Origin of the sequence: Neorhizobium sp. P12A (assembly GCF_008365395.1) — a bacterium.
Classification (GTDB): Bacteria; Pseudomonadota; Alphaproteobacteria; order Rhizobiales; family Rhizobiaceae; genus Rhizobium.
Map to the genome: position 1 here is coordinate 1 of NZ_QOVX01000008.1, position 115,343 is coordinate 115,343.

Sequence of the window (115,343 nt, forward strand, 5' to 3'; positions counted from 1 at the left end):
GCGGCAATCAGAAAACGACGAAGAACTTGTCAGCGGCAATCAGCGTGATAATTTGATCCCGACCGCGACCTAAGAATCTCATCCAGATTGTCGCAACCGTCTCATCCTGATCGCCGCGCTATAGCCTGCTTGCACCTGGTATCAATCAGGGGCTTCCTCATGTTCTAAATTTGGGGAAGCCTGGGCAGTATAAGGGCTGACCGTGGTACCGGCTTTCAAGAATTTGATGTTTTTAGCACCCCAACCCTAATCAAGGTCCGAGAGCCATGACGTAGTCGGAGCCTCCCCGGTTCGGACATCTTTATAGGTCGAGCGAATCTTATTCAGCACCGCCTCGTCATCCGAATCGATCTCATAGAACGTGCTATCGACCGCCCGAATTACCACCCACGGCTTGTTTGACTGCGTGGGCGCCGAGCCGACAAACTCTCCCCAGATAACCTGCCGTGTGTTCTCGGCTATGGTGACTAAATCAGAGCCCGAAAGCTCGCCATCGTCTTGCGCCAACCCCTCAAGCCATTCGCCCCCCTTCACCGGTAGCCCCAAACCACTCGTGCCCGGGCTTTGACGACTTGACTGTCGAGACTACCCAGCGTGCTTCTAAAGAGCGAGGGGCCAAAAGTCGCAGCAAGTCTCTGAGATCAAGCGCAAGAACGCGATCTTTGAGATCATAGACCCGAAGTGCCGTCATGATGTCCGCCCGGTCGCATTGGCAGAAACACTTTGTCAACAGAACCTTAGGTTTGGAGATCGATATCTTCTACAACCGCCGCAATTTCTCGTTTGCCGAACAGCAGGAAGACTATTTCGAAGATCATCCGTTCGGCATCTACGATACCGTGGGCCGTCACCCCGCACCCCAATATGTTCGACGGCCGATCAATGAAGACCCGAGACGCACCCCTTCAATGCTATTGGTAAGTTTTCGGGGAAGCCGCGCTCACCTAACGGAGGTAGGTTGGGGCATGTCAACGCGCCTCCGCTATCTCATGCTTGCCTTTACGTTTTCAATTGCCATTTGGGCTGGAATAATCGTGATCGGGGTGAGGCTCGTCGGGAACTCGGCGCCTGGCATTGACAGCGGGAATGTCGCCAGCACCCGGCCAGAAAACTCATCACCACCCTGACCAGTGGCGAATTAGGTTTTCTGCCTTGCACCCAACGAAAAAAAGGCAGCCAGAAGCTGCCTTTGAGAGTGGATGCTGTTTCAACGAGAGCTCGAGTCGATCAACGTCATGTTTCGGGAGCCGGGAAGCTCCTTGCCGCCAACCTCATGAGGCGGCCCCAAGTTGGGTTTACCTTTGACCCACGCCTCTTAACGCAGGATTAAGATCGGAAGGCCAGCTTTTGCCTACTAAGGCGAGACGAATCGATTGGCGACTGGAAATTGATCCCAAAAAAGAGTCCGCAGAGGCGGGCAGATGATGCAGACATTTGATGGGTAGAACCATGCAATAGACGAACCTCTGCGGCTAAGGTTCCAATGGACCGGTTCTTAAGGGCCGGGCGCGGGAGCCGCCACCAGAAGTATCGGTGTGGGTATGTTCCTCACCAGTAGTAGGAGTCCTCATCGGCGCACGTTTCTGGTGTCCAGAGCTCGCCATGCAATTCCTGCCACCAAAGTTTCGCGACCCGTGCGCAGTATTCTTCCGGGACCATCGCAAATGGCCTTTTCCCCGAGCGACAGTGAAGGCGAACACGATCTTCAAATCGCTTGCAGAATTCTTCTTCGGACATTGCCGCAACTGCAGTTTTGTACAGGCTCGACCGTGGCGCCAACCGCCGTAAAGGGCCCGGCGCTACTTTACTCCGCATAATCATTGCAGGCATTTACTTGTGTTCCTGCCTACACCTCCCGAGGGTATGGGAGCTTAGCCAAGGACGCCAGCGCTCATGACCATACATGGGTTGTTTAAAGGATTGGAGTGCGCTCCTCGTGGACGCGGCATTCGTTTTTTCTAAAGCTGCCTTATTCGCCCGCTCGCGCAGAAACTTGGCCCTGGCGAGATGATGCATAATCATCCACAGCCTACGGTCGGTACGCCAGTGGTGAGGCTCTGATCGTCGAGCATATAGTCGAGGGTTTCTTGTGCAAGACAGCTGGCAGCGGTTGGGTCTTTAGTGTAGTGCGTGGCCATCCTGAAAAGCATCCTACTCACATAAGACCGATCGTCGCGCATGTCCCTTCTCCCATTCTTCGCAGGCGGTAGCATTATGCTCTTAGCCGCGAGCGCCTACGGATTGGATACCGACGATTTAATCCTACTCCTGGTTGGGAGATGAGTCGATGCGTCAACGGTAATTCCCAACCAAGGGCGCGCCTCGGAATTCAGTCGACGCGCCCGATGCGGATACGCTTCCGCGTCGATTGCTCTTCGACGTGTGCTTCCGGCTTTTTCAAATGCCGATCGGATCGATTAAGCGCCACTCGCGTGAACCGAAGCACAAATTGCACGCACTGCAGAAATATCAATGGAAGGTTGCCGGTAAGCTTAGCAAGTAAGCTTGACTTTCGTCGCCTCTAACCAAGCGACACCAACGCCTATACAGGGCGGAATGTTAGCGGGTAAAAAAAGCCCGCATGGCTGGGCCTATGCGGGGTTAAGGTTGGGTCGGTGTTTCACCGAAATCGCTGAGACGACAGGCGGCGACCCCGTCCAAGCGACCCCAGGAAGATTGTTTGATATTATGATAGATGGCAATTCGTCCCGCCGGAGTACCCCTTTTGAGAAGGCTCTGGGTGCCGACCGCAGGTAAGCCCCCCGGCGCAGCAATCCAGATACCGCCATCAAATTCGGGGCTGGATTTCTTGGCCCGCAATCTCCATCTCGATAAAATCAAGTCAGGCGAGGAGGCCGTCATGGGAGAGCCTGCTGGAAGCGCCGGCACGAGACTGCTTGTCGAGTTTCTCGTACCGGAAAAATTATGTCGCGCGGTGATGATCTGCGAGTGCTGCCGTAGACCGAAAAGCGCCAACGATTTCGACGAGGAAGGCTTCGGGATCTGCGAGGAATGTCTGCGATCCGACGCGCTGATATTCGACCCCGACACCGCGGCACGAAGGTACTGAGACGCCGCCATTGATAGGCGGCGCTGCTTCGGATGCGGCTCAGACGGTGCCGCCGCCTTCCTCCGCCTCGATCGTCACGGCGACTTTTGCACACCGACAGGCGAAATGGGCCATTCTCCACTCGGCCACGAGGCTCACGTCGGTGAAGGCGATGACGTCCGCATGTTCCTTGATTTTCGATTGGTCGATCATATCCTCGTCCTTCGCTGCGCGAGCATGGCGGGCGAGATCGCTTGATGCGCCAGTCTGGACATCGTCCGGCGGTGTATCCTTCTTCGTCTTCAGGAACCCTGGCCATTGTACGAAGTTCTCCCGCTTTAGGAGGAGCCATGCGGAACACTCAGATCATCAATTTGGAATTTCACGTTCTTTGGCGCAGCCCCGTCTTTGTCCGGATGGGGAAGGGTCCCCGCGAGCGTGTCGACGGACCGGACGTCGCGCTTGGCATACTGTTGCGTCGCTGGCCTGAAACGAGCAGCCGACAGTACCTGGAGGCCAAGCGCCGCTGCCTGGATGCGCTCGTCCGGCATGGTAGCGCCGAGGTCGCCCGGGAACGGTTCGTGGAGGCGGCGATCGCAACCCGGATTTTCGCGTAGTAGCCCTGAACTTCATGGATCCGCCCTCCTTCAGCCACCTAAACAAACTAGGGACTCTTGACATGAGCACCCCACGAAGGACGCGCTGAGGATGGCGCGCGCTGCCGCTGCCCAAAACCACGAAGTCCGCTAGAAGCGCAGAAGGAAGGTGTCTCGAAGGGAACGCGGTGAAAGCCGTCAAGGAAGAGGGGGTGAGCCAGACGCTTTCGGGTGTGGGTGCGTTTGGCGCCCGGCTCCGCTCACCATGGGAGTGAGCGAATTGGAAACCTGCATGGGGCGAGATTGTGCCATGTCCGATCAGCCCAGCAGCCCGAGGGTGCGATAACGTGCAATAATCGCATTGAGGCGTTCAATTTCGCTATCGAGCCGAGCGACTTCAGCGGCGTTTAGATTTGCGCTTCCATAGGCGCGGAATTTTGAATCCAATAATTCCTCGATCTCCTGCCGCAGCAACTCGACATGCTGGGTAACGGCGACAGGGGTAGGGGCGGTGTCGCGGGGAGCGGGAGGGTTCATTTGCTCTTCAAATGTGCGCACAGTTCGAAAGATGCCCGGCAGCGGGAATGGCGTGAGGTGACAAAGTTACAGCTTTACCTAGCACTTGTGCGTCTGCATTCAAGGTTCAAGACTTACACTCCGCCAAGAGCGAAAGTTAGGTCGTCAGTGGCACGAGGTCAGTTCCCAAGCGTCGGCGCTCAAGTTGACACTCCTTGAATGAAGTGGATCGAGAATCGAAGCCAAAGATGCGCGACAGTGGCGCGACCTTCGTTCTGGACTTCGATCGACATGACACCCCCGTTCTGGAGCGGGATGCCGTCCGCGGCCATTTCTGCGAGAGCAGATTTTTGCGGCTTCAATTGCGCCGATCAAATCATTAAATTGGTACGGCTCTTCATTGACGAAGTCCCCGTCGAGATCATGACTGAGGAAATAAAACCCGGCCATTTTGGTCTCCACTCACCTTGCGTGAACCTCCAACTTCTGAGGCCTCGAAAAGTTGCGGCGACCAATGCGCGCTCGGTCCTCGCGGCGATCGTTCCGCTGTTCTAATAGTCAGTGGCGGCCTTGCGGCAGAAGGAGCCGGCAGAGGGGTACAAAGCGGGCTCCGACGAGCTAGATGAGGGCTGTTCTACGCTCCTCGCAAGAACAAACCACGGGCTTCCAGCGCTCGCTCACATACATCGGGGATAGCGAGTCAAATCGGCTAACGCACCGGCTGTACGCCATCCGTTCGATGAACGTTCTACCTGTCGCCCGTATACATAATTTAGATATCAGCCAAGGTATAGCTTGTGCGACCCCCTCAGGTGATCGCAGCGGTCATGGCCAAAATCAGAAGCTGACCTTCGTTCTTTATGCGTTGCTTGTAGAAACGAACGATGTTCGCGGCGAGGAGGTCATTTCTCTGGGTCCCTTTGATCTCCGTCTCGTCGCGTATCTGATCGAAGACTCTCTGACAGAGAGTCAGGTCATCCGAAAACAACTGCAAATCGCTGGGGCTGATATGGTCTCTGACCATTGCCTTCTTTCTCGGCCGCTTTGTAGCTAAGCGCGCGACCGGGAGAATATGCAATAGGCGATGGAAGGGAGGGCGAGTGTCGCACCGATGATCTGCGCCAGGGTGCAGGTGTTTCTATTTCCAGTTGGGCTTCTATGTTGACTATCTGAATTCCCGATTCGAAGGAGAATGGTTTGCCCAAAAAGCCGCCCCTATTGGCTCAACTTGCAGGCATAGGGCCGGGCCTGTCGGTGAATGGCGCGCGCGAGCAGTTCGGGGCTATTTGTTATCGGCTGAACAATGAGACGAGAGCGCTCGAGGTGCTCCTGATCACGACGCGGGAATCGCATCGCTGGGCAATCCCGAAAGGCTGGCCAATGGAAGGAAGAACCGGATATCAGGTGGCCGAGCAAGAGGCGCGTGAAGAGGCCGGCGTATCGGGGAAGGTGTCGAAGAAGCCATTTGGTTATTTCACCTATCTCAAGTCACTAAGCGACGGCGAGAGGGTGCCCTGTCTCGTCCAGGTCCATTTGCTGAAGTTTGAAAAAGCGTTGGATCACTATCGGGAGAAGGGACAGCGAGAGATTTTGTGGTGCTCGTGCTTCGAGGCCGCCGTCAAGGTGGGGGAGCCAGAGTTGAAGCGGCTGTTCCGGCTGTTGCACGACCGCAAGAGCAAGATACGCCCGTGACATGACAACACGATCAGGCGGGAAAGACAGTCACCGGGAAAGGGGTCGCTGCCCCAACTCAATACCCGAGGCAGCGGCCCTACTCTTGCCACCCCCTGCGATAGCTAGAGAAGATATAGTGCCGGAAATCACGCCGTCTTGCTATCGGACCTAGGTCTGATCGAGATGGTCGACCAGCCTCAGCCGAACCACCCCAGCGCTCTGGAAACCTCGATGATTAGCCACGCGAGACCGAGGACCCAGACCACCGCGATCGCGATCATCAGAACAATGTCGAGGATTGTCTTGGTCATGTTTGGGAGCTTAGTAGAATTGGAGGCACTGAAAACGAGCCAGGCGTCTCTCGAATGGATGAACGCCGACGAGAGGCCTGGCCCGCGCCTGAGCTTGCTTTGAGAATTTATTGCAAGGACGCTTTTGGTAGATCCGTAACGATCGTGAGCCCATCGGCTTTCCATTCCTTGCTGACCTCCGCCCTTAAAGTCTGCGAGATCATCTTTTCGAGCCTGCTTCCAAATCCAACTGTGGCAGCAGTTTGAGGCAATAATCCCGGCAATCGCTCTGCCCAAGTTATCCTGACCATCTCGCTATCGGCAGCAACAGCCACCTTGAGCTTCCCGCCTTCGACCGACAGCGCTCCATATTTTGCGGCATTGGTCGAGAACTCGTGCAGCAGCAGGGATAAACTGGTCACCTTGTTCGCGGCGACGCCAACATCGTCGCCTTCAAGATCCCAACAAGCTGTTCCGCCGTCATAAGGAGCGAGGATCAGTGAGAGCAGTTGGAACAGCGTTGTCGATCGCTCCTGGAACGCATCATCGCCCGTGAAGCTAGGCAGCGTCATCTCATGCGCTTTCGACAGCGCCACCAGTCTGTCTCTCATGCTTCTGGCGAGACCGTCGGCCGTTTCAGCAGAACGGGCGGCGAGTGAGATAATGCTGCTGGTGATCGCAAACAGGTTCTTGACGCGGTGATGCATCTCCCGGAGCAGCAAGTCCTGCCGTTCGGCAGCGCGTTTGCGCTCTGAAATGTCACGAGCAATCTTCGACGCGCCAATGATTTCGCCGCTGGCATTGCGGATCGGAGAGATCGTCAGCGAGACGTCGATCAGGCTGCCGTCTTTCCGGCGCCGGACCGTCTCGAAATGATCGACCCGCTGGCCAGCATGAATCCGGGCGAGGATCGCCGGCTCTTCATCGAGGCGCTCCTCGGGGATCAGTATCGTAATGGGGCATCCAATGGCCTCAACCGAGGTATAGCCGAAGACTCGTTCCGCCGCCTTGTTCCAAGTTGTGATGACCCCGTCCAGGCTTTTGCTGATGATCGGGTCATCCGAAGATTCGACAATCGCAGCAAGAAAGGCTGCAGCGTCGTGTCGCAGTTGCACCGCGGTCGCCGAGATTTCGGTTCCCGGCAGCTGATCGTCGTGGCTCAAGTCGATAGAAGAATCCTCCGATATCTCGGTCATGTTCCCCACCCGCGATTGTAAAAAATAGAACGCACTTTTGAAAATTCCACAATTTTATCCTAAAAAATTCGCGCGCCAGCCTTCTTTGAGACTAGCTCGCAAAATTGTCTATCAGACAGGAAGAACTCCACCGGCTACTCTCCTGACAAATGTTGCGGAACGACCCTCAAAGTGATTCGTTGAGTTGCGTCCATGCAGGGGTTCCAGTATGCCGCCTAAGCCGGCGCAGCCGCTCGTCCACAGCGATGCGCCTCTCAAGGGCGGTGTTCGTCGTCGCCCAGACACCCGGCAGCTACGGCTCAATGCAACTTTCCCAGACGAAATCGATATTTTCGCTAGCGTGGATTGCCCTAAATCAGCAGTGGAGAGGGTGCGCTAACCTATTGACATTTGATTCGAATTTGAGCGCAACGAATCATCTGAGGCGCCGTTGACTCGCGTTAGTTGTGAGTCGGAGGTACGGGCATGGCATCAGGGCATCGCGCACAATGGAAGGGATTCCTGAAGGTCGGAGAAGTCACCTGCGGCGTGGCGCTCTACACTGCGGCATCGACCTCGGAGCGGATCACGTTCAACACCATCAGCAAGGCGACCGGCAACCGCGTCAACCGCATCTTCATCGACAGCGAAACCGAGGAACCTGTTCCGAAGGAGGATCAGACCAAGGGCTTCGAAATCGACAATGGCCAATACATCATGATTGATCCGGAGGAGGTCGCGGCGGCAATCCCCGAGAGCAACAAGACATTGGAGGTCGAGGCCTTCATTCCTTGCTCGGATGTTGATGACGTCTTCTTCGACAAGCCATACTACCTCACACCCGACAGGGTCGGCGCGGATGCCTTCACCGCGTTCCGCGACGGCATGAAGAAGGCGAATGTCGCCGCCATCGCGCGCACCGTTCTCTTCCGCCGCATGCGCACCGTCCTCATCAGACCGCACGGCAAGGGACTCGTGGCGACGACGCTGAATTTCGATTACGAAGTACGCTCTTCGAAAAAGGCTTTCGAGGAGATGCCGAAAATCAAAATACGGGGCGAGATGCTCGATCTTGCCAGGCACATCATCGGCACGAAAAAAGGCGAATTCAAGCCTTCCGAATTTGATGATCGCTATGAGGCGGCCGTCGCCGAGCTGTAAAGGCGAAGATTGAGGGCAAGGCGCTTCCAAAGAAGAAGCCAGTCAAGGTCTCCGAACCGAACGATTTGCTCAAGGCTCTGCGCGAAAGCGCCGGAATGCTAAGTGGCGGACCTGACAAGCCGAAACGCACCGCCGCTAACGCGAATCCCGGTTCTAACCCCGAAAAGGCTCGCCGGGTCTCGCCGAAGTCTGCGGCGGGTGCCGCGTCGCAGCGCAAGGCCAGCTGAGGAGGTGGATCATGGCTCCGCGCCCATATTGGAAAGGCTATCTAAAGCTCAGCCTTGTGACATGCCCAGTGGCTATGATGCCGGCCACCAGCGAGAGTGAGAAGGTCCGTTTCCATACACTCAACAAGACGACCGGCAACCGGGTGGTGTCGCAATATGTGGACTCCGTAACCGGCAAGCCCGTCAAGGAAGAGAATGAAGCCAAGGGGTACGCCCGCGGCGAGAACGACTACGTCATCCTTACGGACGACGAACTGGACGCCGTCGCGCTGGATACCGTCAAGACGATCGACATCGATAAATTCGTGCCGGCTGAAAGCATCGACTGGATCTATCTCGAAAAGCCTCACTACCTGATGCCTGATGATCCCGTGGGTTATGAAGCCTTCGCCGTCATCAGGGACGCCATGGCTGCCGACCATGTTGTCGGCGTTTCCAAGCTGGTGGTGGGCCGCAGGGAGCGCGCAGTCGTTCTCGAGCCCCGTGGTGAAGGTATCGTTCTATGGACGGCGTTGGTGCGCGGATCGTTAATGGCATTGTCGTAGGTGATCGGCAATCGCAATAACCGGTCTTCGTGACAATGCCTTTCAAGCACAATGCCTCCCGCCGCCATCGCATTGGCAAGATGAAGTTCAAGGTCACGAACTTGGCGGAATACGAGGCAGGCCTTCGTCGGCGCGGAAGTTTGACGCTTTGGATGACGCCGGAGGCACTGTCGTCCTGGCAGGCGCCGAAGCGGACGACGGGTGGCGGCCAGCCGCGCTACTCCGATCTTGCGATTGAGACTGCGCTGACGCTGGGCCTCGTATTCGGCTTGGGGCTTCGGCAAACGGAGGGTCTTCTGGTATCGGTGCTGGAGCTGATGAGCCTGGATCTCGCTGTTCCCGATCACACGACGCTAAGCCGCCGGGCAAGCAAGCGACGATTGCCGAACAAGCGGCAAGATGATCGCGATCGCATCCCGGAGAAAGGAGCCGTCCACGTCCTTGTCGATAGCACAGGGTTGCAGATCTACGGTGCGGGCCAGTGGCTGGAGGAAAAGCATGGCACTAAATTACGTCGAAACTGGCGCAAACTGCACCTGGCGCTGGATGCTGACAGCGGCGAGATCATCGCGCACGTCATGACCGACCAGGATGCCGGCGACGCCTCGCAGGTCGAGGCGCTGCTCGACCAGATCGATGACCCCATCGACCAGTTCACGGGCGATAGCGCTTATGACGGCAACCCCACCTATGGCGCCGTCACCAAGCATAGCGCCGGCGCTGCGGTGGTCATTCCGCCACGCGCCAATGCGGTGGAACGGCCGGACGCCGATCCTTCGAGCCAGCGAGACCGACACATTGCGGCGATCAACACCGCTGGCCGAATGAAGTGGCAGGTCGCGACCGGCTACGGAAAACGATCCCTGGTCGAGACCGCGATCGGTCGTTACAAATCGATCATCGGACACCGGCTGCGGGCGCGCTCATTCGGAGCGCAGCGGACGGAAGTCGCCATCGGCTGCTCGGTCCTCAATAGAATGATGGCATGCGCACGCCCGAAATCCGTCCGCTGCAAGACTGCAACGCCGTAGCAACAGCATCAAAGACGGAATGCCGTTCTTTCAACGACCCGCGCACCAAAGCCTTGCCGCAGCAAAGGCCGAATTCAGCCAGAACCAGAAAGCCGAACCCGAAAGCGCCGCAACGACCGCAAACAGCAGCACACTGGTCAAGGCAGTTCGGCGTGCCGCGTCCTTCCCGGCCGGTCGTACTGATGCTTGGTTATCGTCGTTCATCGAAGGGTCTATCGAAGGTAGGTTGCCCATTCGAGCACAAGCAATACCAAGCTCAATAAGCAAAGTGATGAGGTTGAAATGCAATTATCACTAGCGTCGCCCCTAAGGCCGCACAAGACCGGATTGTCAGAATCACGAACGATTTATCGCGCAGGACGTGCATTTGGTGCAGATTTCAGTTTCACTTCATTTAGGCATCATTTTGAGATCATTTTGGCTGATTTGTTGGCGTCTACACGGACTGCCGGGTCAAATTTCTTTTGTCATCACGTTTTTTTGATGCGCGTGTAAATCTCCTATGGGTTGCATCTACCATGAACCGGACCCGAGCTTCGATCGCGGGTCGATCGTCAGCCAAAACGGCTAATTCATCACGATTAAATCGACCGTACGACGCAATTGCGCAGCCGCTGTTGAGTAATCGAAGCCCTCCTGCGTCCAATCAGAGTAGCACACTACGAAACGACATTATCGCTTGACGTGTGTGGCTGGGTGACAATGCCCACTTGCGCAAAGCGATTCACTTTGTCTTCATCTCCGTAAATTGAAACCGAGGGATGAGAAGCACTGATTGCTGTTACTTGCTTTTTTGGAAGGTTTTTTAGAACTCAGCCCTGAGATGTGAGCTTTGATTGAGGAGTGCCGAGTTCACATTTGGCTCGGTAAAACGCAGATTTTTAAATTGCCAAACATGAGAACGAGCCAGACGGTATCTTGAGAGCCGGCTTGCACGGGGGGATAGCGTTGTCTTTGAAGTCTTTCAACTCCGATCAGCTCTCTGCCGTCAAGCGAACGGCATCGTGGGAATACGAGCGGTTTTGCCAACGTGTGCGAATCGTCGAGGATGACTGTCAACCACCACGTCGACGAGCCGTTTGGGCATTGGTATCAATTTGGTTCTTCGCAAGTTTTTTCAGTCAGGCGCAAGCACAACCGATAGAGGCTCCGTTTGATGTTCGCCATAACGCCATTGGCGACGAAATTCGAGGCCCACAGACTATCACCTTGAAGACGATTGCGCCGCGATTGCAATACCTTGTTGAACCGAGCTTAAGTTATGTCGTTACGCAGTTGCACTCTAGTCCCGCGCTGGCCGCATTCTCGGGCTTTATTGACAAGGGATTCTATCTCTTGAGCAAGGATGGCGCTGTTCCTGCGCCGGCCACCTCGGGCATTGAGCGGGACAACCAGCTTATGCACGCCTTTTCCCTCTCAACCAAAAGTGACGACCTCAACATCATTTTCGACGATGACGACGGCGCCGCGCATCGGCTAACGATCTCCCATAGCCGTAACGCCGCAAGCATAAGGTTGATGAAGGCTGTCACATCCAATCTTGCTTGCTTTAGCTATCCCGACCCGCTCCGCATCACTTGGGACAACAGTTCTTATGAGGCCGTCCTCGCGATGAAGGCCATCTACGCCGAAAACGACGAGGTACAAGGTGGTGATGAGCGGGGGTGTGCGGCAAGCCATGGCAAAACTGTGAATTCCCAGTATGCCGAGTTAGCAACTACCGGAGATATTCTTGTATCAAGCAGGAATTTATACATAGCAAGTCTGCATTCAATCTATGTTATTCCTCTGGGATATTTTAATCCAAACGCCAATCCCAATAATATAGTTGTAAAATTAGATGATCTATATGCTGCAGTAAGTAATGCAATCACAGGTTTCGAGCGCGGCGAGAATCTGCCGGCGGCCTGCGTCAAGACAGACATCGATTGCGCTCAAATTCTGTTCGATCACGCACTTAATACACTCACGGAGGGGCATGCGAAATGACGACCAACTCCATTAACACTGCACAAGTATCCGGTCTCGTCCTTTATCAGGTATCCGCGATCTTCCTTTACGCTGTCGGGTTGGGTTCTGAAGCTTCAAAGCCGGGTCTTGGTCTGGCGGGCTGGGAGACGGCCAGTGGCGATGGACAATTCAACTCAAACGGTGTTCCCATTCACCCAGATCAGATCAAGGAGAATTCGGGTTATACGGCGGGGAATCTTCAGTGGGACTTCGGGCAGCGCCATAATGGTGATTGGGCCGCGGGCTATCAAGCTTTTATTATTACGTTCAGTCTTTCGCCGGAGTGGAACGCGCTCACCGCTGATCAGCAGAACCAAATCCTGACCAGCCTTCCCATGAATGGCGATACTCTGAAGACGAGTGCAGCTAATATGCTCAATCAGGTCGAATTCGACGAGCTTGACGCGTTTCTAAAGACCCCGCTGGGGATCGACGCCGCAGCAGACCTGGACCAAACGAACATCTTGGTAACGTCGGCAAAAGGACTGGATTCGGCCAACATAGTTGCCGCTAATGGTGGAGACGAAGCTGCGCAGACAATGGCCGCTGTGGTTGGCTTAAAGCTATTCAATCAGGGTGGGATTAAAGCTTACAACGCATTTGAGCAGGATCTGCAGGATCAGACGATTAAAACGGCTGACGACATTCAGACCTGGGTGTCCGACAACTACACACCAAAGAGCGCTATCGGTACTGGAATCAGCAACGCGCTGGCCGCTGACAGTGTTTATAATAGTCTCGCGGTAGCGGCCGCTTTTTGTCTTTCTTCCATCGTTGCTGTAGTCGCAAGAGATATGGTGACCCCTGAGGGAAGCGAGGCGCCAGGGACGGAAGGTGCGCGCCTTGCTCCGCTCACATGGGGCGTAGGCAATAACCAAATTTCCGATGGGCAGAAAAGTTCCTCTAAAGCGCGGGGCGACCCGCCGGGGGTTTGATTGCGAAAGATGGAACCCCGAAACCATCATGGACGTTGTGTGACACCTGATCCGGCATTAGCCAGGATGGTCGTGGAGGTCGTCGATGGCAACACTGGATTCAAACGACAATCGCATTGCCCGTAGTCCGATAGTCGAGCCCTCGAAACCCAGACTCCTCGGCATCCTTGGTCCCGGCTTGGTCACCGGAGCTTCGGACGACGATCCGAGTGGCATCGCCACCTATTCCCAGGTCGGCGCGCAGTTCGCTTATGGTGCGACCTGGACGTTGCTGTTCTCCTATCCGCTCATGGTCGCCATCCAAATCATCAGCGGACGCCTTGGACGCACGACCGGGCGAGGCGTGGCCGGCAACCTTCGGAAATTCTATTCCAACTGGCTGGTTCTTCCCTGTGTCGGCGTGCTTCTGATCGCCAACATCATCAACATCGGCGCAGATATCGGAGCCATGGGCGACGCCGCCAAGCTCATCATCGGCGGCCCCTCCCTGATCTACGTCGCGGCCTTCGGCTTCGCCTGCGCCGCCCTGCAGATCTTCATGGAATACAAGCAGTATGTCCGGATCCTCAAATGGCTGAGCCTTGCGCTGCTGGCCTACGTCGCAACGCTGTTCGTCGTCAAAATCGACTGGACAGCACTTGGCATCGGCTTCTTTGTCCCAAGGATCGAATTCTCCGGAAAGTTCCTGACCGCGATCGTCGCGATCTTCGGCACGACGATCAGTCCTTATCTGTTCTTCTGGCAGGCGTCGCAGGAGGTCGAGGACCTCAAGGAGAAGCCCGAGCGCGATCCCTTGAGGGACGCCCCCGAACAGGCGGCAGATGCCAATCAACGGATCAATCTCGACACGATCGCTGGCATGGGCGTCTCCAACTTTATCGCCCTGTCGATCATGGTGACCGCGGCAGCGACGCTTCATGCCCACAACATAACCGACATCAACAGCTCGGCGGATGCGGCCAAGGCGCTGGCACCGGTTGCCGGAAAATTCGCCGAGATACTCTTCGTCATCGGCATCGTCGGCACGGGCTTGCTTGCGGTTCCCGTGCTCGCAGGCTCCGCGGCCTATGGGCTGGGCGAGGCGTTCCGCTGGCCGACGGGCCTGGCTCGCAAGCCGCAGGACGCCAAGGCATTCTATATGACCATCGCCGTCGCGACACTCGTGGGCGCAGCTTTGAATTTCAGTGGCATCAATCCGATCGATGCGCTCTTTTGGAGTGCCGTCATCAACGGCGTGGTCGCTGTGCCGATCATGGTCGTCATGATGATCATGGCCGCCAGCGAGCAGGTGATGGGCGAATATACGATCGGCATCTGGCTCAAGGTCTTCGGCTGGCTGTCGACCTCCGCAATGACTGCATGCGCCATCGGCATGGGCGTGACGCTTTTCATCAAGTGACGTACGGCAACTGTCGGGTAGGTGTGCAATATTCGACGAGCATAATGCATGCGAAGTAAGGACAGGTGGACTTGCCGCGGGCATGCGCTATCTTCATGGTATCGTTCGCAGACTCAAAGGACGCGAACGGCTGAGAGATAGTCTGCTCTTGCCCCAGCCGGAGTTAGGCAAGTCCGCTTTAAATGGCAGCGACCTTCAAGGTCAGCCCGATGGAAATTATCCCACGCCGTTGGCCAGTCTGACAAAGGCGATCGCGGCAATGGGACGAGCCGAGACACCGGAGCAGGTCGTCGAGACAATTCGCATGGCAGCCCGCTCCCTCATCGGCTGTGAAGGAATTGCCATCATCCGCCGGGACGGCGACTACTGCCATTATATCGAGGAAGACGCGAGCGGCCCCCTCTGGAAGGGCCACAAGTTTCCTGCCTCGGCGTGCATAAGCGGCTGGTCGATGAATCGCCAAACGGTGGTTGTCCCTGACATATCGAAGGACTCGCGTATTCCAGGCGAACTCTATGCCGGACACCTTCGTGCGGGCCGTCGCGATGGCCCCTGTCCGGATCGAAGATCCGATCGGCGCGATCGGTGCCTACTGGTCACGTCCCTCACGCCTGCCCAGTGGGAAGTAGACGTTCTTGAGGCCCTCGCAGGGGCTGCGGCAACCGCTATCGAAAAGACGCGCGGCGCTCCGCACCCTTGCCGAAGCCGCGCCCAGGCCCCCCGACAAGCTGCCCGGCAGTGCCGATAATCTCGATCGTGACATTGAAAGAGTTCAAGGAATAGCGGCCGTGCCGACGATTCTGAACGTCGTGCTTAGCATGACCGGGATGGGATTCGCCGCGGTGGCTCGGGTGACGACATCCAGATGGATCGCCTGTCAGGTGCTCGATCCCGTCGGTTTCGGGCTTCAGCCGGGCGACGAGCTGCCGATCGAAAGCACGCTCTGCAACGAGATCCGCGATCATCGGCAGGTGATTGTCATCGACGATGCACAAGAAGACCCGGTTTACCGGAACCATCACACGCCTCGAATCTACGGACTTCGAAGCTATATCTCGATGCCCATCATCCTTGCCGATGGGCGCTTCTTCGGAACGCACTGCGCCATCGACGCCAATCCCGCAAAGCTGAACAATCCCGAGGTGCTTGGTGCCTTCAAGCTATTCGCGGAACTCATCGCTCATCATCTCGACGCCGACGACAGGCTCACGGCGACGCAACGCGCGCTTGAACGCGAGAAGGAGCTGTCCGAGCATCGCGAGCAGTTCATTGCAGTGCTGGGTCATGACCTACGCAATCCTCTCGCCGCCATCGACGCCGGGAGGTCCAGCTTGATGAGACAGGGATGGACTGAGCGCAGCCCCCTGATGCTCGGTCTCATGAAATCGAGTATCGGCCGAATGAGCGCGCTCGTCGACAACGTTCTTGATCTCGCCCGCGCTCGGCTCGGCGCCGGAATCTCGCTGGATTTGCAGGAACACGATCTTGGCAAGACGCTTCGCGAAGTCGTCGACCAGCTGCGGATCGCCAATCCTGATCAGAAGATTGTCCTCGATATCGATCTCCCATCTCCGGTGGCCGTCGACCTTCTCCGGATCGCGCAGATGTCTTCCAATCTGGCTTCGAATGCGGTGACTCATGGTGCCGAGGACCAGCCCGTGCGCATCAAAGCGGAGATCGAGGGCGGGCATCTTGAGATCTGCGTGATAAACGGCGGCGCGCCGATCGCTCCCGAAACGGTCGGAAAGCTCTTCCAGCCATTCCGCCGCGGCGACGCGGCGTCTGACACACAGGGACTCGGTCTCGGGCTGTACATCGCCTCGGAGATTGCCAAAGCGCATGGCGGTACAATCGACGTGAGGTCGGACGAGATGGAGACGTGCTTCTCGTTCAGGATGCCACTGGCCTAATCGCTATCGGCATTGATCGTCCGACCATAGTTTCGGGCGGGCAGAACTTCGCTTCGTTACCTTAAGGATGTCTAATTAAGGTCATCTGCTTGTTTAAATTCGCAGCAAGCTATCTTCACCCGTATGGGCCAACCGGATTCAATGATGAGAATTCTTATAGTCGAAGACGAATTTCTGATCGCAATGGATGTCGAGGACGCTGTGCGCTCTTTGGGTCACTATATCCTCGGTCCGGTCGGAACGCTCGACGATGCCAAGGCTGTCGGTTCCGATGCGGACGTCGCGCTTGTTGACGTACGGCTGCGGGATGGGGTCACCGGGCCTGCGATAGCAGACCATCTTCATGAAAGGGGCGTGACGGTCATATTCACCACAGGAAACCCCGAAGCAGTCATCGACTCGAAATCTGCGATCGGGATCCTGCCAAAGCCGTACGATCCTCATGCGGTAAATAGCGCCATAGAGTATGCCGTGTCACGAAGGGAGGGGCGCAATCCGGCTGTCCCTCGTGGGATGCTCAAGCTTTCTCGGGCGTGAATGACCCGTGGCAACCCAGCCTTTCAACTGAGGGAAATGGAAAATGCCAGGAGCGTAAACATGAGCCCAACACACACGGGAGGATGTCGATGTGGTGCAGTCAGGTTCGAAGCAGGTGGGGAGCCGATTTGCGCAACATACTGTCATTGCAGTGACTGCCGACGGGCCAGCGGTGCGCCGCTCTCGGCATTCGTTGGATTCCTGACCGACAATGTCCGTTTTCACGGGAGCAGGGGAGCATCCTACGGAAATCATCCCGTTCAAAGAAGCTTCTGCTCGGCTTGCGGCGCACCCATCGCCTATGTCGACGCTCGCCTGGAGGAGCAGATTTTCTTCGTGCTCGGCGCGATGGACCGTCCTGAACTGTATCCACCCACGGTTCACGGATACGTTGGCGAGCAGCTTCCGTTCCTGCACATAAACGACGGACTGCCGCGACCCCAGAAGAACACCGTGCCCAGACCTCCTGGCGCCGATTAACCTCGGTACTGCGCCTTAGCGATGCGAATTGTGTCTCCTCCGCAGCGCGGGAGAACCCTGCGCCAAGAGCGTGATGACGCAGGCGTGCCCTGCTACTTCTGCCTAGGCTGCTTTGGGTCTGAACCTGCTGCTACCTGTCGCCCCTCCCGGTATGCGGCAACTGCCTCGAACAATGTTAGGGCAGCTTTTCGGACCTCCTCCTGGAACGCCTGGTCTCTTTCGTAGGACACGTGGTTGGTAGCGTAGGGCTCGCAGTAACCGCACGTGGACCTACCATGTCGCTGAATGCGATCTTTCTGGCGCCCCCGCCGAGAGTGCGAGAAAAGTCCTGCAGTTGATGGGCGAACTCGGTGACTGGGCAGCCGGTGAGATTTTCGCACGCCATCGCCGCGACGAGGAGCGGCTCCGAATGGGGGCACTTCGATCTGAAGCCGCAACTGACGCCGTCGCAGATGTTGGTCGGGATTCTTAAGAAGCAACCCGGTCCGTCCCTTGGAGAGATCGCCGACGGCACGGGTCTGACGGGATCGGACGCCGCCGCGATCGTGGGCAGGCTGTGCGACGCCGATATCATAGTAGCGGGCCGCGTCGAAAACCGCTTCAACCTGAGCGCCTCCGAGAAGGCACGGTATGAACGGGCTTTGAAAGGCGAAATCTAGGTTTTCGGACGTTTCGTCTGCATATCTCCGACACCGTTTGATCCGGCCGCCTTCTCTGATTGGGAGAAGAAGGTCGATGAGGCGGTGTTCCGCTTGCACCTTCGCTGACCTGGAAACGCCTTGCAAAAAACAAGCGCCGGATTTGAAAAGGCATTTTTGAAAGAGCCGCAATGGGCTCGTCGACGTCTCTCTTGACTGGGCGTCGCTCAGGCGGCCGATGCGCGACCAATGACGCGGTGGCAGCGCTGCTCGTGCACGAGCAAGCGTTAATGGACCACCGCAGCTTTCTTCACCCGTTCAATAAGGGCCTCCACGGTTCCGATAAGGCATCCAGCCCGCCGCAAAATGAGGATGCCGTGCTCTTGTTTAGCGATCTCGTCAGAAAGCTCTTCCATACAGTATGCTATTTCCGCCAGATTGGCACCGAGGTCATCACGGTCGATACTGTATGCCGCTCGCGATAGCCTACTTATGCATTCTGTGTAGCGGGCGATGACGAGGAGACGTAAGCTGGAGCGCCCGCATAGTGCCGACGCCCTCGCCACCCGAGGTTTCCTTTTCGTCGTCATGCAACGCTCCAATCTCTGCGCCGGCCGCCCTTGTCGAGCGACGGCTGCCAAATGATTTCACAAATCATATTTTCTCTCCTGATCCGGCAGCTTTTCTCAAACGAAACGCTCCGAAAATTAGTCCGCTGATTGGCTCGCCAATGGATGCAAGGGCGCGAGCGGCCTTTTTACCCGGGAGGTGCGTGCAGATCGGGGAGAGGTGACCGCCGTTCCGCTTTGACCGATGTCGCTGTCACCAGCCGCCCGCGTTTCCCACGCAGTCTGCGGTCTCGCAACCGAAAAAGTATGTTTCGATATCACCGCATCCGCCGCCAGCGGTGTCTTTTGCGACCATTGCGGAGATTCAGAAAGATAGAAAACGCGCACGCTTGGTCTGGCTGCCTGAAGATCTACCCGGCATATCAGCGTCGTCACGGTCGCCGCCATTCCCAGGAAAACGACCCACGCCGGAAAGCTTGAATAGCATTCCTCAGGCGTTTCAACGGATCTCCACTTCGCCATGTCGCGCTCCTTCGTCGATCGCAGCGTGCCCTTGTTTTGGAGATCCCGGTCGAGGCAACACGCTGGCGCTCTTCCGGGAACCGTCGATTTGCAAATCTGCTTCTCGACCCACCGCAATCAGCATAGGAGTTGATGAGACGTCGGCTATTATACGCAAGTGTATTCGGGCAATTCCTTCGGAGTGTCGTGTCGCACTCGACAACACAAGCGCGATTTGTTCCAACTGCGCGTAGGATCGGCTTAACATCGAAGTATTGACTTGCTTCGAAAAGGACGATGAAAGTAGTAACCGCCGAGTAACTTTCAATCGCAATACCGTTTGCTACGAAGTGACGGAGACTGCTTCGAAAATGGCTCCAGACATAAGTGCGGCGGACTTGAAGTTCGAGAGCATCGTTCACGCTCTTCCCGGAATGGTATTGGTGACCGACCCGGACGGCGTAAGCGAGTTCGTCAACCGTCCCTGGTGCGACTACACGGGCTTATCGAACGCGGATTCACTTCACACTGGATGGCAGGCAGCAATCCATGACGACGATTCCGCGCGTTTTTTTCGGGAATGGGAACAGACTTCCAAGAGCAGATCACCCGGCAAGATCGAAGCGAGGATTCGACGAGCCGATGGAGAATTTCGTTGGCACCTCTTCTCGGTTTCTCCGATTGGCGGGACGACGGGCCGCGCCCACTGGTGCTGGCTGGTCACCTACTCGGACGAAGCCCGCACGACGTCCGAAGACTTGCCCGATGGTCGTCTTCGGCGTTTCATGGACACGCTCCCCACACAGATCGTCTTCATGACACCGTCGCTCGAAGTGGAATTCGTGAACGAACGCGTTATCGAATTCTATGGCCGGTCCCTCGAGCAATTGCGAAAGTATACCGAGCCGCAGACGGTTAATCATCCGGACGACCTGCCGATGATCATCGAGAAGCTTCGGTTGCTGGTCGACGAGGGGCAGGACTGGGCGAACCAGAGCCGCATGCTGCACGCGGACGGGACCTATCGATGGGTTGGGTCGGAAATGGTGCCATCCAAGGATGCTCAGGGAAACATAGTCAGATACGTGTCCGTTCAGGTTGACGTACATGAACTCGTCCAGGCGAGGGCGCTCCTTGCTGGAGAAGTAAGCATCCTGAAGATGGTCGCTCTAGGTGCGCCACTGCAACAGGTACTCGCTGCGGTCTGCGATCTCGTGGACGATCTGGGCGTCGGGGCATGCGGCGTCCTCATACTCCGCTCCGGCGGGACGCTGTTCGAAGGCGGCGGCGCGAGCAAGGGAATTCGAGATGGACTTTGGAACTTCTTCGAAGGGATGACCATAGATCCGTCGGCCGATCCCTCCTCGGCCGCCGCCAACGAAGGCAGGGCGAAGGAACAAATTGTTGTGGCGGAAGACCCGAGATGGTCGGCGTCCAAGTGGTCGGAGGTCGTCCGGGGATTCGGATTCCAATCAAGTTGGGCAATACCGGTTCCTTCGAAAGCCGGAGGACCATCCGGTATTTGGAACATATTCCGGAGGACCCTGGGTCCGCTGAAGCCGGAGGAGCAACAGATCGTCGATCGAGTGACGACCCTGATAGGTATTGCGATTGACCGGGCGCAGGTGGACGAGGAACTTCGTGAAAGCGAAGCCCGTCTCCGTCGCGCGAACGCACAATTGGCACAGGGCGAGCGGATCAGTTCAGCCGGAAGCTTCACGACAGATCTTCTTCTCGACGAACAGACTTGGTCAGAAGAACTCTACAGGGTACTGGAGGTGAGCCCCGATGCCCGGCCGACCGTCCAGGCGGTGCGCGAACGCGTACATCCTGACGACGTCGCTTTTTTCGACGAACAGATAGAGCGAAGCGCAAAAGGAGTGGCGGCCGACTTCACCTTTCGCATCGTGACTCCCTCGGGTGCAGTAAAGCATCTTCGCGGTCTCGCGGAGATTATCGATCACGTAGACGGCCGTCCCATTTTCATGGGCGTTGTTCAGGATGTTACGGCGATCAAGCAGGCCGAACTCGCACTTCGCGCCCGAGAAACCGAGCTGACGGAGGCCTACGGGTACCTGGAACAAGCCCAGCGTCTGAGCAGGACTGGAAGCTTTACTTGGGACGTTCATGCCGACCTGCACAATTGGTCGGAAGAGATTCGACGCATATTCGGCTTCGATCTCGACGCTACCGTAACGATGGATATGATCCGGGCGGCGGTTCATCCGGACGACATGGAGGAGGTGGCCAGCGTCATCGGCGGCGCCTACGAAGGCCGGGACTTCGATCTCGTATTCAGGATCCGGACGGAGGCTGACGACGTCCGGTACGCCCATGTGGTTGGCCACAGAATAGAAAGCATCCCGGACCGGCCGGTTTTCCTGGGGGCGCTGCAGGACGTCACAGAAAGCAAGTCGGCGGAAGCCGCTCTGAAGGCAAGCGAGGCCGAGTTGTTGCGCGCTAATAGCTATTTGTCGACCGCGCAGACATTGAGCAAGACGGGAAGTTTTTCCTGGCAGGTGGAGGACAGACAAACGCAATGGTCGCCGGAGATGTCCCGCATCTTTGGCGAAGGTCCGTTCGCTGGCGAATGCTTCGGAGTGAAGGTCGAGCAGGTTCATCCGGAGGACCGATCCATCTTCGAAGCGATAATGGCAGATGCGACGACCGGCCACGACTTCGATTGCGAGTTTCGACTTCTGTATTCGCCATCACTACTCAAGATCGTTCACGTTGTCGGGCACGTGCATGAGAACGGTGCGGCGGGTTTGCTCTACGTCGGCGCCGTCCAGGATGTGACGGAGTTGAGGAAGGGGGAGGCGGCGCTGAGCGAGGCTCGATCCGAGCTTGCCCACTTTGCCAGAGTGACGACGCTCGGAGCCCTTACGGCGTCCATTACTCACGAGATCGGCCAGCCGCTCTCGGGCATCATGATGAACGCGAACGCGGGGTTGCGAATGCTTACCATGGCTCCCCCGGACGTCGAAGGCGCTTCGGACACGATCAGGCGTACGATCAGGGATACTGACCGCGCGTCCCAGGTGATCAAACGGCTTCGCGCACTCTTTTCGCGGACGCAGAAGGCGACGGAGCCGACCGACTTGAACGAGGTGGCCCGCGAGGTTATCGCGCTGACATCACGTGAGCTTCTCCGTAACCGTATAATCCTTCAGACCAATCTGGCTACGGAGCTTCCTCTCGTGAAAGGCGACCGGGTGCAGTTGCAGCAGGTCGTACTCAACTTGTTGCTGAATGCTGCCGACGCGATGGCGGAGGTTGAAGGGCGGCCGCGGTCGTTGCTGGTAAGCACAGGATCAGCCGATGACAGCGTCTATTTGTCGGTGCGCGACGAAGGGGTCGGGGTCGAACCTGATGCTTTGGCGAAACTGTTCAACGCCTTCTACACAACTAAGACACACGGAATGGGCGTTGGCCTTTCGATCAGCAAATCCATCATCGAAAGTCATCGCGGGCGGATCTGGGCGGCCGCGAACGCGGGGCCGGGGGCCACGTTCTCCTTTGCGATCCCCGCGATAACGAGAACGCGTGCAGAACCGGGAAATCAGAATGAGCGCGATCCGACGCAGGGCGTCACGAAGATCTGACCAGCGACCGGGAAACGTGTCGGTTGCCGTTTGTCCCCCGAGAAATCGCTCGTCGACGCGGTCTTCTCGGGGGCGGATTATCGCTCCGACCCTTGCGATGCCGTCCTCGGATCCCTGTATTCGCCAGTTGATTCAATGATGTCGATGACACCTTTGTGCAATGGCAATCGCGAATCCAGCCTTCTACCTTTCGACCGTCAATCATCGCGATGGACGGTATAAGTAAATTGTTGAAGGAGAAAGGTATGAGCAGCGCAATGTTTCAGGAAGGCACGATGATAAGCAAAGGGATCGGCGTGCCCACGCCGATGAGCCTCGAACTTATGGTCATTCCCGTCTCGGACGTCGAGCGGTCCAAGCGCTTCTATGGAGCTCTTGGATGGCGCCTTGACATCGATCACGCGCCGAGTTCCGATTATCGAATTGTACAATTTACTCCGTCGGGTTCCGCCTGCTCCATCATGTTCGGCACGAACATCTCGTCGGCCAAGCCTGGTGCCGCCCATGGTCTCCATCTCGTCGTGTTCGACATTGAAAACGCCGTGGAGGATTTGCGTCGACGCGGGGTCGAGGTCGGGAAAGTTTTCCATGACGTCGGTGGGATATTCCATCACGCAAACGGAGTGGGTATCGAGCCTGGGCCAAATCCTCAGCGCAAAAGCTACGCCTCCTATGCGACCTTCGAGGATCCGGATGGGAACGCTTGGACCCTGCAGGAAGTGACCGCACGTCTTCCCGGCCAGCCCGGAGACAAGAGTTTTACATCCCAGTTGAGCCAGGCAGTCTGGGGTGAGAAAGCATAGGGCGCTTCACGCACACCTCCCGCCCGATTTGTTCTTTGATCGACGCCTATGGGCAATGGCATGCACGCCGGATCTATATACGGTCGTCGATCCGATTCGACGATGCGTCGCGAGTGCCGGACTGGCGACGATACTCCGATGTTCTTCGGAAGCCTTTGGCTGACGTTCGTGTTAAGCGAGAGGTAGAACCTGAAGGCGGTGGATGTTGTGGTCTACGGGACCTCCAATATGCAAGAAGCTGGGGAGCCTCTAACGCCTGGCCAGGGCTCTTGCCACCGCCTCTTCAAGCACATCGTCGTTGAAAGGCTTGAAAAGGCAATCCACTGCGCCTTTCTTCAGCAGTTGTGCGCGCACCTCATCGTCATGGATTGCCGTAATGAAGACGACAGGTATGTCGTATCCTTTTCGAACAAGTTCACGTTGAAGATCGGGGCCGGACATGCCCGGCATCGTTATGTCGAGAAGAAGACATTCCGTCTGTGTCATTCTGGAGGACGAGAGGAAATCCTCCGCAGACTCGAAGGCTTCGCTTTGATAGCCGAACGATTTCAACAACGGTGGCAGCGCTTCCCTTACCGACACATCGTCGTCGACGACCGAAATCAATCGCTTTGGACCTCCCATGTGCAACTCCGCTGCGACCAGGATTTTTTTTCTCGGCGGGTAGCCTTTTTGGGGTCGCTTCGGTCTAAAAGCTACGGTCCTTTCAACCTAGAATACATTATACCAAGGTATCGGTGCATATTCAGGCTGAGATTAGCGATGGCCGCTTTATCCCGGCAACGTTGCTCCGTGCTGCTCGGCTACCATGTAAGCTGCGTACCAGTGGGGCCAGTCTTCGTCGTGCTTGCCGCCGTTTTCTTCTTCATATTTCCCATGGGCCGCGGCGGCCCGCTTGAGCGCTTCCGCAAGATCGGTTTTCGACGAAAACCTTGTAAGATCCGCTTCCACCCGTCCAGGCAATCTGGCCGTGATTTCCTGAAACACCCATCCGTTTCCATCGGGATCGCTGAAGGAAGCGAACGACCCGTAACTGTCGCGCGACGGATGTGGTCCAGAGATGCGGCCTTCACCTCCCTGGTGATGAAACACGCCACCAACATCGTGGAATACGTCGCTGATTTGAACTCCCCGCGCGGCCACGGTCGCGCGCGCGCGTTCGATGTCGGAGACGATCAGATGCAGCCCTTGAGCGGAGCCGGCGGCGGCGGATGTCACTTTTGAGCCAAAGATCACCGAGCAGGGCGAACCGGGCGGTGTGACCTGGACGACCCTAAAACCATCGAGCCCGGAAACATCAGCATCAAGCCTCCAGCCAAGACCCGTATAGAATGCCTTGGCCTTGTCGACGTCCGACACTGGAACCACGACCACCTCGAGTTTCATTTCCAATTCGTCGGTGGTGATACTGTTTTGTTGACCCGACATGCAAAGACCTCCTTCAACGAGTTATGAAACAATTCCGGAGAGGATGGGCGGCTCGAAGCAGATCGTCCATCGTCGAGTGGTGTCACTCCGCCGGCGACGCGACCACCTCCGGCCGTCAACTGATTTTTTCCGCAAGTTCGACGAAGTCTTTCGCCATGACATCGATGAAATCCTCTGGCTTGCTATCTGCGATGTGACCGGGTCCGAGTTCTAGCGGCCGCGGGACGTAGGCCGTTCGAAAGCCAGCCTTTTTCGAAGCAGCAAGATCCCACTTGTGCGCGGACACCATGAGAAGCTGGTCTGGACGAAACCCGACATAGTCCACCGCGAGCTGGTAGACTTTTGGATCGGGCTTGAATGCGTGATTCAACTCTCCGGTAACGATTTCGTCGAACGGAAGCCTGGCCGCCTTCACCAACGCAGTCATCTGTGCCATTGACGCGTTCGTCAGCGTGGACAACGTGTATCTTCGGCGGAGCCTGGTGAGGCCGGGCAGGACGTCGGGCCAAGGTGCCATCTCTCCCCAGACCGACATCAGCCGGGCGCGGTCCTCGGATGAAAGGTCGCCGTCGACCCCCCGGGCCTTGAGAAGTGGTTCGAGCGACTCGCGGTAGACGTCCGAATTGGACATCCATTGGCGTCGGCCGGCCGAGATGTCGACAATGATGTCGTGCGCCGCGCCGCTCCAGTCTCCGGGAAGGCTGGCCGCCCATCCGGAGTGAAGATCATTCTTTCGTCCAACGCTCTCGGCCATCTTCTGCATCGGATCGTAGAAGTCGAAGACCGTTCCCTGCATGTCGAATGTCAGACCCTTCACTCCAGAGAGCGCTGACCGCGGCGCGGCCCAAAGAATGGAAGGTCTTGCTGCGGCGATCGCGATGATCGTCATCGAACCGAAGAGGAACGAGCGGCGTGACGGGCTCGCGGTTGCTGTTAGGTCAGGCTGTGGGCTCATTTCGCGCCTCCTTATGTTGGAGAGCTGCCGCCCCAAACGGGCAGCGACGGCAGTCATAGCTTTCAGATTGTTCTGCTCAACATCGCGATATTCGAAGCGGCGTGCCAATCCGCCGTGTCCTTCGGAAAGATCGTCCGGAACGGACCGGCCTGCTCGGGAATGAGCTCGACCATCTTCGCGATCATGTCGTTGGGATCGAGGCGCATCTCCGGCTTGTCGATCAGGGCGTCGGTCTGGGCCTTATACGACGCGCGGCTTGTGAAATTGACGGTATCGTCGAGCCAGCGATATGCGGACTCTACCATTCGTTCGTTGAAGCCTGTGAAATAGGGCCCCGGATTGATTGTCTGGACCTGGATGCCGAATTCCTTCAGTTCGTCCTGCATGGCCTCGCTGATGGCCTGGACCGCATGTTTGGTGGCGGAGTAGGAGCCGAGCATCCCCGGGCTGACAACCCCGAGGATCGACGAGATGAATACGACTTTGCCCTTGATCTTCCTCTTGACCCAGCGGCGAACGACGCGCTGTGTGAGATCAAGCAGGGAGAAGACATTGACCTCGAAGTTCTGCTTGACCAGCGCCAGCGGGATCTCGGCTATCGGCCCGCCCTCGCCAATGCCAGCGTTGTTGACCAGCACGTCGAACTCGAGCTTCGCCGCATGCGCAAGATCGAATTCGTCGAGAAGATTGAGTTTCGTGACCGTCAGATTTTTCAAATCGAATTCAGCCACCCTGTTGCGAAGCTGGGTAACCTGAGGCCAGGATTCGGCGGTCGCGATCACGGTATGGCCCTTCTTCGCCAACTCGATTGCTGCACCCGCGCCAAGGCCTGATCCAGCGCCCGTGATGAGAATACTTCTAGCCATTGTCTTGCTCCTTTTGTTGAGTGTGAAAGGAAAGGAGGGGCATCAGCCGGTGTAGCTGTATGTCCATCCGATCGCTGCTGCCAACGTGAGCGCTGAAAAGATCGTGCTCACGATGATCATGGAGTTGGCCTCCTCAGAAATGCGGTCATAGGTGTTGCCGAACAGGATTCCGAAGAAGCCCGACGGCAAGGCGGCCATGATGACCGAGAGCTTCGTAATCTCCGCTGGGGCCTCTATGGCCCGGCAGACGAGGAAGGCCAGAATGGGCTGAAAGATATTGGATAGCGCCACTCCCAATGCAGTGTTGAATGTCAATCGAAACCTGCTCTGGGAGAGCACAAGGCCCGTCACAAGCAGTCCCAAGCCACCAGCGGCCATACCGATCTGTCGGAGGGAAGCCGCGACGACCTCTGGCAGGTGCCAGCCCGCGATGCATACCAATGTGCCGAACACCGGCGCGAGGACGATCGGTTTCGAGAGCGCATGGCCGGAAGCGCCTATGATGTGATCGAGACGGCTGCGCTTGGCACCGCATCGAGTGTTGGAGACGCGGTCGAGTTCAAGGAGGGCCAGTGTCAGCGGCGAGGGGAGAAGTGTTCCAACTGCGATCCCGACGGCGATGGTCGACAGGTGGTCGGCTCCAAACAAGGCAGTGATTACCGGAAAGGCCGCTGCTGCGAAGTTCGGCTGCCCTACCGCGAGGGCCTGCAGCGCCGCCTCGCTGGAGTCCCGCTTCATAGCCTTGCGTTGGAAGAGATACCAAAAGCCGAAAATCCCCATCATGACGATCGCGAGGGACACGAGAATTGGCCACTGTGCTGTCAAGTCCGCCCATTTCGATGACGCCGTCGCCACGAAGAGAGAGGCCGGAAGGCAATAGCTCATGACGATGATATTGAGTTCGCCTACGTGCATGTTGTTGATGTGGCCAGTTTTCCCGGCCGCGTATCCGAGCAGCATGACGAAGAAGGTCGGGCCCAGCGCCAGAGCAAGTATGGGAAGCACCTCTCACCTCCCTGTCCTACAAGCGCCGCCTTCGCCAGATCGTCTGCAGCGAAGGTTCGAATATGTTGGAGCTGTTGTCATGGCCGTCTTCATCTTTCAGGTGATCATCGCGGTATGCTTCCGCAATTATGGACTGTCGTGCGAATCTGACGGGCGAGCTATTGTACAAAGGAAGGTGCGGCCGATACCTTCGGATCGGTGGTTTTGCTTGATGTGCGGGCCTTATGGGGCGCTAGCTTTGGCGGGGCGAAAGCGGCGCAAAGTTGCCGACCAAAGGCGATCGATCACCGCGGCTTCGATCTATCTACCTTCAACTGCGAAATTCACCCTCAATCGGGTCGGACATTGCGTGGAGCCGCAGAGTTCCGGGCGGCGTCCCCGCGCAGGTGGACGAGAACATCGCGGCGACGGATTGCTGTCTCCTAAGTCGATGGACCGGATACAGTCGCTGTCGACACTGTCTGGAAGAATGTCGCATCTTCCGGACAGTCCGCAATTGCCGGCACGCATGCGCACACCATGGCAAATCGGCCGACACCGCTCCGGTCAACAAGAGTCGCAACTCGTCGACGCCGATGTTCGACCATGGCCGGATGTTCGAATGCTGTCGCAGGGCTCAGCGGTTGCCCGGCAGCACTTGTCTCTGCCTTACGTCGTCGATCGACTGGGTCTGCGACATCCGATCGTCAGCAGGCCGGTCGCCTTCAGACACGTCCCGCTGGTGGCCCGTCGGGATGATGTCGTCGACGACGTCGCTCGGCAAATCTTCGGCAAGCTCGTATCCGCGTACGCGCGGCGACATCGCCGGGGCACTTCGAGTGTATCGACCGACCCCCGTAGCGCTGCCCGCAGCCGCATCCGCCTCGAAAACGTCCTCTTGGGATGCGGGGGCTCGCGGGCTGCTTCCCATGGTCCAGCCTTCCTCCCGCCAGAGGTCTGCCCGCTCGTCGAGATCGATAGAGCCCTCGCTGTCGAGGATGCCGTGCGCCGTCTCGTAGTTGTTCTTGTCGACGGAGGCAGAGACAAGAAAGCCGCCGCGGCGGAGGCCCTCGGCGTAAACGTCGCGGTCTTCGTCAGGGAAGAACCAATCTCCAAGACGCGACCAGAACTTGGAGCCTTCGCCTGCGGTGGCCGCTCCTTCGCCGTCGGCCTCGTAGCCAGGCATTAGCCGGACGTCAGCGACACCTGCCGATTTGAGTTTGTCGATGGCGGTCTCGGCGTCGCTTCTGCTATCGAAGAAGGCGGTCAGGGTACTCCGGGCACGGCGTCCTGCAGCGCTGGGTGTGCCTTCGTTGTACAGATTGCTCATGGAATGCTCCTCCTAGGTTGGTGTGGGAGCGAACGGGTGGAGCAGTCGAATGTTCCGGGCAAAATTCTGTCCGTCAGGACAAGGGAACCGTGTCCCGCACGGGTCGGTGTCCGGACGACACACGCGTTCGCACCTCATCGCAAACTGCCGCCTCAACCTCGCGAAGCTCGTTCCCGCCCCGAACTGCTTTACTGAGGCGGCGACCTTTCCACCAAAGGCGTCCACTTGGGCCAGCTGGAGTTTGTTCTGTCGACGGATCCAATTGGGCGAACGTCGGCGGAACTATTTGTCGCTGCTGATGTTTTACTGCCTGTGTCCGGAGGACCGGATGTCCTATCAATCCTGTAGGGGGGAAATTTCATGGAAGACGCAGGTATCGGCTGGATCGCAGCAATCATCATCGGCGGCATCGCGGGTTGGCTCGCCGAGATGTTCATGAAGAGCAACATGGGCGTCATCATGAACATCCTCCTAGGTATAGTCGGCGCCGTTGTCGCTAACTTCCTTCTATCTCTGTTCGGCATCGTACTCGGCGGCTGGCTCGGTTACCTGATCGCTGGCTTCATCGGTGCCTGTATCCTCATCGCGCTCGCGCGAATGGTCAGGCGGACGGCCTGACCATCTTGAAAGTTACCGGACGGGAATTTCCTAAAACCGTCGCCCGTGGCCAAAGACGGCATGATGGGAATTGTTTCGGGGCCCTGTTCTATGTCCACTGGCGATGTCCATTCAACCTGCGCGGTTGGGCATCTCGCTGCTCGATCCCAAGCCGTGACTCGCGCCGCTATCGGGAAATTGCCCGGATGCGGTCGCAGGGGAGGGCGAGGCAACATCGTCTCGCCTCGTCGATGATCCATTGATTCCGATATCTTCGATAAGTTGGAGGCGTAACGCCATGTGCACCAGCTCGGGTACTGAGCGCGCCTCCATTTTTCGCATCATCTGGCCGCGATGTGCCTTGACAGTGATTTCGCTGATGCCGAGGTTGTAAGCGGTTTGTTTGTTGAGTAGCCCTTTGACAACGCAGGACATCACCTCCCGCTCTCGTTGGCTCAACGTGCCGTAGCTGGTGCGAAGGTTTGCAAGTTCCTCGTCTTCGCGATGGAGCGTCTCGCTGTTTCTTACGGCACCCCCTATCGCATCCAGAAGCGCAGCGGTATCGATGGGCTTTGTTAGAAACTCGAAGGCGCCGGCCTTCATCGCCCGGACGGTCATCGGAACGTCGCCAAATCCGGTGACGAAGATTATTGGAATCCTTCTTCCACCGGACGTCAGCATCCGTTGAAGATCGAGACCAGTAAGACCGGGCATGTTGACGTCGAGGACGATGCAGCTTGGGTCGCGAGTCGGCGAATGATCGAGGAACTCTTTGGCGGACGCGAACAAAGCTGGCGACCATCCCGCCGAGGAGATCAGCAGCTCGAGCGACTCTCTGATTGACAGATCGTCATCGATCACGACGACAAGCGGTCTGTCTGCTGCCCCTGTCGATTGCGTCCTTGTGCGATCGAGGCTGACTGAGGTGATGCTGTACATGGTGTTGCTCCCTCTATTCCGCCCTTGTTGGCTTTTTAAAAACCAGATCCAGCGCATCGCTGAGCTCGATGTCACTGAATGGTTTGTAGAGGCATTCGACGGCGCCCTGTTCAATAAGCGGTCCGCGAATGCCTGCGTCGCTCTGAGCGGTTATGAATAGCACAGGAATATCCATGCCGTTCCGGGCGAGTTCTCGATGCAGTTCGGGACCCGTCATGCCCGGCATGGCCACGTCCAGAATGAGGCATTCGGTCGCTTCGACCACGGGCGAGTGAAGAAACTCGGTTGCCGATGCAAACGATCTGACACCGAACCCGAGTACACGCAGCAGAACTGGAAGGGATTCCCGTACGGAGTCGTCGTCGTCGACAAGACAGACAAATCGCTCCGTCATTCTGCTATCGCCTCCAGAGGTGCTCCTACGCGCGTCGGAAGCGCCGGCGCGCGAAGTGCGAGATGACGGAACGGCTGCGCTTCGGGGCCTCTTCTTGCAGCCTCGGTACTTCGGCGGTCGATCATACTCACAACCCTCGGCAAAAAACGGGTCTCTGGACCGAGCATATCGATTTGTAGCGTGCTCCGCCATCGAGGATCGCATTTCCCAGGTCAATTCGCTCAGCTCGCTCAAGTCGTTGTCGCCCCGGCTCGATCACGGCGCACACTTTTCCACTGTGAGAACAGCGCCCGAATTTTTCCATTGTACAAAGGTGTCGTCACGCGTTGGCTCGTCGCGCTCTCGCTTCAGGGGCTTCCCGACACGTAGGCACAATAGTCAGAAACTCGCCACTTGGCCATGATCTGAGCTCTTATCGTTCAACGATGATGGAAGGATTTGAAAAAATGTATGTGCAGCTCAGTCAGATCGACGGGAGCGAAGTCAAGTCCGACCGAAACTCCGCTCTCGACGCGCTCATCGACTTCTACAACGCGTTCAACCGCGCCGACCTGGTCGGCCTCAAGGCGATTTGGGCAGAGGGCGAGGCGCCGAGCATGGACAATCCAGTCGGAGGCATACGACGAGGGTGGAAGTCTATTGAAGATGGGTATTCGACGCTCTTCAGCGGCGTGGCGAAGGTACATGTCGCATTCCATGATTTCACAAGCCAAGGCGGATCGGATTGGCACCTCTTTGTTGGCCGCGAGCGAGGAAAGTGCGAAACTCCGGCAGGCAGTATCGACCTCGCAATTCGCACGACCAGATGGTTCGTCGTTGCTGCAGGAAGCTGGCGGCTACTTCATCATCACGGCTCCATCGATGATCCTGCGATGCTCAGGGAGTACCAGCGCATGGTGCTAGGCGAGACGAACCGGACGACAGGAAGCTAAGGTTTGCGCTTCAGTGGCCGACCGATACCTTAGTATAATGTCTTCCCGCCCATTTCCGTGGGAGGTCGGAGTTGGCATGCATTGCAAGGGGGGTCGATGTCTCTTCCAGATAACTCCGACGAGGGCTCCGGAGGGGAGCATGATCCGAACACTTCTCTTTCGGGATTGAAAGAACCCCAACCGCAAATCCCATTCGATCCCGGCGCTATGGTCGAGGCGATTCCCGCCGCAGTATGGGTTACGAAGCCCGATGGCATCGTGCAGTTCTTCAACCGGTTCTATCTCGACTATGTCGGGCTGTCGCTTGAGGAGGCATTGAAGGAAGGCATCCGTGCCGCTGTCCATCCCGATGACGACCGCGCCTTCGTTCAGTTGTTCGACGAGGTCGGCAAAAGAAAGCTTGCGCTCCAGTGTGAGCTGCGGATGAGGGGCGCCGATGGGATTTATCGTTGGTTCATATGCAGTTTGAATCCATCTTTCGACGCAAACAGCAGGCTGCTCGGATGCTGCGGAACATGCATCAACATCGAAGAACGCAAGAAGGTCGAGGCGGAGCTTCGTCGTAATGAAGCATTTCTTGCGCAGGGGCAGCGATTGACAGCGACCGGAAGCACCTGGTGGAACGTCAAGACTGGCGAGATAATATGGTCCGAAGAGACCTACCGACAGATGGGATATCCGCCCGACGTCGCTCCGACGGTCGATCTCGCGATGAACAGGCTGCATCCCGAAGACGCAGAGCGCGTGGCCGCGACAATCCTTGGAAATTCTGCAAAAGGGCTGGACATCGACATGGAGCATCGTCTCATGATGCCCGACGGCCGTGTGACCCATTGTCGAATCGTGCTCCACAATCAACAGGACAGCGAAAATCCGGTCTATGTCGGAGCAATGGCCAACATCACAGACTGGAAGGAATCCGAGGCGAGGGAGCGCCGCAATGCCTTGCTCCTCGCCGCCGGAGAACGCATCGGGAGGACGGGAACCTTCTCGTGGATTACCGACGGCAAGGACCTGACGGCATCTCCAGAATTTCGGAGGATATTGGAATTCGATGAGAACGAAAACATCACAGTCGAAAAGTGTCTCTCTCGAATAGTTCCCGAAGACGTCGCGACCCTCATCGGCAAGACGCCCGGGACCTTGGCGGAAATGGCAAACGCCGAGCATGACGTTCGCATCAGGGCAACCGATGGCTCGATACGGCATATAAAATTCATCGGCCAAGTCGAAACCCGGGAGGATGGTCGGGAGGAATGCCTCGGCGCCGTCCGCGATGTCACCCAACAGAGACAGGCGGAAGAGATGCTTGATCAGCTTCGGACGGAGTTGTCGCGGCTCACGGGAGCGATGAGCATCGCCGAAATGGCTGCTTCGGTTGCGCACGAGGTGAATCAGCCGCTTGCAGGGATGGTGGCGAATGCCAGCACGGTCCTGCGGATGCTGTCGACTGAGACACCCGACGTTCCTGCAGCGTTAGAGGCCGCGAGAAGAGGTTTGAGGGATGCCAACCGAGGCGCCGAGGTCGTACAAAGACTGCGCGCTTTGTTTAGGAAGGAGCTTCCAGTGATGTCTCTGGTGGATCTCAACGGGGCGGTGCGCGAGGTTCTTCTTCTCCTCCGAAGCAGTATTCGACGCAACAGGATCGCCTTGCGAAGCGAACTAGCACTTGAACTGCCTCTGGTTCGCGGAGATCGCGTGCAGCTTCAGCAGGTCGTGATGAACATGCTGAAAAACGCAATCGAGACCTTGGAACATGTGTCCGATCGGCCGAAGTCGGTGCAGGTCGTGACGGGGCTCACCGGAGACGGCGAGGCGGAGTTTGTCGTACAGGACAATGGTCCGGGTTTGAGGCCCGAGGACATGGCGCGCATGTTCGAACCCTACTACACAAGCAAGCCTCACGGTATGGGCGTCGGGCTATTTTTGAGCAAGTCAATCGTGGAATCGCACGGGGGTCGGATCTTCATGCGGCCGCAAACAGGATTTGGCGCGGTCTTTGGGTTCACGCTCCCGGTCGCGCGCTCCTGAGATCGGAGCAGGCCATATCCATCGCGATCCGATCACTCACGGCGCAGCGTTGCAAAAAGTCGAAGCATGGTTTCCGCCGCTGGGTTGGTGAAGCGACTCGTTAAACGACAACACCAAGGTATTGCCGATACCAAAGTTCAAGTGCGTGTCGTCGCTCCTGCTCACAAGATCGACCTCTACCGCGTAGGCCTCGCCATACGACGGTGGCGGCTTGTAGATCACTTCCTGCGAGCATCGTGAAAAGTCGAATGCAGTCTATTAACAAGCAGAAAAGAGGACTTCCATGCCTACCATCGCAAAAGGGTACGCGGCGACCGATGCTTCGAAGCCGCTTTCGCCGTTTACATTCGAGCGTCGAGATCCCAATCCTGAAGACGTGGTCATCGAAATCAAGTATGTCGGCATCTGCCACACCGATATCCACTCGGCCCGAAACGAATGGAAGAATGCGGTCTACCCGATGGTGCCGGGCCACGAGATTGCCGGCGTCGTTACCGCAGTCGGTTCCGAGGTCAGGAAGTTCAAGGTCGGCGACAGGGTCGGCGTTGGCTGCTTCGTCGACAGTTGCGTCGGATGCGCTTCCCGCGACCTGGACAACGAACAATACATGCCTGGACTGGTCCTTACGTACAATGCCGTCGAGGCCGACGGAAAGACGGCGACGCAGGGAGGGTATTCCGATCATATTGTCGTCAAGGAGGGATATGTCCTGTCCATTCCGGACAATCTTCCGCTCGACGCCGCAGCTCCGCTTCTGTGCGCAGGCGTGACTCTCTATTCGCCCCTTCGGCATTGGCACGCTGGTCCGGGCAAGAAGGTCGCCATCATTGGCATGGGCGGTCTCGGACACATGGGCGTCAAGCTCGGTTCGGCGATGGGCGCGGACATAACGGTGCTTTCCCAATCCCTTTCGAAAAAGGAGGACGGACTGAAGCTGGGCGCCAAGGAGTACTACGCGACTAGCGACGCCACCACGTTTGAAAAGCTGGCTCGCAGCTTTGACCTCGTCCTCTGCACCGTCTCCGCGGAAATTGACTGGAACGCTTACCTTAATCTCCTGAAGGTCGATGGGACTATGGTACTGCTCGGCGTTCCTGAGCATGCGATCCCGGTCCATGCTTTCTCTCTAATCCCGGCACGCCGGAGTCTTGCCGGATCACTGATCGGGTCGATCAAGGAGACGCAGGAGATGTTGGACTTCTGCGGCAAGCACAGGATCGTTTCCGAAATCGAGAAGATCAAAATTCAGGAAGTCAACGAAGCGTTCGATCGCGTTCTGAAAAGCGACGTGCGGTACCGGTTCGTTATCGACATGGCTTCGCTAGCCTGAGTAACGGTTTGGTCGGAGCGCATTGACCATGTCTATCCGACGCGGAACGAGCGGTGCGAAGTCCTGGACATATATGTGCGCCGGGACTCTATCGACGACGCCGTCGACGGCGGATATTGCCGATCGACGGATTTTGATTCTAAATTGTTGCGCCTTCGGGATGCGGGAGGGCTTGCAAAGTCAGTAGACGAGTGGCTCCGCATCGAGTGACGAAACGTCGCGACAGACCAGGTGTCACTCGTTTGGTTTTCGTCGAAGCGGGTGCCGAATGACGACTGAAGGGGCCGTTGCAGGCTCGGCAGTTTATGAATTGCGACCAGTTCGCGTTGGAGCGGACTTCATCCTGCATCGCGGCTTCGAGAAAACCACTCGAAAGCCTGTACTTGCCGTTTCACCTGCGTCTCGACCATTCGATCCCCTCTTACGGGACAGACTCGAACACGAGTTTTCTATTGCGGGGAAAATCGATCGGAAGTGGGCGGCGAGACCGCTCGAGATCATCAGGCATCGGGACGCCGACGTTCTCATCTTGGAAGATCCCGGTGGCACTCCGTTGGACGCCCTACTCGACAGACAGCCAGGACGGAGGCTGGAGCTCGGTCTCTTCCTAAGGATCGCGGTAGGGCTTTCGCAGTCTCTTGGTCAAGTCCATGAGCAAGGATTGATACACAAGGACGTCAAGCCGGAAAATGCTCTCGTCGGTGACGCCGGACACGTGTGGCTCCTTGGCTTCGGTGTGGCGGCCGAATTGGCGCGGCAGCGTCAGGCCCCTAGATCTCTCACGTACATCGCCGGAACACTCGCCTACATGTCTCCGGAGCAGACGGGGCGTGTTAACCGAAGCATCGACGTGCGAAGCGACCTATATTCACTCGGCGCGACGCTGTTCGAACTTTTAACCGGCGCGCCGCCCTTCGACGCCGTGGAGCCGATGGAACTCATCCACTGCCATATTGCGCGGCAGCCGCCCTCGGTGAAGGAACGGGTCCCCGAGACGCCGAGCGTGTTGTCCGCGATAGTCGAGAAGCTTCTGGCGAAATCTGCCGACGATCGATACCAGTCCACAGCTGGACTGGAGCGTGACCTTCAAAGATGCCTCGACGCTTGGTCTTCGCAAAACTGCATAGAGGATTTCGCGCTCGGGATATCCGACGGCCCGGCAAGGCTCGTCATCCCGGAAAGGCTTTACGGACGATCCGTCGAAATGGCCGCGCTGAAATCGGCTTGCGAACGGATCATGGGGGGCGCAAGCTCGGAGCTGTTTCTCGTCGGCGGCCAGCCCGGCGCGGGAAAATCCTTTCTTGTTCGCGAATTCATATCGCGGCAAGCGCCTGCGGGCATCTTGTTTGCTGCCACAAAATTCGAAGCTCACCTCCGGAACAGCCCGCTCGCCTGCGTCGCGCCCGCGCTGCAGGTTCTCGTAAAGAATGTCCTGAGCAGAGACCGTGCCGAAGTTCAAGGCTGGACGAGACAGTTTAAGGAGGTGCTAGCTGCGAACGCCCGGCCGGTGATGGATCTCGTTCCGGAACTGGGTTTCGTGCTGGGATCGACACCTCCGGCGGCGGACCTGCCGCCACCCGAGACAACGCGACGCTTTCAAGCGGTTCTGCGAGATTTCGTCGGGCTGTTCGCACGGCCGGATCATCCGCTGGTTTTGTTCCTGGACGATCTGCAGTGGGTCGACCGCGCAAGCCTCGACCTCGTCGAACAGCTGCTCGTCCATGCCGACGAGCCCGCAAGCGTTCTGATCATCGGGACGTACCGACAAAACGAGGTACACGACGACCATCGGCTGATCCAAAAACTTGCCACCCTGCGTTCGAAAGGAGCGGCGATCACGGAAGTTTCGCTCCAGCCTCTGGAGGAGGAAGATCTCGGTCGGATGATTTGCGACGCCTTGCACTCCGATCCTGCATACTCTCGTTCGCTTTCGCACCTGGTCCAAGGCAAGACAGGCGGCAATCCTTTCTTCGCAATTCAATTCCTTCATTCGCTGGAGGACGACGGATTGCTGGCCGTCGATCGCACGAACCGGCGATGGATCTGGGACGAGCCCGGCATCCGTAGCCGAAACTATAGCGACAACATCGTAGATCTGATGGTCGTCACGTTGAAGAAGCTATCCACCGGAACGAGAGACGCTCTCTGTTGGCTTTCATGCTTTTCTTCCACGGCAAACATCGAGCTTCTGGCCGCCGCTTGCGCGGTGACGGTGCAGGAACTCCACGAACTGCTTCGGGAGGCCGCCAGGGCAGAATTGGTCGCATGCTCCGATGACGGCTACGCATTCGAGCACGATCGGATCAAGGATGCGTCCTATTCGCTGATCCCTGAAGAGATGAGGTCCTGGCGGCATCTTAGGATCGGCCGACTGCTGCTGGCCGACTCGAGCCTGGAAGAGCCCGACGCCGGAATATACAAGGTCGTAGAACAGTTCAGTCGCGGCAGGAAGACCATCGAGACCGCTGACGAAATCCTTCAAGTAGCGAAATTGAATTTGGTGGCGGCAAAGCTCTCCAAGAATTCTGCGGAACATGCCGCCGCGCTGTCCTACCTGAGGGAGGTCGATGAACTCCTGCCCCCGGACCGTTGGTCCTCCCACTATGCCATGGCCTTCGATTGCGAGCTGACTTTGGCCGAGTGCGAGTTCGTCATGGGCGATACGGCGAGCGCCGAGAAACGGCTCGAGCTGTTAGCCGATCGTGCAGTGACGTTAATTGACCAGGCCGCAGTCGCCTGTCTTCGCGTCGATCTGTATGTCGTCCTCATGAGGCCGCAGCGTGCCCTGCAGATAGGCGCCGATTTTCTTCAGACGGCGGGGTTTGCCATACGGCTCGACCCGTCGGACGACGACGTACGTAGGGCGAAATCACGTGTGTCGGATCTGATGAATGGAAGGATGGTCGAAGACCTGCTTGACCTGCCGATAATGACCGACCCGAATGAAGAAGCGACGATCAACGTGCTGAACAGGCTGGTCTTGTCTGCTCTATATGGGAACACCACACTTCATTACTTGATCATTTTGCTTATGGTCGAATACAGCATCCGCAAGGGCAACAGCGCAGCTTCCGTACTCGGATATGTTTCGTTCGGCCGCTTCCTCATCACCGAGCACTCCGAATTCCAAACCGGGTACCGGTTCGGCAGGCTTGCTCTGGATTTGATAGAAAAGAAGGAACTGACCACCTTCAAGGCTCGTGCGTATTTCAGCTTCGGGACCGGCGTTAGCTCCTGGTCACAGCACCTGCGTGTTGGACGTTCGTACCTTCGGATCGGACTTCAAGAGGCTAAGCGTAACGGCGACACCCTCTACGTCGGTTATAGTCTGAGCAACCTGGTCGGAAACGCGATCTCGTCGGGAACAAGCTTAGACGAGGTCGATCGGATGGCGATCGATGCGCTCAAGTTCGCGCTTGGTTCCGAATTCCAGATCGCGGCGGGGTTCGTCCTTGGACAGTTGCGTCTGACAAGGTCTTTGACCGGGCTCCCTGTGGACTTCAGAGGGCTTGAAGGTTCCGAGTTTCATGCCGATGATTTCGAACGCGACCTGCTGTGGGCTCGACATCCGCAGACTGTCTCGGACATCTATTGGAGCAGGCGGCTTCAAGCACTGGTATTCCTTGGAGACTACGGTGCGGCGATCGAAGCCGCCCAGCTCGTGAAGACACTTCTCACTACGCCGTGGCCCAATATCGAGGGCGCCGAATATCATTTTTACAAAGCGATCGCCTATTCCAGACGCCTCGCGAACCACGACGGTGCGGTTTCGCCGACAGACGCCTTGGAGCGGATCAGAGAACATCACCGGCGGCTCGAAGCCTGGTCTGTGCATTCCCCGGATAATCTTTCATGCCGTGCGGTTCTTCTCGGAGCGGAAATAGCACGTCTCGAAGGACGCCAGGCGGATTCCGAAGCTCTGTTTGAAAAGGCCATACACTTGGCGCGGGAACAAGGCTTTGTACAAGTGGAGGCGTTGGCGTGCGAAATGGCCGCGGCGTCCTACGGCGCGCGTGGCCTTCGAGAAATTCAAGAATATTTCCTGTCGAAAGCGTGCGAGGCCTATGGTCGATGGGGCGCAGGCGCAGTTCTGCGAAGGATGGGGGTAGAGCCCGATGACATCTATCCAACCCGCAAGCCTGCCTCACAGCGGTCGCCGCTAGGAGAGCAATTGGACGCGGCGGCGGTCGTGAGAGCTTCCCAGGCTATTTCCGGAGAAATGCGTCTGCCTGAACTCATCGACCAGATCATGCATATCGTGCTTGAGAACGCAGGGGCGGAACGCGGATTGCTCATGCTCATGCAAGACGAAGTCCCGGTGGTCGTCGCAGAAGCTCGAACTTTGCCCGGAGCAATTGATGTCGTCGTCAGAGAATCTCCCGCGACGCCGGACGATCTGCCGCAATCTGTACTGGGATATGCGATCAGGGCCCGGCAGCACGTGATCCTGGAGGACGCGGTCGCCGACGACGTATATTCGAATGACGACTACATCACGCGGAACCGGTCCAAATCGATCCTATGCATGCTCATCGTTAGACAAACCAGAGTCATCGGTGTTCTCTATCTCGAAAACAACCTCACTTCCGGCGCATTTACGCAGGAGCGACTGAGCGTCATCGACCTTCTGGCGTCCCAGGCGGCGATCTCGCTTGAAAACGCCAAACTCTATAAAGGTCTGCAGAGGAGCGAGACCTTCCTTGCCCAAGGGCAGATGATCAGCAACACCGGGAGTTTCGGCTGGAGTGCCGCTTCGGGCGAATTCTTTTGGTCGCGCGAGCTTTATGACATTCTCGAATATCCGCCGACCACAAAGGCTTCGATCGAGCTGGCGCTGCAGCGCGTCCATCCAGACGATCGGACCACGGTAGGTGCGATGGTCGAAAACGCCATGCGCCAGGGAGCGGATTTTGACAGCGACCACCGTCTCTGGATGCCAGACGGCCGTATCAAGCATGTTCATGCCATCGGTCGTGCGCTTCACAACGGCGATCTCGATTTCGTAGGATCCGTGCGCGACGTTACTGAACGGGTCGCAAACGAGGAGGCCCTGCGGGAGGTGAAAAGCGATCTGGCCCATGTGGCGCGGGTCACCACTCTCAACGCGATGACGGCGTCGATAGCACACGAGGTCAACCAGCCGCTATCCGGCATTATAACGAATGGCCACACCGGGATGCGCCTGTTGTCGATGAACCCTCCGGACCTTGCTGGTGTGGCAGAGACAATACAGAGGACGATACGAGACGCCAACAGAGCCTCCGACGTCATCAATCGCTTGCGGGCCATGATCAAGAAGCAAGCGGCAGTTACGGAACTTGTTAATCTCAACGAGGCCGCGCAGGAGGTGATCGTCCTTTCGACGAGCGAACTGCAGAAGGCCAAGGTACTCGTCCGGACAGAATATCGCGACTTGTTGCCCTTGATTCGCGTAGACCGTGTTCAACTGCAACAGGTCATCCTCAATTTGCTTCTGAATGCGATCGAGGCTTTGACCGACGTGACCGATCGCCCGCGAGAAATTACTATAAGAACGAGCGTGCAGCTGGATGGCTCGGCAAGACTCGACGTCCATGATGCGGGCATCGGCATTGAGGACAAGACCATGGATCGTCTTTTCGAGCCATTCTTCACGACGAAGGCAACTGGCATGGGCGTCGGACTTTCGATATGCCGCTCGATAATCGCCGGGCTTGACGGGCAGCTATGGGTGACACAGAACGATGGTCCTGGATCCACTTTCAGCTTCAGCATTCCTGCCGCCGGGACCGCTTCTGGCGGCATCGGAGCGGGAGATAGGTGATGCTATCTGAGGACGGCCAGTCCGAGATTGAAAGACCGATCGCGATGCAGAGTGTCGGGTCACGTGGGACGGCCTCTTTCACCGGAAGTGTGGGTGTCCTGCTCGCGCTGGCGATGTTCATCAACTTCCTCGACCGCGGGAACCTCGCAACCGCCGCGCCGCTCATCAAGGAGGAGCTCAACCTCACCAACACCCAATTCGGACTTCTTGTGTCGGCCTTCTTCTGGGTTTATGTGCCAAATCAATTGGCCGCCGCCTGGCTAGTGGTGACTTTTAGCGCCTATCGCGCACTGGTGGTCGGGTTGATCGTCTGGTCGATTGCCACGATACTGACTGGCTTCGCTGGCGGTTTCGTGAGCCTGCTGGCACTTCGTATCCTTCTGGGCATCGGCGAGAGCGCCAGCTTTCCCGCCACGTCAAAGTTGCTGGCTCAAAATCTCCCGCCGGAAAGGCTAGGCTTCGCAAATGCGCTGGTCAGCGCAGGCATTATCCTCGGCCCGGCCGCAGGAACTTTTTTGGGGGGACTTTTGATCGCCCACTTCGGATGGCGGCCACTGTTCATACTGTTCGGTCTTGCTTCGCTGTTGTGGCTGGTTCCGTGGCTGCGGCTACAACGTCCCGTTGAGGAATTGGTCGAAAACAGAAACGCATCCGGACCGACCTTCCGTGAAATACTCACTCGCAGGGAACTGTGGGGTGCGGCGATGGGGCACTTCGCCAGCAACTATACGTTCTACACGATAACAACATGGCTTCCGCTCTATCTGGTGAAAGTTCAAGGCTTTACTATCCCTCAGATGGCCCTGGTCGGTGGGCTGGTCTATGCCGCGTCCGCGTTGTTTTCGCTATGCGGCGGCTGGATCGCAGATCGCTGGATGTCCGCCGGAGGGAGCGCAAATCGAGTTCGGAAAACCTTCATCGGCGCCTCCTGCGTCGTGGCCATTGTCTGCATGCTTATGTGTGCATCGGGGAATACGGAGCTTGCGGTCGCAGGCCTTCTGCTGTCTTCGATCGGTCAGGGTCTTGGCGGCTTCAACCTTTACGCTATCGGCCAGACACTCGCAGGACCGACTGGAACTGCGAAGTGGATCGGGCTTCAGAACTGCATCGGCAACATGTCGGGAATCGTCGCTCCAATTTTCACCGGGTTGATCGTCGACGCCACGGGGGCATATACACCGGCCTTCTTCGTCGCCGCTGGAATGTCGCTGGCAGCACTCGTGTCTTGGACGATTGTTATACCTAGGATCCAGCGTATCGATTGGAAATGACCAAGGGCAAGGTACCATCCACCCGGATCACTTGGCGGACTCGAGAGACAGCTTCTTTTCGTGAGGATAGAAAGGTCGAATGAGCAGGTGCTGTGCGCCGCCACCGACCAACCCGCCAATCAAGGGGCCCGCGATCGGCACCCACCAGTAGTCTACGACACCGGGAAAGGCAGCTTTGTCCCATCCGGCTAACCAGGCGAATACGCGTGGACCAAAATCGCGGGCTGGGTTCAAGGCCCATCCCTCCAGGTAGCCCGACGATGCGCCGATGACGGCGACGATCAAGCCGATCACGATCGCACCGAAGTTTGCACGCGGTGCGATCGTGTTGAACTCGTCCGTAAGGGCGAAGATACCGAACACCAGAAAGGCGGTGATAGTGATCTCGTTCACAAAGGCTCTCGCGGGAGTAATCGCCAGTCCGGGAGAGGTGAAGAAGACGCCCGACGCGCCGCCTTCGGCACGCGCCATGTGCTGCGTCGCATTGAAGGAGTCTATGACCGAGGAATATAGCCCGTATACGATCGCAGCGCCTATGAAGGCGCCCACCACTTGCGCGATCCAATAGGGCACGACCTTTTTCCAAGCGAAGCCCCGAAACACGGCCAGCGCCAACGTCACGGCTGGATTCGCATGGGTGCCGGAAACCGCGCCCGTAACGTAGATCGCTATCGACACGGAAAGACCCCAAGTGATGCAGAGGCCCCAATATGCCGTTTTGTATGGGCTTGGGTCGTAAAGGAAATACATTGCGGCCGCGGAGCAGCCGAACGTGATGATTATGATTAACGCGACAGCCTCGGAGATTAGCTCTCCAACCAGCTCGTGATAGCGTCCCATTGACCGAACTCCTGTTGATTTCTTCATCGCCGCCCGAGCCGGGTCGCGGCTCGGACTTTATCATCCAGCATCCTTTCGCATCGCATTCAGCGCATGCCTTCAAACTGCCAGAGCGGTTGTCTTTTGATGCTGCGATCCCGCCCGCCACTCGCCGGACAGATGCGCTAGGATCTCGTGCAGGAAGAACTGCGGTGCCTCCGTTGGCGAGAAGTGTCCGACTCCGGGCATGAACCGGAAGGAGAAATTGCTCAAAAATTTGTCGAGTTGGTCAGCCCATGCGGTGGGGAACAGTGGATCATGTTCGGGCCACAGCACGGAAACCGGCTTGTTCAGACGCTCGCCCGCTTGCGGCATGGTTTCTTCAGCGTAGTCCGAAATTGGATTCCCCTCGATAGTCCTGAACCAGGTCACGCCCGCCGTGAAGGCGCCCGGCGGAGAGTAGACTTCGACCATGTGGTCGAGCAGCTCGTCGGTCACGGTAGAACCGGGACCAGACCAGCCGTCGAGATGGACCTTCAGCAACGCACGAATGGCGTCAGGTTTTCCATCGAAGACCTGCTCGACAAGCTTGGTTCTAAAGAAGGTCGCGTGCCAGAATTCGTTCACGGCCTTGACGTCGAGAATCCGTTTTCCCACGCCGGGAAGCGGCGGTGCCAGAACGAGCGCGGAGACGAGGTCCGGGCGGAGTCGCGCCACCATCTGAACGGTGAAGCCGCCAATGTCGTATCCGACAAGAATTACGTCTCGGAGACCCAGTTCTTCGATAAGGCCAATCACCGCAGAGGCCTGGCCGTCTCTGGATAAGGCGGAGTCTCCGCGATCAAGATGCTTGTCGGATAGTCCGAAGCCGCGAAGGTCCGGAACGACCGTCATGGCGTGAGGCGCGACTAACTCGGCAAGCCTGTCATATTCGTGTCCGTCGCCGGGCGAGCCATGAATCATGACGACGGCCCGACCTGAGCCATTCTTGCGGTAGGCGAGACGGTATCCATCGATTGGTTTGGTGAAAAGCATTGGTTGTCTCCGTACGTTTAATGTTGCGCTACTTGCAAGCGCGTCCGGAAATACTGGAGTAATTTATCCTCAGCAGCGACAATACTATAGTGTCGCCTAGACCACGGGCTATAGTTACAGATACTAAGGTATTGTTGCTGCGTCGAAACGTACGCCATCGTGTAGATGGCCCGAACGGAATGGCTCACATCGCGATCGAAGCAGCGTTCCGCATATGCGTCTTAAAACGTATCCGCTATTCGCGGGGTCGATGTTTTCGGAGGTGCATTGCGGGCGGGGCATTTACCTAGGCAGCTTGTACCTGGCCCGATAAAGGGCGAATTCGTGCTGCAGCGTGGATCCGCCCATTGGCCAGTCCTTTCGGAATGGGCCGGAGGTTCGTCTTTCGGCGCTTTCGAGATTCAGGTCGGCAACTATTGAGGCGGATGTTCCGCCTCAGATATGACCAGATTGAACGGGGGGCGCCAGTTTCGGAGCGCGGCCCGCCCGATGCTGGCGGCAAACAGCGGCGTCTCTGCGTCGTTATGCGCTTGCGCGATGGGGTGGTTTTGAGTGCGCAGCAGATCAAAGGGAATTCCCTGGCGCTCCAGGAGCGCGCGCATTTCGTCGGTTGCGAAGGATTGGACGTGCGTCGTCAGTTCGCACCGGTCCTCGGCAATCTTCTTGGCGGTAAGCTCCCATCGCACGTGAACCGTCGTCCTGCCATTAGGAGTGAATATGTCCGAGTCAGAATCGAGAATAAGATGATCCTTCTTTGCCAGCGTTTCGACGAAGTGCTGGACCATCAGGCTGCCTCCGATCGTCTCGACGTTGATCGCGACACGCTTGCCGTTCGGAGTCTTCGTCGAGCCCGCCGCGATATGCGCCGGCGAACAACTTAGGTATTCCTCCTCGGTGATGCCGAAACACCATTTCGGGATGTCAATCTTCTCGATCGGAGCGTTGATGCCCGCCGCGGTGCTCACATCGACGATCTGGTTCTCTTGCATGGTCAACTCCTTTTAAGGTTCAAACAGGCGCCGCACTGCGGCGGCCGCTGAAGGGATGGACGAGTGCTCACAGTGGTCTTCTTTAACTTTCAGGGAGATCAGCGATCGGTACCGCGTTCATTGACGAGACGGTCGGAATTGCATTGATTTTATCGGCCACCTGTCTCGCTGACGAACTCGCGCAACTGTTGAAGGAGGCGCTCCGGCTGCTCTTCCGCGATCCAGTGACCGCAATCTTTAATGGGTCTGACAGTCACTTTTTCGGCGACTTCCAGGAGCATCTGCTCCGCGATGGGAAGAAAGAAGCTAGCGGTCCCGCCAAGTCCAAGTACGGGCATCTTCAGCTTGCCCTTCTCAGTGAGAATGCGGCGGTTGTCTACGGAGTCTTGCTCGAAGGCGCGAAACAGTTCGAGGCCTGCTCTCATGGCTCCCGGCGCGGTGTAGTCGGCGACATAGCGTTCGGCGTCGGCGATGGATATTGCGTCGGGATTGGCGCACAGCCTGAGATAGAAGGAGCGTAAGTAGGCAAATTCGTTGCCGCAGATCAGCATCTCGGCCACGTTGCCCGCTGCACCGTGCAGGTGGAAGTGCCACAGCTTGGCCTGACTGAACTTCGTTGTGGCGACGCTCTCCATTCCTGTCGTACCGGCGATAGGCGCTTCCATGACGACCAGACGGTCGATGTCTTCGGGAAAGAGTGCCGCAAGTGCGTACCCGACTTGCATACCGAGGTCGTGGCTGACGACGGTGATCCGCTTTCTGGCGCCGAGGTGGTCGAGCAACGCTTTGATGTCCTTTGCCATCGTGATTTTATCGTAGCCCGCTTGAGGTTTGGACGATCCGCCTGCTCCCCGGTAGTCTGGAGCCACGACGAACCAACCGTTGGCACGAAGCGGCTCTATGATGTGTCGCCACTCCCACCATGTTTGCGGCCAGCCGTGTAGCAGCACCATTGTGCGGACATCCTGGCCGTCCCGCGGTGACATTCCCGCTGTCACGTAGTGAATGCGAACATCCGCATGATCGAACATGTTGTGTTGAAGGCGCTGCATGGCGTTATCTCCTCTAGCCGACATTGCCAGTGCCGAAACTATCGGGCTGATGGGACGCTGCGCGAAATTGCACGATGGTGTGAATGGCCCGCACCTTGGTGTCGATGGCGCGCCGGGCCGTTCGGACTTGATCGGCTCTGGAAACTCGGCCAGTCGGGTGATCACGGGCAGCGATCGGTCAGTGGATGAAAGACGTCGCTCCAAGCCCGATCTTGGAAGATGGTTCGCGCACTGACTGGCTCGATGGCCGCTCTTCAAACGTTCTACGAAGCGGAGCTTCGGTCCACTTGCTGTTGATCGTCGAACGCCGGTGTCTGCGGATCCGTAACTCTTTTATGCGCCGCGCACGATACCACCGCCGTCATGTTGAGACGGGCAATCCCGGCAGACTCCTTGCGCAGTCTGCGCATTGCCTGAGGCTGTGCGAAACCTTCCGGCACTGCTTCGTTGTCGCAGCGAGCCGAAGGTCTTGGTCACCGAACTGTTCGTACAATTCAAGGCCCGATGCCGTATGGCTACGGTTGAGCAGACGTTCAACGACGGAGAATTCAAATGCGAAATCTTGCGATTTGCGGCGCTGTTTTTCTGGGAACTGCGATTAATACACAAGCCTTCGACCGCCTCGACGCTCGATCGGCCACCTGCGGCGAAGCGAAAGACATCATTGCGCGAGACGGAGGAGTGGTCCTCCGGTATCCTTCTTCTCTAATCCGCGGGCTTGTCCTCTACAATGCGTACGTCAGAGATACCGGGCACTGCCCAGCTCCTGAACAGGCTACGTCGACTCCAGTGCGTATATCCAATACGCCGCAATGCGACCTCATGATCTGCGTTCGTCCCTCGGGTGCAGGACATCATTGACGTGCTGCTTCGTGCGTCCCGTGCCATGTTTTTCGAGGGAATCGTGGAACACTCTGTAATGACTAGCCTCCTGCCATTGAGAGCGTCACAGAGGCGCCGCCAGCGGAGCAACCATAGCATCGGAACGTGGTGCGGCCCTTACCCTGCTTCCGGCGACATTTCTTTCGGGAGCGAAGGCGCTGGAAAAAGGGGCTACAGCGTCTTCACTCCTCGCCTAAAAGACCGGCAGGGGTTATCAAAATCAATCCGGCATCGAGTCCCGGGTTCGTCGCCGCAAGCCGCAAGTGCTCCTGCGAGATCCAGTCTCCGACCGTCGTTTGCGGACGGTGTTTCATTCGTGCGCGAATATGACCGCGACAATCCCAAACGGCGGCGAGCTATTGAATTTGGCCGCTTCATTGCCTGGCACGCCGAAGTTGATCCGGCGGGCGTAGAATTCGGTGCGCAGTGGCCCTTTCCCGTCCCTGAAGGGTTCGATGTGATCCTGCCACCACCTTTGCTCCGTCCGGTTTGCGGGCAGGAGCATAACCACCGTCGCTCCCAGACGGTGTTCGCACCAAGCCTTTTCAACCCAAGCGGCAATATTACTGTATGGTGGATTGCACCAGACAGAGTTCGGCGCCCACGGCTGAGCGAGTCCATCCATCGCGATGTCGTAGAACCGCTCGCACTTCGTATTCGCGGAGTTGGCGGCCGCATCAAGGGTGAAATGGAATCTTGCGTCCATGGCGTCGAAAAGCCATTGCGGCGTTATTCGCTCGTCGACGGTATCCTTTGCTCCCCGTTTGGCAGTTTGCTGAGGATGGTTCTCTATCTTGAAGCCGAGCATCATGCGCCAGCTCCATCATCGAGCGCGGGGATTGAAACAAAGAGTTCTGCGTAGAATTGCATCGTCGGTCTCGTGGTGGGATCGATTAAGTGTCACCAGAGATTTTCGCCGGCGCAACGCTACGAATTCCATGTCGCGATACGTGACAGTCGTATGTGGCCACATTGTCAGCGGCATTGCGCTCCCGGCGCGTCAGCGCCATTGCTGGTACGAACCGAACGGTTTGGATCGCGGTGGAAAGCGGGATATATCAGCTTTATTCCTTCGCAGTGGACGGCTTCGGCATCGTCGTGGATCCGAACTGGCTTCTAAGGGCTAACGATGCGATCAAGACCAAGGGGGAGGAAATTAGGCGGCCGCGGCTACTCAAAGGTCTGATGCAGGAATGCAACAACCCGCGGGATCGCGCAGACGAGCCCCTGGATTTCAGGGGTAAGCGACTATTTAAACTCGACCTTGGTATTTGGTAGGTTATGGCCGTCCCTGTCTCCGCGAATGCTCACACGCCTGGGAGGTGGACGGCCATTTTTTCTTACGAAGGTGCTCCGCCTCATGGGCGAGTGGCGCGCAGCTAAGGGCATCATCAAAGTCGAGTAGGTGTGAAGCGTTATCGCAGGGATTTTGCAATCGCCGTTGGGAGATTTTGAATGACCAGACTTGCTGACACCGTGGCGGTCGTAACAGGCGGCGGCAGAGGTATCGGCCGGGAGATAGCACTGCAGCAAGCCCGGGAGGGTGCAAGGGTAGCGGTGCTTGCGCGGACAGTGCCCGAAATCGAGGAAACCGCCTCGCTTATCAGAGGAGTTGGTGGGACAGCGATTGCTCTTGCGACTGACCTGACACAGCTTTCTGAAGTGGAGAACGCCTTCGCCCGGATTGCTACTGATTGGGGACCGGTAGATATCTTGATCAACAATCATGGCTCGTTCAGCGCTTTCGGCCCAATATGGGAATGCGATCCCGCTGTCTGGTGGCAGGACGTCGAGATCAATCTGCGCGGAACCTTTCATGCTTCCCGCTCAGTGGTTCCGGCGATGCTGAAGCGGGGCAGGGGGAGGATCGTAAACCTCGTCGGCGGTGGCACGGGCAACAGCTTTCCGCATGGGTCCGGCTACGCGTCGAGCAAGGCCGCCATCATGCGATTCACGGAATGCCTGAACGATACGACTGTCTCCCGCGGCGTGCGTGCGTTCGCGGTAGATCCTGGTCTGGTCCGCACTGCGATGACGGAGAAGCAGCTCTTCTCGGAACAAGGCAAGACATTTTTGCCCGGTATCCAGCAGCTGTTTGACGACGGGATCAATGTTGAACCGTCGCAAGCTGCGCTTCTGATCTCCGACATCGCTGCCGGACGCTTTGACCCGCTTGCAGGTCGGCTCCTTCGAGGAGTTGATGATCGCGATGCGCTCGAAGGCGAGATGGACGACATCGTCGCGATCGACGGGAGAGCGCTTCGTTTCAGCGCTGTCGAGCAACAGAAGCTCTAAGTCTGTTCCTCGCCGTTCATGCCGGATTTCCCGGTATCGGCGTCAAACCGTTGGAGCGATCGCATCGCGCCTCGCAGCCGGAGGGCCGACACATCGGCATAGGGGAGGCAACGGCGGAGTTGAATGCTGCTATTTTGATGATGCGCGAAATGCCAGGCGTGTCAGCTATCGTCTTTTGCTCTGCCGTCGTCTCGTATCCGCGGTCAAGTCGACGCGCACGTTTCAGAGCGCGGACCATTTCCAAAGCGCAACGCCCGTAAGATCTCCGCGCTCGGATACTGCGAGCCCCGGCGTGCTGTGCGGCCGCAGGGTGACCACTTGGAGCCCGCCGCCCCGAAATAGTTCACGTAATCCTTCCGCGCCAACGGCCGATGTTTGCTCCTGTTCGAAATGTGCCGAAGCGTCGACCGCGGAATGTGGATTTCGTCCTCTCGTTGAATGTTAGGCACACAAAAAATCGCTAAATTTGCAACCCCATCTGGACCACATGTCGTCGTTGTGCATGATCTGCGTCGAAGGGGATCGGGCATGAATGACATTTACGCAGAGCAAACCGACAGCGAAAAGTCCGTTTTCGAAAGCAATCTTCCCGTCGAAGCCAAGATCGAGCGAGCGCGCACCGACCTCCTGGATCTAGGCGCACGGAACCGCCTTCTGAATGTTCCGCGCTTCTCGAAGAGCGCCAAGACGATCGACGTCGTCGACGAGAAGTCGGCCGAAGTGTTTCGCATCCTGGTGACCGAAGGGAAGGCGATGACCTTCCTGGCGGGGGCGAAGGGGCGGGAACCGAAGGACGGGGACGCGAAACAGGCGGATGAAGACGAGTCCCTTCTTGAGCTCGCGCTTCCGGGCGATGACGAGAGGGACGAGGGCGGACGGCTCCTTCGACACGCCGACACCAAGCTTCAGACGAGGATGACCCCGAACGGCCTGCAGAAGCGCCTTCTCGATCTGTATTTCGACGCCCGGACGCTCGAAGAAGAGCAAGGCGTCAACATCCTGTATCTGGGGCTCGGAACGCTCAAATGGATCGATCCCAACAACGCCGAAAACGTCCGCTACGCGCCGCTGATCCTCGTCCCCGTCTCGCTGGAGCGCGGAAGCGCCGCGGAGCGGTTCAAGCTCAGAGCCCGTCACGAGGAATTTGCTTCGAACCTCTCGCTGGAAGCCTTCATGGACCGTATCCACAAGATCCGGATGCCGGAGTTCGAAGCGACAGATGACTTCTCTTTCGAAGCCTACGCTAGCGCGGTGGCTGCGGCGATCACCGTGAAGCCCACATGGTCCGTCCAACCGGACGACATCGTCCTCGGCTTCTTCTCGTTCGCGAAGTTCCTGATGTACCGGGATCTGGATCCGAGCCTCTGGCCAGCGGACAAGAAATTCACCGAGAGACCGTTGATAACGTCGTTGGTTTCGAACGGTTTTTCCCGGACGGAGGAACTCCTCGCGGAGGACGCACATATAGACCGTCACATCTCGCCAGCCGAGATGACGCATATCGTGGACGCCGACAGTTCTCAGACCGTGGCGATCCACGAAGCGAGAAAAGGTCGCGATCTCGTCATCCAGGGCCCCCGGGGACGGGCAAGTCGCAGACCATCGCAAACATCATCGCATCCGCGATCGCCGACGGCAAGACCGTGCTGTTCGTAGCCGAGAAGATGGCGGCGCTTGAAGTGGTAAAGCGGCGGCTGGATCAGGCGGGCGTAGGGGACGCATGCCTCGAACTCCACAGCAACAAGGCCAACAAGCGCGCGCTGCTCGCCGACCTCCAGCATGTCTGGGATCTCGGAGCGCCGAAGGGGGAATCCGGAGACGCGCTCGACAGGCGCCTGACCGAAGCTCGGGACGGCCTCAACGCGCATCCGGTGCGTATGCACGCGGTCTATCAGCCGTACCAGCTTACGCCGTTTCAGGTCATAGGACATCTGTCTCGGCTCCGCAGACTAGGGGTTCCGCCGTCCGACATCGAACTGGCTGCGGCGACTGACTGGTCTCCGGAGATGCGGGACAAAGTTGTCACGCTGCTTTCCGAGTTGGCGGAACGGATCAAAGACATCAGCATTCCGGCTGAGCATCCCTGGTACGGAATCGGGCTTACAGGGATCACCCCACTGGATCTCGACAGACTGAAGGATCGGCTGGTATCGGCCTCCGCAGACCTGTCCGGGCTGGTTGCGGAAATGGAAGTGGTAACAGCACGGCTCGAAGGACAGCCTGCCGCTTCTATCTCGGACTTCAAGAAGGCGGCCCTGCTTGCCGCTCGCGTCGCGACGTGCCCTGAAGGCATCACATCCGAAGCTCTCGCCAACACGATCTGGGAAACCGATCCGGGATCAATCTCAAGGGCGGTGCTTCAAGGCGCCGAATTCGCCAAGCTTGAGGCCAACGTGGATGCGGATTTCACGGCCGAAGCGTGGAAGACGGATACCTCGTCGATGGCCGCGCAGTTCGGGCGTCTTCCGAAGGAGTTTTCGCATTCAAGCTTTGCGAATGCCGCCAAGCTTGAGGCCGTCCTGCCGCGGTTCCTCAATGCTGCGAAGGCGTTGCGCGATCTGCTTGGCGTGAACGTGGCTCCGACAGTAACAGCAATCGAACGGCTGACGGTCGTCGGACAGCATGTGGCCGAGGCGCCCGATGCCAGCCCGGACGCCTTCGTGGCCGCGATTTGGGAGCGCGGGCTGGACCAGGCGGGAGATCTTGCGGAAGCCGTTGCCACGTTCAGGCGTATTCAGGGCGAACTTGCGGGAAAAGTTTCCGATCAGGCGTGGGACGTCGATCTCACGGCGGCGCGCACAGCCGTGGCGGTTCACGGAGGCAGGCTTTTCAGGTTCCTGAGCGGCGACTGGCGCAAGGCGAAGGCACTCCTGAAGACCGTGATGCCCGAAACCTCGCCCGCCGAGACGATCCAGATCCTTGATCTTCTCCAGAAGGGAAAGCAGGCGAGGTTGGTGGTGAAGGATGGGGACTCGCTGGGTCGATCCGCGTTCGGCGCGGACTGGCGCGGCGAGCGTTCCGATCCGAAGCCGCTCGAAAACCTCGTCCTCTGGATGCGCAGCCTTCGTGGGTTCGGAGCCGAGGCCCGGATGATAGCAAGCAGGCTGACCGACAGGAGCGCAGTCGCCGCCAGATCGGAGCAGGTCAGGGCTCTCCTTCTTGAAGTGCGTCACCTGCTTGGCTCCCTTTGGGATGATCTTGGCGAGGTTGGGCCGAAACTGTTTGCGGATGCGCCTGGCGCCGACAACGTCATGTTGACCGACGCTTCGGTGCTGGTCCGCGAGATCGCCGCGGCGGACCGCGGCTTCAGTGCACTGGCTCGAACGGCTGACGCCGCCTCGGAAGTCCGGCTTACGCAGCTCCAACGGCTTGCGCATGCGCAGGGGCTCAGGGCCGAGATTGAGGGGCTCGATCAGCAGGGCCGGGCGGCATTTGGACCGCAATGGCGCGGCGCTGAGTCCGACTGGATGGCATTGGCCAAGATAGTCGACTGGATATCTTCGAATGGTGACATTAGGCTGCTGGCCTCACGGGTCGACGGTCGGGCAGAGCTGGCGGACGCCGCCGCAAGGGCGGAACAGGCGGGCGACGCGCTCGCGATCCGGATCGAAGAGATTCTCGAATTCCTGAAGGCCGACAAACGCATGGTTCTTGAGGCCGGGAATGTCGTCGATACTCCGCTCGGATGGCTGCAGAACAAGATCGACAGATGGATCGCGAACGACGAGCAGCTTTCGAAGTGGGCCGCCTACAAGGGGCGCTCTCAGGACGCAACGGAAGCAGGCGTCGGACTGATCGTCGAACGCCTCGCGGATGGTCGCGTGCCGCCCGTCGACGTCATTCCCTATTTCGACATGACCTACTACGAGGCCGTGCTGAAGAACCAGCACCAGCGCGATCCCGAACTCGTCCGTTTCGACGGCGAAGTGCATGGGCGGCTGGTGAGCGAGTTTGCCACTCTTGACCGCAGCCGAATGGCGCTTTCGAGGCTAGAGGTCGTCCGCGCCCATCACAGGAAGTTTCCACCCGTGATGGGCATCGGTCCGGTCGGCGTCCTGCGCGGCGAGATGGCCCGCCGCAAGGGCCACATGCCGATCCGGCAGCTCATGCAGAGAGCGTCGCCGGCGATCCAGGCATTGAAGCCGGTCTTTATGATGAGCCCGCTTTCCGTCGCCCAGTTCCTGCCGCAGGGCCTGCTTGAATTCGATATGCTTGTCATGGACGAGGCCAGTCAGATCCAGCCCGTCGATGCGCTCGGCGCAGTAGCCCGCGCCAAACAGGTCGTCGTGGTCGGCGATGAGAAACAGCTGCCTCCCACCCGCTTCTTCGCGAAGATGACCTCGGGCGCCTCAGACGAGGAGGATGACGAGGACGGTGCGAGGGTGTCGGACATCGAGAGCATTCTCGGACTGTTCTCCGCCCGGGGGCTGCCGGAAAGGATGCTCCGCTGGCACTACCGCAGCCGCCACCAGTCGCTGATCGCCGTATCGAATTCCCAGTTCTACGAGAGCAAGCTCTTCATCGTCCCGAGTTCCTATACGCAGGAAGCCGGAATGGGCCTGTGGTTCAATCACGTTCCTGGCGGCGTGTTCGACGACGGCATGAACAAGGTGGAGGCGAAGGTGGTCGCGGAGGCGATTATCAGACATGCGCTGGAACACCCGAACCTCTCGCTGGGCGTCGCCGCCTTCTCGATCAAGCAGCGGCGCGAAATCCAGGACCAGCTGGAACTGCTGCGCCGTCTGAATCCTCAGACCGAGGAATTCTTCCACTCTCACCCGAGCGAGCCATTCTTCGTGAAGAACCTCGAAAACGTTCAGGGCGACGAGCGTGACGTGATCTTCATTTCGGTCGCGTATGCAAAGAACGCCCAGGGGTTCATGGGAATGCGCTTCGGGCCTCTGGGCGCGGAGGGCGGAGAGCGTCGGCTGAACGTCCTGATCAGCCGCGCGAAGCGTCGATGCGAAGTTTATTCGTCGATCACGGACGAAGACATCGATCTCGAACAAGGCAAGGGAAAGGGTGTCTTCGCGTTCAAGCTCTTCCTGCACTACGCGCGCACCGGACGAATGTCCATGAGCCAGCGCGCGGATCGCCAGATGGACAGCGTCTTCGAGGAGCAGGTCATGGCGGCGCTGCAGGAGAGGGGCTATCAAGTCCATCCTCAGGTAGGCATCGCGGGCTTCTTCATCGATCTTGCCGTGGCGGACGAGGCTGTTCCCGGCCGCTACCTTGTCGGTATCGAATGCGATGGCGCCGAATACCATTCCTCCAGGTCCGCCCGCGACCGCGATCGCCTGCGGCAGGCCGTCCTTGAAGACCACGGCTGGACGATCCATCGAGTGTGGAGCTCTGACTGGTTCCAGAGACCGAAGGCCGAGCTGGAACGGCTCGTCGCGGCCATCGAGCGTGCGAAGGCAGACGCGTTGACCGATCCTTCCGGCGAGCGTTCCAGCACGCGCGCCGTCCCCGTCGAGGTCGTCACGATCGAGCGAGCGGACGTCACCGAAATCGGGCTGCAGAACGCGTCCGATACGAAATCAGCGGCGGCATACAAGGAGGCTCAGCTTCGTCCGAACATCGTCGGGGAACTGCACGAGGCCCCGATCGGCACCGTCGTGTCGCTCGTGAAGCAGACTGTCGAAGCAGAAGGGCCAATCCATAGGGACGAGGTGGTGACGCGAATCCGCTCTGCGTGGGGGTTGCAGAGGGCCGGGAACCGCATCGACACACACGTCGGCACTGCGATCGCGATCGCTCAGAGTTCCGGCGAGGTCGTCCGATCGGATGGCGGGTTCCTGTCCTGGAAGGACGCTCCCGTGTTCCTCCGCGATCGAAGCGGGGTCGGATCCCTTAGCCTGCGAAGAGCGGACATGATCCCTCCGTCGGAAATCGACCAGGGCTTGAGGGATATCATAGGCGCGAGCCTTGGAGCGACTGCAGATCAGGCCGTGAATGCGGTATCGCGCGGTCTTGGGTTCAAAGCGACCAGCTGGCAGTTGAGAGACGCCATCCTGTCGCGGATCGATGTGCTCAAGAAGGATGGAGTGCTCGTGGAGGAGAACGCGATGCTGACGGTCGTGTGAAATCATCAGATATCGGCAGTAAGTTGGGCGAGCAAGGTAGACTTGGCACTTCTAGCTCAAGGAGGGACAGGCGCGCAAATGGTGAACGAGGAAGACTGTCAGATCTGCTTCCCGTTGAAAGTTTAAAAATGAAAGTCACAAAGTTTCTGAAACGCCGGACTGCAGTATTTATTTTGTTAGTCTGCACGGCTTTGGGTCTGATCTGGTTTCTGCTTGGCTTCCTTCCCATAGTGGTAATGAAACTTGGCTTTGAGTTTCTTCCATCGACCGACTGGGCCGAGTGGACCTCCAATACCCGTGTAGCTGCCGGAGCGCTCTGCGCCGCAATAATGGCGGTGTTCGTACTTTCGGGAGAGTGGAACATCGACAATGCTCTGAAGAAAATGTTCTTTGCGACGTTCGGTGCAGTCGGCTGCTATCTGGTCGCCCAGAACGCGATCGTCGTGGGCTTGCCGATGACAGCCGCGCTTGCGGCCGGGCATCAGGCGAACCTCCAAATGATTGTCGCGAGCAACAAAGATTTAGGATCGCGATCTTGCCACTCGCCGCTGGTTTTCGAAGCGATGCCGCCGATGTTCGATGAGATCTGCAACATCTCGGACGATGTTCGAGGGCAATATCCACCTGGGACGCCGGTAATTGTTTCCGGATATGGCACGAATCTCGGCGTCTTCAAAAAAAGCTTTCGAAATGCAAAGTATTGATCGGTCTTTGGTGCGCCAAGTCGACAGTTGCCATGGCTGACGGACAATTATGGATTGGAGCCGCCCGCCGCGACCTCTCGCAAGTGTCTCCGAATCCTGTCAGTAATCGCGTATGATTAATGCGAACATCGTTTCCGAACTTCTGCGCGCTTTGAACCGCATCGGAAGGCTTTCGCCCGCGGAGGTGCGGCAGCTGCTTCACAGATCCATCGTTGCCATTCGTGATCTCCGTCAGGAAGTGGGGATCCCCGGAAGCGGGACTTCCGCGGACGCAGTCATCGGGTTGGCCAACGTGGCATCAAGAGTAGAAACGGCCTCCGTCGAGGAACTCAAAGCAGCCCTGCTTGAGGCCACAGAAATGATCCGGACGCTCCGCATCGTGGCGCAGAGCGGTATCGCGCTCATTCTTCATGAAACTGAGGATGTCGCAGGCGCTTGATCGGGAGGGAAGGCGAGGGCGTGATTGAAGTCGATGACAGGAGTTTGCCTTGGAGGAGATCAGGAAGGTTGGGATTGTCGGGTCCGGCATCATCGGCGCCTCTTGGGCGTTGGTCTTTGCCCGTGCAGGTCTAGATGTCCGCATCTGGTGCCGCACAGAGGAGAGCGGTGCCGCGGCTAAAGCGAGCGTTGCTGCTTCGATCGCTTCGCTGGCCGGGACGGGACTGGAGGGAGACACGGATACTCTTGGCAGGATCAGCGTTCACTACGGCCTTTGCGAAGCCTTGTTCAATGTCGACTATGTCCAGGAGTCCATATCCGAAAACTTGCAGTTGAAGACAGCCATGCTGAAGCAGGTCGAGGCCATCGTTCCTGCGAACGCGATCATCGGGAGCAGCACCTCAGGGCTGATGCCCAGTCAGCTTGCTTCCGATTGCTTGCACCCGGAGAACGTTCTAGTTGTTCACCCATTAACGCCGCCGCATTTGATACCGATCACCGAGATTTGCGGCAGCCCCGAAACGAGCGTCGAGACGATCGACAGAGTATGCGGGTTCCTTAGGCAGCTTGGGCAGCATCCTGTCGTACTTCAAAAGGAGATTCCTGGCTTCGCACTGAACCGAATTCTAGGGGCGCTGCTGAACGAGTGCTTTGCGCTGGTCAGGGACGGGGTGATTGGGCCTTGGGATATTGATCCGCTTTTGACGGAAGGATTCGGACTTCGATGGGCGATGATCGGTCCTCTCGCAGCAATGGACCTCAATGCCCCTGGCGGTGTGGCAGAATATCTCACGCGCTACGGCGCGATCTTCGATCTCGTTGCACGCAGCCGAGGTGGGACGTCGGCCCTGAACGAAGAGGTGGTCGCAAAGCTTGCTGGCGCCGCAAGCAAGTTGGAGGGAGACAGGGCGTCTCGGATCAGGCACAGGGATCGGGCGATCGCCGAGCTGAGACGCGGCCGCTCTGACATACTCCAAGAGCTTGGCGGCGCTTTGCCCAATGAGGGATGAACGCCCGTTTCGACTTCTCGCTGAGACCGGATTCGGATCTTATGCCGAAAATCGCATTCTGCTCAGGGAACGTCGCGGCCGCGTACCGCTGAAGTGTCGAGATCGATGGCCCCGATGATCCAGGAGATGCTCCGTCATGACCTTTGTCGATGAATTCTCGCTGACCGCCGTCCCGCTCGAACAGTATTTCAACGACACGAGGCTGGGGTATGCGACCGGCTTCATGTGGGAGGTGGCCGGCGCCCACTATCTGGTGACCAATTGGCATGTGCTCTCGGCGCGTGACTTCTACACCCGAAAAAATCTCAATAGCGCAAACGCGGGACGGCCCAACAAGCTCAGGGCATTTTTCTGCATTTCACCCAATCAATGGGCTGACAGACGCCAGCATTCCGTTGCAAATCGGAATGGAGGTTTTCGTCCTCGGTTTCCCCTTCGGCGTCGATCCTCCAGGCTATCCAGTGTGGAAGCGCGGAAGCATAGCGTCGGAGCCGGATCTCGCACGACTGACGACCGATTACATGCTCGTGGACACGGCCTCAAGGCCCGGAATGTCCGGAGCGCCGGTGATCAGGCGTAATTGGAGCTTCCCACAATCCGCGGAGGAACAAAGTCCAGCTGCCAAACCGTCGACGAGATTTGTTGGGATCTACTCAGGACGCCTCAAAACCGACACGTCGGACGAGGCGCAGATCGGCCTCGTATGGGACGCCAGTTTCATCAATGAAATTATCGCGGGCGACACCAGGGATCGATAACGGTTTTGACTACCACTGGATCGTCAGCAGTCTTCTTCGCCGATGCTGCCTTCAGCGGCGGGTGTGTTCTGCCGGCCTCGAAACGACGATGTCGACTTGTGCTAATCGACCGCTAAGTCTCCCGGGATCAGGCTCGCGGAGGATACGGAATGCATATCGACGGCAGTTGTCATTGCGGCCAAGTCGCGTATGAAGCGGAAGTCGAGCCCAACGGCGTGACGATCTGCCACTGCACGGACTGCCAGCGGCTGACCGGAACCGCGTATCGCGTGACGGTAAGGGCGCAACGTGATGATTTCCGTATCATTCGGGGCGATCCTAAGGAATACGTGAAGATCGGCGACAACGGTCGCCGGCGAATGCAGTACTTCTGTTCGAACTGCGGGTCGCCAATCTACACGACAGGCGAATTCGAGGACGCGGCCGAGTTCGGCATCAGGCTCGGCACCGTCAATCAGCGGCAAGAACTAACGCCACGGGCGCAGTTTTGGTGCTCTTCAGAATTAGCATGGACCCAGGACCTGGGTGCGCTGCCGCGACATGATGAATGAACCGCGAAAATGAGTTCTGCACTGCTGGAGTCGCCGATAGACGGGCCGGATCCGGACAATAGCCTTGAGGAGCCACAGACCGAGGCTACGACGCCTCGCGTTCCTGATCGAAATTCAAGTATTCGACGGGCACCGTGCTGGTGAGCCAGACTCCGTTCTCTGCTCGGAAGAACTGAACGCCATCCTCGAACATTCGGGCGGCATCGACCGAAAGGACGATGGGCTTTCCATATCGCGCGCCGACGTTGATCGCTGTGTCTTGATCTAGCGACAGATGCACGTGCTGCCGTTTTCCGGGAAGCAGGCCCTTGTCCCTGATCGACCCGATATTGGCGACGGCCGTTCCGTGGTAGAGGACAGCCGGGGGTTTCGTGGGCTCCAAGCCGAGATCGACCTCCACCGAGTGGCCCTGCGCCGCTCGGATCCGGAGCCCGTCGTCCGAGACCGTGAACCTCTTCTTGTTGTTGGTCGCAACCACTTCTTCGAGCATCGCGCGGTCGAAGTCCGGGTACCCGGCAACTTTAACCCGCGCAATGAGAACGTCGATCGGCGTCCATCCACCACTGTCGAGCTCGACGCCGAACTTCGTAGGCTCATGTCGGAGAATAAGGCTCAAGAATTTACTGATCTCTTTGGACATCGTGCTCTGGTTCCGTGCGGTATTGCCGTAGGCCCCGTCATAGCTGCTAACGGAGTATTCGTCACCGGGTGTTGCGACCGACGGTAGAGCTTGTGGGTTCTCAAAGTCCTCTCATCACGCTGAACAAAAACGCAGCTATCGATCCGTTTGGGCAATCCTCGCGAAGGGCATTGGCCGGGCTACCGGGCTTGCTCGTTTGATGGTAGTTCGATACCGAACTGTCACCGACTGAATCGGATCCCAATGCCATTTTTCAAAGTCACTACGCACGCAATGCTGATCGAAGCTGACGACGCTTTGGAAGCAGCGATGACGGCCTATCGCAGGTATGACGATCGTAGTCCTCATCAGTTCGACGTGGTCGGCCCCGACGAGTTGCAGCAGACCATTGCCTTGACTGCCCAAGAGGAAGAGGAGGCGATCACTATTGAATTTGGCAGAAAGATCGAAAGCAGGAAAAAACGCTGATCCCATATTTTTTCAATGGGATAGTATAGCATCCTAGTCCGATACTTTCGCGCTGGGAGGTATCCCACCTGTCCAAGGCTGGGTGTCCATTCACGTCTGGAGCGCGGTCGCCCAGGAGAGGGCCAACATGAAACAAGTGTTGTTCGTCTGCAGTCAGAATAGACTGCGCAGCCCTACCGCCGAGCAGGTGTTCTCGACCTGGCAGAACATCGAAGTTTCATCTGCGGGCACCAATCACGATGCATGCAATCCTCTCGACGACGAGCAGATAGCTTGGGCCGACATCATCTTCGTCATGGAGAAGTCACACCGGAACAAGGTGTTGCGAAAATACAGGAAGTCTCTGATCGGCAAGCGGCTGATCTGCCTCGATATCCCGGATGACTATGAATTCATGGATCCGACACTCGTGCGGATACCTGAAGCAACGGTTCCAAGACACCTGTAGGGCGCGGCATTTGCCTGAGCACGGCCAATCATGTCCTCGCGCAGTGACTTTGGCTGCCCCTGTGCCATCGGAAAGCATTCGTGACCGCTTCGTCGATGCTCTGCCATAATGCGGAGCGGCAGTGTACGGGCTCTCTGAGGAAACAATGGACGCGGACGAGCCAGCAGAAGACCGATCGGCTCTAGGCGTGGTAACGGCCTGCGTGTCGTTCGACGACGTGGTGCGCTCGTCGGGTTACAGGAATGTCGTGACCACGAACTCCCACCCATGATCTACCTTCACGATGGCACGGCAGATCGATCGGTGACGACCAGCGGTATTGCAGCATACTGGCTTGCTGAAAGCGGTCTCTCAACTGCAAGCGATGAACGGGCTCGAAAGATACTCGAAAAGTTGGAGCAGCTCGGTAATTGGGCAGCCGGAGAAATCATGGGCCGACGTCGGCACAACCAGGAACGCGCTGAAAGCGGCTACCACGACGTAGTGCCACGTCTGACCGGTCCTCAGATGTTGGTCAGAAGATATCTGCGTCGCAATCCGGGAGCTGCTCCGGAGCAAGTGGCAGCAGGGATTGAAATGCCGCCGGCTACCGTCAACGAGGTCGTCAGCGAATTACGCTTGGCCGGAATTCTCCAAGGAGGGAGGAGCGCTGACGGTTTATTTTTGACGGAGTCGGAGCTACGACGGTATGAGATGCTCGATTGACATCTTTGCGGCGTAGCCGTTAGAGCCCCAGTAAGGCGTCAGCCGGATTTCGGTTTCGGTTGATATCTCCGGTGCTTTGCGCCCGGCCGCAACGAGTTCGATTTGTCTCTGTTTATGACGGCCAGATCAAACCATTCCGGATCAAAATGCCCGCCGCACCACTTCATGACTTCGTCGTGTTCCTCGTGGGATTTTTCAGCGATGATCGTTAGAAAACGTTCGTAGCCCGAGACCCCGCCGACATCCTCGGGCGGCCGTGCCCTCTGGCCGCCGACGCAAATTGCCTGCTTTCGTACCCCTGCTGAGGGAATGGTAGTCTCGATCGCGATCGAGTGCCTCCAGTTGTCGCCGAAATCGTAAATGTATCGGAAGAACGCACTCGGCTGGAAATCTCGCAGACGTACGCTGCGGAAATCGAATACCTGGGGTTCATCCTCGAAGAGGCCTTCGGTTAGAAGCCCGACGTCGCCAAATCGCAAGCCGCCGATCTGGTATTCGTGGAGATGGCCGCTCCACCATCCGAAGGCTCCCTGAATGACAAGATGGAGTTGGGCGAGGGTCCAGTGAGAGGGAACGACAAGCCGTCGCCAGATCCGAGGCTTGATCTCGTCTAGCGTGACCCGGATCTGCACTGCGTCTACCCCGTCAAGCATCTCCCGCCTCTCCGCCCAATCGCGACCGCAAAGGATGGATATCAACTCGCGACCCTGAGAACCGATCTCGCATCAAGGAATCCAACTCGGCAATCGATGAAGGCGAACGTAGCCGAGCTTTGGGCGCTTGTCCGGAGCCTTTTTGCGCGATGTGTGCTCCAGTGACATTGGCCCGGCAAGGCTGAATGGTGGCTCACATCAATAGAGACCACTGTGCTGAGCGTCCGATCATCATCCGAAACTCGACCCGCCAGCGGCGTTCGTGCTCGATGAGATTGAACCTGTGCCTCTGAGACCCGGCGCCGCTAGAGCCTCTCTCCCTCTGCTTCAAGGATTCATCGATTTTGCGAGAACCCCTTGGGGTACCATACACCCCTCCAGATCGGCGCCTCGATATTGGGGATTACGTGGTTCTGGTCGAGTGTCGAAACATCGACATCTTCAACAACCTCTGCGACTTCTGGAACCAATTTCCCGCTGAAGACCGTCTCAGCCAAGATGATCATGGCGTCGTCAAGGTTGTATGCGGTGACGCCGCACCCCGGACGAGGGGCTGCGAAGCCATTGGGAACGTTGAAGCGTATCCAAAAGCGGTGAAGGCTCATGGTGGATCTGGCACAAATTCGCGGGTAGTTCCCGGTTCAGATCTAACTGACGGGCCGACGTTCGGATTGACGTATCCACAAAGAGGGCCATGGATCCGGACGATGCCCGGCAGATGCCCTTCGAACCATATCTTCCGCGCCGAATCTAAGCCTCCTCCACTCTTATTGGGTAAACTGTTTTCTCGCCCGGATCGGGCCTGTCTGGAAATCTTCCGACGACCACAATCGCTTCAAACTCCCGACCACGGCAAGTCACTTTCCATCGATCTCCTGCAACAGGCGGTAATCCCGCAAACAAGTTTTCGTCCGCCTTAAGCTCGCGTTCTGTGACGAGCTCGCCATTTTTGAGAATGATGCGCTTAACCCAGTAAGTCATCTACACGGCCTCCTTAAGGCAGCGGCACCTAGCTGCTTGGATTGGAACGTACCGTGTCCCACGATGCGGGTGCCATTTTCTGCTGTCATTACCGTATCGCCATTCAATGCATCGAAGCAGGTGGACCATCACCCGGAACGACTTTTGAGCGCCCTCGAGCGGCCTATTTCGGCGAGCAATCGCGGAATATCTTGACGGGCATGAGCGATAAAGTCCTGGTCTGCTACGGTGGCGCCTGATAGCTCGATGTCATTACCACTGCCGGTTCCCGCTCCTGTCATAACGAAGCTCGATCCGCTCGTGTGATCACGCCCTTCGATAAAGGATTGCCACGGGCCCGGTGTCGCCAGTTCGCACCGCTGACGAATAGATTCAAGCTCGTCGTCGTTCAAAATATCGCTCTTCTCGCTCATGCTAAGCTCATCGGATGGGGGCGGCATGGCAGACCGGCGGCTTCCTTCTCGCGAAATGATGCAAACTTTGTTATCACCAGATGCTCGCTATGCCGCGTCAAATGCTATAGTTGGCGATCTTCTTTCGAAGGGCTCGAAGCCGAGTACCCGCTTCGTGGCTATCGAATCCCTCTTCCACCGCGGAGGCTATCGCACGCGCCTCGCCGAGGATCTCCTCAGCAAAGTCAATCAAATCGTGCATTGTGCTTCTTTCAACCTCCTGCTTTTTGCGGCTGGCCACACGAGCGTTGAAGTTCGCATCAACAGAGATCACTGTTGCAGCTGCGCGAGCGGTTTCAGTATCGATGGACGGACTTCTTATGATAGCGACCATTGCATCAATAAGATCCAATTCACGTTCACCAGTCATCGGCCCAACCGTTTCTCCACTCCCCTGACGAGTGGTCCACCGCATCTTGCGGCGTTCATTCAACAGTATGTTGCACGACCGGCTCCCACAATCCTCGGAAGGGTAAATCAGGCGGAACAAGTCTCCAAACAGCGCCGGTACCCACGTCCTGAAACCACCGGCCGCCAAAGAGCAACCCTTTCCCATACGACGGATCGGCTGGCAGCTCTCGCACCGATCCAGAAGCTGCTTGTTCCTCGATGTAGCAGACGAATCGTTGGTACTCTGCCGGGCTATCGAACCCATGGATTTGCTCCCATACAACCTCAGAATTTTGATTGCTCATGGCACTACTCCCGGAATGTAAATTTGGCTTCCCCCACCGACGAGACCGCCTTGCGCCGCTGCCGCCCCACTATATATCTGGGTCCCCGCAGGGAAAGTGCGCGTGATCGTCGTAGTCGCAGTGTTCCCCCAGCTTTGGTCTAGCGCGGAGTCGATGACCGACTGCAACGGCCCAGCCGGCTCCGTCTCAGTCCAGTAGCGCCCGGCAGGATTTCCGCCATCGCCGATCACCCGATAGAGCGTCGTATCCTCGGTCAAGACTCGTCCCTCGTAGGTGCCGCTTCTGAATGTATCGGCTACATCGGACGCAAGCGGCCCTGGGTTAATCGGCGAGAAGGCACCAATGCTCTCTGCGCCTTCCGCCGCCTCTGTAACCACAACATCTGCGGCCGCTGTCGCTTCCGCCGCCTCGATCTCTGCAATGACTGCCGCGTCGGCGATAGGGTTTTCTGGACCGCCTCCAACAATTTCCGTGCCTATGATCGCTGGCAGCAAGAGAGGACTAGAGGCAAGCGCATTCAACAGGTCATCGAATGGCCCACCACACAAACCCAGTGGGTCGATGATGCCAAGCGGATTGCCGCCAACGTAGGCGTAGAGATTGTTGGACGGGTCGCCCACTTCCCCAGCTGGGTCACGCGACAGCCAGCGTCCGGCGACGGGATCGTAGGCACGGAACTGGGTAAGATAGAGACCGCTGTCGGGTTCATAGAACATTCCCGCGTAGCCGAAGCTTGCGACCGGGGGCGATGCTTGTAAGGCAGTACCGTAGGCGTCGTAATCATAGGCCGGAGCGGAAGCGGCACTGGCGAACACACGCCGTACCGACCCGATCTGATCGCGCCCGTAGTAGTAGGGCTGCGCCGCCAGTCCCGGCACCAATTCTCCTTCCGAAAAATAATCTCGGATGACGGCGTTGGATGCATCACGCGACTGACATGGCTCTGACCCGCACCAGACATAGGAGGTCGGAACCGAGGATCCACCGCCTGCCGGCGTGTGAGAAATCATGACGCGCTGGTTCAAGCCGTTATAGGAAAACTCGGTCTTCTTGCCCGGTTGTCCCGGATATGAGATCCCGATCAACCTGTCTTCCGCATCCCAGGAATAGTTCCGGCTACCATCGGACAGCAAATTGCCGTTGGCATCATAATTGTAGGATTGACCGGAAAGCTGCGAAATCTGGTTCAGATTATTGAACGACACCGTCTGTGCGGAGGGACTGGGCTCTGGAACATTCTGATCGCTAGCCTGCGTGATCCCTGTGACGAAATTGTTTGGCGAGGTGTCAATGGTGAAATTCGTGAATTGACTGCTCGATAGTCCGGCAATGCCAATTCCGGAGAGGCGCCGGTCATTCGTGTTGTCGAGATAGCTCCATGTCGTCTTCAGATTCGACGATATCGGCAAGAGTTGGCGCGCGGTCGGTTGCCGCGTTTGACCAAGATAGCTCGTCTGGAAACCACCAAGATCGCTTGAGTGAGCAATCACCCGGCCGATTGCATCGTATTGGAATGTCTCAGGACCGGAGCCCTGAATGGTTCTGGTGGCAAGACGGCTCAGGGCGTCATAAGCGTAGTCGATTTCGTGCGCGCAGGTGGCGGAGCCCGGCGGGCTAAAACATTCCGAATTGCGCTGCAGTGCGCCGTCAACGAAGGATGGATTGTAGGTGTAGCTTGTGGTTCCCGTTCCGTCGGTCATCGATGTGACACGACTAAAATACGGATCGTAGGTGAACGAAACGCTTGGCGTCGGATTGACGGCGTTGAGATAGGCCAGACCAGTGACGCTATCGTCGACTGCATACGAGTACTGCTTGGTCTGGTTCAGGGCGTCCAAAGTGGACTTCAAGCGGCTAGTCGTGTTCTCGTAGGTGTATGTATAGACTTTGCCGTCGGCGTAGGTTTTCGATGTCCGGCGGCCCTGAACGTCGTAGGTCCAGGAGGTCACATTGCCTTTCGGGTCTGTCAGGGAGACGAGATGGCCTGCCGGATCATAACCAAGCGTTGTCTTCTGCCCGGCCGGATCGACAATACCAACGACCCGGCGATCAGCATCGTATTGATATTGCCAACGCCGAGCTTCTCGATCCTCGTAGGAAATCAGGTCAAGCCGATCGTAGGTGTAACGCTGTGATGTCCCGTCCGGATATGTGATTTTGGTTGGTCGGTTCGCGGCATCGTAGTCATAGCTGACAGTTCGACCCTCGGAGTCGGTATAGGTTCGCACGCGGGCAAAACCGTCATAGGTGTAGCTGGCTGCCGTAGCGTCGTTGGCGTTGACTATTGAAGCCAGATTTGCGCTTGGATCATATTGATAGTTGGTTTTTTCGCCAAGGGCATCGGTAAGCGTAGTCCTCTGACCGGCAGCATTATATTCCATCGTGCTCGTCCGGCCTGCGGCATCACTATGGAAAATCGGCCGATGCTGTCCGTTGTAGATAAATTGATCGACTGTGGTGCGGGAACCAAATTGGCTCGCTTGGCTAACGGCGGCTACGTCAATGCCGTTCGTATAGGAGTAGTAGGTAATCCGGCCTGACGGGTCGGTCGCTTGAGTGAGATTGCCGTTGGTGTCATAGGCAAATGTTCTGACCTGCGATGTGCCGTCGTCCAGAACCCGTCCGATGCCGATCGGTCGGTCATATGTCCCGCCGTATTGAGCGCTGCCACTGGTCTGCCCAGGGTAAACATACCAGACGCGATTTTCGAGCGGGTCCTTCTCGCTCTCGACCGCAGTGCCTTTGATCGTGGAGTTCGGCATGTGGACGAAGTGCCGCAGCCGCGCTTTGGTATAATCGCATCCGCCCGTGTCGGTGCAGCCCGCGGTTACGCAGGCACTCTTGTCCCAGAAAAAACTGTTGCGATATCTCAGCCAGCCATTGGTCAATCCGATCGGCATACCGGTAGGGACCGTTGCTGCTGGGTCGCTGTCGGGGATGGGCGCCGGTTCAAGCCATTCCACCCGCTCCTTGCTTCCCATCGGATCGGTGATTTGAACAAACCTGGGTGGAGCGGAAGTGCCAGGCGCGCTGTAACTGAAGTGGGTGGTGCCGTAAGGCGTCGTCAAGCTATTGATGAGGGAGTTCGCGTCGTAGCTGAAGCTTGAGGTTAATCCGATGACGTCAGTGATCGAAGCAAGCCGCCCTTGAGCATCATAACCAAGCGATGCGCTGCGCCCGAATGGATCGGTGATCTTGCTGATGAGCAGCGGTCGGCCCGGCACGTCATAACTGAACGTCGTGTCACGGCCAACTGCGTCGGTAATAGACGTCAGCCGTCTTTGGCCATCGTAATGCAATGTGGCCGCATTGCCCTGCGGATCGATGACTTTGGTTAGGAAGATCCTGCGCGGAAACGCAGTGCTGCCGTCGGATTGTTCGTAGACCTCAAGACTGCCATTGCGCGTCTGACGGCGATAGCTCACCGGCGACTGAGAGACCAGAGACAGGATGGAGCCGTCGGTGTCTTGTGCCGCAAACGTTCGTTGAACTGGATTGTAGCCTAGATAGTAAAATGCGCCGCCCGTGCCCATAGTTCGCGAAACGTTCGCGCCTGGATTGGTCGGGTCGTCAATGATGTAGCTCGACCAATTCATCGACCACTTCTGACTAACGTTGAAGTAGCTGAAATTTGCTGGTTGGCTGTCTTCGCGCTGATTATAGCTGATGCCGATTTTCATCGACGGACCAATAGGCGGAACGTAGCCGACAGGTGTATCCGATATCGCCACGCTGACACTGGAGTCCTTGATGCTCACAGAGCAAAGCGGACAATCCTGGCCTCCGTCTCCTCCGACAGACGGATCGCCGGCGCCCCCAAGACGAGTGCTATTGGTGGTTCCCTTGCCTCGAACGGTGGCTCCTTCCGATGCTGAGACAGTCAGCCAGCGCGCATCAGCGATTTGATTTGCAGGCACCAGAAAATAGCCGCTGGCTTCGGCGTCGAGCGCGTCATCCGTGACCCAGATGTCGGCATTGGGAAAGACCGCGTCCTGAACATGATAGCGCCCGTTCTGCTTGCCGGTGATCGCCGCAAAGTGACCGACCTTCCAGTGCACAATCGAGGGAACCGGGACGTCTTGTCCGGGTGAACGCTTGATAAGGCGATAGTTCAGCTTCAGCCTGTCAGCGAGGCCGGCAACCTCGGAAAGCGTTGTGCCGTCAGGGCCTGGGCTGTAGTACTGCAGAAAATCGAGGCTATTCGGCTTGGCGTTGAGTGACAGCATCAAAGCACGCAGCGCCAGTGGACCACAATTAAATAGATGTGCCTCGGCGTTATTGGCGAGCGCCAATGTCTCCCTGGCGGTCTGGATTTTTTCCGTCGCGGGGCCTGAGACTTTGCGATCGCCAAGGCTGGCAAAAACCGCGGTCAGTTCGTTCGTCTTTCCGAGGCTGGCATCTAGCCCAGCCAATTCGCCGATAGCGCGATCGACAACTGCGCGACCCTCCGGAGAAGAGGCGCCGCGACCTTCAAGCCAGGCGTTCTGCCACGCGTCCAGGGCGCGTGAAAAATAACCGTCGTGCAGATAGGAGAGCCCTATGTTCGTCCAAAGAGCGCTGGACCAGCCGCTGTCGGGATAGTTGTCTAGGTAGTTTGTCAGGCTCGTTAGATCCGAAGGGTTCTTTCGATGCTCGAAGGCGTCAAGCGCCGTCGAAAGAGTATTGTTCTCGATAACGGTCGTCGTCTTCGTCGCCACGAGTGGCTCCGCAAAACCGATGGCATTCGACATGTCGGCTATGGGAGTGTTCGGCACCGATGTCGCCCCCACTGCCGTCGAGATCATCCCTAGGATGAAAACTCCCAAGACCCCAATTTTGAGTGCTGACATCGTCTTTCTCTCGATCGATTTTTTGAAATGTCCAGTGCGTAATAGCAACTTTGGTACAAACAGGTTTGCGATCAGACCCCCGCTATAAGATCATGCGGTACAACGCGACCGTCAGGGGGGTGCCCATCGAAGGCATCCCCAGGTGGTCGAACCCCAGGTTGGGTCGGCTGACGCGGTTAATGGGGTCTGCGATGTTCGATTGCCATTCGCATCATAGGTGTAGGCGACGCAGACGCCAGTATCGTAGAGCGCGGTGACAAGTCTCCCGTCTGAATCATATCCATAGGCTACATTGTCATTGGCGATCGTCGGCACCGCCCAGCTCAACAGAGTTGCTGCCGCAACCGGAATCCGCGCTTTTCGAAACCAACCTCGCAAAGACATCGCGTTCCACCTCACCAATGGGTCAAGGGCGCGCGCATCACGCTTACGCCCCCAGGCAGGGATTGGACGACAATCCCAACACTCAAATCTGACGACTGAAACGCCGCATTGCCGACAACGACACCGGGAGACACCTTCGAGGACTGAAACCCTGAACCCTCTAACACTACGCCTGGTGATATGTCGGGGGATTGAAAAGCTGTCCCTTGTGTCACCACACCGGGCGAGAGTTTTGGGCTCTCGAAATTTGAATCCGCAGACGCGACGGTCGTCATCGACAGCAGAGAGACGGCTGCAATCAGGCGACGACCTCTCATGGCTTCGTCTCTTCACCGACGTTGAAACCCGCTGCCTGGAAATCAGATAGAGTCCACGGCGCGCTGGTCGCTGGATTCACCGTCTGAATGTAATTGCCGATGTTGGAGAAGCTGTTGAGCGGCGCGAAATCGGCGGACGGATAGTCCGTTCCATTCGTTCGAGTCACGAAATCAAAATGCTGAGGACCGGTCGACCCCACCAAGGTCCGTGCATTCATCGTAAGCGCAAGCACATTGTAGATGCCAGGGGGGATCGCACTGTTGATCGTGCATTCATGCAAGACGTTGGTGGATCCTGCGTATCCATAACTGGTATCGACAACGTTGACTGGCGCCCAGATCGCGGAACAAACGTTTGTGCCTGAAAAACCTACCGCATTGCCATTCGCGACGACGTTTGCCGTAAATCGTGCCATCGCGCGCGTATCCGTCGTCGCGACAATTACCTCTGACCAAGCACCGTAATACCCACTACTAGTTAGGGCCCCCGCAAATTCGACCTGGCTTAGGGCTGTAGCGCCATCTCCGTTGGTCACATCTCCGGTAAAATCGCAAACCTTGACACTGTTGCTGTAGAGCGCGACCTCGCCGGAGGTGCTGTAGTTTACGAAAACATCGAGTTGCGTGAGGACCACATTGACCGCTGAAGGGCAAGTGACCAGATCATGAAATGTCCCTGCCGCTGTCCGCGTCGATATCTTCAAACTTCCCGTTACCCCGGTCCCCCGAACAATCAGGGCTGGGTTACCACTGCTATCCAACAACCGCAGCGTCTGGTTGTCTGTTGTTGTGGCGTTGGTTGTACACCCGTTGTACGCGTTGCAATATTGTGCATGTACCCAAAGCGATGGGCTGGCGGTAAAGGCGGCCGTCGCAAAACGGTTCGTCGGGGGGTCGGATGTCGTTGCCCAGACTTCGTAGGCGCTTCTAGCCCAACCGGGTCGGAATGTGCCAGTGTTGGTAAAGCTAGAACAACTTCCGTTACCATTGCAGACAAAGTCTGCACCCTCGCCTCCGGAATAGAGAAGCGTCGCCGAAGCGGATATCGGCCAGATTAAAAGAACGAAAGCCAGGAAAGTTGCCAACAGGCGCCGTAATCTCATGGGATCTCTCCATGTCGTTATGCGGAAACCAACTTGATCTTTTTTAGATCTTCGAAATGGGCGCCTAGTGCCTAGGCGCCATCACCGGAAACGATGAATTCAGCCGCGGCACCACCCGTGTTCAGATCGACGAACAGACCGAGAATTGCATAGAGACCGTACGTCTTGGTATAATTGTGCGGAGAATGCTGGGTCGTGCCGGCGCCCGCGGCGATCGTCACCTGACCACTTCCAACCTGCTCGACCGCCACAGAACATCCCGGCGGCAGACTGTTCAGGGTTGTGAGCGTGACCGGCGAATTACTAGTAAAGCGGATGGTCGTGCCACAGTCGGCCGCCGCAAGCGTATACGACGTTCCGGTTTGCGTCGATATCGTTCCGACGACCGGCCCAAAGGTCTGCGTTCCAGACCATGTGTTGCTTCCGTCAAGATAAGGCAGCGTATGACCCAGCGTTCCGGTCGATGTCCATGTCTCGGCAGTGGAACCGCCGCCACCAGAGGTCAACACGTCGCCCGAGTTTCCTGACGTTGCCGGGAGATTGAAATTATAATCGGTAGCGGCGCTCGGATTCTGCATCGTAATGATGCCGCCACCGAGCCCCGAGAACTGCTTGTTCGGACTGGGATCGGGATTTTGAATACAGTCGAGCAACGCATTGAAGTCCCCCATGACAGGTGTGGCATCCGCAACCGACCCGTTGGTGATGGTGTTGGGAAGCCCACAGGCTGCTCTTGCGGTACTGGAGCCTGCGAGTGCCAGGCAAGCAACGAGAAAAACAAAACCGGGAATTCTACTCCATGCCATGGCGCTAACCTGTGCTGGTTTCACAACTAACGAAAGGCTTAAATTCCAATTCTATGATTTATGAGCCGGAGGACACCGGGGGATTCAGCAGTGCAAAATTAAACGAACTGTGTGTGAGGGGCGCGACTTGGACCCCGCAGGGTCCGCCCTACCGCCTGAATGAAATTCGTACCTGAAACAGAAAAACTTGCTGCTCGTGTGGCGGGGAGTAAAGCAGCGAGTGCAATTTTCTGCAACCCTGAAAGTATATGGGTAAGATAATTTTTCTAAGAGAAATGGAAGGTATATGAATACCTGCGATGAACGAAAGGCAGCATCAATCACTCGCAACACTTTGCACGCGACCCCTATTGGCTCTAGAGATTGCCGTTTTGGAACCATCCACGTGAGATTCGGAGATCGTCTCGGGCTGACCGCAGTGGTGCCTTTGACAAGGCAAAGCCAAAGTTACTTTTTGCGCGCAAGGTAACAGCGACGCCGGCTCAGGCCTCGTTTGTTTGATCAAGCATACCGACCAGAGCACGCAAATTATGATGCAGCTGCTCATCAACCTCGGTCTCCGAGCATTCTTGTAGTTCTGCAAGCCTGGGTAGCATTCGTTCGACGTCCCAGGGTAAGAGTGGCAGCTTTCCATCAGTCGCGAATGGGCCGTCCGTCTCCGTCAAAAGCCGATTGCGAGGAATCGCGGCAAGCAATTCTCTCCCTCTTCGACTCCTTAACATCGCGGGCCCAACACTAAACCAGCATCCTAACCGGATAGCCCGGTCCAGCTCCTTCCTGGTGCCGCTGAACCAATGAAGAATTGGCAAGCTCTTGCTCAAATTAGTTTCAATAAGATCCAAGACGCCCGTTGCCGCGCCACGAGAGTGGATCGACAAGATCCGGCCGCCATAGCTTTCTGCGTCTTTCACGATAGTCGAGAAAACGTCGCTTTGCAGCTCCAGGCTAGATACATGATCCGGCGATCCATCGATGCCGATCTCTCCTACGTACTTTGTCTGCGCCATGAACTTCCGGACGTCGTCGATTTCCTTATAGCGGCTTGCCACAAGTTCGGGATGCAGGCCGACTGCAACCCGAATACGCTTTCGCCCTTCTGTCAGCCTGATATTGCCCAGAAAAGCCTGCGGCGTCGTAGTGACCGCAAGCACGAAGGCTTTGCGGGTGTCAGCCTCTGCGATGACCCTCCCAGGATTGGGATAGAGGTCCAGATGGCAATGCATGTCGATCATCGGAGCCCAGTTACCTCTAGGAACTCGCCTATTTCCAGCAGACCGTCCTCAGCTGTCCTACGATAATCGTCGGCCTGCCCACCGAACGACATGCTCCCGATTGCAGGACCAATCCATCGGCGGGCGCCGTGTCGTTTCACATAGTCGAGAGCGGTCAAGGTCTGCATGACGTCGTCATACTCCGCGAACGCCTTACCATGGAACTCGCTATTGATGCGACCTTGAACTCTGAGGTCGACGTTCGGGTGCACGTAGATAGTTGTGTCAGCGTCAAGTCGACCCCTCCATTTTAAGAAGGAAGACCGCCGTACAAGGCACGGCAGGCAGCGTCCGCAGTGGGTGTAGCTTCGCCCGGCTCGCCCGCAGCTCATCGAGGCAGCCGCCAATCGCATCAGCGTCTGCTGGTCCCGGCACTCGGCCATCATGACGCCCTTCGTTTTAAATTGGTATCGGTTTCGCAGGCGGACACTGATACCTAGCTCGTCGAGCAAATGCTGAAGCATTTGGATAAAACGGGGATGGGTCGTGCGAGTACTGAGGCTACCGCGGCGTGCGGTCGTAAGCGGGACGTTCAAGCTAATGAAACCGTTCTCCGGAGTATGCAGATCGACGGGTTCGTTGTCTTTGTAGCGGTCCAGAAGGGTCGCAGCGAGAATTCCGAAGGCGATGAAAACGATGGGACGAGGCCGCTGCGAAATCTCAGCTGACATGCCCGGGGTGCGGGGATCCGCATTCAAAGATAGGACACGGCCGGTTGCGCCGAGCGCGACTGGGAATGCCTTTTGTCTGGTCTCGACGTCGCCGCGAACTCTGTTCGACACGTAGACCGGGACGTCATTGCCTGCAGCCTCCATGTCGATTGCCCCGATGAGACTGTCTAGTCCACCCGAAAGAAGCGCGACACAGGTTTCCGGGCGCGCGATCGCTGGTCTCTTTGGGGGAGCGGGATGGTATCCGCCTTCGACGAAGGTTAGATTCCAAAAGTCGCCCGTTAAAAACGAGAGCATCTCCGCAACCCTTTCGGATAGGCCCTGCCAGTTGTAAGGGTCACTTACCCCGACTGTCAGGTCGATCTCCCGGGTCCAGCCATCAGCGCTGACCATCGCTCTGTTCACCAGCCGGTCTGCACCTACAACACCCAGAGCCAGGGCTGTGAAATCCCAGGCCTTCGTCGCGGGAGACTTCCCAGCCCACTCAAAGAGCTCGTTGGCCACTGAGACTCCCGCATGCCCAGATGAATTGCTCAACGCTCCAAGATCCCCCTCGAAGATGCTGATGCGATGATCAATGCCGCGGGGGGACAGCTGATCTGGCCGAAGTGCTGCGATCCTCATTCGAGATAGCTTTCAAAAATGTCCATTACCAGCGCGGTAATCTCCCGTCCAATCCGACCCGAGTTACCGCGATTAATGTTTGTCCCTCGGGCCTTCAGTTTGACGTATTGAGCCCGGTAAGCCTCTCGGACATAATCGCTAATTTCCTTCAGTCGCTCATTCGCTAAAGGAGCATTGCCATGGGCGGCACGCCATACGGAGGCGCCTATGTCTGCCACTAAGACATTGAATATCGAAATCGAAAGCGTTCGGACGTAGCATTCCTCTGCCAATTCGGTCGGCAGGTTGGTCACGTCTGCATCCTCGTTTTCACTGAGGACCGAGCTGATAGCTTCCGCAATTGCCTCTCGGGCGCCGGCATCGTCGAGAGAGACGTCACCAGGATTCACCGCCTCGGCGATGCGCTCCGCCACCTCACTGTGAGAAAGGCCTGCAAGCGACGACAGATCTAGGATCGGCGCCTCGGCACCATCGCTCTCAGTGGTTTGACCACGTGACAGAACGTCGTACACGCCGGATGCGGCAGACGCCGCCTTGCTCATTCGCTGCGAGGCGGTCGACGAGCCTCCGTAGCCATTGCGGACATAATTACCCAAGGCCTTGCGAAGACGCCGTTCGTCGCCGCTCTTGGTGAAGTCACCAATCGCTCGCTTCGCCGCCGTAAACCGACGAGGCGGTGCCATTGGTTGTTGTGGTCCAGGTTTTTGCTCTTCTGGGGCAACCTCCGGCTTTTTGTCAGGCGGGACTGCTGGAGACGAGAGGGGGCCGCCGTCACCGTCTGGACCCGTCAATGGCGGCGAGGGTAAGGTTTCGATCGGTGGCGTATCGCTTCCCACCCAGCTTGGCACCAGTGGAACATTCTTTCCCGGGCCGCTGCTCGTCTTGGAGGTGCCCATTATTTCTTGCCCTTACCCAGAGCAGCATTTACTGCGCTTGCCACTGGTGCAGGGAGGTCAGATCGTTTGGCGAGCGCCGCAATTATTTGCTTCCCCCAAGTGGATGTTTCCAGGCGCGGGATGAGGCTCGCCCTCAATGCTGGCGAGGGTACTTCACCGAGGAACACCACCAGACGAGCCGCCTGGGCAGGGTCGGCGTCCGCTACGGCAGTGAGTCCATACAGAATGTCCGGCGTAGCCCAAGCCGTTTCTTCGCTGGCCTTGTCGAGAAGATGAGTCATGATCTGCGCCCGTTCGTCCGACGTGACCGCGGGCAGTTGTGTCTTGGTCAGAGGCGGCGCCGAGGTTCTGAGGGATATCAACTGCGAGAGCAGCGTGGCCGCATTTTTGGACAGTTTGTTTTCGGCGGCGATGATCGGCGCACTTTCGCGCCCGACATGCAACGCGCCCCGGAGATCTACGCCACCCAGGTCAGGCGACAATTTAAGCCAGTCTGTAATGAGCCTGGCGTCATCAAACCATCCTGCTGGCCAGCGCTTCTCATCTATCGTCTTTCCTTCGCGGACGTCGGCCTCAAGCTCGCGAAGTTCCTTTGATTTCCCTCCGGGCGCGCTGCTGATCATCTCAGACAAGGAATTGAAGGATGTCTGCGAGGCAAAACGCTCGAAGAGAAGAAGCTTGGCAAACATCGCGTCGTTGACCGTGATCCCTTGAACCGTGGCCAGGCTTCTCCTGATCGAAAGGGTATTCATAAACCGCTTTATCAGCCGCGGATTTCCGTTCACCTTCGGAGATGTGATCATTTGGCGCGCGAGGCGATCAGCGAGTTCCAACTCGGCTTTCAAAGATGTCGGGCAGTTGGCGACGAGACCTTGCACAAAGTCGGCATCTATCGCTTCACCTTTCCAACTCTCTGCTAGCCGGCCGTTCACGGCGACGCGCACCTTTTCCTTTTCCGGCTCGGGTACATCGCTGTTCTCGACAAACAGCATCATCAGATAGGCTTTCACTTCATTGGTGCCGAGAGGAGGCACACGAAGGGGAACCTGAATAAGTTTGTCGAAGTAGCTTATGACGATATCGTCGTCGACCTTGGTTCCAGGAAAATGAACGCGAACCGCTTCCTTGATCATCTTGTCATCGGCAGCGATAATAAAGGCGGTGCGCTTCATAAACAGGAAAAGGCGCATTGCTTCCAGTGTGCCGATCACTGTCGGCGGCAGGCACCGGTCGAGGTCGTCGACGAACACAACAAGGGTAACGTCCAATTCATTCAGCAATTCCTCGAATTCAGCTCGAATTGCGTGGATCATTTGCGGGGGTGTTTGTGTGTCGGCTTCCTTCAGCAAGTCCCTTGCACCAGTGAAACCCGCCTTTAACGTCGCGAAACGAGTAACGCGCACGTCGGCGTTCCTTTGTATTCAGCGGGAGTTAACCAGTCGCTGCGGAAGCGCGCGCCATTTCCGTGAATCTTCTGGGATCAAAAGACTCGCTTTACCTCCTGCCTTCAAGAAGAGGACATTGGTGATAGTCGCGGGTGTTCCTCATGTTGTCGTCGGACGAACTCAAAGATCTCGAAAACCAGGTGCGCGAAGAGGAGGACGGACCAGGCTACTTCGCCGAAGCGCTTTCCACATTTCGCTCCGGATCGTACCGATCCTGCGTTCTCATGATGTCGAACGCAGTTTTCGCTCACGCCTATCAAAAGCTGGCTCATGCCGCGTCCGTCGACGCGAAGTACTTGGTCACGCTAAAGGATGTCGACGACAAGAGAAGTGACGGAGACGCCTATGAAGCACGGCTGGCCAGCTGTTTGGCGGGCACCGACCTCATCGACGAGGCAAAGTCGGACTATCTGAAGGAGTTGCGCCGCCTCAGAAACCACGCGGCGCATCCCAACGGAAGGAAAGTCCGTGACTCGGAAGCCGCCCACCTGCTCCGCGAGGGCGTCAAGCTCTTCCTGTCCCAGCGCAACCTCGACCCATTGGTCACTGTCGAGGAGATAGCTGCCAGGGTGATGGAACCGGACTACTTCCCGCGGGAGGACCAACGCAGCGTGCTCGACCTGGTCGCGTCGGAAATCAGCCTTCTGCCACCGAGCGCCTACCAGCGGCTTGTGGAGCGAATTCTAAAGCTGCTCAAGACCGACGACCTCGCCGTGACCAGAAACGCCACCGCCTTTCTTTGCGCGTGCGTGGAGATTCCCGACGAGCTGCTCAAGATCGCCGTCGTGAAGAAGCTTATGATGGCGAAGCTGGGGCGAGGGCAACCCCATCCCGACGCGTTCATGCTAGCCATCGTCAGAGTGCTGGATCGTTCTCCCGAATGCCTGCGGTATCTCGAGGCTGACGATCGGCAAAGGCTCGATGCAAAAGTCGCCAACTTCTTCCTGTCGCCCAAAGCAGCGCATGCGGAGCTCCGAGGGTCAGAGTCGGTGATTGTCCATATTGTCGGGGACCGAAGAGAAAGCAAAAGCGAGTTCGAACATCTCAGAGCCGCCTTGGCGAGATCGCTTGCGCTTGGGTTTCTTTTGATCGGAAACCAGGATTTGCCCAGCGCCGTTCGCGAAATGATCGTCAGGAATCTGGCGACGGTGGCATCGCGCCCGAATCGGAGTGGCGAATTCCTGTCTTTTGTCGAAGCCAACGGGGATGAATTGGTCCAACGGCTGACTGACCAGGATGCTCACAGACTTTGGGCGGCGCTTGAAATCCGTCGAACTCACTACGTCAACGGCAAAAGCAACCTCGATCCCGTCGGCGGCTTCAAAGTCGATCCTCGCGGGCTGAAGCTCCCGGACAGCGAGGCTGCCATAGCTCAACTCGAAACCGTCTTGCGTGAAAGGGTGAGGGAGGCGCGCCTGGCCCATCCTGAAGAGATGGAAAAGAATGCGAGACGTAGCAAATTGCCGTTCCCGGCCGCGCCGGGCGAAAGCCTTGTTTCTCATCTTACCAGTATTGCCAGCTAGAAGCATGGGCTTGCGACTGCGCGCGCGAGAAGTTCGTTGAGCTCGTCCTCGCTCTGAATGTTTGAGCTGGATGTCTTCTCCCATTGGAGAAGTTCGAGAAACTCCTCGGTGGAGAAGCCAAGCGCAACAGCGTCTCTGATCGGAAGGGACGTGAAGCCTTTCCGAGCGAGAGTGAAGTCCGAGACGCATCTTTCGCCCGTCCGCTCGACAACGAACACATACCGCGATTGAAAGCGATCAGTCACGTCGCTCACAAGCTCGCCATCGTCGTCAGCCCAGCCAATGACCCGCACGACGTTTTCAATGGTTCTTCTTTCGATTCTAGGCATCCGGCCTTCCTCTCTGGCTTGTCAAACCCGAGCATCCGGACTCGGATCGTTATGTGAAACCCAAGCTGGCATCAGCCGAGCCTTCAAGGAGATGGTAGGTCGCGGATCTCAAGGGCGAACAAGTCGTTCAATTCGTCCTCGCTCTGGATGTAGGTGCCATTGCGCTTCTCCCATTCGAGAATGTCCAGCCATTCGTCGGTCGAGAAACCGAACGTGACGACATCCCTGATGGACGTCGTGGCCAGGCCTTTCTCGGCGAGTGTGCAGCCGGAAACGAAGGTCTTCCCAATCCGCTCGTCCACGAACATGTATTGGGCCTGAAAGCGATCAGGTACGTCGTCGACGAGGTTCCCGGCGTCGTCGACCCAGCCGATCACGCGAGTTTCGTTCTCAATGCTTCTTCTCTCAATCCGTGGCATAGGTGCTCCCTCTGTTGCCACCATGATTACCGCCGGCCTTGCAAGGGACGAACACCCCTGCGCCGGCATAGTCGTCGTGACCTTACAGGATGGATAGCCGGTAGGACCTTCAGTGTCCGGGGAATTTTGTTGCTGCCATACCCAAATTCAAAGCCACCGACAGCATTTGTGATATCTACTGATCCGAGGAACCCCATGCCCGTGTTTCGCTGGGCTTTTCGAACCGTGACGCATCTGAGCTAGTCAATCGTGACATCATTCCCGGGATTCGTGACTTTGACGAGCGGGCTACTCAATCCGCTCAATAGGTACCCGAAGCCTTAGTCGTTCGGGTATTTTTGCGCTTCCCGCGCATTGCTCAGGGCGGTAATGGCATCGTGATTGCCTGTTTCGGCTGCCGCCTCGAAGATTCTGATCGCATCCGGATAGCGCTTCATGTTGAGGTAGGCATATCCGCGCAGCACCATGAGGTCGATCCGCTCGGGCTGGATCTGGCGAAGCTGGTCGAGATAGAGAATGGCCTCGCGATAGCGCTTGGTGCCGAATGCGTTGGTCGCGCGGTTCGTCAGAATTGCGGTTTGAAGCTCGAGGGCGCGCTGGCGGTTCTGTGGTGCCTTGGCTGCGGAGACTGCCGCCTGGTTGGAGAGGCCAAGCCGGAGATAGGCGAGGCTCTGGCCGTAGGCGGCGTCCTCGCGCGCCTGGGGCACGTTGCTGCGCAGAGCGACATCGAAAGCCGCCGCGGCCTCTGTCGGGCGGTTGAGGTTCATCAGGCACCAGCCGCGCGGGAGCGCAGCAGCAGGGGGCAGCGTTTCGGGGTCGATCGTGGTCGAGCAACCCTGTGGAATTGCCGGACGTGACGTACGAGTGGCGACGACCCTTGCTACGCTACGCGAAGCCGCAGTCCCTGATACTTCCGGCGATTGCGGCGCGTTATAGATCGCCGGCGTCGAGGGCTCACGGACTTCCACCCGCCTCAGATTCTCGATTGCCTGCGTATGGTCGCCATCGACATTTGGCCTGGGCAGCGGAATTCTCTGGTCCTGCTTGGGTTGCTCGACTTCGCCGAGATGCTCGATGCGCGCGGAATGTCCTGCCCAGAGCCGCTGGATCTCGGCGACACCCGCCTTGTCGTTCAGCTGCTGTCGGGTTATCGCCAATCCATAGGCGGAAGGTTCATCATCCGGCTTCCAGCGCAATGCGGTTTCGAACCATTGCGCAGCCGTCGGAAACTGCTTGAGCGTGCGTGCATACCAGCCGAATTGCTGTGCCGTCGGAACATTGCTCTCCTTGAGAACAACGGCGGCGATCCGTTGCAGGATCTCCGGCTGAAGTGCTGGGGCCGGATCGAGTGCAAGCAGGTTTGCCGTGGCTGCGAGATAGGTCGACGTCGCATCCTTCGAGGCATCACGCCAGCGGTACATGACGTCCTCGGCCTCCTGCGGGGACTTGCGTGCAATGAGCGTCAGAGCAACGCCTTGAGAGGCCGATGCGGTATCCTCTTTCGCACGCGCGGCGCGGAACCACTTCTCGGCTGTCGGCATGTCTTCGCGGCGCAGGGAATACCAACCGAGCAGGAGCGCGTCGGAAGCAAGCCCCTGGGTCTGGGCGATCTGCTCGACACGGCTCAGGTAGTCCGGCGAAATCACGAGCTTCGGATCATCGTTGGCTTCCGCTACGAAACGGCGCGCGAGATCGTCCCTGATGGCGTCGAATTCGCGGCTGCCGTTGGGCAGTGGCCGTTCCAATGCGACAAGGTCCTGCATGGCAGTGTAGGGCAATAATGCGGATGCCTTCTGGACGGTCGCCAACCGCTCGGAAGGATTGTCGCAATTCTTCAGGATATAGACATAGGCGTCCCGTGCCCTCGGCAGGCGATCGGTGTGAGCAAAGGCTTCTGCCACGCGCCAGAGCACGTCCACTTCGCTGCAGGTCAGTAAGCTTGGCGTCGCAGCACCGAGTTGCACGACCATTTCATACTGCTTCTGGTCCGAGGCGGTGATGAGGTGCGCTCTTGCCTCGGCCACGCTCAGACGGTCAAGCAGATCGGCTGGCGGTTGCCAACCGGCTTCTGCGGCTTGCCTGTTCGCGATCGCCTTGCGTAGATCGGCATAGCGGGACTCGGAATAGAGTTGCCACATCGCCTCCAGCTGCTGATCCCGATTTTGCGGAACGGCAAGCGGATCGGTCGGCGGCGTCCAGGTGGGATAAAGTGCGCGCAGGCGCGATATCTCCGCCTGCAGGCGGGCCTTGTCACCGCGGCTTGCGAAATATCGCAGCGCACTTTCATCGACAGTAGGCTGTTGCGCATTGGCCTGGGTCGGGGTTCCGGCTGGAGCGGGCGCGGCGGGCTGAGGATTGGCCTGGGCGACTGCGGAGGCGTCAGCGTCCGCAGGAGCTGTGGTTTGCTGATCGACAATGGCTTCCGCCCGAGGCTTGGCATCTTGCTGCGCATCGGGCGCAGATTGCGCCTGGTCCGCTTGGGCTAGTTCCTGCTGATCTGATGGCTTTCTATCGAGCGAGCTGAAGTCGGGACCGCTGATCCGTCCCATCCGCATCAGTTGCGCATTCTGCACAGGCTCGCTGCTGCCCAGAATTCTGTCTCTCCATTCCGCTATCCGCTCACCATTTTTCAGGCCGACGAAAGCGGCCGTTCCGATGACGGCGACAGACAGCAGAATGAAGGATAGCTTCATAGGCACCTCGATATTTTCCCTCAAAGGCGAGCCCAAACCGTTGAAGTGCGGACAGACATATGTGCGTCGAACGAATGACCTGACGGACGCAGGAGGTTCCGCCCCGCTACCTAAAAGGTCATAGTATGGTTAATGATCCCCTAAGATTTCGGCGTTGCACACGACTTGCATTTGATTTCGCTACTATAATCTCCGACCGGCATTATCATCGGCGCCTGCCGAGGTTGGATAGAAGCGCTGCCGTCGCCAGCCCGAGCAATATGGAGGAACCGACGAACAGCACGGCATAGGAGAGAATGTTGGTCGACAGCCAGTTGGCGGCGATCAAGCGATAATTTGCCAGAGATGGTTCCTGCGACGGGATGAAATCGAAGCGAGTGACCGGCACTGCGGCGATCTTGTTCGTTCCCGCCGTATAGGTGGTGATATGCCCGGCGATCTGCGGCCAGCTTGTCTCGGTCGACATTGCCGACAAACCGTCTTTGAGATCTCCGCTTGTGGGGGCGGCCACAACCGTCCAGGTGCCGCCGCCGTTCGGGCTTGCGCCTTGGGCGACCATCAAAGTCGTTGCGTTCTGCGGCGTGAACGTCTCTTCCGCGCTGGGTACGAATCGCAAGGAACTTAGCGATATGTCGAAATTCCTGCGCATCCAGTCTTCGAAGACCGATATCTGGCCGGTCCAGCTGCCGCCCCTGACTTTTGAACGCCACTGGTCGAAGGTGGCACGCGTATCGGCGTCAGCCGTTTGCCCGCTCGTTGCCGGCCGCCAGGATGCCTGGGTCGTCGTCGCGATATTGAGTTGCGAGAGCGCGATCGATGGTATTTGCGAAATTGCGCCGATGAACAGCGCATTGCGATCGCCGATCGCAGCGGGCGACGCCACGGCATCGACCGAAATGGGTCCGCCGGCCATCATCGCCAGCCGCCCTAAAAAGGTCGCCGTCGCCGAAAGCGTGTTCTCATCGGCTCTGTCGATGAAGAGCGGCAACTCGTCTGTCGCGCGGTTATAGGGATAGGCGGTGCCTGCCATCGCCGCCAGATTGGGCCGCTGTCCCACGCGAGCAAAATCCGGCATGTGAAAGACCGAGGTGTCGAATAGCGCGAAGCGCGGCTCGGTGGAGGCGGTCGCTCCCGGGATGCAAGCCTTGTCGTCACTGGTTTGCAGCACCGCCTCGAATGAAATCGCATTCAGACCGGGCTTGAAATGGCGCAGCGTCACCCGGATCGGCAGATGGCGATAGATGCCGCCCCGGGGGTTCGTAATCGGGACCGTCGAGGCAATGCTGCCATTGACATAGATATCTATGTGGCTGCCTGGCAGCACGGAGGGCGCATAGGCGGCGTCAAGGAGGATCGTCGCTTCGCCATAGGCGTTTGCATAGAAGTCGGAAGGAACTGCGATCTGGAAATCGGTACGGAAGCGCCGGCCCGAAAATTGCGTGGTGGCGACGCCAAGCTGTGAAAAGGGAACATCCGTATCGGAAAACAGAAATGGCGCATCCGGAGCCCGCCACCGTTGCGTTACCAGGACATCCCGGCGCACGTTCGGAGAACGGTCGGCGGGTTGGACAAGGCTTTCAATCGCCGAGCCGATGGCCTGCCAGGAAGGGCCGCTGACCAGCAGCACGGGCGCTCCGGTGCGCGGATCATTGATGAAGGTGACAAGCGGCCCCGCTTGAGCCGCAACGGGCAGAGGGGAGATCAGCGGAGCGATCTCCTGGCTCGTCCCGACAATGACAGCAAGTCTTCCTGATCCGGCCGAAGGCATGCCGCTACGATGGAAAACGAAGGACTGGTTGGGCATGCCGCTGAGGACCGCGATCCCTTGAACCAGCCGCATCAATGGCTTCGTGGTCCCCGGCTGCTCGAGGGCCGGCACGATGAAGTCGAATTCGGTCTTGCCCTTCTCGTCCACCCCGATGGCGCGCACGCCATCGACACTCGATAGCCTCGCGGCGTCGGGCCCCCCAAAGCTCAGATAGGTGTGGGCCGGATCGACGGCGGTCCACAGTTCGTAGGTGGACTCAATGCTGCAATCCGTCCTGTGGCGCTGATCCGCCATCATAGTGATGAGATTGGATCCCGCCTGAAGCAGACCTGCGGGAACAGCAAAACCGACCTGCGAGGGGCCATCCGGCGACCGGATCGGCACGTCGCCGACCTTCTGGTTGTTTATCATAACGGAAAGCTTTGAGATTTCCGGCGCCACCACGATGGCGTTCTGATAGGCGAGATTGAGCTTTGCTGGCGCGCGCGCCTGCTCCGGCGTCAGATAGATCGTCCATGTTCGCCGGTCCAATTCGCCACCAAGGCTGAAGTCAGCGTCCGGGATCAGAAACCGATGAAACTCGCCTGCCTTGGCCACTGATGCGGTATTTTCGGCAGGCGGCGCGGGAATGACCGGCGCGGGCCGCGGTTGAGCCGCAGGAGGCGGTGGCGGCGGAGCGGCGGGCTGCTGAGCCTGTTGCGCTTGCGGACGAGGAGCCACGGCGGGCGCAGGCGACGCGGGAGCCGGGGGTGGAGCGGCAGGCTGCGGCTGTGGAGCCGGGCTTGCCTCCTTCGGCCGCTCGGTCGACATGTCAAAAGGCGCCGGCTGCTGCTGGGCCATGGCCGGCGAGCAGATCAGCACAGTGTTCAGCGCGAGTGCCGAGACAAGGACGATCGCCTTCATTCGCCCGGTACCCCTACGGTCTGACGTTGATCCTCCTCCTTCGGCTTGAGACTGCGGAAGAAGTAAACGAGCCCTCGGCTTGTCTGATAGAAGGCGACGCTCAGGAACCAGATAGTGCCGCGTATCAAGCCCGGATTGCGGCGCCGCGACAGCTGGAAGCGAGTCCACTGATCGGAGTTGGCGAATATGAGATCGGCGATCAGCCTGTGGTCGCGGGCGTTATGGGGCAGATAGAGGCAACCGATCGACGTAATCTCGCCGGACGCCTTTATATTACGCACCGCGATTGGCAGCGTCTCCTCGTCGGCCCCGCTATAGGGCCTGAACTTGATGGCGCCGCGGGCATCGATTTCCAGCGGATCGAAGGTCTTACTGAAGACATGAAGACGGGCGCCATGCACCGATACGTCTTCGATGGAGGCCGGATGCCACTTGTCGCCGATGCCGAATTCGCAGCGGCGGTTGACGCGCACGCGGCGGGAGGACGATCGCTCGCCTCGCTCCGATACCACACCAAGCGCACAGCCGGCCATGATCAAGTTGAGCAGCGTCCAGCCTCCGACGACAAGCGTCACATCCGCCTTGTAGGGTTCGGCATAGACGCGGTAGATCGCGACACAAAAAGCGACGAGCAGCACACCGAAGATGACGAAGAACGGCCGGCTGATCTCAGAGAGGCGGCTCACCGAGATGGATTCGTCCTTCGCCGTCACTTTGAAGGTCGGTTTCCTCGGATTGAGGATAACCGACACGACCGCCGGCAAGAGGTGCACGGTCTGCACATATTCGTAGAGCTCGGAGATCCATGGCCAGCGGAACGAACCATAGAGATAGTTCTGCATCATCAGGTTCACGAGCATGTAGGTGAGCGTATAGGCCAGAAACTCGCCGCCCGACGACGTGAAGATTTCGAGGTTGAAGAAGAGATAGAAGAGCGGTGCGAAGAGGAAGATCGTTCGCGGGAACGGAAACAGCCAGAACAGCGTCGACGACATGTAGCAGAGGCGCTGCGGAATGGAGAGGCCGCCCTTCAGCAGAGGGAAGCGGAACCGCAGGATCTGCATCATCCCCTGTGCCCAGCGGCTACGCTGACCGATGAAGCTTGCAAATGTCGCCGGCTGCAATCCTGCGATCAGCGGCTTGTCGACATAGATGCTGTTCCATCCGCGTGAATGCAGCGCGATGGCCGTCTCGCAATCCTCGGTAATGCTGATGCCGCTGAAGCCCTTGGTTTCCTCCAGCGCCGTGCGCCGCAGGACTGCGGCAGAGCCGCAGAAGAAGGCTGCGTTCCACTTGTCGAGCCCGCGCTGAATGATGCCGTAGAACATTTCGTTCTCGCTCGGCATCTTGTCAAAGGTCTGCAGGTTGCGCTCGACCGGATCCGGATTGAGGAAGAAATGCGGTGTCTGGACTAGAAAGAGCTTCGGATCATCATCGAAATAGCCGACGGTCTCGAGCAGAAAATCGCGCGCTGGCGCATGATCCGCGTCGAAGACGGCGATCAGTTCGCCCTTCGAGTGTTTCATGCCGTTGTTGAGATTGCCGGCCTTGGCATGCTCGTTGCGGTCACGGGTCAGGTAGTGTGCGCCAAGCTCCTCGCAAAGTTGCGATAGCTGCTCACGCCGGGCGGTGGCAGCCTGTGATTCCAGGAGATTGTGGGCATTGCGCTTCTGCAGCGTGCCACCGTCATCGAGAAGCCAGACATCGATCCTGTCCGAGGGATAGTCCATGCTTTTGGCCGCAGCGAGCGTATTGGCAAGCAGCGCCGCTTCCTCGTTGTAGCTCGGCACGAAGACATCGACATGTGGAAATCTGTCTTCCGATGCAGCACGAGAGGGACGTGGAGGCAGGGGCATGGCGACGACGAAAAGGCTGAGCGCGCCCATCATCACGCTGTACATTTCTGCAAGATAAAGAAGGAAGCCAGGAATGAAATTCTCCGGCTGGTTCAGCGGCGGCAGGGTGCTTGTCGTTCGCCAGAAGACATAGCGCAGAATGATCGAACTGCCGAAAGCGAGCGCTATCAGCCGCCATGAACCCTCGCCCTTCATGAACTTGATCAACGCCATCAGGATCACCACCGAAACGCTGGTGATCAACTGGGTCTGAAGATTGATCGGCAGCGTAATAAGGGTGACAACGCTGATCACGACTATGAGCCAGACGATGACACTGCGGACTTTGCGCATCTCATTTCCCTTTGCTATCCGAGGCGTTGTCGTTCGAAATCAATGCTCCGGGCGGGCGGGATATTTTGGATGACAGGTGGCGAACGATTAATCACTTGCATGCAGTTCCCTCCGCCGCGGTCGTCGCACAACCCGGTCCGGGAACGACGACCGAGGCCGGCTTGGCGCCCTGCGCCGCCGTCGTCGGCAGTGGGACGATCGGGCCCGTCGGAGAGCTTGCCGCTACCGGCTGTTGCCGTGCGGCGGATGGCATCGATACTGCTGTCGCCTGCCTGTAGATCACGGGCGCTGTCTGTGGCTGAAGAGCAGGCGGCAGCTGGCTGGCATTGCTTGATGGTATGCCGGGATAGATGGGGCTTTCCGTCCCGCCGAGAGACGCATCGACCTTGGGCGGCGCGTCATACGGGTTCCATCCCTCTGCAGGAAATGTGCCCGTTATCGTGTAGCGGTACATGACGCCCAGCAGCTGCTGCTCGGTCGAATGGGCATCGCAGAGCCGCAAGCGCACCTGGATCGTCCCCCGGTTCTGGAAGGCCGACTGGGAATTCGCATTCGAACGGATTTGCTGCCAGGCATAAAGGCATGTGTCGCCGGTCCGGCTTCTGCCTGTAGCGTAACCGAATGGCCCATAATTGTTCTGCACATAATAGGGCGAACGGGACAGAACGACGCCGGGGAACTCATGGCGCATTTCACTCGCGATGCTGGAGTCGCGTATCGCGGTGTAGGACATGCTCTTCTGGTCGTCATAGTCGAGACCGACCGGACCGAAGAAGGATATGCGCAGCACGTTCTGGCCCGGAGTAGAGGCCGATGTGAACAGGAAAATATCCTGCCGTACCGCATTGTTGAAATGGTGCTGAATGACGTTGACGATCGCCGGGCCGCCCGGGGGAGGCAGAGCGAAGGCCTGATCGTTGGACACGGTTGCGGCCCCGTCGGGAACGCGGATACCATCTTTCGATGCACAGCTTGAAATTGCAGAGGAGGCGGAGACAAGAAATACGCCGCACAACAAGCGCGCCGCCATACCCTTCGCTTTATCGCCAATCGTCCGCCGCGACGAAGGCTGTCGAATCAGGTGGTGCAAGTTCATGCCGTAGACATAACTAATTACGCTTCATAAGCAATTGCGAAATCACATCAATTCGAAGTCTGTCCCTTCAAATCCGTGACGTGGTTAGGCGTACCCGATCACTTGGACGAATTGTTCTATTTTGAAGCGAACCGATCCGCTGAAGCCATTTTCGCGATGCGAGGCTGCACCCGATGCCTGAGGCGCGGATTTCTTGACAAGCCCGTCGAGAAAGAGAAGATGCGTGCTCGTCAATTCTTCGCCTGTCCCACAGAACGAAGGACGGCGCGGTTTCGTACTTCCGGAGGAAATACATAGATATTGGATGCTCACCCGTGATTGGGGTCTGGATGAGCATGATACGCCGCGACTGATATTGGGCCGTGCGCTTTCACTGAAACACAAATTTTGAGACGGCATTCGAGGAGAATTTGGAAATGACAAGCGGGATGGAGATTTTCGGCACTGGCACATTCGTCGGCCGTGTCTGGCGATCGGACGTAAGCGGCCCTTCGGTCGTGGTGGTACGGGATGGTGCAGTTGTTGACATCACCTCGAAGGAAGCGCCGACCGTGCGCGATCTTCTGGAGAAGGATGATCCGGCCGCCTTTGTGCGCCAACAGAAGGGCGAGGCTCTCGGCAGTCTTGAGGGGCTGCTAAACGGCACGGAAGTTTCTGTCCGGCTGCTGGCTCCGGTCGATTTGCAGGCAGTCAAGGCCTGCGGCGTCACCTTTGCCCGCTCCATGGTCGAACGTGTGATCGAGGAGCGCGCGGCCGGCAATCCCGATCTGGCGTTGAAGATTCGTGAAAAGGTGAGTTCCATCATCGGCGACAGTCTGCGCAATCTGAAGGCAGGGTCGCCGGAAGCAGCAAAGGTCAAGGCTGCACTCATCGAGGAAGGCGTGTGGTCGCAATATCTTGAAGTTGGCATCGGTCCGGATGCCGAAGTCTTCTCGAAATCGCAGGTCATGTCGTCAGTCGGCCATGGCGCCGATGTCGGCCTGCACCCGATTTCCAGATGGAACAATCCTGAACCGGAAATCGTGCTCGCCGTCGACAGCCAGGGCCGCGTCAAGGGCGCGACACTGGGCAACGACGTCAACCTTCGCGATATCGAGGGTCGCTCGGCGCTGTTGCTCGGCAAGGCGAAGGACAACAACGCCTCTTGCTCCATCGGTCCGTTCATCCGGCTCTTCGACGAGACCTACTCGCTCGACGACGTGCGCAATGCGGATCTCGCCCTTAGGATCGAAGGTGAGGACGGCTATGTGCTCAACGGCTCGAGCTCTATGAAGGAAATCAGCCGTGATCCGCTCGACCTCGTATCGCAGACGATCGGTCGTCATCACCAGTATCCGGATGGTTTGGTGTTGTTCATGGGGACGTTGTTCGCCCCCGTAGAAGACCGCGACACACCCGGTCAGGGGTTCACCCACAAGGTCGGCGACGTCGTCACCATTTCGAACGACAAGCTCGGTGCACTCCGAAATCGAGTACTCTTGTCGACTGAATGCGATCCCTGGACGTTTGGGACCTCTCATCTGATGCGGAACCTCGCTCAACGCGGATTGGTCTAAGCCTCCCTCAAGTACCGCCATTTGCGAATTCTCACGCCGAATAGGGGACCAGACTGTCTGGTCCCCTATTTTTTAAGGGGCATCCAGATTCCTCTGGAACCATTTGGGACCTGCAGCGTTGTTTGGGGCTTGAAGTGTAATTGTCAAGCTCGACGGCAAAACCGATGACATGAGAGCGGGGGGCATTCAAAGTAATGAATATGCGACACTTCATATGAATCGCAATGACATGGCTGTTGGAGTTGCCTGGAGCGTGGAAGACCGTTTCCGGCTGTTGGTCGATACGATCACAGATTATGCGATCTATATGCTCAACCCTGAGGGTTATATAGCGACCTGGAATGCCGGTGCGGAGCACTTCAAGGGCTACAAGGCTGACGAAATCTTAGGTGAGCATTTTTCCCGCTTCTATCCCGAAGAGGATCGGCAGGCCGGCCTGCCGGCCAGGGCTCTCGCCATTGCCAAGGCCGAAGGCCGATTTGAAAATGAGGGCTGGCGGATCCGCAAGGATGGAAGCCGTTTCTGGGCGCACGTCATCATCGATCCCGTGCGTACCCCTGATGGCCTCCTGGTCGGATATGCCAAAATCACACGCGACCTGACCGAGCGCCGGCAAGCGGAAATGGAGATAAAGCAGAGCCAGGAGCAGTTTCGCATCCTTGTTCAGGGGGTCACCGATTACGCCATCTATATGCTCGACCCGGAAGGCAAAATCGTCAGCTGGAACGCCGGCGCTCAACGCATCAAGGGCTATTCGTCCGAAGAAATTATCGGCCAGCATTTTTCCCGCTTCTACGCCGAAGAAGACCGGCTGAGCGGCGAACCGCAGCGGGGGCTTGTGATCGCTACACGTGACGGGCGCTTCGAGAAAGAGGGTTGGCGCCTGCGCAAGGACGGAACTCGCTTTTGGGCGAGTGTTGTCTTAGATGCCATCCGCGACGAGAGTGGCCGCCTTATCGGATTTGCCAAGGTGACGCGGGATATCAGCGAAAAGATGAAGACACAGCGTGCGCTGGAGAAGGCACGCGAGGAACTTTTCCAAGCCCAGAAGATGGAGGCGATAGGTCAACTGACCGGTGGCATCGCCCATGATTTCAACAATCTTTTGATGGCCGTATTGGGCAGTCTTGAAATCGCTCGAAAGCGCCTGCCACACGACACGTCAGTCATTCCGCTGATTGATAATGCCATCCAAGGCGCGCAACGTGGCGCCGCCTTGACGCAGCGCATGCTGGCATTCTCCCGGCGTCAGGAGCTTCAATTCGAGCAGGTGGATGTCAATGCGCTGCTCAGTGGGATGAGCGAGCTGCTGCAACGATCTCTCGGTCAGACCGTATCTGTCGACATGGATTTGCCGGATCAATTGCCACCGATATCCAGCGACCCCAATCAGCTTGAAACCGCAATCCTCAATCTTGCCCTCAACGGTCGCGATGCCATGTCCGGCAAGGGACAGATCCGCATTTCTGCAAGGCAGCTGGCGATCGCTCAAGACGCTTGCTCCGGACCGGTGTCGCCTGGTCATTACGTCTGTATCGCGGTTGTCGATAGCGGGGAAGGGATGGATCCGGAAACCCTCCAGCGAGCAACAACTCCCTTTTTTACGACCAAGGGAATTGGCAAGGGAACCGGCCTTGGTCTCTCGATGGTGCTCGGATTGACGGAGCAATCCGGGGGAAAGCTTCTGCTGAAAAGCGAAAAGGGCCAGGGAACGACGGTAGAACTCTGGTTTCCCGTCAATGAGTTACCGGTTCGGGCTGAAGTTCCAGACGAGTCGCCGCTGGTGCGACCCCTGATATCAGAGATGCGTCTTCTTACCGTCCTGGCGGTCGATGATGATGGCCTCGTTCTCATGAATACGAAGTTGATGCTGCAGGATCTCGGCCATCGGGTCCTCGAAGCCGATTCCGGCCTCGATGCACTTGCCATATTGCAGCGGGAGCCGGTCGACCTGGTGATTTGCGACCATGTCATGCCGCGTATGACGGGGTCGGAGCTCGCGACCGCCATCCATGACCAATGGCCGGATGTGCCAATTATTCTCGCGACTGGCTACGCGGAATTGCCGACAGAGGTCCGGGAAGCGTGGCCCAGACTTGCCAAGCCATTCTCACAGAGCCAACTGGCCGAAGCCATCGCCCGCACCATCCATTGACGCGCATCAACTGTTGGCAAGCAGCGCGACGGGGAGGCGATCCAGGATTGCCGCCAATGGAAATTCCCGCCCCGCATCGATCTCATTTTCCAGAATGACATTCCGCATGCGCTTACCTCGGCAGGAGGCTGGGAGCAGGACAGCTGTGTCGCCCCAGAAATCAGCGCAGGGCCATTCGTCGTCCCCTAGGTAGAAAACCAGACGTGGTGCCAAGACTATGACGAACTGATCGCCGAGCCGGCGCAGGAAAGCGATGACATGCTCGCTCCCCGCGCCGCGAGCCTGCAACGGTTCATAGTTTCCGTCACGAAGCAGGGCGGCGTTCTCTCGCCGGTACCGAAGCGTGCGAGCAATAATTTGCTGTTTCAACACGCCGCTCGACAGTGCCGCCTCATTTGTCGATGTTTCCGATGTCATCAAGTGCCGAGTCAGTCTCGGGAGATCGGGCATGCGGCGATTGTCGGGATCGACGAGGCTGAAATCCAACCCTTCCGAGCCTTGATATATGTCCGGCACACCTGGAGCTGAGAGCTTGATCAGCGTTTGCGACAGCCCGTTGAAAAGCCCGGCGCGAATGAAGGGGCGAAGGGTTCTGCGGAAATCCAGCTGGAACGCGCTGTTTTCAGATGACAGCAGGGACCGTGCGTAATTCTTGACGGCCGTCTCATATGGTTCGTTCACGGCGCTCCAATCGGTGCGCAGCTTTGCCTCCCGGAGCGCCTTTTCGACGTAACCAAGGAATCTGGCCTCAAAATCCGTCGGCAATTGGTGTCCGCTTTCCAAACCGGCGGGCCAGGCGCCGACCAGCGCCTGATAGAGCATCCATTCCGTCTCGGCATCCGGGGCAGGGCCGTCGGACAGATGCCGAACTCTGGATTTGTTGATCTCGCGCCATCGCCGAACTGCCGCCTCCCAGACATCAGGAGCTTCGCTGATGGCGTAGAGGCGTGCCCGCGCGTCCTCTCCGCGTTTCGTGTCATGAGTAGAGGTTGCCGAGAGGCCATGGGGTTGAGTGGCTATCCGCTCAATCATCAATTGGTGGAAACGGTCGAGACCGAAATCGCTGCCATCCGTCTCACCGCCGACTTCATTCAACCCAAGCAACCGATTGAAACGATAGAACATTGTGTCTTCGATCGCCTTGGCAGTCAGCGGCCCCGTCAGTTGCTGCAGGCGGCGGCGGAATTCAGCGGCTGTCTCCAGGTCTGCCGTCGGTGTTTCACCGCGAAAAACACGATCGAGGAAGGCGAGAGCTCGAGGGTCCGGTGGCTGCCGCAATTCACGGACGCTGATGATGACGTTATTCCAGAGACAGAGGTTCGCGTCATCGAGCCCATTTTTCGTCCCGTAGGTGCGGTAGACCGGGAAGGCGATCAGGATCTCCATTAGCGCGTCTTGGATCGCTTTCTCCGATGGGCCGTCTTCCCGCTGCGTGCCGGCGATATCGAGAGCCAGCTTGAGCAGGTTGTTTGCCTCGACCGCAAGATTTGCGGCAATGAGCTGCTGTTTCGCCTGCCGTGCGCCATCCTGAAAATTCAGCCTCTGGTCTGTGACGTTGGCATAAGCCAGATCCAACCTGTCCAGTCCGCGAGTGTCGACCAAAGCGTTGGTGAGAGCTGTGATGAATTCGTAACCAGTGGTGCCGGAGATCGGCCAATCAGAGGGTACTTGTTCGTTGGCCGCCAGTATTTTTTCGGCGACAATATAAGTGTCTGGGCCGACCTCCTGCCGAAGGCGATCGATATAGGCCTTAGGAAAGGCGAGACCGTCGATATGATCGATCCTCAGTCCGTCGACCTGATCGCTTCGGACCAGATCGAGGATGAGACGGTGCGAGTCATCGAAGACCTTGGCATCCTCCACGCGCAGTCCTGCCAGACCGGTGACCTCGAAGAAGCGGCGATAGCTGAGTTCATTCGGTGCATCACGCCAATAGAGCAACTGCCACGGCTGGCGATCAAGGACGCGCTGTAACGCTACGCGATCTCCCGACAGATGATCGAGTGCCGTCTGAAGAGATGCGGTTACTCCCTCTCTCGCAAAGAGGTCCCGCAAGTTCTTATGAAAAGTTGCCGCATTCTCAGGAGTGGCGGCGGCGGCTCGCTCGAGGATTTCTAGGGGAAGGGGTAACCCTGCATAGGTGGCGGGATGGAGCGGAATGAGATTGTCGAAATAGGCGATCGTCAATGCGCCCGCGGCTGCGTCGAGAGCAAATTTCAGATCGCCCGCTTCGATGACCTTATCGAGTGGCTGCCCAAGGATCGGCAGGGTGAGACGACGCCTCCAGTTGATGTCGAAGTAATCGGAAAACGGGCTTTCAGTTCCCCATTCCACGACGCTGCGCCACCAGGAGTTTTCAAGCGACGCCGCCATGTGATTGGGGACGATGTCGATGATGAGGCCTAGTCCGGCTGCGTGCAGGCTGTTTGCCATCGCCTCGAAGCCGTGCCGTCCGCCGATCGCTGGATCAATCTCATTGGGATCGATGATATCGTAACCATGGGTCGAGCCCGCGGTCGCAGTGAAGACCGGGGAAGCATAGAGATGGCTGATGCCGAGGCGCTTGAGATAGGGTATCAGCGCGGTCGCCCGGTCAAAGGTCATGCCGTTGCGAAACTGGATGCGGTAGGTCGAGCTCGGAATGGTCATTGCGCGTGCCGCAAGACAATTGCCGATGGGAAGGTGCGCTCAGTTGCATGAGCACGCGGCAACCGGCGCGGAAGCTTCGGCGCCCGTGTTTTCAGTGGCGGATGGGACATGTTCCAGGATCGCTCGACGGTTAACTTCGAACGTAGAAACTTGCAGCCCTGATTTAAGTTCCCTGCGGCAAGGGACACAGAGATGGGCGCGACGCCCTTGGGCAGCCAAAATTCAGTGGGTCGAAACCGGCTGAAGTTGCGATTGGCGGCTGCGGGCGGCGGTCAATTCGCTGGTGGTGTGGTTCAGCCTGTCGGCCAAAACGCGCATGATCTCGACCGCCATTTCCGGAAAGTCGCTGAGCAGCTTCAGAAAATGTTCCTTGCTGATACGCAGCGCTTCGAGACGCGAGGTCGCCTTTACGGTTGCCGTACGTGAGACGTCGCAAAGGATTGCTATCTCGCCGACAATGGAATTCACCTCGACGTCAGCGACCTTGATCTGGCCGGCCGGACTGTCGACCAAAATATCCGCTGTGCCGGTAAGGATCACATAAGCAGCGTCGGCCATGTCGCCCTGATGGAACAACGTCTGACCGGACTGATAGGTAACGCGATCGGAGGTGAAGGCCAAAAGTTTGAGCTTTGCCGGTGCAATGCGGGCAAAGATCGGCACCCGCTTCAGCATTTCAACTTCATCTTTCAGAAGCATAGACGTTCAAACCCCCAGTTTACGCGCCCTTCTAGATTATTACGATAACAGTTCTTTGAACATACCGTTCTTCTCTAAAAGATCGTTGCTTGTGCCGCTTTCGACCAGGGCCCCATGATCGAAAACGAGAACGCGCTCGAAGAGTTCCGCCAAGGTCGGATTGGAGAGAACCCAAATGACCGCCGGCTTGTAGTCGTCCCCGTGCAGATCGTTCAGAACGGTACGCACGATCTGGTCCTGAAAGCGGTGATCGAGGCCAAGCAGTGGACGATTGAAAACCATGTAGTCCGCGCGCTTCAGCAAGGCGCGGGCAAGATTGAGCTTTTGCCGTTGGACGATCGTCAGCCGCTTGCCGCCCGAGCCGACATCGAAGTCAAGTCCGATGGACAATACGCTATCCTGCAGCCCAAGCCGATCGAACAGATCGCGCATGATGGAATGAATGCGCTCCGGCGCATCCGCCTGCTGATGAGCGATCCTTCCGAAAAGCACGTTATCCATCAATGTTGCCGACGCGATGAAGCGTTCGGGATCGTAGCGCTCTATGACAGCATTGAGATCGGCGGGGATATGTTCATGAAACTCGGCGCGCGCTGCGACGATCTTTGCCATCAGCGCGTCGGTCAGCAGGCCGAAGCGATGCCGGGGTTCGATATAGGAAAAACTCAGGCGGATGATCGCCGCGCGTTCTTCGGGCGTTGCCACCTCGAAACCGCGGCCGTTGAGCTTCTGCAACAGCGCCTGATAGTCCGGAATATCGTCAGCCGTCATGAATGTCAGTTGCTGGAAGAACGGATGGTCCGGCGGCAGATCGTTGAACAGTTCCACCGTGTTCTCGGCGATCTCAAGACCCATCGTATAGAGCTCGACGTCGAGCCCCGTTTTCTTGAAGAGTGCCTGAAAATAGGGATGGGCTGCCAATTTCCTGTTGGTCATCAGCGGCCGCTTGAGCGTCCCAAACAGGAGGTTTTCGCCGACCGTTGCCTGCGGATTGTAGGCCGTGAACTCGAAAGGCACGACGAGCCCGTCGAGATCTTCCTCCTTCAGCTTCTCCAACAAAGCATGACGCAGTTCGACGATGCGATCCGTCATATCAGCGTGAGCAATCGTATCCACGGAGGAGCGTAGCGCCATGTCGAAAATGTCTTGCGACATCAGCACTGCATCGAGAACCGGGCGAATGACGGTATAGATATCATCCGGGCCGGTCGCGCCGGCCGACTGATAATCGACCCAATCACTCTTCAGATCGAGTTCGGGATTGGCGGCCCTGCGCGCCTCGGCCATGGCCCATTTGAAGCGCGTGGCTTCAGTGCCTTCATATTCGTAAGGTTTAAGAGGTGCGTGCTTGAGACCATAGAGAATATTGTCACGCAGAGTGCCGTGGAAGAAATAGGTGTCAGCCGAAGCATAAGCGATCCGCCGGCCGGCTACGGCTTCGGGCATCTCCAGCACATCACGGCCATCAATCGCGACGCGGCCGGTATCCGGCCAGACCAATCTGGCGAAGGCTTCCGCAAGATACTCGCCGCCGCTCCCACTTTCGCCGACGATCGCCACGCTCTCGCCCGGGTTCATTTCCAAGGAGACATGGTCCAGAACGCGAGCGCCGGTATCGTCGGAAACAGTCAGGTTTACCACCGTCAGCGGGTGTTTCAGATGCGGAGCCGGCTCGGACGAAACGCACTGGATGGCCGGATCGATCAACCGATCGACACTGAACTGCTCGACCACCTGATTGTATTTGACCTGCACATCCTGACGCGACTGATCCCAGTCGATCAATTCCTTCAACGGACCGGGTAGATCCTTATAGGCGTTGATGACGGCGACGAGCTGACCGATATCGAGCCTGCCTTGAAGGGCGAGAAAACCACCGATGGAATAGAACAGGAATGGCGTTACCTGGGCGAGGAAGTTGTTGATGAACTTGACCAGGAACTTCCACTGGTAGAGGTCGTAGCGGATCTTGAAGATCAGCCCGAGACGCGCCGCAATATCGGCCCGCTCGAAATTCGAGGTATCGTTGCCATGGATCGTGCCGATGCCGTCGACGATCTCGCCGACGCGACCGGAAAGCTCACGCGCGGTCAACTGCCGCTGCCGGCCGAGATCAAGGAGGCGCCTGCGCATGCGTGGGATGACAATAGCCTGAACCGCGACAATCCCCGCAGCGATCATGCCGAGCCAGAAATTCTGCATGATGATGAAGACGAGAGCGGTGACCGCTTGCCCGCCGAGAAGTGCCGGCTGGACGAAGGCGTCGCCGGTGAAGCCGCCCATCGGCTCCACTTCATCCTTGATCATCGTGGCGATCTCGGCAGCCTTGACCCGCTTGAAATGCGCCGGCGGGAAACGCAGCACGCGATCGACCAGCTCAAAACGGATGCGGCGAAGCATGCGTTCGCCAAGCCGGCCCTTGTAGGTGTTGATGTAAAGCTTGAAGAGACCGTTCAGGACCACCAGCGCCAGAAAGACCAGGCTGAGAGCAATCAGCATCTGGAAGCGTGTGAGCTGCAGGCCGTGGAAGACTTCGACATGGCCAAACAGCGGCAAGTCGTAGGCGATGTGCATGAAGGTCTGGGTGGCGCCCCTGGTCTCGAATCCCTTGCCCTGGATAGGGCCGTTGACGATCTGCTTCGGCAGATCGAAGGACAGGAAATAAGGCACCATCGAAGCCGCCACGACGAGCAGAATCCAGATCTGCTCCAGGCGGGTATTTGACCAGATATAGCGTGCTAGGCTTTTTTCCATTGCAGATCACATACTTCCATAGTCGGCGGTCCGCACGGCTCGGTGTCTGAAGAACGTCGTAAAAATGTAGAGGAGGTTCATCGCAGGTACGTGCCCCCTACCGCGGGAAACGAGAAAGGGCGATTGTCTGCCCGACCGATCCCGATTCCCTGAGATCTCAGTTTATATCACAACCTCCTGCAAAACGAGGAGGGATTGATCTTATAGGATAATTCGCAAAAATCTCAAACAGCGGTACGGATTATATGTGACGTTCGCTCCGCACCTTTCAAGTCCAGACCGTGGCCGGAAGGTTTCGGCTTTGCGAGCGCTTTTTCAACGGCGCTACAAAGCAGCTCGACGGTCAGCCCTGCCTCGGGCAACGCGATTGCTAGGCCCATTCTCTCCAGCCGTTCAGCGCGAACTGATTGCTCGGTTTCACCGCCGCTCGTAAACGGCACGAGAATGGAACGGCAGCCGGTGACCAAGAGATCGCAGACAGTATTGTAGCCCGCCTGCGAAATCGACAATTCAGCGCCGCGGAGCAGGGAAGGGAAATCCTTGCGGAAACGGACGAGGCTGACATTCGTCGGCGCCTCGGCGCTCAATGCTACGAAATCGGCCTCTGGCAGATTGGGGCCGGTGATCAGGCACCAGCTTTGCCTGGTTCCAATAATCCGCGCAGCTTCGAGCGATGTGCGGATCAGGTCGCGCCCGACAGCGCCCCCGCCCGCGGAAACCACTATGTCGAATAGCTCGGTCGGCTCGGGCGGCAGGGGAGGAGCGACCAGCCCGGTATAGCTGATCCGGTCCGAGATCCGTTCGGTCAGCGGAAATGTTTCCTCCAGACGGACGAATGTCGGATCGCCATGAACGAGAATGCCGTCGAAATGATCTCTCAGCTGCACCACGGTTTCTTCGTCACGCCCCGGCTTTTTCTGTTGCTGCAGGATGTCACGAACCGAGGTGAACAGCTTTGGTCTGGGCGAGGTGGAGGCAATAGCGTCGAGAAGCGGAAGCAGCTCGAAACGCATCTGTCGCCGCCCGAAGGGGAAAGCCTCGATGATGACGACATCCGGGGCCGCCGTGCGGAAGGCGTTAAGCAAGAGGTCGCGACGCGCAGCAAGGAAGCGCTCGTCGACCGCATTGCCCTTCTCGTCGGCAAGACCCGAAAAGCCGGCGCTGCTTGCGACGACGGCGGGTAGCATCACTGACGTGACATCCGACCCTGGAAAACCGGGAACCGGAATGCCGCCGGTGACGATTGTCACGTTGCAGCCATCCTTTCCCATGGCGCTGGCAATGCGGCTCGCGCGGGCAATATGACCTATTCCGAGGAGATGCTGGACATAGAAGAAGACACGAGGGCCGGTCATGCGGATTTCTGCCATCCTTCTTCTTTCTGCCACTCCTCTTCGAAAAGGCGCGTGAGCTGGCGGATGCTGGCGTGGTGGTCGAAATGCTCGCGAACCCGCCGTTCCGCGGCCTTGCCGAGTTGCCTGCGCAGCTCCGGATTTCGGATCGCCTCCTCAATTGCCTTTGCGAGGGCGGCAGGTTCCTCCGGCGGCACGACCAGGCCATTCTCACGGTCGGTCAACAACTCGGGCACGCCCGACACCGAAGTGGAGATGCAGGGCAGCCCCTGGCTCGACGCTTCGACAAGAACATTCGGCAATCCGTCGCGATCGCCATCGGAGGCGACGCGACAGGCAAGCGCGAAAAGATCGGCTGTGCGATAGCGGGCAAGCACGTCCTTCTGCGCCATGGCGCCATTCCAGGTAATACGGTTCCCGACACCGAGCTTCTCGGCCAGCGCCTTGAGTTTCGGCAGCTCATCGCCGCCGCCGATATGCTCGAAACTCCAGGCAATATCCTTGGGCAGAAGCGCCAGCGCGCGCAGGAGCACGTCATAGCCTTTCTTCTCGACAGCCCGGCCGACGCTCAGTAGCCGGACGGGATCGGAAGATTGAGAACCGGCCCGGTCCGAATGTTCTCCCGAAAACGGTCCGAAGCGCGCGAGATCGAGACCATGGTAGCTCAGGTGCACCTGGCTCTTCATCGGCGTCAGTTCCCGCATATGCTCAAAGCCGCTGCGCGTGCAGGTAACCGTCCAGCGCGCATCGGCAAGTTTCTCGGAAATCTCCCAGTCCGGTGATGTCCAGATGTCCTTGGCATGCGCCGAGCAGGTCCAGGGGATGCCCGTCATGATGCTGGCATAGTAGGTGACCGATGCGGGCGTATGGATAAAGTGCGCATGCAGCCATTCGCCGCCGTCGGGCCACTCGTGCGCAAGGACCAATGCCTGGCCGAGGCGCCGTACGCGGTTTGGCGTGAGATCGCGTTTGAGGTCGGTCCAGAAACGCTTGATGAGCGGCTTGAAGCCGGGCTTGGAGAGGCCGGCGAAGAGGGCTCGCAGGACGCGCAGCGGCTCCTCGTAGAGATATTCCGGCAGGTAGACCACCCGAGCCTTGATTTCATCATGGACGGGATGACGCTTTTTGTCGGTCGGTCGGCGCATCGAAACCAGAGTGAGATCGAAGCCGGCCTGTTCCAGCCCGAGCAATTCCTGTGCGATGAAAGTCTCCGACAGCCTGGGATAGCCCTTCAGGACGACCAGGAGTTTTTTGCGGATAGCCAAAGTAGGAAATCCTATTCCGCAACCGCAGTAAGCGGCGGATAGTTATCGCGACGATCCAGCCAGTCGCCGACAGTCCGCGAAATATGGACAAGCCCCTCCAGCTGCATCTCCGACGTGCCGCTTGCCGAAGGTGGCTCACGGTTTACGAGCTTCTTCAGCGCTTCCGCCAGGCGGCTGGGATCGGCGGATTCTTCCGGCAGCAACATGTCGATCAGGCCGAGTTCGCTGGCGCGCTGCGCGCGGATCAACTGTTCCTCGCGCGGCCGCGTGCGCGGAATAATCAGCGCCGGCTTGTCGAAAGAGAGGATCTCGCAATAGGTGTTATATCCACCCATGGCCACGACCGCCTTGGCGCCGGCGATCAGTTCCTCCATCTTGTTGTCGAATTCTATGACCTCGAGACAGGCGATCTTGCTGCTGCGCTCCAAAAGCTCAGCGCGCTCGCGAGCCGGCATGTAGGGGCCAAGCACGATCAGAGTCCGGCACTGAAGCGTGGTGTCGTGCTCGTAAGCGCCGACGACATCGCGAACGAGATCGGCACCGTCGCCGCCGCCGCCCGTCGTTACCAGGATATAGTCCTCGTCAGGCACATGTTCGGATTTGGTACCCAGCCGCGAAACGCTGCGTTGAAGGAAGCCTACAAAATCCATTTTTCTTCTGACACCGGCAGGTACGTCCAGGCCGACGAGCGGATCATAGAAATCCGGCGGGCCATAAACCCAGACCGCATCGTAGAATTGATCGATCTTCTGCAACGCGTTGTTCTTTTTCCATTCGACATCAAGGAGATGCGGCGCGTCCATGACGTCGCGCATGCCGAGCACGAGCGTCGTGCCGCGCGCCTTCAGATATTGCAGGGTCTCCTCGACCTCGCCCTTGAGCCCCATGGGCTCCTTGTCGACGATGAAGATATCCGGCTGAAACGTCTCTGCTGTGTGGCGGATGATCGACTGGCGCATTTTCAGCGTTTCCTGAAGATCCACGTGGCTCGCCATTGACGTATATTCGCCGTCTCTGAGCTTGATGACGCTCGGCACCTTCACGAAATCGACACGAGCACGATAATCGAATGCGCCCGCAATCGTTGCGCCCGAAATGATCAGTACATTGAGGCCACGATAGTCTTCGACCAGTGAATGGGCGATCGTCCGGCAGCGGCGCAAGTGTCCGAGACCGAATGTGTCGTGGCTGTACATGAGGATACGAGCATCTTCTACACGCCGCGTCATGGGCAAAACCTCAAGAATGGAAGTCATTTTCACGGAGGAACCGCAAAAGGCATCTGCAACCGCTACCTGAACAACTATGCGTCAGGGAAGCGATTCCCAGTCTATTTGTAGGGATCGGCGGCATCACGCAAGCCATCTCCTAGAAAGTTGAATGCCAGGATCACAAGGATTACCGGAATCATGGGAAATAGCAGCCAGGGATAGAAGGCAATAACGCTGACGTTTTTTGCCTCCGTGAGCAGAATTCCCCAGCTGGTGATCGGTGGACGCAAGCCGAGACCAAGGAAGCTCAGAGCCGTTTCGCCAAGGATCATGCCTGGGATGGAAATGGTTGCCGTTGCAATCAAATGCGACATGAAGCCGGGAATGAGGTGGCGACCGATGATGCGCTGAGCTTTCGCGCCCATAAGCTGCGCTGCCAGAACGTAGTCCTCCTCGCGCAGCGAGAGAAGCTTGGATCGCACCGCTCGTGCCAGACCCGTCCAGTCGAGGATACCGAGAATGATCGTGATGCCGAAATAAACGAGGATCGGGCTCCAGGTAACCGGCATGATGGCTGCAAGCGCCATCCAGAGCGGAAGGCTCGGCAATGACTGCAAGACCTCGATGACGCGCTGGACGAGAAGATCAAACACACCGCCGTGGTAACCTGCAAACCCGCCGATGACGATGCCGAGAACAAAGCTGATAGCGATGCCAATCAGGCCGATCGTCAGCGAGATTCTTGCGCCGTAAATAATGCGAGACAGGACGTCGCGCCCAAGCCTGTCTGTTCCGAGCAAGAACATCTGGCCGCCGACGGCCGGGCAAACCAGGTGGAGATTGGACGGTATCAATCCCCAGAAACGATAGGAATCACCACGGCAGAAGAATCGGATCGGCTGCACGTCGTTTGGTCGATCCGTGTAGCTGCGGCGCAATGTTTCGATATCCAGCGTCATTTGCCGGCCGTAGACAAAAGGACCGATGAACTGGCCATCGTGGAAGAAATGGACCTGTTGGGGCGGAGAATGGATGTATTCGACATTGCGCGTATGCAGACCGTAAGGCGCAAGAAATTCGGAAATCAGAATCGTGCAATATAGTAGCAGCAGGAAGATGCCCGAAACGACCGCGAGCCGATGCTGTTTGAATTTCCACCACATCAGCCGCTTCTGCGACGCAAGATGATAGCGTGCCTGACTGGCCGACATCGCTTCGAACTGCAGTGGATCGAACGGCGCGGTCGAGACGTAATGTTCCAGTGGTGCGCCGGGCTGTGGCAAGGAGAGGGTCATTTCATGCTCCTGCCTTGCAAGCGAATACGGGGATCGAGGAAGCCAAGGGCGATATCGGAAATCAACACGCCGATGACGTTCAGGAAGGCGAGGAACATAAGGAACGACCCCGCCAGATACATATCCTGGCTCTGAAGCGCCTTGATCAGCATCGGTCCCGTTGTCTCAAGTGACAGCACGATGGCCGTGATTTCGGCGCCTGATATGATCGATGGCAGGATGGAGCCGATATCCGCAACAAAGAAATTGAGCGCCATCCGCAGCGGATATTTGACCAGCGCGCGCAGAGGATGAAGCCCCTTGGCGCGTGCAGTGATCACATATTGCTTCTGCATCTCGTCCAGCAGATTGGCACGCAGCCGTCGGATCATGCCGGCAGTTCCCGCCGTTCCGACGATGATCACGGGAATCCAGAGGTGCGAAAGGATGGAGCTCGCCTTGGCCCAGCTCATTGGCTGGGACAGGTATTGCTGGTCCATCAGATGCCCGATCGATACGCCGAACCAGACGTTTGCGAAATACATCAAGATCAGCGCCAGCATGAAATTCGGAATGGCGATGCCGAGGAGGCCGAACAGCGTGAGCCCGTAATCGCCCCAGCTGTACTGATGGGTTGCAGAATAGATGCCGATCGGAAAGGCGATCAGCCACGTCACGAGAATGGTCGTGAAGGAGACGAGGATCGTCAGCCACAATCTGTCGCCCACGACATCGGAGACCGGCAATTGATATTCGAAGGAATAGCCGAAATCACCATGCAGCATGCCCGCGACCCAATAGGCGTATTGCAGCACCATCGGCCTGTCGAGACCGTACTCATGGCGAAGATCCTGGATCTCCTGCAGGTTTGCCGTCTCGCCCTGCGCCTGCAGTTCGGCGATCTGGCTCTCGAAGAAATCTCCAGGCGGAAGCTGAATGATGGTGAATACCAGCACCGAAATGATGAGGAGGGTCGGAACCATCGCGGCGATACGCCAAAGTATATATCGCAACATCCTATGCGTCCCTTCCCATCCAGAAGGTGTCGGGCATGTAAACGCCAAGGTAACAGGTAGGATCGAAGCCGTAGAGAGCCTTATCCGGAATGTTGCGGAGCTTGGCAGAGCGCATGATCGGTTGCAGAGTACTATTGATCAATCCGATGGAAAAGACCTGCTGCGTGTAGATCGACAGCATCTGGTGCCATATCTCTGTCCGCTCGCCGAAGGAAGCGGCTTTGCCCCAGCGACCGAGAAGCGCGACAAGCTCGGCCGCCTCCGGCACATCCGGCGCTACACCCTGGCTGCCGCCGGAGAGAAAGTACATTCCCCAAAGCGGCCATTGCAGCTGGTCGTCCATGGTCGGGGCCAACTGTCCGGGGTTCATATCGGCAGTAGGCACGCCGTTATCGAGGCCGTACCACACTGACATCATGGTACGCCCGCCCATTGCTCGGCTACGGAAAATGTCGCGCTGCGACGAGCGGCTGAAGAGCGCGATGCCCACCTGCCGCCAGTGATCGGTGATCAACTCGAGGACGTCGGTGTCGAGCGTGCTCTCACCCGCCGTCTCCACTGTGATCTCGGCGGGGCGTCCATCCGGTAGAATCCGGATCCCATCCTCGTTCCGCTTGTCGAGACCGGCTTCGTCCAGAAGCGAATTCGCCTGTTTGGGATCATAGTCGATCCAGGCGCTTGCATATTCCGGCTTGAAGAGCGGACTATCCGGCAGGATCGTATCGGCGCTTTCAACACCAAGACCGTAGAAAACCGCCATGTTGATTTCGTGCCGATTGATCGCCAGCGACAAGGCGCGACGGACACGCACATCCCTGAAGACATCACGCCAGACCGTATCGGCGCAATTGAGATTCGGCATGAGCGCCACGCGCGATCCGCGGATCGCCTTCCAGAGATCGACCTTCACTGGATGGCGCTTTTCGGCATCCTTGAGGAACGTGTAATCGTCAAAGTCGATACCCGTCGCCTGCAAGTCGCTCTCGCCGGCGCCTGCCTTGGCGGCGATGATCGAGGAGGAGCTGACATTTAATATGAAGCGATCGAGATAGGGCAACTGCAGGCCGTTCTCATCCACACGATGGAAGAAGGGATTGCGCTCGAAAACGAACTGTTCGGCCGGAGGAGCCGTCGTGTTGCGCCAGGGATCGAGAACCGGCAGATCCGGATTTTCGGGCCTGTAGCTCCGTCCCATCTTGATGTGCAGGTCCTGCCACTTCTTCGCGCGGTATTCCTTCATAAGGGCGGACAGCCTGATATCGTCCTGATATTTCTTGTGGAATTGTTTCAGATAATGGCCGGGCCCGGCAAGGACCAGAGGCTGCGGAGCCGCAAGCGCGGCCAGGAAATTTGGATTTGGCTGATCCCAGGAATAGCGAACCGTCAGCGGATCGAGAACCTCGAAGCGAGGCAGAGTGCCGTGAGGCCGCAATTCTAGCGCTCCGCCTCCGGGGGTCAGTTGCTTGTTCAGAATGACGTCATTCCACCAGTAATGGAAATCGTCGGCGGTAAAGGGTGTACCGTCTGACCATTTATGTCCGGGACGTATCCTGAACGTAAAGACGGCATCGCTCTGCGATTCGAACCCCTCGAGAATGTCTGCTTGGAGTTGCAGCCGCTCATCGTAGCCGACCAGCCTCGCATAGCCATAGATGGTCATGAAGCGAAGATCGCTTTGGCCGCCTATGATCGTGCGAACCGTGCCGCCATATTGGCCGGGCTCCCGACCCATCCTCTTGACGTAGACGATCCGCGGCCGATCAGGGAGACGCTCAGCCAGGGGCGGCAATTGTGCTGCTCGCAGCCATGGGCGGAGAAATTCGGGCTCGATGTCGCGATCCGTCGCCCGCGCTGCTGCTGGCGCCAGCACTGTCGATGCGACAAGTCCTAGGAAAGAGCGGCGCGTTACCACGTGCGGAGCTCCTCGACAGCAACATCGCGGCGGGCGCGGACAAAGTGGCCCGAGCCGAGGTCGGCGTAGGAAAGGTCGTTTTCTTCGCCGGTCTCGGTAAAATGCGAACCCCAATTGCGCTTGGAAGATGGTCCGAGCGCCTGCAGCGTCTCAAAATCCAACGGCCGGTCGAGATCCGGGAAAGGCACGGCAGCCAGCAGGGACCGTGTATAGGGATGAACAGGGTCGCGCAGGATGATTTCGCGCGGAGCGATCTCGACGATGCGGCCGCGATACATGACCGCAATCCGATCGGCCATATAATCGACGACGGCGAGATTGTGCGAAATGAACAGGTAGGTGAGGCCCAGTTCCTTTTGCAGGTCTTTCAGCAGGTTCAGGATCTGGGCCTGCACGGATACGTCAAGCGCGGAAACCGGCTCATCCAGAATGAGAAGCTTGGGGCCGAGCGCAAGCGCCCGCGCTATGCCTATGCGCTGGCGCTGACCTCCGGAAAAACTGTGAGGGTATCGGCTAAGGTAGCGTTCATCGAGGCCAATCGCCCGCATCAGCGCCTTGACCTTCTCCTTGCGCTCGTCGCTGTCACCCCGAGCGTGGATTTCGAGGGGTTCGCTCAGGATGTTGCGAACGGTCATACGGGGAGATAGCGACGAAACGGGATCCTGAAATACCATCTGGATCTTTGTCCGAAGATCCATCAGTTCATCGCCGCTGACGGAAATCACGTCGATTTCGCCGTGGCCATCATTGAATGTCACAGAACCACTGTCCGGACGAAACGCGCGCATCAGGATCTTGCTGACTGTGGTCTTACCGCAACCGCTTTCGCCTACGAGCCCCAGGCATTCTCCGCGACGAATGTCGAAGCTGACATCGTCAACTGCGCGTAGAAACGCGGTCTCTTTCTTTGCGAAGATGCCGCCGCTCTTGCTGACATAGGTCTTGCGCAGGTTGCGCACGGACAAAAGAACATCCGGTGCGTTTGCTACCGGCTTCTTTTTGCCGAGCAGCGTATCGATGTTGACCGGGACCTCGCGAAGGGCCTTCAGACGCTCCCCCGGTTTCATGTCGAAGTGTGGGACTGCCGACATCAAACCTTTGAGATAGGGATGCTGCGGGTTGCGGAAGATCGTCTCGACCGGCCCGGCCTCCATGATCTCGCCGTGATAGATCACCACGACTTCGTCAGCCATGTTTGCAACCACCCCAAGATCGTGCGTGATCAGCAGCATGGCCATGTTGAACTTGTGCTGCAGGTCACGCAGAAGCCCGAGGATCTGCGCCTGTATTGTGACGTCGAGCGCAGTCGTCGGTTCGTCGGCGATCAGAAGGGCGGGATTGCAGATGAGCGCCATGGCGATCATAGCGCGCTGCCGCATGCCGCCCGACAGTTCGAACGGGTACATCTCATAGGTGCGGCTGGGATTTGTAAAGCCGACCAGTCCCAGCATCTCTTCCGTCTTCTGGCGCTGTTCGGCCTTGTCGGCGTGGCTATGGATGCGCAGCGCTTCGCCGATCTGATTGCCGACGGTGTGCAGGGGCGAAAGCGATGTCATCGGCTCCTGGAATATGGTTGCCATTCGCCCGCCGCGCAGCGCTCGCATCTCGATACTGTCGCGCGAATATTGGAGGAGATCGGTCGGCGTGCCGTTCAGGGGATCAGTGAACAGGATTCGGCCGGCAGCCTGAGCGGGCGTGGGCAGAATGCCCATGATGGCCTGGCTTATGATCGATTTTCCGGAACCTGACTCGCCGACCAGCGCAGTGACCTTGCCGGGGAGAATTCTCAGATTTGCGCCCTTGACCACACGTATCTTGTCCCCGAAAGCCGAGAACGACACGTCAAGGTTTTCGATACGCAGCAAGTCCGTCCCTGACGCCATGCAAAGAATTTCCCAGTGATAAGACCTCGTGATCCGTCGAGGCACACTAACTTAGGCCATAACCGGTGTCCAGTTACCCGACATAGGGTGTCACTGGCAAAAATCCCGTTACTTCCAAGCGATTATCGTAGAGAGATACAGTAGCGCCGTATCAGTATTATTGCATAAGTTTCTCTAGCAGCGGCCGCTCTTCGCGCTTCTTTGCGTCGCGATGAAGCAGTATCACGCGTTCTGCCTCCGACAGTCCGTCATGAACGGCATCCGCATCGGGCTCCAGCGATTGCAATTCGACCAAGGGAGCGGGATGAAGCACCGTCAGTTTCTGGCGCACGCCACGCAACTTTTCCTCGCCGAGGGTGACCCACTCGCTGCCGGTGTAGCCTGCGAACGCCTGGCTGGCGACGACTTCGCGGGAGTATTTTTTCGTCAGGTTCTGCAGACGCTGCACCTCGTTGACGGCTGCGCCGAAGGCGGAAAAGGTGAGCCGGTCCTTCAGCCCAACATTGCCGAACATGACATTGCCGACATGGAGGCCGATACCGTAGCGAACAATGCCCAGGCCTCCTGCCTGCCGCTCCTGATTGAGCCGTGCAACACGCGCCTGCGCCTGGAAGACCGCCGATAGAGCGGCTTCGCAAGCAACCTTGGATGGGTCCTTGTGGCGTCCGCATGGGTAGACCGCGAGGAAGCCATCTCCGAGAAAGCTCAGGATTTCTCCCCCATTGCGGTTAAACGGGGCGGCGATCGCGTCGAAGAATTCGTTGAGCGTATCGATATAGGCCTGCCGGCCTTCCTTCTCCGCATACATCGTCGACTGGCGCATGTCGCCCATGACGAGGGCCGCGCGAATGGTCTCGCCGTCGCCGCGGCGAATCTGTCCGTTCAACACCCGCTTACCGGCGTCGCCACCGAGATAGGTGGTCAGCATATTGTTGGCGAGCTTTCCGAGCACCGCCATCTTGGCGGCCATCGCCAGATGGTTCTGCAGGCGCAGCAGTGCTGCAATCATCTCCTCGGAAAAACCATTAAGGCTGTCCGTCGACCAGGAGCCCATCATACCCTGAGCCGAACCGTCTCCGAAGGCCTGCACGAAAGAGATATAGTCCGTGATCTTTTCCTTGCGCAGATCTTCAAAAATCGGAAATTCCAGCGGGCCGTCGACATCGATGCGGCGGCGGAGATAATCCAGATTGTTCGTCAGCAGATAGTAATAGGGGCTCTGCAGGAAACGCTCGGGCTTGTCCTGCGAATGACGATAGCCCTCGATCGTGAGGCCACTGGCGCGACGCCAGGTAAACCCGAGCGCGTCGTAGAGCGGATGCAGCATTGAAAAAGTCAAATGGACGCGAGCAATCGGCAGGCCGGAGGCAGCCATGCGGTCGCAGAACCCACGGACGATATTCTCGAGATTTTCGCCTTTCAGCGCAGACTGCGTGAGCCATTCGGCAACTTTATCAAGAAAGATGTCGGAAACGCTTGAGTGGATGGTCTTCATTCCTGGGCTTCATCCCTTTGATGAACTGGCCGGTATCCCCCGCGACCGATGTAGATAGGGCAGTAAGGCAAATTCCTTAGCCCGATGCCTTCCTTAAGTAAGCTGACGACGGGAGCGAGACAATGGGAGGACAAGCCGACTGCAGCGAAATCATTGGAAGCCGGCAAAGTTTCACGGCGATCCGGCGGAAGGCAGCACGGCGGGCGTGATGGCTTCCGTGATCGAATCCATCGTTGAATTCAGCTTTGATTTCAATCGGGATGCGGCCACTGCGTAGCCGCCATCCGCGCCGTCGATAAAGTGCATGTGATCGCGCGATAGCGGCGTGGCAACGAAACAGGTCATCAGAGCCGACGCCTGACGGTGCAGTCCAAATCGGCAGATACCCTGTCGCTCGGCTTCTTCGAGCCGCTTCTCGATTCTTGACAGATGATCGCCGTCGACGTCGATCGTCATTTTCAGTCCATCATCGAATTTTCGGAAGTCCGAATTGGCTGCCAGATCACGTCTGTAGATGCTGACGTCGAACGTGGCGGTATGGATGCCGAGCTTATCGAGAAGATAGACAAGACCGATCTGGGCAATGATGAAAAGTCTCCGGAAAAAACGCATTTTCCCGACCGTCTGAGCCCGTGCCTCCACATCGGCGCCTTCGAAATCCAAGGCGGGAGTCGGCCCTTCGACGGGCACCGGGTGGCCGTCGCGGGCCTGCTCCATCGAGATCGCGATGATATCGGTCACCAGGCGCTGGAACTCAGGCCCGTTGCCGGCGGTGCCTGGCACGGCGATGATGGAGACGATCTCGCCATTGCGTGCGTCGATCGGGTTCCAGCGGCAAGAAAGGCCGGTAAGATCAGGCCGAGTCTCGGGAGGCGCCGGGTCGACCACATATTTCCCGGCTTTCATCTGCGCCTCCGCCCAGCTCGTGCCGCCGCCGGAAAACATGGCATAGGAGACAAAATCGCTGGGACTGAAGCGGGCGACGCGAACGTCCAGTCCCTCGTTGCGAATGGCGGCCATTGGAACAACCGCCGTGCGCAGATCGAGCTGCAGCTCTTCCATGACCCAGGTCCTGACGGCTGCCAGCGCCTCGCGGACAGGTTCGATACCGGAGGAGGGGATTGCGACCAAGGCCCCATCGCCGCCGAACGCGAATGGGTAGTCACCCTTGCCGAGCGCGTTGATGACGGCAGAAATCACGCCTGCGCCTGCCATGTTGACGGATTTGTAGTGACCAGCTGCAATGGCGCCTGTCGAGCTGACGATATCCGCCAATGCCAGACACCAGTTGTCCGGAAGCGGGCGATAGTTGCTGCTGTCAGTCACGCCTTCGAATCGCTTGAAGACCGGCACGCTGCCAAAGAAATCGTCATTCGTCGGTTTGAGCATGAAAGTTCCTATCGCATTTTCTCAGGCGCAAGAGACGGACCAAGGCCGTTCTTCGAGGCTGCGCCATCCCAATCCTTAGCCTAACCATCGCGAAAGACCAGTTATCGTCAAGGATAGGGGCGAAGCGGTCGACGCGCGTCCCATGATTATGATACGTCGGCTAGATATTAATAGTTTCAGGAACGCAGATATCATGAGCCGTCTGGATAGCTTCATTCGCCGTCTGACCGCGCAACGCGACATTCTCAACCTCATTCTCGAAGAAGTTAGCCATATCGACGGCCCCATACTGGAATTCGGACTGGGAAACGGCAGGACATTCGACCACCTTCGCGAACGTCTCCCCGATCGCCGTATCGTCGCCTTCGATTGGGATGTCCATGCCCACAATTCGTCGGTCCCCGAGGGGGAAGACATGGTCCTGGGCAATATCAGGGAAACGGGCCAGCGTTTCATTGGCATCGACGCTGCTCTTGCCCATGCCGATATCGGAACCGGCTATGACGACAAGGATGCGATTACGCTGACATGGCTGCCGCAGCTGATAGCCGGCGTGCTGGCGCCCGGCGGCATCGCGCTGAGTGGTCTGCCGCTCGATCATGCGCAGTTGCAGCCCATGCCGTTGCCGCCAAGCGTCAAGACGGGCCGGTATTTCCTTTATCGCCGCCTCAGCGCATAAACAGCACGTCGAACTGTTCGCCTTTGGTGGGCAAATCAACCACCTTCATTGGCGTGCTTTTGTCTTCGACAAAGACGATGCATTCTTCATAATAATCCGCGAGGGACCGTGCGAAGGCCTGGCTCCCGCTGCTTCCATAGAAGGATGGCGTAAACTCCATATAGAGAGGCGTCTTTTGCGCCATCAAAGCCTGCATCGAACGGCAGGCGACCGGCTCGTATCCCTCGATATCGATCCAGATAAGGCCGATTTCATCGATCGGCGTTTGCGCCCTCTCAAGGATATCCGGCACTGTTCGAACAGGCACCAGGATCTTCTCATCAGCCGCAGTCTGCTGCAGAGCGCTGCTCTTGCCGTGATTGTTGTGATGGAGAAAAAAGTCCAGCTCGCCACATCGGTCGCCGGCGGCGCAGTTGATGGCGGTGACCCGATCTTCAAGGCCGTTCTGTCGGATGTTGAAGGTGAGCAGGCGAAAGTTGCGCGGATCGGCTTCGACCGTGATGATGCGGCGGTAGGCTTGGCTGAGCGCGAAATAGATCGTCTGTGTTCCGATATTGCCGCCGAGCTCGAGCAGGGTGGTGCCCTTTCGCATCAGGCCCTGTTCTCTCAGTACGGCGAGCAGCCTGTCCACGTTGTCACGCTCGAAATGGCCCTTCCGGAATATCTTGCGACCGATATAATCCGACGGCGAAAAGCTCATGACGTGATCGCCGCAATCCACCGTCATCGTCAGTACGCGCGAGCCGATGCCGCCAATGAGAAGATTACGGCCGTAGCGGGTATCGAAAAATCGTTGGGCGAGTTGCTCCCGCATCTTGCGCAGGCGGCGTTTCAGGAATTTTCGAGTTGCGGTCGCGCGGCTGAATATCATGGCCATTTCATATCTATAGCCGCGGCGCGGCGTCATGCAAAGCGGGCGCTCTCTTCCTTGGGAACGATGAAGACGCGGAGCGGTACCGCACGACCACGCACGGCGATTTCCCTGCTTTCGATCCCTGACAGATCGGCGCCCGAAAGGGCGGCTACGGGCTCTGAAAGGACGAGTTCGGTCTCGAATTCCTTGGCCGCGCTTTCCAGACGGCTCGCCACGTTCACCGTATCTCCGATTGCCGTCAGGTTCTTCACATTGCCGTAGCCCATGGAACCGACGACAGCGAGGCCGCTATGGATGCCGACGGCTATTCTTAGCGGTACCGAAAGCTCTTCAGCCAGCTCTTCGCTCAGGCGATCGACTTCCCTGATGATCGTGGCCGCAGCCTTCAAAGCCTGACGGCAGGCTTCGTCAGGCGGATGGCCAAGGCCGAAAAGTGCCATGGCACCGTCACCGATGAATTTGTCGACCCGGCCACCTGCATCCTCTATCGCCTTGCCGACGATGGCGAAGTACCGGTTCAGGAGGAAAACGATGTCGAAAGGCAGCCGTTCCTCGGTCAGTGAAGTGAAATGGCGCAGATCGCAGAAAAAGACGACAATTTCCCGCTCCCGGCCGGGACTTGTGGTCTGACTATAGGTCGGAATAGCGGACTCCGACATCGGGACGAGCAAGGGCACCACGGCAACGTCGTGCGTCGGGCGAAGCTGGCAGGCGAGCCGGATGTCGGGAGTGGCGCGAATGCGATTGAGCGTTTTCTGCTCAAGCGGCTCCGGCGACGGCAACGAGTCTGCACCGTCGACGACCTGGACCCGGCATGTCGAACATTGTCCCTTTCCGCCGCAGACGGAATAATGCGGTATTCCGCCGAGACGGCTTGCCTCCAGCACCGTGAAACCGCGAGGCACCCGGATGTTTTCGCCGCCGGGATAGCGGATCGATATCTGATGCGCCCGTTCCGACCATCGGCGGGTCACGCGCAATCCAAAGAGGGCGATGAGTGCAAGGGAGAACGAGCCATAAAGCGTCACGCGATAGGGCTGGATGTCGCTACGTATTTGATTTCCAGGGACCGACTGGCTTTCTCCGAAGCTACGCACATCGCTGTAATAGCCGCCGACGTAGCCGCGCTCATCCTCCTCGGTGGAGATATAGATAAGCGTCCGGCCCATATTGGCGAAGCCGAGCAGCGCAAGCACCGGCAGCAGGATGGCGACCGTCAGCACCACGGGTGTGATACGCGTGTACCATGGCCGGTATCGCAGCCAGAAATGGACGCCGATACAGCCGTGAATCCAGACGGCGAGCAAGGCAAGCGTCTGGCGAATGCCATCGACCGGCGAGCTGATCCAGAGCGTACGGACAATCGAGTGATAATTGTCCACGTAGCCGTAGATGTCGTGTACAACGCGCGTCCCGAGGACGTGATCGATCAGCAGGAGAGGGATCAGCAGACCGGTGACGATCTGAAATGCTTCTCCGAGCGGCATCCGCAGCGTGCGCCGCACATAGAGCGTACGCAGGACCAGAAGCACGTGCACGATGACTGCGCCGTAGAAAACGACAGTTCCGATCGGGTTGCGCCAGATGGCCAGAAATACGCCGCGTCCTGCCTCCGCAGCCTTGAGCGAAATCAGCCCCAGCGAATGGTTGCTGAGATGCATGGTCACGAAAAGGAATATGATCAAGCCGGATCCGAGGCGCGCCTTTCGGATGAATTGATCGGAGAGGAAAGGGTCTGTCTTTGTGGTCATCAAATTCGTTCTGGTGGCCTGTTCACAAGGCAGAGGAAACTGAATAATGACCGCCGGGCACCCTTTGCAGACGACACATCATTTTTCATCTAACTTCTATGAGAGATTCTGTCGAGAATGCACGGCTACGCCGAAGTGATAATTGCGATGAATATGCCAAAATTGAGTGCTATTGTCACGTTTGCGACCCGAGCCTGCCTGATGGCCCCTATCACGCAGTCGGCTCGATGAAGATCGCTTTCTACGCTCCCTTGAAATCGCCCAATCATCCCGTCCCCTCTGGAGACCGGCTGATGGCGCGACTGCTGATCGCTGCCTTGCAGATGGCCGGGCATGATGTGGAGGTCGCTTCGGAGCTCCGGGGTTTCATGGCGGTACCGGTCGATGATCCCGGCAACGAGGTGGTGGAAGCGGCACGGCAGGAAGTAGATGGCCTGCTCGATCGATGGAGGCAGACCGGGGCGCCTCCCGATCTCTGGTTCAGCTATCACACCTACTACAAGACGCCGGACCTGCTGGGGCCTGTCATCGCCTCGATGTTCGGTATTCCCTATATCACCGCCGAAGCCTCCTACGCGAAACGGCATGACGCGAGCGGCTGGGCGGCAAACCAGCGTCTTGTGACGGAAGGCGTGCGCCAGGCAGCGGTCAATCTGTGTTTCACCGAACGCGATCGGGCAGGTCTCGTTGCCAATATTCCCGACGGCCGCTACGAGCGACTTCTTCCCTTCATCGATGTCGAGCCTTTTCGCCAGGCGAATAGTCAGGGAGATGATCGAAGACTGGTCACGGTGGCGATGATGCGCCCGGGCGACAAGTACGACAGTTACGTCATGCTCGCCAAAGCCCTTGAGATGATCCGCGATCGCGACTGGACGCTGACTGTTATCGGCGGCGGACGGGCGTTGGCAGAGGTGCAGGCCTTGTTTTCTTCGTTTGACCCTGGCCGCATCCTCTGGCTGGGCGAGCGCTCGGCCGATGAAATCAGGATCGAGCTGCAAAAGGGTGGCATCTACGTGTGGCCGGGTTGCGGCGAAGCCTATGGGCTTGCTTATCTCGAGGCGCAGGCAGCGGGTTTGCCGGTCGTGGCTCAGTCGACCGCCGGGGTTCCGGAGGTCGTCGTCGACGGGGTAACGGGGCTGCTTACACCGGAGGGGGATGTGAAGGCACTGTCGCAAGCCATAGCGCTTCTGCTCGATGACAGGGCACAACGACGCGAAATGGGGGAGGCCGCGTTCCGATTCGTGCACGATGAGCGATCTCTATCCGTCGTGTCGCAACGTCTCGACGCCATCTTGCGACATTATCTGGGAACACATCATGACCGATGAAACAATCTGGCAGCCATTGCGAGACGAATTGAAGCGGTGGGAAGATGCGGGCAGGGCGGTCCGCTTCTGGTTTCGCGACGATGACGCGGTGGAGCCGACGGAAGCGCTTGATCAGCTGCTAGCGTTGTCCGACCGGTTTTCGGTACCGATGGCGCTTGCCGTTATACCTGCTCCGACCGGCGAGGCGCTGGCCGTCCGGTTGGCGGATCAGTCCAGGATTTCCGTTGCCGTGCATGGCTGGACGCACAAGAACCACGCGTCCGCTTCAGAAAAGAAGCAGGAACTTGGCTCTCACCGCCCCACGGACCAGATGCTTGACGAGCTTCGCCGTGGCTACAACAAGCTGCGGTCGCTTCATACCGTGGGTTTCGTTCCAGTCTTCGTGCCGCCCTGGAACCGGATCGCTTCCAATCTGCTGCCCGAACTGCCTGGCCTCGGCTATCAGGCGCTGTCCGTATTCGGCATTGCCAAACCGGGGGCGATCGCGCAGGTCAACACCCATGTGGATATAATGGACTGGCATGGCACCGGCGGCTGCCGACCGCACGCCGACATCGTCCGGGATATCGTGAGGCAGCTCGATAACCGCTTCCAGGGCAACGAAGAGCCGATTGGCATTCTGACCCATCACCTCGTCCACGATGCAGCCGCTTGGGACTT

87 protein-coding genes and 2 pseudogenes (1 of these 89 running past the window's edge) are annotated in these 115,343 nt (G+C 57.9%); 38 read left to right on the forward strand and 51 right to left on the reverse strand.

Going from position 1 to position 115,343, the window contains the following annotated elements; translation table 11 throughout:
• The first annotated feature begins 689 nt into the window (after window positions 1-689).
• Entirely contained in the window at window positions 690-1,127 is a 438-nt protein-coding gene (locus DTW90_RS21410) for a hypothetical protein (protein WP_149340773.1), read from the forward strand.
• Window positions 1,128-3,109: 1,982 nt separating this feature from the next.
• On the opposite strand, the gene DTW90_RS37180 is transcribed toward DTW90_RS21410, so the two are convergent.
• A complete protein-coding gene (locus DTW90_RS37180; RefSeq protein ID WP_165928054.1) occupies window positions 3,110-3,262 on the reverse strand; it encodes a hypothetical protein in 153 nt (50 codons plus the stop codon).
• 137 nt (window positions 3,263-3,399) lie between these two features.
• On the opposite strand from DTW90_RS37180, the gene DTW90_RS21420 reads away from it, so the two are divergent.
• Window positions 3,400-3,666, forward strand: a complete 267-nt coding sequence (locus tag DTW90_RS21420; protein WP_132528698.1) for a DUF982 domain-containing protein — start codon at window positions 3,400-3,402, stop codon at window positions 3,664-3,666.
• 297 nt (window positions 3,667-3,963) lie between these two features.
• Here DTW90_RS21420 and DTW90_RS21425 read toward each other — a convergent pair whose 3' ends face one another.
• On the reverse strand, window positions 3,964-4,182 hold the full coding sequence (locus DTW90_RS21425; protein WP_132528699.1) for a hypothetical protein: 219 nt from the start codon (window positions 4,180-4,182) through the stop codon (window positions 3,964-3,966).
• Window positions 4,183-5,358: 1,176 nt separating this feature from the next.
• Between DTW90_RS21425 and DTW90_RS21430 the strand changes: the two genes are divergently transcribed.
• Window positions 5,359-5,853 carry an NUDIX hydrolase gene (locus tag DTW90_RS21430; protein WP_246665000.1) on the forward strand — a complete coding sequence of 165 codons (495 nt, stop codon included), beginning with the start codon at window positions 5,359-5,361 and terminating at the stop codon, window positions 5,851-5,853.
• Between the two features lie 400 nt (window positions 5,854-6,253).
• Here DTW90_RS21430 and DTW90_RS21435 read toward each other — a convergent pair whose 3' ends face one another.
• Window positions 6,254-7,288, reverse strand: a complete 1,035-nt coding sequence (locus DTW90_RS21435) for a PAS domain S-box protein (RefSeq protein ID WP_246665001.1) — start codon at window positions 7,286-7,288, stop codon at window positions 6,254-6,256.
• A gap of 498 nt (window positions 7,289-7,786) precedes the next feature.
• On the opposite strand from DTW90_RS21435, the pseudogene DTW90_RS21440 reads away from it, so the two are divergent.
• From DTW90_RS21440 to DTW90_RS21500, 12 genes and pseudogenes are all read left to right on the forward strand, one after another.
• Window positions 7,787-8,688, forward strand: a pseudogene (locus DTW90_RS21440) (Ku protein).
• An 11-nt stretch (window positions 8,689-8,699) separates the two neighbouring features.
• Window positions 8,700-9,197 (forward strand): annotated as a pseudogene (locus DTW90_RS21445) (Ku protein); the annotation flags it as partial.
• Window positions 9,198-9,268: 71 nt separating this feature from the next.
• Window positions 9,269-10,264: an IS5 family transposase gene (locus DTW90_RS21450; RefSeq protein ID WP_149340779.1), complete on the forward strand. Its 996-nt coding sequence runs from the start codon at window positions 9,269-9,271 to the stop codon at window positions 10,262-10,264.
• Between the two features lie 948 nt (window positions 10,265-11,212).
• A complete protein-coding gene (locus DTW90_RS21455) occupies window positions 11,213-12,253 on the forward strand; it encodes a hypothetical protein (protein ID WP_149340780.1) in 1,041 nt (346 codons plus the stop codon).
• Entirely contained in the window at window positions 12,250-13,209 is a 960-nt protein-coding gene (locus DTW90_RS21460) for a hypothetical protein (protein ID WP_149340781.1), read from the forward strand. The genes DTW90_RS21455 and DTW90_RS21460 overlap by 4 nt, the downstream gene beginning before the upstream one ends.
• Before the next feature lie 85 nt (window positions 13,210-13,294).
• Window positions 13,295-14,608 (forward strand): divalent metal cation transporter, encoded by a 1,314-nt coding sequence (locus DTW90_RS21465; RefSeq protein ID WP_149340783.1) that lies wholly within the window; start codon window positions 13,295-13,297, stop codon window positions 14,606-14,608.
• A 788-nt stretch (window positions 14,609-15,396) separates the two neighbouring features.
• Complete coding sequence (locus DTW90_RS37640) at window positions 15,397-16,518, forward strand: GAF domain-containing sensor histidine kinase (RefSeq protein WP_348642648.1); 1,122 nt, start codon at window positions 15,397-15,399, stop codon at window positions 16,516-16,518.
• 144 nt (window positions 16,519-16,662) lie between these two features.
• Window positions 16,663-17,055, forward strand: coding sequence for a response regulator (locus DTW90_RS21475; RefSeq protein ID WP_132528244.1), 393 nt, complete (start codon window positions 16,663-16,665; stop codon window positions 17,053-17,055).
• 60 nt (window positions 17,056-17,115) lie between these two features.
• A complete protein-coding gene (locus DTW90_RS21480; RefSeq protein WP_149340785.1) occupies window positions 17,116-17,535 on the forward strand; it encodes a GFA family protein in 420 nt (139 codons plus the stop codon).
• Between the two features lie 365 nt (window positions 17,536-17,900).
• Window positions 17,901-18,194, forward strand: a complete 294-nt coding sequence (locus DTW90_RS21485; protein ID WP_149340786.1) for a MarR family winged helix-turn-helix transcriptional regulator — start codon at window positions 17,901-17,903, stop codon at window positions 18,192-18,194.
• A gap of 1,420 nt (window positions 18,195-19,614) precedes the next feature.
• Window positions 19,615-22,848: a PAS domain-containing protein gene (locus DTW90_RS21495; protein WP_149340788.1), complete on the forward strand. Its 3,234-nt coding sequence runs from the start codon at window positions 19,615-19,617 to the stop codon at window positions 22,846-22,848.
• A gap of 245 nt (window positions 22,849-23,093) precedes the next feature.
• Window positions 23,094-23,651: a VOC family protein gene (locus tag DTW90_RS21500; RefSeq protein WP_246665002.1), complete on the forward strand. Its 558-nt coding sequence runs from the start codon at window positions 23,094-23,096 to the stop codon at window positions 23,649-23,651.
• A gap of 249 nt (window positions 23,652-23,900) precedes the next feature.
• Here DTW90_RS21500 and DTW90_RS21505 read toward each other — a convergent pair whose 3' ends face one another.
• From DTW90_RS21505 to DTW90_RS21530, 6 genes are all read right to left on the reverse strand, one after another.
• Complete coding sequence (locus DTW90_RS21505; protein ID WP_149340790.1) at window positions 23,901-24,275, reverse strand: response regulator; 375 nt, start codon at window positions 24,273-24,275, stop codon at window positions 23,901-23,903.
• A gap of 147 nt (window positions 24,276-24,422) precedes the next feature.
• The gene (locus DTW90_RS21510; RefSeq protein ID WP_149340792.1) at window positions 24,423-25,079 is read right to left on the reverse strand and encodes a VOC family protein; all 657 of its coding nucleotides are present in this window, start codon (window positions 25,077-25,079) and stop codon (window positions 24,423-24,425) included.
• A 115-nt stretch (window positions 25,080-25,194) separates the two neighbouring features.
• A complete protein-coding gene (locus DTW90_RS21515) occupies window positions 25,195-26,034 on the reverse strand; it encodes a haloacid dehalogenase type II (RefSeq protein WP_207910647.1) in 840 nt (279 codons plus the stop codon).
• Between the two features lie 62 nt (window positions 26,035-26,096).
• On the reverse strand, window positions 26,097-26,900 hold the full coding sequence (locus tag DTW90_RS21520; RefSeq protein ID WP_132528249.1) for an SDR family oxidoreductase: 804 nt from the start codon (window positions 26,898-26,900) through the stop codon (window positions 26,097-26,099).
• A gap of 42 nt (window positions 26,901-26,942) precedes the next feature.
• Complete coding sequence (locus DTW90_RS21525; RefSeq protein WP_149340793.1) at window positions 26,943-27,905, reverse strand: AEC family transporter; 963 nt, start codon at window positions 27,903-27,905, stop codon at window positions 26,943-26,945.
• Window positions 27,906-28,521: 616 nt separating this feature from the next.
• Window positions 28,522-29,214 carry a hypothetical protein gene (locus DTW90_RS21530; protein ID WP_149340795.1) on the reverse strand — a complete coding sequence of 231 codons (693 nt, stop codon included), beginning with the start codon at window positions 29,212-29,214 and terminating at the stop codon, window positions 28,522-28,524.
• Between the two features lie 360 nt (window positions 29,215-29,574).
• Here DTW90_RS21530 and DTW90_RS21535 point away from each other — a divergent pair, with 360 nt between their 5' ends.
• Window positions 29,575-29,832 carry a GlsB/YeaQ/YmgE family stress response membrane protein gene (locus DTW90_RS21535; protein ID WP_132528251.1) on the forward strand — a complete coding sequence of 86 codons (258 nt, stop codon included), beginning with the start codon at window positions 29,575-29,577 and terminating at the stop codon, window positions 29,830-29,832.
• Between the two features lie 111 nt (window positions 29,833-29,943).
• On the opposite strand, the gene DTW90_RS21540 is transcribed toward DTW90_RS21535, so the two are convergent.
• Window positions 29,944-30,807, reverse strand: a complete 864-nt coding sequence (locus DTW90_RS21540) for a response regulator (protein ID WP_348642649.1) — start codon at window positions 30,805-30,807, stop codon at window positions 29,944-29,946.
• Window positions 30,764-31,144: a response regulator gene (locus tag DTW90_RS21545; protein WP_132528253.1), complete on the reverse strand. Its 381-nt coding sequence runs from the start codon at window positions 31,142-31,144 to the stop codon at window positions 30,764-30,766. Before DTW90_RS21545 ends, DTW90_RS21540 begins: the two co-directional genes overlap by 44 nt.
• A gap of 446 nt (window positions 31,145-31,590) precedes the next feature.
• Between DTW90_RS21545 and DTW90_RS21550 the strand changes: the two genes are divergently transcribed.
• From DTW90_RS21550 to DTW90_RS21560, 3 genes are all read left to right on the forward strand, one after another.
• Entirely contained in the window at window positions 31,591-32,076 is a 486-nt protein-coding gene (locus DTW90_RS21550) for a nuclear transport factor 2 family protein (protein ID WP_149340797.1), read from the forward strand.
• Between the two features lie 96 nt (window positions 32,077-32,172).
• Window positions 32,173-34,107: a PAS domain-containing sensor histidine kinase gene (locus DTW90_RS21555; RefSeq protein WP_149340799.1), complete on the forward strand. Its 1,935-nt coding sequence runs from the start codon at window positions 32,173-32,175 to the stop codon at window positions 34,105-34,107.
• Between the two features lie 283 nt (window positions 34,108-34,390).
• Complete coding sequence (locus DTW90_RS21560; protein ID WP_149340801.1) at window positions 34,391-35,437, forward strand: NAD(P)-dependent alcohol dehydrogenase; 1,047 nt, start codon at window positions 34,391-34,393, stop codon at window positions 35,435-35,437.
• A 1,486-nt stretch (window positions 35,438-36,923) separates the two neighbouring features.
• On the opposite strand, the gene DTW90_RS37645 is transcribed toward DTW90_RS21560, so the two are convergent.
• On the reverse strand, window positions 36,924-37,340 hold the full coding sequence (locus DTW90_RS37645; protein WP_245513184.1) for a hypothetical protein: 417 nt from the start codon (window positions 37,338-37,340) through the stop codon (window positions 36,924-36,926).
• A gap of 105 nt (window positions 37,341-37,445) precedes the next feature.
• Between DTW90_RS37645 and DTW90_RS21565 the strand changes: the two genes are divergently transcribed.
• Complete coding sequence (locus DTW90_RS21565; RefSeq protein WP_246665003.1) at window positions 37,446-41,240, forward strand: ATP-binding protein; 3,795 nt, start codon at window positions 37,446-37,448, stop codon at window positions 41,238-41,240.
• On the forward strand, window positions 41,240-42,511 hold the full coding sequence (locus DTW90_RS21570; protein WP_149340805.1) for an MFS transporter: 1,272 nt from the start codon (window positions 41,240-41,242) through the stop codon (window positions 42,509-42,511). The genes DTW90_RS21565 and DTW90_RS21570 overlap by 1 nt, the downstream gene beginning before the upstream one ends.
• A 27-nt stretch (window positions 42,512-42,538) precedes the next feature.
• On the opposite strand, the gene DTW90_RS21575 is transcribed toward DTW90_RS21570, so the two are convergent.
• From DTW90_RS21575 to DTW90_RS21595, 5 genes are all read right to left on the reverse strand, one after another.
• Window positions 42,539-43,378 carry an MIP/aquaporin family protein gene (locus DTW90_RS21575; RefSeq protein ID WP_210251424.1) on the reverse strand — a complete coding sequence of 280 codons (840 nt, stop codon included), beginning with the start codon at window positions 43,376-43,378 and terminating at the stop codon, window positions 42,539-42,541.
• A 72-nt stretch (window positions 43,379-43,450) separates the two neighbouring features.
• Window positions 43,451-44,365, reverse strand: coding sequence for an alpha/beta hydrolase (locus tag DTW90_RS21580; protein WP_149340807.1), 915 nt, complete (start codon window positions 44,363-44,365; stop codon window positions 43,451-43,453).
• Between the two features lie 413 nt (window positions 44,366-44,778).
• Window positions 44,779-45,354, reverse strand: a complete 576-nt coding sequence (locus DTW90_RS21585) for a hypothetical protein (RefSeq protein ID WP_149340809.1) — start codon at window positions 45,352-45,354, stop codon at window positions 44,779-44,781.
• A 149-nt stretch (window positions 45,355-45,503) separates the two neighbouring features.
• Window positions 45,504-46,406, reverse strand: a complete 903-nt coding sequence (locus tag DTW90_RS21590) for an alpha/beta hydrolase (RefSeq protein WP_188080007.1) — start codon at window positions 46,404-46,406, stop codon at window positions 45,504-45,506.
• A gap of 1,192 nt (window positions 46,407-47,598) precedes the next feature.
• A complete protein-coding gene (locus DTW90_RS21595; RefSeq protein ID WP_149340812.1) occupies window positions 47,599-48,099 on the reverse strand; it encodes a DNA N-6-adenine-methyltransferase in 501 nt (166 codons plus the stop codon).
• 644 nt (window positions 48,100-48,743) lie between these two features.
• Between DTW90_RS21595 and DTW90_RS21600 the strand changes: the two genes are divergently transcribed.
• The 8 genes from DTW90_RS21600 to DTW90_RS21625 all read left to right on the forward strand — a co-directional run bounded on the left by DTW90_RS21600 (window position 48,744) and on the right by DTW90_RS21625 (window position 59,130).
• Complete coding sequence (locus DTW90_RS21600; RefSeq protein WP_149340814.1) at window positions 48,744-49,583, forward strand: SDR family NAD(P)-dependent oxidoreductase; 840 nt, start codon at window positions 48,744-48,746, stop codon at window positions 49,581-49,583.
• A 528-nt stretch (window positions 49,584-50,111) separates the two neighbouring features.
• The gene (locus DTW90_RS38165; protein WP_348642650.1) at window positions 50,112-51,239 is read left to right on the forward strand and encodes a DUF4011 domain-containing protein; all 1,128 of its coding nucleotides are present in this window, start codon (window positions 50,112-50,114) and stop codon (window positions 51,237-51,239) included.
• Complete coding sequence (locus tag DTW90_RS21605; RefSeq protein WP_348642651.1) at window positions 51,227-55,669, forward strand: DUF3320 domain-containing protein; 4,443 nt, start codon at window positions 51,227-51,229, stop codon at window positions 55,667-55,669. Before DTW90_RS38165 ends, DTW90_RS21605 begins: the two co-directional genes overlap by 13 nt.
• Window positions 55,670-55,797: 128 nt before the next feature.
• Complete coding sequence (locus DTW90_RS21610) at window positions 55,798-56,373, forward strand: hypothetical protein (RefSeq protein WP_149340816.1); 576 nt, start codon at window positions 55,798-55,800, stop codon at window positions 56,371-56,373.
• 292 nt (window positions 56,374-56,665) lie between these two features.
• On the forward strand, window positions 56,666-56,812 hold the full coding sequence (locus DTW90_RS37190; RefSeq protein ID WP_188080008.1) for a hypothetical protein: 147 nt from the start codon (window positions 56,666-56,668) through the stop codon (window positions 56,810-56,812).
• 49 nt (window positions 56,813-56,861) lie between these two features.
• Window positions 56,862-57,821, forward strand: a complete 960-nt coding sequence (locus DTW90_RS21615) for a 3-hydroxyacyl-CoA dehydrogenase NAD-binding domain-containing protein (protein WP_149340818.1) — start codon at window positions 56,862-56,864, stop codon at window positions 57,819-57,821.
• 136 nt (window positions 57,822-57,957) lie between these two features.
• The gene (locus DTW90_RS21620) at window positions 57,958-58,401 is read left to right on the forward strand and encodes a hypothetical protein (protein ID WP_149340819.1); all 444 of its coding nucleotides are present in this window, start codon (window positions 57,958-57,960) and stop codon (window positions 58,399-58,401) included.
• 327 nt (window positions 58,402-58,728) lie between these two features.
• Window positions 58,729-59,130, forward strand: coding sequence for a GFA family protein (locus DTW90_RS21625; protein WP_149340821.1), 402 nt, complete (start codon window positions 58,729-58,731; stop codon window positions 59,128-59,130).
• 85 nt (window positions 59,131-59,215) lie between these two features.
• On the opposite strand, the gene DTW90_RS21630 is transcribed toward DTW90_RS21625, so the two are convergent.
• Window positions 59,216-59,770, reverse strand: a complete 555-nt coding sequence (locus tag DTW90_RS21630) for an RNA 2'-phosphotransferase (RefSeq protein ID WP_149340823.1) — start codon at window positions 59,768-59,770, stop codon at window positions 59,216-59,218.
• Window positions 59,771-60,013: 243 nt separating this feature from the next.
• Between DTW90_RS21630 and DTW90_RS21635 the strand changes: the two genes are divergently transcribed.
• From DTW90_RS21635 to DTW90_RS21645, 3 genes are all read left to right on the forward strand, one after another.
• Window positions 60,014-60,238 carry a hypothetical protein gene (locus tag DTW90_RS21635; protein WP_149340825.1) on the forward strand — a complete coding sequence of 75 codons (225 nt, stop codon included), beginning with the start codon at window positions 60,014-60,016 and terminating at the stop codon, window positions 60,236-60,238.
• Window positions 60,239-60,365: 127 nt separating this feature from the next.
• Window positions 60,366-60,686: a low molecular weight protein tyrosine phosphatase family protein gene (locus DTW90_RS21640; protein WP_149340827.1), complete on the forward strand. Its 321-nt coding sequence runs from the start codon at window positions 60,366-60,368 to the stop codon at window positions 60,684-60,686.
• Window positions 60,687-60,953: 267 nt separating this feature from the next.
• Entirely contained in the window at window positions 60,954-61,391 is a 438-nt protein-coding gene (locus DTW90_RS21645; protein WP_149340829.1) for a hypothetical protein, read from the forward strand.
• A gap of 38 nt (window positions 61,392-61,429) precedes the next feature.
• On the opposite strand, the gene DTW90_RS21650 is transcribed toward DTW90_RS21645, so the two are convergent.
• From DTW90_RS21650 to DTW90_RS21715, 13 genes are all read right to left on the reverse strand, one after another.
• Window positions 61,430-62,044 (reverse strand): plasmid pRiA4b ORF-3 family protein, encoded by a 615-nt coding sequence (locus DTW90_RS21650; RefSeq protein WP_149340830.1) that lies wholly within the window; start codon window positions 62,042-62,044, stop codon window positions 61,430-61,432.
• Window positions 62,045-62,379: 335 nt separating this feature from the next.
• A complete protein-coding gene (locus DTW90_RS21655) occupies window positions 62,380-62,649 on the reverse strand; it encodes a hypothetical protein (protein WP_149340832.1) in 270 nt (89 codons plus the stop codon).
• 145 nt (window positions 62,650-62,794) lie between these two features.
• A complete protein-coding gene (locus DTW90_RS21660; protein ID WP_149340834.1) occupies window positions 62,795-63,025 on the reverse strand; it encodes a hypothetical protein in 231 nt (76 codons plus the stop codon).
• Between the two features lie 128 nt (window positions 63,026-63,153).
• Window positions 63,154-63,438: a hypothetical protein gene (locus DTW90_RS21665; protein WP_149340836.1), complete on the reverse strand. Its 285-nt coding sequence runs from the start codon at window positions 63,436-63,438 to the stop codon at window positions 63,154-63,156.
• Between the two features lie 97 nt (window positions 63,439-63,535).
• Complete coding sequence (locus tag DTW90_RS21670) at window positions 63,536-63,847, reverse strand: hypothetical protein (RefSeq protein ID WP_149340838.1); 312 nt, start codon at window positions 63,845-63,847, stop codon at window positions 63,536-63,538.
• A 55-nt stretch (window positions 63,848-63,902) separates the two neighbouring features.
• Window positions 63,903-64,172 carry a hypothetical protein gene (locus DTW90_RS21675; protein ID WP_149340840.1) on the reverse strand — a complete coding sequence of 90 codons (270 nt, stop codon included), beginning with the start codon at window positions 64,170-64,172 and terminating at the stop codon, window positions 63,903-63,905.
• Window positions 64,169-69,001 (reverse strand): RHS repeat-associated core domain-containing protein, encoded by a 4,833-nt coding sequence (locus DTW90_RS21680; protein ID WP_210251425.1) that lies wholly within the window; start codon window positions 68,999-69,001, stop codon window positions 64,169-64,171. Before DTW90_RS21680 ends, DTW90_RS21675 begins: the two co-directional genes overlap by 4 nt.
• Window positions 69,002-69,698: 697 nt before the next feature.
• Window positions 69,699-70,805 (reverse strand): hypothetical protein, encoded by a 1,107-nt coding sequence (locus tag DTW90_RS21690; protein WP_149340844.1) that lies wholly within the window; start codon window positions 70,803-70,805, stop codon window positions 69,699-69,701.
• Between the two features lie 71 nt (window positions 70,806-70,876).
• Window positions 70,877-71,611, reverse strand: coding sequence for a hypothetical protein (locus DTW90_RS21695; protein WP_149340846.1), 735 nt, complete (start codon window positions 71,609-71,611; stop codon window positions 70,877-70,879).
• 482 nt (window positions 71,612-72,093) lie between these two features.
• Window positions 72,094-72,843: a Qat anti-phage system TatD family nuclease QatD gene (gene qatD / locus DTW90_RS21700; protein ID WP_149340848.1), complete on the reverse strand. Its 750-nt coding sequence runs from the start codon at window positions 72,841-72,843 to the stop codon at window positions 72,094-72,096.
• Complete coding sequence (gene qatC / locus DTW90_RS21705) at window positions 72,840-74,057, reverse strand: Qat anti-phage system QueC-like protein QatC (protein ID WP_246665004.1); 1,218 nt, start codon at window positions 74,055-74,057, stop codon at window positions 72,840-72,842. The genes qatD and qatC overlap by 4 nt, the downstream gene beginning before the upstream one ends.
• A gap of 116 nt (window positions 74,058-74,173) precedes the next feature.
• A complete protein-coding gene (locus tag DTW90_RS21710) occupies window positions 74,174-75,073 on the reverse strand; it encodes a hypothetical protein (RefSeq protein WP_149340852.1) in 900 nt (299 codons plus the stop codon).
• The gene (locus DTW90_RS21715; RefSeq protein ID WP_246665005.1) at window positions 75,073-76,476 is read right to left on the reverse strand and encodes a P-loop NTPase fold protein; all 1,404 of its coding nucleotides are present in this window, start codon (window positions 76,474-76,476) and stop codon (window positions 75,073-75,075) included. The genes DTW90_RS21710 and DTW90_RS21715 overlap by 1 nt, the downstream gene beginning before the upstream one ends.
• A gap of 143 nt (window positions 76,477-76,619) precedes the next feature.
• Between DTW90_RS21715 and DTW90_RS21720 the strand changes: the two genes are divergently transcribed.
• Window positions 76,620-78,041, forward strand: coding sequence for a hypothetical protein (locus tag DTW90_RS21720; protein ID WP_149340854.1), 1,422 nt, complete (start codon window positions 76,620-76,622; stop codon window positions 78,039-78,041).
• On the opposite strand, the gene DTW90_RS21725 is transcribed toward DTW90_RS21720, so the two are convergent.
• From DTW90_RS21725 to bcsN, 6 genes are all read right to left on the reverse strand, one after another.
• On the reverse strand, window positions 78,038-78,370 hold the full coding sequence (locus tag DTW90_RS21725) for a hypothetical protein (protein WP_149340856.1): 333 nt from the start codon (window positions 78,368-78,370) through the stop codon (window positions 78,038-78,040). The genes DTW90_RS21720 and DTW90_RS21725 overlap by 4 nt on opposite strands.
• Window positions 78,371-78,453: 83 nt before the next feature.
• Window positions 78,454-78,747 (reverse strand): hypothetical protein, encoded by a 294-nt coding sequence (locus DTW90_RS21730; protein WP_149340858.1) that lies wholly within the window; start codon window positions 78,745-78,747, stop codon window positions 78,454-78,456.
• A 362-nt stretch (window positions 78,748-79,109) separates the two neighbouring features.
• Window positions 79,110-81,482 carry a tetratricopeptide repeat protein gene (locus DTW90_RS21735; protein WP_149341055.1) on the reverse strand — a complete coding sequence of 791 codons (2,373 nt, stop codon included), beginning with the start codon at window positions 81,480-81,482 and terminating at the stop codon, window positions 79,110-79,112.
• A 205-nt stretch (window positions 81,483-81,687) separates the two neighbouring features.
• The gene (locus DTW90_RS21740) at window positions 81,688-84,153 is read right to left on the reverse strand and encodes a cellulose biosynthesis cyclic di-GMP-binding regulatory protein BcsB (RefSeq protein WP_149340860.1); all 2,466 of its coding nucleotides are present in this window, start codon (window positions 84,151-84,153) and stop codon (window positions 81,688-81,690) included.
• Window positions 84,150-86,342, reverse strand: a complete 2,193-nt coding sequence (bcsA, locus tag DTW90_RS21745; protein ID WP_149340862.1) for a UDP-forming cellulose synthase catalytic subunit — start codon at window positions 86,340-86,342, stop codon at window positions 84,150-84,152. Before bcsA ends, DTW90_RS21740 begins: the two co-directional genes overlap by 4 nt.
• 91 nt (window positions 86,343-86,433) lie before the next feature.
• On the reverse strand, window positions 86,434-87,267 hold the full coding sequence (gene bcsN / locus DTW90_RS21750; protein ID WP_188080009.1) for a cellulose biosynthesis protein BcsN: 834 nt from the start codon (window positions 87,265-87,267) through the stop codon (window positions 86,434-86,436).
• 587 nt (window positions 87,268-87,854) lie between these two features.
• Here bcsN and DTW90_RS21755 point away from each other — a divergent pair.
• Both DTW90_RS21755 and DTW90_RS21760 read left to right on the forward strand, forming a co-directional pair.
• Window positions 87,855-88,994, forward strand: coding sequence for a fumarylacetoacetate hydrolase family protein (locus tag DTW90_RS21755; protein WP_188080010.1), 1,140 nt, complete (start codon window positions 87,855-87,857; stop codon window positions 88,992-88,994).
• Window positions 88,995-89,223: 229 nt separating this feature from the next.
• Entirely contained in the window at window positions 89,224-91,149 is a 1,926-nt protein-coding gene (locus DTW90_RS21760; protein ID WP_246665006.1) for a PAS domain-containing sensor histidine kinase, read from the forward strand.
• Window positions 91,150-91,155: 6 nt separating this feature from the next.
• On the opposite strand, the gene treY is transcribed toward DTW90_RS21760, so the two are convergent.
• The 12 genes from treY to DTW90_RS21820 all read right to left on the reverse strand — a co-directional run bounded on the left by treY (window position 91,156) and on the right by DTW90_RS21820 (window position 110,048).
• The gene (treY, locus tag DTW90_RS21765; RefSeq protein ID WP_149340868.1) at window positions 91,156-93,798 is read right to left on the reverse strand and encodes a malto-oligosyltrehalose synthase; all 2,643 of its coding nucleotides are present in this window, start codon (window positions 93,796-93,798) and stop codon (window positions 91,156-91,158) included.
• Window positions 93,799-94,020: 222 nt separating this feature from the next.
• Window positions 94,021-94,497, reverse strand: coding sequence for a cyclic nucleotide-binding domain-containing protein (locus tag DTW90_RS21770; RefSeq protein ID WP_132525676.1), 477 nt, complete (start codon window positions 94,495-94,497; stop codon window positions 94,021-94,023).
• Between the two features lie 39 nt (window positions 94,498-94,536).
• Window positions 94,537-97,251 carry an ABC transporter transmembrane domain-containing protein gene (locus DTW90_RS21775; RefSeq protein WP_149340870.1) on the reverse strand — a complete coding sequence of 905 codons (2,715 nt, stop codon included), beginning with the start codon at window positions 97,249-97,251 and terminating at the stop codon, window positions 94,537-94,539.
• A gap of 224 nt (window positions 97,252-97,475) precedes the next feature.
• Complete coding sequence (locus DTW90_RS21780) at window positions 97,476-98,606, reverse strand: glycosyltransferase (RefSeq protein WP_149341059.1); 1,131 nt, start codon at window positions 98,604-98,606, stop codon at window positions 97,476-97,478.
• Window positions 98,603-99,868: a glycosyltransferase family 4 protein gene (locus DTW90_RS21785; RefSeq protein WP_188080011.1), complete on the reverse strand. Its 1,266-nt coding sequence runs from the start codon at window positions 99,866-99,868 to the stop codon at window positions 98,603-98,605. Before DTW90_RS21785 ends, DTW90_RS21780 begins: the two co-directional genes overlap by 4 nt.
• An 11-nt stretch (window positions 99,869-99,879) precedes the next feature.
• Window positions 99,880-101,097, reverse strand: coding sequence for a glycosyltransferase family protein (locus DTW90_RS21790; RefSeq protein ID WP_132525682.1), 1,218 nt, complete (start codon window positions 101,095-101,097; stop codon window positions 99,880-99,882).
• A 101-nt stretch (window positions 101,098-101,198) separates the two neighbouring features.
• Window positions 101,199-102,374, reverse strand: coding sequence for an ABC transporter permease (locus tag DTW90_RS21795; protein ID WP_149340872.1), 1,176 nt, complete (start codon window positions 102,372-102,374; stop codon window positions 101,199-101,201).
• Window positions 102,371-103,369 (reverse strand): ABC transporter permease, encoded by a 999-nt coding sequence (locus DTW90_RS21800; protein WP_149340874.1) that lies wholly within the window; start codon window positions 103,367-103,369, stop codon window positions 102,371-102,373. The genes DTW90_RS21795 and DTW90_RS21800 overlap by 4 nt, the downstream gene beginning before the upstream one ends.
• A gap of 1 nt (window position 103,370) precedes the next feature.
• Window positions 103,371-105,281, reverse strand: a complete 1,911-nt coding sequence (locus tag DTW90_RS21805; RefSeq protein ID WP_149340876.1) for an ABC transporter substrate-binding protein — start codon at window positions 105,279-105,281, stop codon at window positions 103,371-103,373.
• Window positions 105,275-107,164, reverse strand: coding sequence for an ABC transporter ATP-binding protein (locus DTW90_RS21810; RefSeq protein WP_149340878.1), 1,890 nt, complete (start codon window positions 107,162-107,164; stop codon window positions 105,275-105,277). Before DTW90_RS21810 ends, DTW90_RS21805 begins: the two co-directional genes overlap by 7 nt.
• Window positions 107,165-107,321: 157 nt before the next feature.
• Window positions 107,322-108,659: an adenylate/guanylate cyclase domain-containing protein gene (locus tag DTW90_RS21815; RefSeq protein WP_132525692.1), complete on the reverse strand. Its 1,338-nt coding sequence runs from the start codon at window positions 108,657-108,659 to the stop codon at window positions 107,322-107,324.
• Window positions 108,660-108,830: 171 nt separating this feature from the next.
• Complete coding sequence (locus DTW90_RS21820) at window positions 108,831-110,048, reverse strand: DUF3095 domain-containing protein (protein ID WP_149340880.1); 1,218 nt, start codon at window positions 110,046-110,048, stop codon at window positions 108,831-108,833.
• Between the two features lie 193 nt (window positions 110,049-110,241).
• On the opposite strand from DTW90_RS21820, the gene DTW90_RS21825 reads away from it, so the two are divergent.
• On the forward strand, window positions 110,242-110,727 hold the full coding sequence (locus DTW90_RS21825; RefSeq protein WP_149340882.1) for a class I SAM-dependent methyltransferase: 486 nt from the start codon (window positions 110,242-110,244) through the stop codon (window positions 110,725-110,727).
• On the opposite strand, the gene DTW90_RS21830 is transcribed toward DTW90_RS21825, so the two are convergent.
• Both DTW90_RS21830 and DTW90_RS21835 read right to left on the reverse strand, forming a co-directional pair.
• On the reverse strand, window positions 110,717-111,604 hold the full coding sequence (locus DTW90_RS21830; RefSeq protein WP_149340884.1) for an FkbM family methyltransferase: 888 nt from the start codon (window positions 111,602-111,604) through the stop codon (window positions 110,717-110,719). The genes DTW90_RS21825 and DTW90_RS21830 overlap by 11 nt on opposite strands.
• A 26-nt stretch (window positions 111,605-111,630) precedes the next feature.
• On the reverse strand, window positions 111,631-113,352 hold the full coding sequence (locus tag DTW90_RS21835) for an adenylate/guanylate cyclase domain-containing protein (protein ID WP_149340886.1): 1,722 nt from the start codon (window positions 113,350-113,352) through the stop codon (window positions 111,631-111,633).
• A gap of 227 nt (window positions 113,353-113,579) precedes the next feature.
• Between DTW90_RS21835 and DTW90_RS21840 the strand changes: the two genes are divergently transcribed.
• A complete protein-coding gene (locus DTW90_RS21840) occupies window positions 113,580-114,683 on the forward strand; it encodes a glycosyltransferase family 4 protein (RefSeq protein WP_149340888.1) in 1,104 nt (367 codons plus the stop codon).
• Window positions 114,673-115,343 carry the 5' portion of a polysaccharide deacetylase family protein gene (locus DTW90_RS21845; protein WP_149340890.1) on the forward strand. The gene runs 76 nt beyond the window's last position, so only the first 671 of its 747 coding nucleotides appear in the window; it begins with the start codon at window positions 114,673-114,675; its stop codon lies beyond the right edge, outside the window. Before DTW90_RS21840 ends, DTW90_RS21845 begins: the two co-directional genes overlap by 11 nt.

Coding starts and splice junctions, on each gene's coding strand:
- DTW90_RS21410 (WP_149340773.1), top strand. CDS start 690: ATGATGTCCGCCCGGTCGCATTGGCAGAAACACTTTGTCAACAGAACC.
- DTW90_RS37180 (WP_165928054.1), bottom strand. CDS start 3,262: ATGATCGACCAATCGAAAATCAAGGAACATGCGGACGTCATCGCCTTC.
- DTW90_RS21420 (WP_132528698.1), top strand. CDS start 3,400: ATGCGGAACACTCAGATCATCAATTTGGAATTTCACGTTCTTTGGCGC.
- DTW90_RS21425 (WP_132528699.1), bottom strand. CDS start 4,182: ATGAACCCTCCCGCTCCCCGCGACACCGCCCCTACCCCTGTCGCCGTT.
- DTW90_RS21450 (WP_149340779.1), top strand. CDS start 9,269: ATGCCTTTCAAGCACAATGCCTCCCGCCGCCATCGCATTGGCAAGATG.
- DTW90_RS21460 (WP_149340781.1), top strand. CDS start 12,250: ATGACGACCAACTCCATTAACACTGCACAAGTATCCGGTCTCGTCCTT.
- DTW90_RS21465 (WP_149340783.1), top strand. CDS start 13,295: ATGGCAACACTGGATTCAAACGACAATCGCATTGCCCGTAGTCCGATA.
- DTW90_RS21475 (WP_132528244.1), top strand. CDS start 16,663: ATGAGAATTCTTATAGTCGAAGACGAATTTCTGATCGCAATGGATGTC.
- DTW90_RS21480 (WP_149340785.1), top strand. CDS start 17,116: ATGAGCCCAACACACACGGGAGGATGTCGATGTGGTGCAGTCAGGTTC.
- DTW90_RS21495 (WP_149340788.1), top strand. CDS start 19,615: ATGGCTCCAGACATAAGTGCGGCGGACTTGAAGTTCGAGAGCATCGTT.
- DTW90_RS21500 (WP_246665002.1), top strand. CDS start 23,094: ATGAGCAGCGCAATGTTTCAGGAAGGCACGATGATAAGCAAAGGGATC.
- DTW90_RS21505 (WP_149340790.1), bottom strand. CDS start 24,275: ATGGGAGGTCCAAAGCGATTGATTTCGGTCGTCGACGACGATGTGTCG.
- DTW90_RS21510 (WP_149340792.1), bottom strand. CDS start 25,079: ATGTCGGGTCAACAAAACAGTATCACCACCGACGAATTGGAAATGAAA.
- DTW90_RS21515 (WP_207910647.1), bottom strand. CDS start 26,034: ATGAGCCCACAGCCTGACCTAACAGCAACCGCGAGCCCGTCACGCCGC.
- DTW90_RS21520 (WP_132528249.1), bottom strand. CDS start 26,900: ATGGCTAGAAGTATTCTCATCACGGGCGCTGGATCAGGCCTTGGCGCG.
- DTW90_RS21530 (WP_149340795.1), bottom strand. CDS start 29,214: ATGAGCAATCTGTACAACGAAGGCACACCCAGCGCTGCAGGACGCCGT.
- DTW90_RS21535 (WP_132528251.1), top strand. CDS start 29,575: ATGGAAGACGCAGGTATCGGCTGGATCGCAGCAATCATCATCGGCGGC.
- DTW90_RS21540 (WP_348642649.1), bottom strand. CDS start 30,807: ATGCGCTGGATCTGGTTTTTAAAAAGCCAACAAGGGCGGAATAGAGGG.
- DTW90_RS21545 (WP_132528253.1), bottom strand. CDS start 31,144: ATGACGGAGCGATTTGTCTGTCTTGTCGACGACGACGACTCCGTACGG.
- DTW90_RS21550 (WP_149340797.1), top strand. CDS start 31,591: ATGTATGTGCAGCTCAGTCAGATCGACGGGAGCGAAGTCAAGTCCGAC.
- DTW90_RS21555 (WP_149340799.1), top strand. CDS start 32,173: ATGTCTCTTCCAGATAACTCCGACGAGGGCTCCGGAGGGGAGCATGAT.
- DTW90_RS21560 (WP_149340801.1), top strand. CDS start 34,391: ATGCCTACCATCGCAAAAGGGTACGCGGCGACCGATGCTTCGAAGCCG.
- DTW90_RS21570 (WP_149340805.1), top strand. CDS start 41,240: ATGCTATCTGAGGACGGCCAGTCCGAGATTGAAAGACCGATCGCGATG.
- DTW90_RS21575 (WP_210251424.1), bottom strand. CDS start 43,378: ATGAAGAAATCAACAGGAGTTCGGTCAATGGGACGCTATCACGAGCTG.
- DTW90_RS21580 (WP_149340807.1), bottom strand. CDS start 44,365: ATGCTTTTCACCAAACCAATCGATGGATACCGTCTCGCCTACCGCAAG.
- DTW90_RS21585 (WP_149340809.1), bottom strand. CDS start 45,354: ATGCAAGAGAACCAGATCGTCGATGTGAGCACCGCGGCGGGCATCAAC.
- DTW90_RS21590 (WP_188080007.1), bottom strand. CDS start 46,406: ATGCAGCGCCTTCAACACAACATGTTCGATCATGCGGATGTTCGCATT.
- DTW90_RS21595 (WP_149340812.1), bottom strand. CDS start 48,099: ATGATGCTCGGCTTCAAGATAGAGAACCATCCTCAGCAAACTGCCAAA.
- DTW90_RS21600 (WP_149340814.1), top strand. CDS start 48,744: ATGACCAGACTTGCTGACACCGTGGCGGTCGTAACAGGCGGCGGCAGA.
- DTW90_RS38165 (WP_348642650.1), top strand. CDS start 50,112: ATGAATGACATTTACGCAGAGCAAACCGACAGCGAAAAGTCCGTTTTC.
- DTW90_RS21610 (WP_149340816.1), top strand. CDS start 55,798: ATGAAAGTCACAAAGTTTCTGAAACGCCGGACTGCAGTATTTATTTTG.
- DTW90_RS21620 (WP_149340819.1), top strand. CDS start 57,958: ATGACCTTTGTCGATGAATTCTCGCTGACCGCCGTCCCGCTCGAACAG.
- DTW90_RS21625 (WP_149340821.1), top strand. CDS start 58,729: ATGCATATCGACGGCAGTTGTCATTGCGGCCAAGTCGCGTATGAAGCG.
- DTW90_RS21630 (WP_149340823.1), bottom strand. CDS start 59,770: ATGTCCAAAGAGATCAGTAAATTCTTGAGCCTTATTCTCCGACATGAG.
- DTW90_RS21635 (WP_149340825.1), top strand. CDS start 60,014: ATGCCATTTTTCAAAGTCACTACGCACGCAATGCTGATCGAAGCTGAC.
- DTW90_RS21640 (WP_149340827.1), top strand. CDS start 60,366: ATGAAACAAGTGTTGTTCGTCTGCAGTCAGAATAGACTGCGCAGCCCT.
- DTW90_RS21645 (WP_149340829.1), top strand. CDS start 60,954: ATGATCTACCTTCACGATGGCACGGCAGATCGATCGGTGACGACCAGC.
- DTW90_RS21650 (WP_149340830.1), bottom strand. CDS start 62,044: ATGCTTGACGGGGTAGACGCAGTGCAGATCCGGGTCACGCTAGACGAG.
- DTW90_RS21655 (WP_149340832.1), bottom strand. CDS start 62,649: ATGAGCCTTCACCGCTTTTGGATACGCTTCAACGTTCCCAATGGCTTC.
- DTW90_RS21660 (WP_149340834.1), bottom strand. CDS start 63,025: ATGACTTACTGGGTTAAGCGCATCATTCTCAAAAATGGCGAGCTCGTC.
- DTW90_RS21665 (WP_149340836.1), bottom strand. CDS start 63,438: ATGAGCGAGAAGAGCGATATTTTGAACGACGACGAGCTTGAATCTATT.
- DTW90_RS21670 (WP_149340838.1), bottom strand. CDS start 63,847: ATGACTGGTGAACGTGAATTGGATCTTATTGATGCAATGGTCGCTATC.
- DTW90_RS21675 (WP_149340840.1), bottom strand. CDS start 64,172: ATGAGCAATCAAAATTCTGAGGTTGTATGGGAGCAAATCCATGGGTTC.
- DTW90_RS21680 (WP_210251425.1), bottom strand. CDS start 69,001: ATGTCAGCACTCAAAATTGGGGTCTTGGGAGTTTTCATCCTAGGGATG.
- DTW90_RS21690 (WP_149340844.1), bottom strand. CDS start 70,805: ATGAGATTACGGCGCCTGTTGGCAACTTTCCTGGCTTTCGTTCTTTTA.
- DTW90_RS21695 (WP_149340846.1), bottom strand. CDS start 71,611: ATGGCATGGAGTAGAATTCCCGGTTTTGTTTTTCTCGTTGCTTGCCTG.
- qatD (WP_149340848.1), bottom strand. CDS start 72,843: ATGATCGACATGCATTGCCATCTGGACCTCTATCCCAATCCTGGGAGG.
- DTW90_RS21710 (WP_149340852.1), bottom strand. CDS start 75,073: ATGGGCACCTCCAAGACGAGCAGCGGCCCGGGAAAGAATGTTCCACTG.
- DTW90_RS21720 (WP_149340854.1), top strand. CDS start 76,620: ATGTTGTCGTCGGACGAACTCAAAGATCTCGAAAACCAGGTGCGCGAA.
- DTW90_RS21725 (WP_149340856.1), bottom strand. CDS start 78,370: ATGCCTAGAATCGAAAGAAGAACCATTGAAAACGTCGTGCGGGTCATT.
- DTW90_RS21735 (WP_149341055.1), bottom strand. CDS start 81,482: ATGAAGCTATCCTTCATTCTGCTGTCTGTCGCCGTCATCGGAACGGCC.
- DTW90_RS21740 (WP_149340860.1), bottom strand. CDS start 84,153: ATGAAGGCGATCGTCCTTGTCTCGGCACTCGCGCTGAACACTGTGCTG.
- bcsA (WP_149340862.1), bottom strand. CDS start 86,342: ATGCGCAAAGTCCGCAGTGTCATCGTCTGGCTCATAGTCGTGATCAGC.
- DTW90_RS21755 (WP_188080010.1), top strand. CDS start 87,855: ATGACAAGCGGGATGGAGATTTTCGGCACTGGCACATTCGTCGGCCGT.
- DTW90_RS21760 (WP_246665006.1), top strand. CDS start 89,224: ATGGCTGTTGGAGTTGCCTGGAGCGTGGAAGACCGTTTCCGGCTGTTG.
- treY (WP_149340868.1), bottom strand. CDS start 93,798: ATGACCATTCCGAGCTCGACCTACCGCATCCAGTTTCGCAACGGCATG.
- DTW90_RS21770 (WP_132525676.1), bottom strand. CDS start 94,497: ATGCTTCTGAAAGATGAAGTTGAAATGCTGAAGCGGGTGCCGATCTTT.
- DTW90_RS21775 (WP_149340870.1), bottom strand. CDS start 97,251: ATGGAAAAAAGCCTAGCACGCTATATCTGGTCAAATACCCGCCTGGAG.
- DTW90_RS21780 (WP_149341059.1), bottom strand. CDS start 98,606: ATGACCGGCCCTCGTGTCTTCTTCTATGTCCAGCATCTCCTCGGAATA.
- DTW90_RS21790 (WP_132525682.1), bottom strand. CDS start 101,097: ATGACGCGGCGTGTAGAAGATGCTCGTATCCTCATGTACAGCCACGAC.
- DTW90_RS21795 (WP_149340872.1), bottom strand. CDS start 102,374: ATGACCCTCTCCTTGCCACAGCCCGGCGCACCACTGGAACATTACGTC.
- DTW90_RS21800 (WP_149340874.1), bottom strand. CDS start 103,369: ATGTTGCGATATATACTTTGGCGTATCGCCGCGATGGTTCCGACCCTC.
- DTW90_RS21810 (WP_149340878.1), bottom strand. CDS start 107,164: ATGGCGTCAGGGACGGACTTGCTGCGTATCGAAAACCTTGACGTGTCG.
- DTW90_RS21815 (WP_132525692.1), bottom strand. CDS start 108,659: ATGAAGACCATCCACTCAAGCGTTTCCGACATCTTTCTTGATAAAGTT.
- DTW90_RS21820 (WP_149340880.1), bottom strand. CDS start 110,048: ATGCTCAAACCGACGAATGACGATTTCTTTGGCAGCGTGCCGGTCTTC.
- DTW90_RS21825 (WP_149340882.1), top strand. CDS start 110,242: ATGAGCCGTCTGGATAGCTTCATTCGCCGTCTGACCGCGCAACGCGAC.
- DTW90_RS21830 (WP_149340884.1), bottom strand. CDS start 111,604: ATGGCCATGATATTCAGCCGCGCGACCGCAACTCGAAAATTCCTGAAA.
- DTW90_RS21835 (WP_149340886.1), bottom strand. CDS start 113,352: ATGACCACAAAGACAGACCCTTTCCTCTCCGATCAATTCATCCGAAAG.
- DTW90_RS21840 (WP_149340888.1), top strand. CDS start 113,580: ATGAAGATCGCTTTCTACGCTCCCTTGAAATCGCCCAATCATCCCGTC.